Origin of the sequence: Burkholderia sp. AU31652 (assembly GCF_002223155.1) — a bacterium.
In the GTDB taxonomy this organism is placed as follows: Bacteria; Pseudomonadota; Gammaproteobacteria; order Burkholderiales; family Burkholderiaceae; genus Burkholderia.
In genome coordinates, this window is record NZ_NKFG01000005.1 from 1,364,393 (window position 1) to 1,479,735 (window position 115,343).

General features: G+C 66.8%; 95 protein-coding genes and 1 pseudogene (2 of these 96 running past the window's edge). 59 read left to right on the forward strand and 37 right to left on the reverse strand.

The annotated features are described in order from the left end of the window. The 4 genes from CFB40_RS23725 to CFB40_RS23740 all read right to left on the reverse strand — a co-directional run. Window positions 1–1,753: the 5' portion of a BCCT family transporter gene (locus CFB40_RS23725; protein WP_089427708.1), read on the reverse strand. The gene continues 269 nt to the left of window position 1, outside the view; the window shows 1,753 of its 2,022 coding nt (coding positions 1–1,753); the start codon lies at window positions 1,751–1,753; its stop codon lies off the left edge, out of view. 320 nt (window positions 1,754–2,073) lie between these two features. Then, a complete protein-coding gene (locus CFB40_RS23730; RefSeq protein ID WP_089432551.1) occupies window positions 2,074–3,261 on the reverse strand; it encodes a porin in 1,188 nt (395 codons plus the stop codon). 111 nt (window positions 3,262–3,372) lie between these two features. Beyond that, complete coding sequence (locus tag CFB40_RS23735; protein WP_089432552.1) at window positions 3,373–5,793, reverse strand: glycoside hydrolase family 31 protein; 2,421 nt, start codon at window positions 5,791–5,793, stop codon at window positions 3,373–3,375. A 27-nt stretch (window positions 5,794–5,820) separates the two neighbouring features. Further along, complete coding sequence (locus CFB40_RS23740; protein ID WP_089432553.1) at window positions 5,821–7,092, reverse strand: MFS transporter; 1,272 nt, start codon at window positions 7,090–7,092, stop codon at window positions 5,821–5,823. Window positions 7,093–7,560: 468 nt separating this feature from the next. On the opposite strand from CFB40_RS23740, the gene CFB40_RS23745 reads away from it, so the two are divergent. The 8 genes from CFB40_RS23745 (at window position 7,561) to CFB40_RS23780 (ending at window position 16,905) form a co-directional block, all read left to right on the forward strand. Beyond that, window positions 7,561–8,505, forward strand: coding sequence for a MurR/RpiR family transcriptional regulator (locus tag CFB40_RS23745; RefSeq protein ID WP_089432554.1), 945 nt, complete (start codon window positions 7,561–7,563; stop codon window positions 8,503–8,505). Then, window positions 8,502–9,503: an isoaspartyl peptidase/L-asparaginase family protein gene (locus CFB40_RS23750; protein WP_089427703.1), complete on the forward strand. Its 1,002-nt coding sequence runs from the start codon at window positions 8,502–8,504 to the stop codon at window positions 9,501–9,503. Before CFB40_RS23745 ends, CFB40_RS23750 begins: the two co-directional genes overlap by 4 nt. 29 nt (window positions 9,504–9,532) lie before the next feature. Continuing rightward, window positions 9,533–11,440: a dipeptide ABC transporter ATP-binding protein gene (locus CFB40_RS23755; protein WP_089432555.1), complete on the forward strand. Its 1,908-nt coding sequence runs from the start codon at window positions 9,533–9,535 to the stop codon at window positions 11,438–11,440. A gap of 95 nt (window positions 11,441–11,535) precedes the next feature. Beyond that, a complete protein-coding gene (gene gsiB, locus CFB40_RS23760) occupies window positions 11,536–13,098 on the forward strand; it encodes a glutathione ABC transporter substrate-binding protein GsiB (protein ID WP_089432556.1) in 1,563 nt (520 codons plus the stop codon). Between the two features lie 79 nt (window positions 13,099–13,177). Continuing rightward, entirely contained in the window at window positions 13,178–14,098 is a 921-nt protein-coding gene (gene gsiC / locus CFB40_RS23765) for a glutathione ABC transporter permease GsiC (RefSeq protein WP_089427700.1), read from the forward strand. Between the two features lie 7 nt (window positions 14,099–14,105). Beyond that, a complete protein-coding gene (gsiD, locus tag CFB40_RS23770) occupies window positions 14,106–14,999 on the forward strand; it encodes a glutathione ABC transporter permease GsiD (RefSeq protein WP_089427699.1) in 894 nt (297 codons plus the stop codon). Further along, window positions 14,999–16,081, forward strand: coding sequence for a DmpA family aminopeptidase (locus CFB40_RS23775; protein WP_089432557.1), 1,083 nt, complete (start codon window positions 14,999–15,001; stop codon window positions 16,079–16,081). Before gsiD ends, CFB40_RS23775 begins: the two co-directional genes overlap by 1 nt. Then, entirely contained in the window at window positions 16,078–16,905 is an 828-nt protein-coding gene (locus tag CFB40_RS23780; RefSeq protein WP_089427697.1) for a M55 family metallopeptidase, read from the forward strand. The genes CFB40_RS23775 and CFB40_RS23780 overlap by 4 nt, the downstream gene beginning before the upstream one ends. 38 nt (window positions 16,906–16,943) lie before the next feature. On the opposite strand, the gene CFB40_RS23785 is transcribed toward CFB40_RS23780, so the two are convergent. Continuing rightward, window positions 16,944–17,723, reverse strand: a complete 780-nt coding sequence (locus CFB40_RS23785) for an alpha/beta fold hydrolase (RefSeq protein ID WP_089432558.1) — start codon at window positions 17,721–17,723, stop codon at window positions 16,944–16,946. 142 nt (window positions 17,724–17,865) lie between these two features. Between CFB40_RS23785 and CFB40_RS23790 the strand changes: the two genes are divergently transcribed. Further along, window positions 17,866–18,645: an AraC family transcriptional regulator gene (locus CFB40_RS23790; RefSeq protein WP_089432559.1), complete on the forward strand. Its 780-nt coding sequence runs from the start codon at window positions 17,866–17,868 to the stop codon at window positions 18,643–18,645. Between the two features lie 458 nt (window positions 18,646–19,103). Here CFB40_RS23790 and pcaG read toward each other — a convergent pair whose 3' ends face one another. From pcaG to CFB40_RS23805, 3 genes are all read right to left on the reverse strand, one after another. After that, window positions 19,104–19,697, reverse strand: a complete 594-nt coding sequence (pcaG, locus tag CFB40_RS23795) for a protocatechuate 3,4-dioxygenase subunit alpha (RefSeq protein ID WP_089432560.1) — start codon at window positions 19,695–19,697, stop codon at window positions 19,104–19,106. A gap of 3 nt (window positions 19,698–19,700) precedes the next feature. After that, window positions 19,701–20,408: a protocatechuate 3,4-dioxygenase subunit beta gene (gene pcaH, locus CFB40_RS23800; RefSeq protein ID WP_059683235.1), complete on the reverse strand. Its 708-nt coding sequence runs from the start codon at window positions 20,406–20,408 to the stop codon at window positions 19,701–19,703. Between the two features lie 274 nt (window positions 20,409–20,682). Next, on the reverse strand, window positions 20,683–21,249 hold the full coding sequence (locus CFB40_RS23805) for a YiiX/YebB-like N1pC/P60 family cysteine hydrolase (RefSeq protein ID WP_089433296.1): 567 nt from the start codon (window positions 21,247–21,249) through the stop codon (window positions 20,683–20,685). Between the two features lie 120 nt (window positions 21,250–21,369). Between CFB40_RS23805 and CFB40_RS23810 the strand changes: the two genes are divergently transcribed. From CFB40_RS23810 to CFB40_RS23825, 4 genes are all read left to right on the forward strand, one after another. Beyond that, entirely contained in the window at window positions 21,370–22,107 is a 738-nt protein-coding gene (locus CFB40_RS23810) for a helix-turn-helix domain-containing protein (RefSeq protein ID WP_089432561.1), read from the forward strand. 84 nt (window positions 22,108–22,191) lie between these two features. After that, the gene (pcaQ, locus tag CFB40_RS23815; protein ID WP_089427691.1) at window positions 22,192–23,178 is read left to right on the forward strand and encodes a pca operon transcription factor PcaQ; all 987 of its coding nucleotides are present in this window, start codon (window positions 22,192–22,194) and stop codon (window positions 23,176–23,178) included. Between the two features lie 110 nt (window positions 23,179–23,288). Continuing rightward, a complete protein-coding gene (locus tag CFB40_RS23820; RefSeq protein WP_011355455.1) occupies window positions 23,289–23,648 on the forward strand; it encodes a type II toxin-antitoxin system RelE/ParE family toxin in 360 nt (119 codons plus the stop codon). A 72-nt stretch (window positions 23,649–23,720) separates the two neighbouring features. Next, a complete protein-coding gene (locus tag CFB40_RS23825) occupies window positions 23,721–24,017 on the forward strand; it encodes an XRE family transcriptional regulator (RefSeq protein WP_089427690.1) in 297 nt (98 codons plus the stop codon). A gap of 149 nt (window positions 24,018–24,166) precedes the next feature. On the opposite strand, the gene CFB40_RS23830 is transcribed toward CFB40_RS23825, so the two are convergent. The 3 genes from CFB40_RS23830 to CFB40_RS23840 all read right to left on the reverse strand — a co-directional run bounded on the left by CFB40_RS23830 (window position 24,167) and on the right by CFB40_RS23840 (window position 30,892). Beyond that, a complete protein-coding gene (locus tag CFB40_RS23830) occupies window positions 24,167–25,441 on the reverse strand; it encodes an APC family permease (protein ID WP_089432562.1) in 1,275 nt (424 codons plus the stop codon). Between the two features lie 135 nt (window positions 25,442–25,576). After that, window positions 25,577–30,166 (reverse strand): DEAD/DEAH box helicase, encoded by a 4,590-nt coding sequence (locus CFB40_RS23835; protein WP_089432563.1) that lies wholly within the window; start codon window positions 30,164–30,166, stop codon window positions 25,577–25,579. Window positions 30,167–30,367: 201 nt separating this feature from the next. Beyond that, a complete protein-coding gene (locus tag CFB40_RS23840; RefSeq protein ID WP_089427687.1) occupies window positions 30,368–30,892 on the reverse strand; it encodes a metal-dependent hydrolase in 525 nt (174 codons plus the stop codon). A 423-nt stretch (window positions 30,893–31,315) separates the two neighbouring features. Between CFB40_RS23840 and ggt the strand changes: the two genes are divergently transcribed. After that, window positions 31,316–33,037 carry a gamma-glutamyltransferase gene (gene ggt / locus CFB40_RS23845; RefSeq protein WP_089427686.1) on the forward strand — a complete coding sequence of 574 codons (1,722 nt, stop codon included), beginning with the start codon at window positions 31,316–31,318 and terminating at the stop codon, window positions 33,035–33,037. An 87-nt stretch (window positions 33,038–33,124) separates the two neighbouring features. On the opposite strand, the gene CFB40_RS23850 is transcribed toward ggt, so the two are convergent. Further along, complete coding sequence (locus CFB40_RS23850; RefSeq protein ID WP_089432564.1) at window positions 33,125–34,048, reverse strand: alpha/beta fold hydrolase; 924 nt, start codon at window positions 34,046–34,048, stop codon at window positions 33,125–33,127. 353 nt (window positions 34,049–34,401) lie between these two features. On the opposite strand from CFB40_RS23850, the gene CFB40_RS23855 reads away from it, so the two are divergent. Continuing rightward, window positions 34,402–34,851 (forward strand): winged helix-turn-helix transcriptional regulator, encoded by a 450-nt coding sequence (locus CFB40_RS23855; RefSeq protein WP_089432565.1) that lies wholly within the window; start codon window positions 34,402–34,404, stop codon window positions 34,849–34,851. A gap of 27 nt (window positions 34,852–34,878) precedes the next feature. Here CFB40_RS23855 and CFB40_RS23860 read toward each other — a convergent pair whose 3' ends face one another. Further along, window positions 34,879–36,294, reverse strand: coding sequence for a TolC family protein (locus tag CFB40_RS23860; RefSeq protein WP_089433297.1), 1,416 nt, complete (start codon window positions 36,292–36,294; stop codon window positions 34,879–34,881). A 281-nt stretch (window positions 36,295–36,575) separates the two neighbouring features. Here CFB40_RS23860 and CFB40_RS38780 point away from each other — a divergent pair, with 281 nt between their 5' ends. The 7 genes from CFB40_RS38780 (at window position 36,576) to ppk2 (ending at window position 44,171) form a co-directional block, all read left to right on the forward strand. After that, entirely contained in the window at window positions 36,576–36,749 is a 174-nt protein-coding gene (locus tag CFB40_RS38780) for a hypothetical protein (RefSeq protein WP_006495012.1), read from the forward strand. Between the two features lie 225 nt (window positions 36,750–36,974). Beyond that, window positions 36,975–37,160, forward strand: coding sequence for a hypothetical protein (locus CFB40_RS23870; RefSeq protein WP_027791386.1), 186 nt, complete (start codon window positions 36,975–36,977; stop codon window positions 37,158–37,160). A 145-nt stretch (window positions 37,161–37,305) separates the two neighbouring features. Next, complete coding sequence (locus CFB40_RS23875; RefSeq protein WP_089432566.1) at window positions 37,306–39,426, forward strand: peptidase domain-containing ABC transporter; 2,121 nt, start codon at window positions 37,306–37,308, stop codon at window positions 39,424–39,426. Further along, a complete protein-coding gene (locus tag CFB40_RS23880) occupies window positions 39,423–40,427 on the forward strand; it encodes a hypothetical protein (RefSeq protein ID WP_179255300.1) in 1,005 nt (334 codons plus the stop codon). The genes CFB40_RS23875 and CFB40_RS23880 overlap by 4 nt, the downstream gene beginning before the upstream one ends. 12 nt (window positions 40,428–40,439) lie before the next feature. Continuing rightward, complete coding sequence (locus CFB40_RS23885; RefSeq protein ID WP_089432567.1) at window positions 40,440–41,735, forward strand: HlyD family secretion protein; 1,296 nt, start codon at window positions 40,440–40,442, stop codon at window positions 41,733–41,735. A 4-nt stretch (window positions 41,736–41,739) separates the two neighbouring features. Continuing rightward, complete coding sequence (locus tag CFB40_RS23890) at window positions 41,740–43,131, forward strand: OmpW/AlkL family protein (protein ID WP_089432568.1); 1,392 nt, start codon at window positions 41,740–41,742, stop codon at window positions 43,129–43,131. Window positions 43,132–43,220: 89 nt separating this feature from the next. After that, window positions 43,221–44,171, forward strand: coding sequence for a polyphosphate kinase 2 (gene ppk2 / locus CFB40_RS23895; protein ID WP_089427680.1), 951 nt, complete (start codon window positions 43,221–43,223; stop codon window positions 44,169–44,171). A gap of 55 nt (window positions 44,172–44,226) precedes the next feature. Here ppk2 and CFB40_RS23900 read toward each other — a convergent pair whose 3' ends face one another. The 3 genes from CFB40_RS23900 to CFB40_RS23910 all read right to left on the reverse strand — a co-directional run bounded on the left by CFB40_RS23900 (window position 44,227) and on the right by CFB40_RS23910 (window position 46,465). After that, window positions 44,227–44,517: an H-NS histone family protein gene (locus tag CFB40_RS23900; protein ID WP_089427679.1), complete on the reverse strand. Its 291-nt coding sequence runs from the start codon at window positions 44,515–44,517 to the stop codon at window positions 44,227–44,229. A gap of 262 nt (window positions 44,518–44,779) precedes the next feature. After that, window positions 44,780–45,367, reverse strand: coding sequence for an IMPACT family protein (locus tag CFB40_RS23905; protein ID WP_089432569.1), 588 nt, complete (start codon window positions 45,365–45,367; stop codon window positions 44,780–44,782). A 240-nt stretch (window positions 45,368–45,607) separates the two neighbouring features. Continuing rightward, window positions 45,608–46,465, reverse strand: a complete 858-nt coding sequence (locus CFB40_RS23910) for a LysR family transcriptional regulator (RefSeq protein ID WP_089429117.1) — start codon at window positions 46,463–46,465, stop codon at window positions 45,608–45,610. 127 nt (window positions 46,466–46,592) lie between these two features. Between CFB40_RS23910 and CFB40_RS23915 the strand changes: the two genes are divergently transcribed. Both CFB40_RS23915 and CFB40_RS38785 read left to right on the forward strand, forming a co-directional pair. Continuing rightward, a complete protein-coding gene (locus CFB40_RS23915) occupies window positions 46,593–47,171 on the forward strand; it encodes a DUF4865 family protein (protein WP_179255301.1) in 579 nt (192 codons plus the stop codon). Continuing rightward, window positions 47,171–47,341, forward strand: coding sequence for a hypothetical protein (locus CFB40_RS38785; RefSeq protein WP_174971639.1), 171 nt, complete (start codon window positions 47,171–47,173; stop codon window positions 47,339–47,341). Before CFB40_RS23915 ends, CFB40_RS38785 begins: the two co-directional genes overlap by 1 nt. A 76-nt stretch (window positions 47,342–47,417) precedes the next feature. Here CFB40_RS38785 and CFB40_RS23920 read toward each other — a convergent pair whose 3' ends face one another. Then, entirely contained in the window at window positions 47,418–49,619 is a 2,202-nt protein-coding gene (locus CFB40_RS23920) for a glycoside hydrolase family 3 C-terminal domain-containing protein (RefSeq protein ID WP_089433299.1), read from the reverse strand. Window positions 49,620–50,094: 475 nt separating this feature from the next. Further along, window positions 50,095–51,354, reverse strand: coding sequence for an oligosaccharide flippase family protein (locus CFB40_RS23925; protein WP_089427676.1), 1,260 nt, complete (start codon window positions 51,352–51,354; stop codon window positions 50,095–50,097). A gap of 573 nt (window positions 51,355–51,927) precedes the next feature. Here CFB40_RS23925 and CFB40_RS23930 point away from each other — a divergent pair. Beyond that, window positions 51,928–53,784, forward strand: coding sequence for an alpha/beta hydrolase family protein (locus CFB40_RS23930; RefSeq protein WP_089432571.1), 1,857 nt, complete (start codon window positions 51,928–51,930; stop codon window positions 53,782–53,784). Between the two features lie 168 nt (window positions 53,785–53,952). Here CFB40_RS23930 and CFB40_RS23935 read toward each other — a convergent pair whose 3' ends face one another. Then, entirely contained in the window at window positions 53,953–54,372 is a 420-nt protein-coding gene (locus CFB40_RS23935) for a hypothetical protein (RefSeq protein ID WP_089432572.1), read from the reverse strand. Window positions 54,373–54,500: 128 nt separating this feature from the next. On the opposite strand from CFB40_RS23935, the gene CFB40_RS23940 reads away from it, so the two are divergent. From CFB40_RS23940 to CFB40_RS23975, 8 genes are all read left to right on the forward strand, one after another. Next, window positions 54,501–55,727 carry a polysaccharide biosynthesis/export family protein gene (locus CFB40_RS23940; RefSeq protein WP_089427673.1) on the forward strand — a complete coding sequence of 409 codons (1,227 nt, stop codon included), beginning with the start codon at window positions 54,501–54,503 and terminating at the stop codon, window positions 55,725–55,727. A 59-nt stretch (window positions 55,728–55,786) separates the two neighbouring features. Further along, entirely contained in the window at window positions 55,787–58,060 is a 2,274-nt protein-coding gene (locus CFB40_RS23945; protein WP_089432573.1) for a polysaccharide biosynthesis tyrosine autokinase, read from the forward strand. Further along, window positions 58,057–59,391, forward strand: coding sequence for an oligosaccharide repeat unit polymerase (locus CFB40_RS23950; RefSeq protein WP_089432574.1), 1,335 nt, complete (start codon window positions 58,057–58,059; stop codon window positions 59,389–59,391). The genes CFB40_RS23945 and CFB40_RS23950 overlap by 4 nt, the downstream gene beginning before the upstream one ends. 374 nt (window positions 59,392–59,765) lie before the next feature. Next, window positions 59,766–60,011: an acyl carrier protein gene (locus CFB40_RS23955; protein ID WP_059666713.1), complete on the forward strand. Its 246-nt coding sequence runs from the start codon at window positions 59,766–59,768 to the stop codon at window positions 60,009–60,011. Window positions 60,012–60,066: 55 nt separating this feature from the next. Then, window positions 60,067–62,010 (forward strand): HAD-IIIC family phosphatase, encoded by a 1,944-nt coding sequence (locus tag CFB40_RS23960; RefSeq protein ID WP_089432575.1) that lies wholly within the window; start codon window positions 60,067–60,069, stop codon window positions 62,008–62,010. 3 nt (window positions 62,011–62,013) lie between these two features. Next, window positions 62,014–63,168 (forward strand): SGNH/GDSL hydrolase family protein, encoded by a 1,155-nt coding sequence (locus tag CFB40_RS23965; RefSeq protein WP_089432576.1) that lies wholly within the window; start codon window positions 62,014–62,016, stop codon window positions 63,166–63,168. A gap of 52 nt (window positions 63,169–63,220) precedes the next feature. Further along, entirely contained in the window at window positions 63,221–64,651 is a 1,431-nt protein-coding gene (locus tag CFB40_RS23970; RefSeq protein WP_089432577.1) for an MBOAT family O-acyltransferase, read from the forward strand. A gap of 112 nt (window positions 64,652–64,763) precedes the next feature. Continuing rightward, a complete protein-coding gene (locus tag CFB40_RS23975; protein ID WP_089432578.1) occupies window positions 64,764–65,933 on the forward strand; it encodes an acyltransferase family protein in 1,170 nt (389 codons plus the stop codon). An 83-nt stretch (window positions 65,934–66,016) separates the two neighbouring features. On the opposite strand, the gene CFB40_RS23980 is transcribed toward CFB40_RS23975, so the two are convergent. From CFB40_RS23980 to CFB40_RS23990, 3 genes are all read right to left on the reverse strand, one after another. Next, window positions 66,017–67,096, reverse strand: a complete 1,080-nt coding sequence (locus CFB40_RS23980) for a glycosyltransferase family 4 protein (RefSeq protein WP_089427666.1) — start codon at window positions 67,094–67,096, stop codon at window positions 66,017–66,019. 27 nt (window positions 67,097–67,123) lie between these two features. Continuing rightward, window positions 67,124–68,272 (reverse strand): glycosyltransferase, encoded by a 1,149-nt coding sequence (locus tag CFB40_RS23985; RefSeq protein ID WP_089432579.1) that lies wholly within the window; start codon window positions 68,270–68,272, stop codon window positions 67,124–67,126. Between the two features lie 438 nt (window positions 68,273–68,710). Then, window positions 68,711–69,760 (reverse strand): glycosyltransferase family 2 protein, encoded by a 1,050-nt coding sequence (locus CFB40_RS23990; RefSeq protein WP_089429115.1) that lies wholly within the window; start codon window positions 69,758–69,760, stop codon window positions 68,711–68,713. Window positions 69,761–70,129: 369 nt separating this feature from the next. Between CFB40_RS23990 and CFB40_RS23995 the strand changes: the two genes are divergently transcribed. Next, window positions 70,130–71,422: a right-handed parallel beta-helix repeat-containing protein gene (locus CFB40_RS23995; protein ID WP_089432580.1), complete on the forward strand. Its 1,293-nt coding sequence runs from the start codon at window positions 70,130–70,132 to the stop codon at window positions 71,420–71,422. A 79-nt stretch (window positions 71,423–71,501) separates the two neighbouring features. Here CFB40_RS23995 and CFB40_RS24000 read toward each other — a convergent pair whose 3' ends face one another. Continuing rightward, on the reverse strand, window positions 71,502–73,076 hold the full coding sequence (locus CFB40_RS24000; RefSeq protein ID WP_089427663.1) for a mannose-1-phosphate guanylyltransferase/mannose-6-phosphate isomerase: 1,575 nt from the start codon (window positions 73,074–73,076) through the stop codon (window positions 71,502–71,504). Next, window positions 73,073–73,651, reverse strand: coding sequence for a drug:proton antiporter (locus CFB40_RS24005; RefSeq protein WP_089429114.1), 579 nt, complete (start codon window positions 73,649–73,651; stop codon window positions 73,073–73,075). The genes CFB40_RS24000 and CFB40_RS24005 overlap by 4 nt, the downstream gene beginning before the upstream one ends. Window positions 73,652–73,960: 309 nt before the next feature. Between CFB40_RS24005 and CFB40_RS24010 the strand changes: the two genes are divergently transcribed. After that, on the forward strand, window positions 73,961–74,209 hold the full coding sequence (locus tag CFB40_RS24010; RefSeq protein ID WP_089432581.1) for a hypothetical protein: 249 nt from the start codon (window positions 73,961–73,963) through the stop codon (window positions 74,207–74,209). Between the two features lie 669 nt (window positions 74,210–74,878). Continuing rightward, complete coding sequence (locus CFB40_RS24015) at window positions 74,879–76,270, forward strand: sigma-54 dependent transcriptional regulator (RefSeq protein WP_174971616.1); 1,392 nt, start codon at window positions 74,879–74,881, stop codon at window positions 76,268–76,270. A 41-nt stretch (window positions 76,271–76,311) separates the two neighbouring features. On the opposite strand, the gene CFB40_RS24020 is transcribed toward CFB40_RS24015, so the two are convergent. The 6 genes from CFB40_RS24020 to CFB40_RS24045 all read right to left on the reverse strand — a co-directional run bounded on the left by CFB40_RS24020 (window position 76,312) and on the right by CFB40_RS24045 (window position 83,228). Continuing rightward, window positions 76,312–78,798, reverse strand: coding sequence for a glycoside hydrolase family 2 protein (locus CFB40_RS24020; RefSeq protein ID WP_089432582.1), 2,487 nt, complete (start codon window positions 78,796–78,798; stop codon window positions 76,312–76,314). Beyond that, window positions 78,795–79,850: a DUF1839 family protein gene (locus CFB40_RS24025; RefSeq protein WP_089429112.1), complete on the reverse strand. Its 1,056-nt coding sequence runs from the start codon at window positions 79,848–79,850 to the stop codon at window positions 78,795–78,797. The genes CFB40_RS24020 and CFB40_RS24025 overlap by 4 nt, the downstream gene beginning before the upstream one ends. Further along, window positions 79,847–80,815 (reverse strand): amino acid--[acyl-carrier-protein] ligase, encoded by a 969-nt coding sequence (locus CFB40_RS24030; protein ID WP_089427660.1) that lies wholly within the window; start codon window positions 80,813–80,815, stop codon window positions 79,847–79,849. The genes CFB40_RS24025 and CFB40_RS24030 overlap by 4 nt, the downstream gene beginning before the upstream one ends. After that, window positions 80,812–82,008 (reverse strand): acyl-CoA dehydrogenase family protein, encoded by a 1,197-nt coding sequence (locus tag CFB40_RS24035; RefSeq protein WP_089427659.1) that lies wholly within the window; start codon window positions 82,006–82,008, stop codon window positions 80,812–80,814. Before CFB40_RS24035 ends, CFB40_RS24030 begins: the two co-directional genes overlap by 4 nt. Then, window positions 82,005–82,256: an acyl carrier protein gene (locus tag CFB40_RS24040; protein WP_089427658.1), complete on the reverse strand. Its 252-nt coding sequence runs from the start codon at window positions 82,254–82,256 to the stop codon at window positions 82,005–82,007. Before CFB40_RS24040 ends, CFB40_RS24035 begins: the two co-directional genes overlap by 4 nt. A gap of 189 nt (window positions 82,257–82,445) precedes the next feature. After that, on the reverse strand, window positions 82,446–83,228 hold the full coding sequence (locus tag CFB40_RS24045) for a Crp/Fnr family transcriptional regulator (protein WP_174971612.1): 783 nt from the start codon (window positions 83,226–83,228) through the stop codon (window positions 82,446–82,448). A 922-nt stretch (window positions 83,229–84,150) separates the two neighbouring features. On the opposite strand from CFB40_RS24045, the gene CFB40_RS24050 reads away from it, so the two are divergent. The 4 genes from CFB40_RS24050 to polX all read left to right on the forward strand — a co-directional run bounded on the left by CFB40_RS24050 (window position 84,151) and on the right by polX (window position 89,073). Further along, the gene (locus CFB40_RS24050; RefSeq protein ID WP_089427656.1) at window positions 84,151–84,933 is read left to right on the forward strand and encodes a Crp/Fnr family transcriptional regulator; all 783 of its coding nucleotides are present in this window, start codon (window positions 84,151–84,153) and stop codon (window positions 84,931–84,933) included. Window positions 84,934–84,965: 32 nt separating this feature from the next. Then, complete coding sequence (locus CFB40_RS24055) at window positions 84,966–86,369, forward strand: undecaprenyl-phosphate glucose phosphotransferase (RefSeq protein ID WP_089433300.1); 1,404 nt, start codon at window positions 84,966–84,968, stop codon at window positions 86,367–86,369. 386 nt (window positions 86,370–86,755) lie between these two features. Next, window positions 86,756–87,148 carry a TraR/DksA family transcriptional regulator gene (locus tag CFB40_RS24060; protein ID WP_089429110.1) on the forward strand — a complete coding sequence of 131 codons (393 nt, stop codon included), beginning with the start codon at window positions 86,756–86,758 and terminating at the stop codon, window positions 87,146–87,148. Between the two features lie 155 nt (window positions 87,149–87,303). After that, window positions 87,304–89,073, forward strand: coding sequence for a DNA polymerase/3'-5' exonuclease PolX (gene polX, locus CFB40_RS24065; RefSeq protein ID WP_089432583.1), 1,770 nt, complete (start codon window positions 87,304–87,306; stop codon window positions 89,071–89,073). Window positions 89,074–89,127: 54 nt separating this feature from the next. On the opposite strand, the gene ald is transcribed toward polX, so the two are convergent. Then, entirely contained in the window at window positions 89,128–90,243 is a 1,116-nt protein-coding gene (gene ald / locus CFB40_RS24070) for an alanine dehydrogenase (protein WP_089432584.1), read from the reverse strand. Between the two features lie 345 nt (window positions 90,244–90,588). On the opposite strand from ald, the gene CFB40_RS24075 reads away from it, so the two are divergent. Next, window positions 90,589–91,005 carry a DUF3995 domain-containing protein gene (locus tag CFB40_RS24075; RefSeq protein WP_089432585.1) on the forward strand — a complete coding sequence of 139 codons (417 nt, stop codon included), beginning with the start codon at window positions 90,589–90,591 and terminating at the stop codon, window positions 91,003–91,005. 9 nt (window positions 91,006–91,014) lie between these two features. On the opposite strand, the gene CFB40_RS24080 is transcribed toward CFB40_RS24075, so the two are convergent. After that, window positions 91,015–91,602, reverse strand: coding sequence for an RNA 2'-phosphotransferase (locus CFB40_RS24080; protein WP_089432586.1), 588 nt, complete (start codon window positions 91,600–91,602; stop codon window positions 91,015–91,017). Between the two features lie 601 nt (window positions 91,603–92,203). Here CFB40_RS24080 and CFB40_RS24090 point away from each other — a divergent pair. From CFB40_RS24090 to CFB40_RS24105, 4 genes are all read left to right on the forward strand, one after another. Further along, a complete protein-coding gene (locus tag CFB40_RS24090) occupies window positions 92,204–92,941 on the forward strand; it encodes a gluconate 2-dehydrogenase subunit 3 family protein (RefSeq protein WP_089427651.1) in 738 nt (245 codons plus the stop codon). Then, window positions 92,941–94,719 (forward strand): GMC family oxidoreductase, encoded by a 1,779-nt coding sequence (locus CFB40_RS24095; protein WP_089427650.1) that lies wholly within the window; start codon window positions 92,941–92,943, stop codon window positions 94,717–94,719. The genes CFB40_RS24090 and CFB40_RS24095 overlap by 1 nt, the downstream gene beginning before the upstream one ends. Beyond that, entirely contained in the window at window positions 94,716–96,128 is a 1,413-nt protein-coding gene (locus CFB40_RS24100; RefSeq protein ID WP_089432587.1) for a c-type cytochrome, read from the forward strand. Before CFB40_RS24095 ends, CFB40_RS24100 begins: the two co-directional genes overlap by 4 nt. A gap of 208 nt (window positions 96,129–96,336) precedes the next feature. Further along, window positions 96,337–98,055 carry a cation:proton antiporter domain-containing protein gene (locus CFB40_RS24105; protein WP_089427648.1) on the forward strand — a complete coding sequence of 573 codons (1,719 nt, stop codon included), beginning with the start codon at window positions 96,337–96,339 and terminating at the stop codon, window positions 98,053–98,055. A gap of 221 nt (window positions 98,056–98,276) precedes the next feature. On the opposite strand, the gene CFB40_RS24110 is transcribed toward CFB40_RS24105, so the two are convergent. Together CFB40_RS24110 and CFB40_RS24115 are read right to left on the reverse strand one after the other, a co-directional pair. Then, the gene (locus tag CFB40_RS24110) at window positions 98,277–100,175 is read right to left on the reverse strand and encodes a peptidoglycan D,D-transpeptidase FtsI family protein (protein WP_089427647.1); all 1,899 of its coding nucleotides are present in this window, start codon (window positions 100,173–100,175) and stop codon (window positions 98,277–98,279) included. 408 nt (window positions 100,176–100,583) lie between these two features. Next, window positions 100,584–100,928: a DUF3564 family protein gene (locus CFB40_RS24115; protein WP_089427646.1), complete on the reverse strand. Its 345-nt coding sequence runs from the start codon at window positions 100,926–100,928 to the stop codon at window positions 100,584–100,586. A 648-nt stretch (window positions 100,929–101,576) separates the two neighbouring features. Here CFB40_RS24115 and CFB40_RS24120 point away from each other — a divergent pair. After that, window positions 101,577–102,788: an SDR family oxidoreductase gene (locus tag CFB40_RS24120; RefSeq protein ID WP_089432588.1), complete on the forward strand. Its 1,212-nt coding sequence runs from the start codon at window positions 101,577–101,579 to the stop codon at window positions 102,786–102,788. Between the two features lie 55 nt (window positions 102,789–102,843). Here the strand turns inward: CFB40_RS24120 and hpaR are convergent, their stop codons facing one another. Next, a complete protein-coding gene (gene hpaR, locus CFB40_RS24125) occupies window positions 102,844–103,284 on the reverse strand; it encodes a homoprotocatechuate degradation operon regulator HpaR (protein WP_039356885.1) in 441 nt (146 codons plus the stop codon). Between the two features lie 152 nt (window positions 103,285–103,436). Between hpaR and CFB40_RS24130 the strand changes: the two genes are divergently transcribed. From CFB40_RS24130 to CFB40_RS24180, 11 genes and pseudogenes are all read left to right on the forward strand, one after another. Further along, window positions 103,437–104,126 carry a fumarylacetoacetate hydrolase family protein gene (locus CFB40_RS24130; protein ID WP_089432589.1) on the forward strand — a complete coding sequence of 230 codons (690 nt, stop codon included), beginning with the start codon at window positions 103,437–103,439 and terminating at the stop codon, window positions 104,124–104,126. Further along, window positions 104,123–104,887 (forward strand): fumarylacetoacetate hydrolase family protein, encoded by a 765-nt coding sequence (locus CFB40_RS24135; protein WP_089432590.1) that lies wholly within the window; start codon window positions 104,123–104,125, stop codon window positions 104,885–104,887. The genes CFB40_RS24130 and CFB40_RS24135 overlap by 4 nt, the downstream gene beginning before the upstream one ends. Before the next feature lie 22 nt (window positions 104,888–104,909). Further along, the gene (hpaE, locus tag CFB40_RS24140) at window positions 104,910–106,373 is read left to right on the forward strand and encodes a 5-carboxymethyl-2-hydroxymuconate semialdehyde dehydrogenase (RefSeq protein WP_089427642.1); all 1,464 of its coding nucleotides are present in this window, start codon (window positions 104,910–104,912) and stop codon (window positions 106,371–106,373) included. A 110-nt stretch (window positions 106,374–106,483) separates the two neighbouring features. Further along, entirely contained in the window at window positions 106,484–107,332 is an 849-nt protein-coding gene (gene hpaD / locus CFB40_RS24145) for a 3,4-dihydroxyphenylacetate 2,3-dioxygenase (protein ID WP_089427641.1), read from the forward strand. A gap of 33 nt (window positions 107,333–107,365) precedes the next feature. Then, window positions 107,366–107,758, forward strand: a complete 393-nt coding sequence (locus CFB40_RS24150; protein WP_089427640.1) for a 5-carboxymethyl-2-hydroxymuconate Delta-isomerase — start codon at window positions 107,366–107,368, stop codon at window positions 107,756–107,758. Window positions 107,759–107,778: 20 nt separating this feature from the next. Then, a complete protein-coding gene (gene hpaH / locus CFB40_RS24155) occupies window positions 107,779–108,582 on the forward strand; it encodes a 2-oxo-hept-4-ene-1,7-dioate hydratase (RefSeq protein ID WP_089427639.1) in 804 nt (267 codons plus the stop codon). Window positions 108,583–108,594: 12 nt separating this feature from the next. Continuing rightward, window positions 108,595–109,401, forward strand: a complete 807-nt coding sequence (hpaI, locus tag CFB40_RS24160) for a 4-hydroxy-2-oxoheptanedioate aldolase (RefSeq protein ID WP_089432591.1) — start codon at window positions 108,595–108,597, stop codon at window positions 109,399–109,401. Between the two features lie 113 nt (window positions 109,402–109,514). After that, window positions 109,515–109,982 (forward strand): helix-turn-helix domain-containing protein, encoded by a 468-nt coding sequence (locus CFB40_RS24165; protein WP_089429109.1) that lies wholly within the window; start codon window positions 109,515–109,517, stop codon window positions 109,980–109,982. Then, window positions 109,979–110,173, forward strand: a pseudogene (locus tag CFB40_RS39195) (PIN domain-containing protein); the annotation flags it as partial. The gene CFB40_RS24165 and the pseudogene CFB40_RS39195, both read left to right, overlap by 4 nt. Window positions 110,174–110,241: 68 nt before the next feature. Next, window positions 110,242–111,267 (forward strand): SEL1-like repeat protein, encoded by a 1,026-nt coding sequence (locus CFB40_RS24175; RefSeq protein ID WP_143329878.1) that lies wholly within the window; start codon window positions 110,242–110,244, stop codon window positions 111,265–111,267. Window positions 111,268–111,501: 234 nt separating this feature from the next. After that, complete coding sequence (locus tag CFB40_RS24180) at window positions 111,502–112,071, forward strand: DUF3304 domain-containing protein (RefSeq protein ID WP_179255302.1); 570 nt, start codon at window positions 111,502–111,504, stop codon at window positions 112,069–112,071. Window positions 112,072–112,183: 112 nt separating this feature from the next. On the opposite strand, the gene CFB40_RS24185 is transcribed toward CFB40_RS24180, so the two are convergent. Beyond that, window positions 112,184–112,993, reverse strand: a complete 810-nt coding sequence (locus CFB40_RS24185) for an AraC family transcriptional regulator (RefSeq protein ID WP_089427636.1) — start codon at window positions 112,991–112,993, stop codon at window positions 112,184–112,186. Between the two features lie 95 nt (window positions 112,994–113,088). On the opposite strand from CFB40_RS24185, the gene CFB40_RS24190 reads away from it, so the two are divergent. Both CFB40_RS24190 and CFB40_RS24195 read left to right on the forward strand, forming a co-directional pair. Continuing rightward, window positions 113,089–113,340, forward strand: a complete 252-nt coding sequence (locus tag CFB40_RS24190; protein WP_089427635.1) for a hypothetical protein — start codon at window positions 113,089–113,091, stop codon at window positions 113,338–113,340. Window positions 113,341–113,386: 46 nt separating this feature from the next. Continuing rightward, entirely contained in the window at window positions 113,387–114,352 is a 966-nt protein-coding gene (locus CFB40_RS24195) for a quinone oxidoreductase family protein (RefSeq protein ID WP_089432593.1), read from the forward strand. 188 nt (window positions 114,353–114,540) lie between these two features. Here the strand turns inward: CFB40_RS24195 and CFB40_RS24200 are convergent, their stop codons facing one another. Continuing rightward, on the reverse strand, window positions 114,541–115,343 hold the 3' portion of the coding sequence (locus tag CFB40_RS24200; protein ID WP_089432594.1) for a porin. Its footprint extends 289 nt past the window's final position; 803 of the gene's 1,092 nt are visible here — the last part of the coding sequence; the start codon falls outside the window, past its right edge; the stop codon is at window positions 114,541–114,543.

Consider the following 115,343-nt stretch of genomic DNA (forward strand, 5'->3'; position numbering starts at 1 on the left):
CGCGGTGGTCGGCGGTCGGCACGGTGAGCCGCACGGCATCGTCGCTGTCGCGCTGCACGTTCGCATCGACGCCGCTCGCGCGCAGCTCGTCGGCGACCTTGCGCAACGCGGGCTCGACCGTCTCGGCGACGAACTGGCGCGCTTCGGCTTCGGTCGTCTGCCGCAGGATGTGCGTCAGGCGGTGGCGCCAGTGCTGGCCGGTCCAGAAGCTCGTCGCGGGCGCGATGTCCTGCGAATAGTGCGCGCGGTCGGCCGCGAGCCCGCGCCACAGCCCGTAGCAGAGCGCGAGCATGATGATCGCCACCGGAAGCGCGGCGATCAGCGTCATCGCCTGCAACGCGCCGAGCCCGCCGGCGACGAGCAGCACCGCGGCCGTCACGCCGAGCAGCGCGGCCCAGAACAGCCGTTGCCACACGGGCGAGTGCGCGTTGCCGCGCGTCGCGATCTGGTCGAGCACGAACGCGCCCGAATCGGCGGACGTGACGAAGAACACCGCGATCAGCACGATCGCGACGATCGACAGCCCTTGCGACAGCGGCAGGAAATCGAAGAAGCGGAACAGCAGCGCGTCGACGTTGGTGGCCGTCTGCGCTAGCGCGCCGGCCGCGCCGTGCGTATCGAGCCAGATCGCGCTGTTGCCGAACACGGTCATCCACACGAGATTGAACGCGGTCGGCACGAGCAGCACGCCGATCACGAACTGGCGGATCGTGCGGCCACGCGAGATGCGCGCGATGAACATGCCGACGAACGGCGACCACGATACCCACCATGCCCAATAAAGGATCGTCCAGCCGCCGAACCAGCCTTCCTCGCGCGGCGACGCGTACGCATAGGTGCGGAACGACAGGTCGACGAGATGCGACAGGTACTGGCCGATGTTGTCGCCGAGCGCGCGCAGCAGGAACGACGTCGGTCCCGCGACGACCACGAACGCGAGCAACAGGAACGCGAGCAGCAGGTTCAGCTCGGACAGCCGCCGCACGCCCTTGTCGAGGCCACTCGCGGCGGAAGCACCCGCGAGCAGCACGACCAGCACGACGAGCCCGATGCGGAACGCGTTGCCGCTGGTGTCCCAGCCCACGACCGTGTGCAGGCCGGCGCTGATCTGCATCACGCCGTAGCCGAGCGTCGTCGCGATGCCGGCGACCGTGCCGACCAGCGCGAACGCGTCGACCGTGTGGCCGATCCAGCCGTTGATGCGCTCGCGCAGCACCGGATACAGCCCCGAGCGCAGCGTCAGCGGCAGGTTGTAGCGGAAGCCGAAATACGCGAGCACGAGCCCCATCAACCCGTAGATCGCCCACGCGTGGAAGCCCCAGTGGAAGAACGTCATCAGCATCGCCTCGCGTGCGGCGGCGGGCGTGCCGGGGTCGACGGTCGGCGGCTTCAGGAAGTGCTGCATCGGCTCGCCGACGCCGAAATACATCAGGCCGATACCCATGCCGGCCGCGAACAGCATCGCCGTCCACGACACGAAGCTGAATTCGGGTTCGGCGTCGTCGGGGCCGAGCCGGATGTTGCCGAAGTCGCTGGCGGCGATCAGCACGAGAAACACGAGGAAGCCGGTGACGGCGAGCACGTAGAACCAGTCGAAGCGTGCGATGACCCATTGCTGGCCGGCGGAGAACAGCGCGCCGGCTTCGCTCGGGTGCAGTGCGCACACGACGAGCAGTGCGCCGATGACCGCGAGCGCGGGCAGGACGACCTGCGGCTTGAACGTCGTGCGGGGCGAGGGACGGGAATCTGGCATGGCTGGCATCCAGTTGTGGGCGCAACGAGGCGCGACGCCGCCCGGCGCGCGTGTCGCGCGTCGGACCCTGATACGGCGTGCGTCGAGTGTACCGCGGTGTCAGGACTGCAAGAAGGGGGCATGCAGAAGAGGTGAACCTGACGAATTGTAAGGTATTGGGAGGATCGAGAAAACCCGGGAGGTTCGCCCGGCGGGCGGACGGGGCGCGGCAAACGCCGTGGCGGACGTTTATCGGGCGCCCGGACGGCGCGCGTGGAATGCGGGAAATGCGCGTGTCGTCCGGGGCAGGGGCAGCGCGCCGAAAGCGCTGCCGCGAGGGTTCAGAACGTGACGGCGATCCCGGCCATGCCGACGAACTGGCCGCGCGTCGTCGACGGCGTGAGCTGCTGCGAATCGCCGACGATCGGTGCCGCGTCGATCACGTGGCCCGCGCCTTGCGCACCGAGCGTCTGCCCGCTCGAATGCGTGTACGCCTGCAGCGCATAGAGCGTCGTGCGCTTCGACAGGCTGTACGACTCCTTCAGCGAATACTGCTGGTAGCGGGCCGCACTGTTGATGCCGTTCGCCTTCGACGCGAGCGTGTACGCGAACGCGCCGGCCACCGAGAATACCGGCGTGAAGCGGTACGCGGCGAGCGCGCCGTAGGTGTTGAACACGGCCGTGTCCGTGAACGCGGAGCCGTTGCCGGGCAGGTACTTCACGTTTGAGTAGTTGAGACCCATCGTCAGGTCGCCGAGCGTGTAGTTGCCGGCCGCCGCGACCTGCTCGACGGCCTTCGCGGTCAGGTAGCCCTGGTTCAGCACCGACACCGCGAAGCTGCCCGACGCGGCGGTCGCCGGATTCAGGAAGCCCGCCGACGAGCCCGAGCTGTTGATGCGCAGGTAGCCGGCCGCGACGCCGATCGGCCCGTTCGCATAACGCAGCGCGGCGCTGAACGTGTTGCCCTTGCCGGTCGCGCCGGCAATGCCGCCGAAGGCATACATCGCGCTGGCGGTCAGCCCGGCGAAGGTCGGCGACGTATAGGTGACCGAGTTGTTCACGCGTGTCGTCGTGTCGAGGCCGTCGATGTCACCCGGATGCGCGCCCGTCGCGCCGGTCAGCCAGCTGCTCGACGCGTACGGGCCGACGAACAGGAAGTAGGGCGTGTACTGGCGGCCGGCCGTCATCGTGCCGTAGTGATCGTTGCGCAGGCCGACGAACGCCTGGCGATTGAAGATCAGGCCGGCGGCGGATTGCGCGCCGTTGTTCAGGTTGAAGCCGGACTGCAGGTCGAAGATCGCATGCGTGCCGCCGCCGAGATCCTCGTCACCGCGCAGCCCGAACTTCGACGCATACAGGTTGCCGTCGCGCATGTAGACGTTCGAGTGGCCCTGCTGGTTGTTCACGTACGCGAGCGAATCGTCGACGACACCGTACAGCGTCACGCTGCTCTGCGCGTGGGCGGCGGTCGTGCCGAGCGATGCAGCCGATAAAATCAGGATTGCATAGCGATTGACGGGTGCTTTCATTGACGATCTCCAGATCTCTTCATCTTTTCAAGGGGGGCGGGAGGCTCGGTTGCCTCCTCTGTGGCGGGCGGCGGGCCGCGTGAACGGCCCGTCTTGCGCGGGTGACGCGGTTCAGCTGTCGAATGCGACGACGAGGCGGCGCCACGCGCCATCCTGCGCATCCTGCTCGACGCGCGCGCCGCGCACGGCGACCGAGCCTTGCAGCGACGCGGGCAACAGGATCTCGACGCGGTCGGCCGGGCGTGCGGGGCGGCCGTCCCAGCGCACCGATACGCCGAGCGCGCCCGACGCTTCGCGGCCGGTCTCGATGCGCCACAGCCCGTATTCGCCGTCGCGCCATGCTTCCGTCTCGCCATCGTCCTCGACGCATTCGCCGTACGCGACACCGTCCTCGATGCGCGGCGCAACGAGGAAGCCGCGCGTGTCGGCACGCGCGCCGAAATGCTGTTCCGCGACGTTCAGCGGCAGCACGCGGCCCTCGCGCAGCAGCATCACCGGCGTGTCGAGCGGCGCGGGCAGCGTCACGCTCGCGCCGCCGTTGAACGCTTGCGCGCTCGCGCAGCACAACCAGCGCGCGCCCGACGGCAGATAGACGGTGCGCGCCGTCAGGCCGGGATCGACGACCGGCGCGACGAGCAGCGCGTCGCCGAGCATCATGTCGTCACATTCGTCGTAGCAGCGCGCATCGCCGGGGAAATCGGCGAAGGTCGGCCGCAGCACGGGTTCGTAGCGCGTCGTCGACAGCCACAGCAGGTGATAGAGGTAGGGCAGCAGCCGGTAGCGCTGCTTGATCAGCGACGCGATCTGCGCGGTGATCTCCGGATACATCCACGGTTCGTTGACGGTGCCGTCGTCGTTCCACGAGTGGATGCTGAAGCGCGGCATGAAGAGGCCGAACTGCACCCAGCGCAGCAGCAGTTCCGGCGACGGCGCGGGCCCGGAGAAGCCGCCGATGTCGTGACCGATGTTCGACACGCCCGACAGCGCGAGCCCGAGGCCCATCTTCAGGTTGTAGCGCAGGGTTTCCCACGACGTATAGTTGTCGCCGGACCAGGTCTGCACGTAGCGCTGCATGCCGGCGCCGCCGGAGCGCGACACGAGGAACGGCCGCCGCGCCGGCGCATGCGCGCGCTGCGCGTCGCGCGACGCGCGCATCATCAGCATCGTCTGCAGCACCTTCGCTTCACGCACGGGATACGGCTGGCCGAAACCGTGCGCGATCGCGTCGGGCGACCAGATCTCGTACTCGTTATTGTCGTTCCAGGTCGACTCGATCCCGTATTCGAGCAGCGCCGACGTGACCTGCTCGCGCCACCAGCGATACGCGTCGGGCTGCGTGAAGTCGAGATACGCGCCGACTTCGTCCCAGAACTGCACCCATGCGGGCTCGCCGGACGCCGAGCGGATCAGCAGCCCGCGCCTGGCCGCCTCTTCGAATGCGGGATGGTCGCGCAGCAGGCACGGCTTGATGTTCGCGCACAGGCGGATGCCATGGTCGCGGTAATGCTTCACGAAGCCCTTCGCGTCGGGAAACTTGTCGCGGTTCCAGTTGAACACGTAGCGCTTCGCACCGATCGACGTATAGCCCGACGACAGGTGGAACGAATCGCACAGGATGTCGTGCGTGTCGCATTGCTCGACGAACTGGTTCATCTGCTGCTGCGCGTCCGGCGCATCGGTGTAGCGCATCGTCGAGCCCGAATAGCCGAGCCCCCATTTCGGCGTGCGCGCGGGGCGCCCGGTGAGCCACGTGAAGCGCCGCGCAGCGGCGAGCGGCGTGTCGGGCGACGCGATGAAGTAGTAGTCGAGATCGCCGTGCTCGGCGACGAAATAGCGGTACGGGCCGTGATAGTTGTCGAGCTCGCGGCCCATGTCGAACGCGCAGTCCGACAGCGTGTCGTAGAACAGCCCGAACCCCTGGCACGCTGCGGGCGACCAGGTGATGTAGAACGGAATGTGCTTGTACAGCGGGTCGGTGTGCTTCGCGCTGTAGCCCATCGCGTCGATGTTGCGCATCTCGAAGCGCGCGCCGGTGCGGTCGAGGTCGCCCGCACGTTCGCCGAGACCGAACACCTTGTCGCCGCGCTCGCGGGCGACGTAGTGATACGCGCGATCGTCCCACCAGCCGAAGTTGTACGCCTGCGTCGCACGGTCGGCGAGTGAGACGCGCCAGGTGCCGTCCGCGCCGCGCATCGACCACGTGCAATGGCCGCCTTGCCGGCGCACCGCGAGCCGGATCTGTACGGTCTCGATGCACATGCTCTCATCGTCTTCGACGAGGGTAAAGGAGGGCAGCGCGAAGCCGCTCAAGTCGAGGCGGTCGCGCCCGTCGAGCGGCACGTCGTCGAGGCCCGGCGCGATCGACCACGTGCGCGGGTTGCGCGCCGTCGCGTCGGGCAGCACGCGCACCCGTACGATGTCATCCTCGAGCACGAAGATCTCGACGGTTGCGCCCGCCTCGGACGCGAGCAGCACACGGTTCGCGTGCTGGCCGGCGACGCGGAACACGGGCGGATGAAGAAGCGAAGTCATGAATGCGATTCCTGGTAAGGGCGAAGGTCAGGCGTGCCGGGCGAGCAGGCGTTCCTGCTTCGACTGCCCGCGGATCAGCATCGCGAGCAGCGTGACGCCGATGATGTCGAACAGGCCGAGGCACGCGAACAGCGGCGCATAGCCGATCTTGTCGGCGAGCGCGCCGACCAGCAGCGAGAAGCCGAGCCCGCCGATCCACGCGGCCATTCCGGCGAAGCCGCTCGCGGTGCCGACTTCCTCGGGATCGAACACGTCGGCCGACAGCGTGTTGACGAGTGCGGAGATCATCTGGTGCGCGAAGCCGCCGACGCAGAACAGCGCGATGGCCATGTACGGCGACGCGACGAGCCCGATCATCGCGGGACCGAGCATCAGCACCGCGCCGAGCGCGACGCCGGCAACGCGTGACCACACGAGCGGCAGCTTGAACCGTTTCGCGAGATACGGCGACAGGTAGCCGCCCGCGATGCCGCCGAGGTCGGCCGCGAGAAACGGCATCCACGCGAAGATCGCGATCTGCTTGAGTTCCATGTGGCGCTCGGTCGCGAGATAGAGCGGAATCCAGAAGCTGAAGGTCTGCCACGCGGGCTCGGCGAAGAAGCGCGGCAGCGCGATGGCCCAGAAGCGCCGCGCGGTGACGACGTCGCGAATGCGGCGCTTCGACACGGGCGGCATCGTCGCCTGGCCGTTGCGGATCAGCGCACGTTCCTGCGGCGTGATGCGCGGATGATCGGCCGGCGACCGGTACTGCGCATACCAGAGCGCGGCCCACACGAAGCCGAGCGCGCCGGTGGCCATGAACGCGGCCTGCCAGCCGAACCGCATCGACAGGAACACGACGAGCGGCGGCGCGATCGCGGCGCCGAGCGACGTGCCCGCGTTGAAATAGCCGACCGCGACGGATTTCTCGCGATCGGGAAACCATTCGGCGACCGCCTTCATCCCGGACGGAATCGCGGCGGCTTCGAACAGGCCGAGAAAGCCGCGCAGGATGCCGAGCGACAGCCAGCCCGACGCGAAGCCGTGCGCGACGCCGACGATCGACCACAGCATCGCGAACAGCGCGAACCCGAGCCGTAGCCCGATCAGGTCGACGACGAAGCCGCACACGGGCTGCATGATCGTGTAACCGATCTGGAACGCGCCGACGATGTACGAATATTGCTGCGTCGAGATCGAAAAGACCTGCTTCAGCTCGGGGGCGAGCACCGCGAGGGAGTTCCGTGCGAGGTAGTTGAGGATCGTGCCGAGACATACGAGCACGATGATCCACCAGCGCAATGCCTTGACTGTCTTCACTGCTGTCTCCTGTCAGAGGGGCGGGCGCCCAGCGCCCGCCGATCCGTAAGGGCCATCCGCCCGGGATGGCTTATTCGTTTTATTCGTACGATGTCCGATCTTGATTGGAGCGGGTTATGCCGGCTTATATCGAAAATACGGTATTCGAACGAACATTTTGTCGTCGTCGAGCTGCGACGTTATCTGACGACTGATCATTTTCGAGCATCCTATGTTCGAATTCGAATCCGGTCAACGTGAAAATGCATTCGAACGAACTTGCTCGGGGTTTTCCCGAGGAGCACGGCCACACAGCGTGCTTGGCAACGCACGGCGATCACGCGCGAAGGCCCGTGCGGCGGGGCAGTGCGCGCATCGGGTGAGCGAAAGGCGCGGGGCGCGGCGTGACGAATCCTGATGAAAATTTATTTCTTTTCGAGGCGGGAGTTGTGTAAATTCATTTTCATCATCCTTGCAACAACCCTTCGCATGACGCCTCTCGTTCCGCCCGACGCCAGTCACGACGAACCCGCGATCGCCGAGCGGATTGCGTCGGCGATGCCGTTGATGACGCCGATCCACCGCCGCATGGGCGAGTTCGTGCTCGCGAATCCGTTCCGCGCGGCGACGATGCGCATCGACGAACTCGCGCAGGCCGTGAACGCGTCGATCGCGACCGCGAACCGCTTCGCGAAGGCGCTCGGTTTCGACGGCTATCCGGCGATGCGCGCGGCGCTCGTGCGTGGCTTCGAGGCGACGCTCGGGCCGGTCGAGCGGCTGCGTTCCGCGCAGGAGCAGGAGCCCGGCGTACGCGGCGCCGCGTGGATCGACGCGGTATTCGACCAGGCCGTCGCGAACATCGAGAACACGCGTGCGCAACTGGACGCAGCCGATGTCGAGGCCGCGGTCGAGGCGATCGTCGGCGCGCGGCGCGTGCTGATTCTCGGCGCGGGGTCGAGCGCGTTTCTCACCGGGCTGATGGAGCACGGGTTGTCCGTCTGCCATGACAACGTGCAGTCGCTCGCGTTGCTCGGCGGCCCGTCGCACGCGGCGCGGCGGCTGTACACGGCCGACTCGCGCGATCTCGTGATCGCGCTCGCGTTTCCGCGCTACGTGAAGGACACCATCGAACTGGCCCGCCGCGCGGCGGCGCGCGGTGCGCGCGTGCTGGGCATCTCCGACGGCCCGCAATCGCCGCTTGCGCCGATCGCGTCGCTGAACCTGTACGTCAAGGCCGAGCGGCGCTTCGCGGCGACGTCGGAAGCGGCCGTGCTCGCGATGATCGAGGCGCTGATCGACGCGGTCGCGCTGCGCACGCACCGGTCCGCGAAATCCGCCGCCGAGATGACCGAATTCCTGCTGCCGTGGCTCATCCAGCCGCAAGCGACGCCACCGGCCGCCAACCCTTCTACTCACCGTCCGAAAAAAACATGACTTCACCCGCGATCGTTGCGATTCACGGCGGCGCAGGCACGATCCTGCGCGAGGCGATGGATTCCGACACCGAACGTCAGTACCGTGCCGAACTGACCGCCATCCTGACGGCCGCGCAGCAGGTGCTGGCCGACGGCGGCAGCGCGCTCGACGCCGTCACCGTCGCGGTGCGGATGCTCGAGGATTGCCCGCTGTTCAACGCAGGACGCGGCGCCGTCTATACGGCGGAGGGCAAGCACGAACTCGACGCGGCGGTGATGGACGGCGCGACGCTCGGTGCTGGCGCGATCTGCTGCGCGACGCGCGTGCGCAATCCGGTGCTGGCCGCGCGGCGCGTGATGGAAGCGAGCGAGCACGTGCTGTTCGCCGGTGAGGGCGCCGATGCGTTCGCGGCCGCGCAGGGGCTCGAACTCGCGGAACCGGATTACTTCCACACCGAGGCGCGTCACGCGCAGTGGGTCAAGGCGCGCGCAGCGGCGGGCGCCATGCTCGACCACGACGCGGCGACGTTCACGTTCGGCGCATCACAGCAACTGCAGCAGCCGGCCGAACCGCTCGACCCGGACCGCAAGCACGGCACGGTCGGCGCGGTCGCATGCGACCAGCACGGCCACATCGCGGCGGCGACGTCGACGGGCGGCATTACGAACAAGCAGCCGGGGCGTGTCGGCGATTCGCCGATCATCGGCGCGGGCTGCTATGCGGACGACGCAACTTGCGCGGTGTCGTCGACGGGCACCGGCGAGATGTTCATCCGGCTCGCGACCGCACACGACGTGGCCGCGCAGATCGCGTATCGCGGCGCATCGCTCGCCGATGCCGCGCACGACGTCGTGATGAACAAGCTGCCGCGCCTCGCAGGCCGCGGCGGGATCATCGCGGTCGATGCGCAGGGCAACGTCGCGATGCCGTTCAACACCGAAGGGATGTACCGCGGCTATGCGCGCGTCGGCGAAGCGCCGGTGGTCGGCATCTATCGCGACGACGACACGGCCTGATCCCGGCCCGCACGAGGAGGAGACCCACGATGACTTCGAGCCGTAACCCGTCCGGCCTGGTGCTGCCCGAGCAGCGCGTGGTGGCCGTCGACGACCTGTCGGTCACGTTCCGCCGCGAAGGCGCGACGTTCGACGCGGTACGCAACGTGTCGTTTCACGTCGACCGCGGCGAGACGCTCGCGATCGTCGGTGAATCGGGCTCGGGCAAGTCGGTCACGTCGCTTGCGCTGATGCGGCTCGTCGAGCACGGCGGCGGCGCGATCACGAACGGCCGGATCGCGTTCCGCCGGCGCGGCGGTGCGATTGTCGATCTCGCGCAGGCCAGCGGCGCGACGATGCGCGGCATTCGCGGCGCGGACATCGCGATGATCTTCCAGGAGCCGATGACGTCGCTGAACCCGGTGTTCACGGTCGGCGACCAGATCAGCGAGGCGATCGCGCTGCACCAGTCGAAAAGCCTGTCGGAAGCGCGCGCGGAAACCCTGCGGCTGCTCGAACTCGTGCGCATTCCGGAGGCGCGCCGCGTGTTCGCGCGCTATCCGCACCAGTTGTCGGGCGGGATGCGGCAGCGCGTGATGATCGCGATGGCGCTGTCGTGCCGGCCGTCGCTGCTGATCGCCGACGAGCCGACGACCGCGCTCGACGTGACGATCCAGGCGCAGATCCTGCAACTGGTGCGCGGGCTGCAGGACGAGATGAACATGGGCGTGATCTTCATCACGCACGACATGGGCGTGGTGGCCGAAGTGGCCGACCGCGTGCTCGTGATGTATCGCGGCGAGAAGGTCGAGGAGGGCGAGTCGGATCGCATCTTCGCGGCGCCGGAGCATCGCTACACGCGCGCGTTGCTCGCGGCCGTGCCGAAACTCGGCTCGATGCAGGGCACCGATGCGCCCGAGAAATTCCCGCTGCTGAAGGTGGAGGGCGCGAGCACGGCGGCGCCGGCTGCGTCGCCCGCCCCCGCGGCGAACGACGATGCGCAGCCGCCCGTCGATCAGTCCGCGTCGCCGATCCTGCGCGTGCGCGATCTCGTGACGCGCTTCCCGGTGAAGAGCGGTGTGTTCGGCCGCGTGTCGCAATACGTGCATGCGGTGGAACGGGTGAGCTTCGAGCTGCGCGCGGGCGAGACGCTCGCGCTGGTCGGCGAATCGGGCTGCGGCAAGTCGACCACCGGCCGCTCGCTGCTGCGCCTCGTCGAATCGCAGAGCGGCTCGATCGAGTTCGACGGCCGCGACATCAGTGCGCTGAAAGGCCCGGACCTGCAGGCGCTGCGCCGGAACATCCAGTTCATCTTCCAGGATCCGTTCGCGTCGCTGAACCCGCGCCTGACCGTCGGCTTTTCGATCATGGAGCCGCTGCTCGTGCACGGCGTCGCGAGCGGCCGCGAAGCGCAGGCGCGCGTCGACTGGCTGCTCGACAAGGTCGGCCTGCCGCCCGAGGCCGCGCGCCGCTATCCGCACGAATTCTCGGGCGGCCAGCGCCAGCGGATCGCGATCGCGCGCGCGCTTGCGCTGAACCCGAAGGTCGTGATCGCCGACGAATCGGTGTCGGCGCTCGACGTGTCGGTGCAGGCACAGATCGTCAACCTGATGCTCGACCTGCAGCGCGAGCTCGGCGTCGCGTATCTGTTCATCTCGCACGACATGGCGGTGGTCGAGCGCATCAGCCATCGCGTCGCGGTGATGTACCTCGGCCAGATCGTCGAGATCGGCCCGCGCCGCGCGGTGTTCGAGGCGCCGCAGCACCCGTACACGAAGAAGCTGATGAGCGCGGTGCCGGTGGCCGATCCGGCACGCAGGCATGCGCCGCGCCAGCTGGCGGCCGACGAAATCCCGAGCCCGATCCGCGCGGTCGGCGACGAGCCCGCCGTCGCGCCGCTCGTCGCGGTCGGCCCCGATCATTACGTCGCGACGCATCGCGTCGGCGGCGCGTACTGAAGCAATGCGTCGCCACGGCGATGCGCGAGCGTGCAGGAAGTCGAAACCGAAACGCCCGTGAGGCGTCACCGATTCACCGATAGGAGCCCAGCAACATGACCAAGCAGCATCCGTTCCCGATGTTTCGTCCGCGCGCGTGTTTCGTCGCGCTTGCCGGCGCGTTCGCGCTGTCGGCCGCGGTGCCCGCGTTCGCGCAGCAGACCGCGGTGATGGCGGTGGATTCGACGTTCACGACGATGGACCCGTACGACGCGAACGACACGGTGTCGCAGGCCGTCGTCAAGTCGTTCTACCAGGGGCTGTTCGGCTTCGACAAGGACATGAAGCTCGTCAACGTGCTGGCGACGAGCTACGACGCGAGCCCCGATGCGAAGACGTACACGATCAAGCTGCGCCAGGGCGTCAAGTTCCACGACGGCACCGATTTCAACGCGGCGGCCGTGAAGGCGAACTTCGACCGCGTGACCGATCCGGCGAACCACCTGAAGCGCTACAACATGTTCCGCGTGATCGAGAAGACCGAAGTGGTCGATCCGTACACGGTGAAGATCACGCTGCGCGAGCCGTTCTCGGCGCTGATCAACACGCTCGCGCACCCGTCGGCCGTGATGATCTCGCCGGCCGCGCTGAAGAAGTGGGGCCGCGACATCGCGCTGCATCCGGTCGGCACCGGCCCGTTCGAATTCGTCGAATGGAAGCAGACCGACGACCTGAAGGTGAAGAAGTTCGCCGGCTACTGGAAGAAGGGCTATCCGAAGATCGACGCGATCGACTGGAAGCCGGTGGTCGACAACAACACGCGTGCCGCGCTGATCAAGACGGGCGAAGCCGATTTCGCGTTCCGCATCCCGTTCGAGCAGGCGGTCGACCTGAAGGGCAACCCGAAGGTCGACATCGTGGAGCGGCCGTCGATCGTGCAGCGCTACGTGTCGCTGAACATGCTGCAGAAACCGTTCGACAACCCGAAGGTGCGCCAGGCGCTGAACTACGCGGTGAACAAGGAAGCGCTCGCGAAGGTCGCGTTCTCCGGCTTCGCGACGCCGTCCACCGGCGTGGTGCCGCAGGGCGTCGACTATGCGACGAAGCTGGGCCCGTGGCCGTACGACCCGACGAAGGCGCGCGCGCTGCTGAAGGAGGCAGGCTATCCGAACGGCTTCGAGACGACGCTGTGGTCCGCGTATAACAACTCGACGTCGCAGAAGGCGATCCAGTTCGTGCAGCAGCAGCTCGCGCAGGTCGGCGTGAAGGTGCAGGTGCAGGCGCTGGAGGCCGGCGAGCGGGTCGCGAAGGTCGAGAGCGCGCCCGATCCGGCGAAGGCGCCGGTGCGGATGTACTACATCGGCTGGTCGTCGTCGACGGGTGAGGCGAACTGGGCGATCACGCCGCTGCTCGCCGGTGCGTCGGCGCCGCCGAAGCTCGTCAACACCGCGTACTACAAGAACGACACGGTCGACGGCGATCTGACGAAGGCGCTCGAGACGGTCGATCGCGCGAAGAAGACCGACCTCTACGCCGATGCGCAGAAGCAGATCTGGACCGACGCACCGTGGATCTTCCTCGTGCAGGAGAAGATCGTCTATGCGCGCAGCAAGCGGCTGCAGGGTGCGTACGTGATGCCGGACGGTTCGTTCAACTTCGACGAAATCTCGCTGAAATGACAGTGGTGATGACGGCGGTTCGTCCGCCATGCGGTGCCGGCGGCGCAAGCTGCCGGCACGCTGATTCGATCGGTGCCCCATGCTGAATTTTCTCGTCAAACGCCTGTTCGGCCTGCTGCCCACGCTCGCGATCGTCGCGGTGCTGGTGTTCCTGTTCGTCCACCTGCTGCCGGGCGATCCGGCGCGGCTCGCGGCCGGCCCCGAAGCCGACGACGCGACGATCGCGCTCGTGCGTGCCGATCTCGGGCTCGACCGCCCGCTGCCCGCGCAGTTCGTGAACTTCTTCACGAAGATCGCGCACGGCGACTTCGGCATGTCGACGCGCAGCAAGCGGCCGGTCTCGACCGAGATCGGCGAGCGCTTCATGCCGACGCTGATGCTGACGCTCGTCAGCATGGTGTGGGCGACGGCCTTCGGGATGGCGATCGGCATTGCGTCGGCAGTGTGGCGCAACCGCTGGCCGGATCGCCTCGGCATGACGCTCGCGGTGTCGGGCATCTCGTTTCCCGCGTTCGCGCTCGGCATGCTGCTGATGGAAGTCTTCTCGGTGAAGCTCGGCTGGCTGCCGGTCGTGCCGGACGGTTCGTGGAAGAGCTACGTGCTGCCGTCGCTGACGCTCGGCGCCGCGGTCGCGGCCGTGATGGCGCGCTTCACGCGCGCGTCGTTCGTCGAGGTGCTGAACGAGGATTTCGTGCGCACCGCGCGTGCGAAAGGCGTGCACGAGCCGATGGTGGTGCTCAAGCACTGCCTGCGCAACGCGATGATCCCGGTCGTCACGATGATGGGGCTGCAGTTCGGCTTCCTGCTCGGCGGCTCGATCGTCGTCGAGGTCGTGTTCAACTGGCCGGGGCTCGGCCGCCTGCTCGTCGACGCGGTAACGATGCGCGACTACCCGGTGATCCAGGCGATCGTGTTGCTGTTTTCGCTCGAGTTCATCCTGATCAACCTGACCGTCGACGTACTGTACGCGGTCATCAACCCGACCATCCGGTTCAAGTGAGGCGCGCATGAACGCGACAGTCCAGACCGCGGCGCCGGCCGCACCCGCCGCGATCCGCACGCCGTGGCGCGAATTCTGGCGCAAGTTCCGCAAGCAGACCGTCGCGCTCGTCGCGGGCGGCTTCGTGCTGGCGCTCGTCGTGCTGGCGTTCGTCGGCCCGCACATCGTGCCGTTCGATCCGGAGAACTATTTCGACTACGACGCGCTGAACGCGGGGCCGTCGGCCGTGCACTGGTTCGGCGTCGACTCGCTCGGCCGCGACATCTTCAGCCGGATCATCACGGGCACGCGCATCTCGCTCGCCGCCGGCTTCTTCTCGGTCGCGCTCGGCGCGGTGATCGGCACGTTCTTCGGTCTGCTCGCCGGCTACTACGAAGGCTGGTGGGACCGCATCACGATGCGCGTGGCCGACGTGCTGTTCGCGTTCCCGGGCATCCTGCTCGCGATCGGCGTGGTGGCGATCCTCGGCAACGGGATGGTCAACGTGATCTGCGCGGTCGCGATCTTCAGCATCCCGGCGTTCGCGCGGCTCGTGCGCGGCAACACGCTGATGCTCAAGCACATGACCTACGTCGAGGCCGCGCGCAGCATCGGCGCGTCGGACTGGACGATCATCATGCGGCACATCCTGCCGGGCACCGTGTCGTCGGTCGTCGTCTACTTCACGATGCGGATCGGCACGTCGATCATCACGGCCGCGAGCCTGTCGTTCCTCGGGCTCGGCGCGCAGCCGCCGACGCCGGAGTGGGGCGCGATGCTCAACGAGGCGCGCGCGGACATGGTGACGGCGCCGCACATCGCGATCTTCCCGAGCCTGGCGATCTTCCTGACCGTGCTCGCGTTCAACCTGCTCGGCGACGGGCTGCGCGACGCGCTCGATCCGAAGCTGGAGCGCCGCTGATGCGCGATGCACCGATGTGGACGGCGATGCTGCCGTCCGGGCCGCGCGGCACGATCGCCGACGTGCCCGGCGTGACGGTCGGCCATTGCACGCTCGATGCGGGCAACGTGCAAACGGGCGTGACCGTCGTGAAGCCGCATCCGGGCGACGTGTACCGCAGCAAGGTGCCGGCCGGGGCGGCGGTGATCAACGGCTTCGGCAAGAGCGTCGGGCTCGTGCAGGTCGACGAACTCGGCACGCTCGAGACGCCGATCGCGCTGACCAATACGTTCGGCGTCGGCGCGCTCGCGCAGGCGCAGATTCGCGCGGCGATCGCGGCGAATCCGCAGATCGGCCGCGACTGGTCGACCGTCAACCCGCTCGTGTTCGAGTGCAACGACGGCTATCTGAACGATATCCAGGCGTTCGCGGTCACGCCCGCGCATTACGACGACGCGTGCCGCGCGGCATCGCGTGACGTCGCACGCGGCGCGGTGGGCGCGGGGCGCGGGATGTCGAGCTTCGACCTGAAGGGCGGGATCGGTTCGGCATCGCGCGTCGCCGTCGCGGCCGGGCGGCCCTATACGGTCGGCGCACTCGTGCTCGCGAATTTCGGCCGGCTGCCGATGCTGACGCTCGGCGGCGTGCCGGTCGGGCGCATCGTCGCGCAACGGCGTGCGGCCGGGGCCGCACATGCGGCGCCGCCGGAGCAAGGATCGATCATCCTGTTGCTGGCGACCGACGCGCCGCTCGATGCGCGGCAACTGTCGCGGCTCGCGCGCCGCGCCGGGGCGGGGCTGGCCCGCACGGGCTCGGTCTACGGGCACGGCAGCGGCGACATCGCGCTCGCCTTCTCCACCGCCTACACGATCGCGCACGACGCATCGACCCTCGCGCTGCCGGCCCTCGTCGCCGATGCGGCGCTCGATCCGCTGTTCATGGCCGCGGCCGAAAGCGTCGAGCATGCGATCGCCGACGCGCTGCTGCAGGCCGTGACGGTGGCCGGGCGCGACGGCCACGTGCGGCAATCGCTGCGCGATGCGGTGCCCGATCTCGATCGCCTGTTCAACGAAGGCCACGAAGGACGTCTTACCCAGTCATGAAGATCCTGATTTCGACCGACATCGAAGGCGTCGCCGGCGTATTCGCCATCGAGCAGACGCGCGCCGGCAATCCGGAATACGAGCGCGCGCGCCGCTGGATGACCGCCGAGGCGAACGCGGCGATCGAAGGCGCGTTCATGGGCGGTGCGCAGGCGGTGTGGGTCAACGATTCGCACGGCGGTTTCCGCAACCTGCTGCCCGACGGGCTCGATGCGCGTGCGCGTGTCGTCCTCGGCAAGCCGCGCACGCTCGGAATGATGACGGGCCTCGAGCAGCAGCCCGATCTCGTGTTCATGATCGGCTATCACGCGAAATCGCAGACGCGCGGCGTGCTCGCGCACACGATCAACAGCTTTGCGTTCACGCAGGTATGGCTGAACGGCGTCGAACTCGGCGAAGCCGGGCTGTACGGCGCGCTGGCGCGCGAATACGGCGCGCACGTCGCGCTGGCCACGGGCGACGACGTGTTCGCGGAGGAAACGCGGCCGCTGTTTCCGGATGCGCATTTCGAGACGGTCAAGACGGCCGGCGGCGCGTCGAGCGGCGATACGCTCACGCCCGCCGCGTCATGTGCGCGGATCGCAGCGGCGGCGCGCGAAGCGGTTGCGCACGCACTGTCGGCAGGCGTGCGCGCCGGCGCCCATCGGCCCGCGCCGGCCGCGTGCACGCTGCGCGTGCAGACGGCGGCGCAGGCCGACCTGTTCTGCGTGCTGCCGTCGCTGGAGCGCGTCGATGCGGTGACGCTGCGCTTCGACGGGCCTTCGGTCGAGCATGTGGTGCGCACGCTGAACAGCTTGTCGGCGATGTCGTTCATGCTGCGGTGATGCGCATGACCGCCATGCTCCTTGCGCGCCGCGCGTCGTCAGGGGTTGCCGACGGGGTGCGCCGTCACGGCGAGCAGGAACGCTTCCATCGCGGCGACGAACGCGAGCGGCGTCTCGTTCATCGGGTAGTGGCCTGCATTGCGCAGCACGTCGACGGTGGCGAGCGGATAACGCCGCAGGTAGGTGCGGGCCATCAGTGTCGCGTCGAACGCCGGATCGTGCTCGCCGATCAGCACTTTCACCGGATGGATGCCGGCGATCTCGTCGCCGAAATCCGTATCGGCCCACGCGCGGAAGTACGCGCCGAACGCCGACGACGAAGAACGGGCTGCCGAATACGCCGCTTTCCACTCGACCCAGGATGCGGGCAGCCGGCCGCCGGTGCTGCGATCGATGATGGTCCGGCGATCGGCGACGTGGTCGGCGGCGCGCTCGAATAGCGCACGTTTCTCCGCGTCGAACGGCAGGCCGCCGCACGGCACGGGCGTGATCGGCACCAGCGCGCGCACGCGCCCGGGCGCGATGACGGCGACTTTCTCGGCCGCCATCGCACCCATCGAATGGCCGACGATGCTGAAGGTCGCGAAATCGAGCGTGTCGGCCAGCGCGAGCGCGTCGGCGGCGATCTCGTCGATCGTGTAGTGGCCCGCTGCGTCGCGCATGCGGCCGTAGCCTCGGTAGTCCATGAATACATAGCTGAAGTGCTTGCGCGACAGCCACGCTTCGACGGGTTCGAACGCGTGGGCGTCGCCGAACCAGCCGGGCAGTACAAGAACAGGGTGGGGGCCGTCCCCCACGCGATGAAACGTATTCGGCATGTCCGCTCCGATGCAGTGGTAATCCGGCCGATCAGGCCGACGGGTCTTGCGGCCGTCAGGTCGCGCAAGGGTGGAGCGGATCGTAGATCGCGCGAAGGAGACCCGCCTTCGATATCGGGTCATTGATGATGGAATTCGGGCCGTGAGAAATACGCTGCTAGATCCCTACGAAAACATTCCCCGGAGCGTGGTCGTGACCGCGAATGACTATGCGGCGGGCACGACGTTTCCGGAACACGCGCACGGGCGCGGGCAATTCGCGTTCGCGTCGCGCGGCACGATCAGCGTGTCGACGCCGCACGGACGCTGGCTGGTGCCGCCGCAGCGCGCGTGCTGGGTGCCGGCCGGCGTGCGGCACGAAATGACGATGACCGGGCCGGTCACGATGCTCAACACGTTCGTGTCCGGCGCCGCCGCGCAGGAGGCGGGCCTGCCCGAGCAGTGCGGTGTGTATGGCGTATCGGCGCTGCTGCGGCAACTGATCGACGATGCGATCGACTTGCCGGCCCTGTACGACGTCGACGGGCGCGCGGGCAAGCTGATGGCGCTGCTGGTCGCGGAAATCGCGACGATGCCGCGCCTGTCGCTGCATGCGCCGCTGCCGGCCGACGCACGGCTGGCGAAGGTGTGCCGGCACCTGCTCGCCTCGCCGTCGATCGCGGCCGATCTCGACCAGGTCGCCGCGGACGCGGGCCTGAGCCGCCGCACGTTCACACGGCAGTTCCGTGCGCAGACGGGCGTGAGTTTTGCCGTATGGCGCCAGCAGGTGTGCATGCTCGCGGCGATCGCGCGCCTGAGCGGCGGGCAGCCGGTGACGCGGGTCGCGCTCGATCTCGGGTATGCGAGCGCCAGCGCGTTCACGTCGGCGTTTCGCCGCATTCTGGGTGATACGCCGAGCCGCTATCTGGAGATTCGGCGCTGACCGGAACGAAGTGACGCACGCCACGCCGGTGTGCCGGCCGCCGCCAAAAAATACGCGCCTGCCAACTTCGGTCAGACGCGTTTAAAGGCACTCGGTCAGAAAAAATGCGCGCCCAGCCTGCCGGGCGGTGTCGCGCATGACATGCGTAATTGTTTCCTGTTTCGATTCAATCTCATTGAAGCGTTGCGGATAGCGAAGAATACGCCGCATAACGCGCAAACGATATCGTGTCGGACTGGTGACTTGTGTGCTGTCGCAGCATGCGTTTCAATCGCGCGTTCGATGCAGGGGCAGGAGGCCCGTGGCAAGGCCGTCGGCACCCGCGATATGGCACGCTGCACCGCAGCATCGAATGATGACGACGGACCATGAAAAACGCCGCGTGGCGCGATGCCTGTCGGTATCGCGCCACGCGGCGGTGCGGTAGCGGGCGAAGCCGGCGTGAGCCGGCCCGCGCGTCACACGTCGAAGAACACGGTTTCGTCCGGCCCCTGCATGCGGATGTCGAAGCGGTAGACGACCGGGCGACCCGGCTGCGCGTCGCGTTTCGCGACGAGCGTCGCGCGGCGTTCGGCCGGCACCGCGTTCAGCACGGGGTCGGCTGCGTTTGCGGCGGCTTCGTCGTCGAAGTACACGCGCGTGAATGCATGAGTGAGGATCCCGCGCATCATCACGGTCACGTTGATGTGCGGCGCTTCGCCGGCGGCGAGGCGGCCCGGCTTCACCGTCTCGACGACGAAGCGCTGCTGCGCATCGGTGCCGGTGCCGACCCGCGCGAAGCCCGTGAAGCCGGATTTCGCGATGTCGTCGCGCGACGTGGGGTAGCGGCCCGCGCCGTCCACCTGCGTGAACTCGAGCACCGCGTCGCCGACGACGTTGCCGTCACCGTCGAACACCTGGCCGACCAGCAGCACGTGTTCGCCTTCGGCGTGTGCCGCGGCGATCGTCGGCGTGAACAGGCTCTTCAGGTCGTAGTCGTATTGCTGCGGGCACAGGCCGTACGCGAAGTACGGGCCGACCGTCTGCGAAGGGGTTTGCTTCAGCGTCGTCATGGTTCAGCGCTCCATCGGGGTAGCGTCGCGGCCGCGCAGCACGATGTCGAATTCGTAGCCGAGCGCATAGCCTTCTTCGGTGATGTCCATCGAGAAGCGCGAGATCAGGCGATCGCGTGCGGCCTCGGGCGTGCCCTGGAAGATCGGGTCGTACGCGAGCAGCGGGTCGCCGGGGAAGTACATCTGCGTGACGAGACGCGAGCCGAAGTAATCGCCGAACAGCGAGAAGTGGATGTGATTCGGGCGCCACGCGTTCGGATGGTTGCCCCACGGGTATGCGCCGGGCTTGATCGTCAGGAAGCGGTAGCGGCCTTCGTCGTCGGTCAGGCAACGGCCCGCGCCGAGGAAGTTCGGGTCGAGCGGCGCGTCGTGCTGGTCGACCTTGTGCACGTAGCGGCCGGCCGCGTTCGCCTGCCATACCTCGACGAGCGTGTTGCGCACGGGCTTGCCGCCTTCGTCGAGCACGCGGCCGGTGACGACCATGCGCTCGCCGAGCGGCTCGCCGTTCTTCACGGCGTTCTTCGTCAGGTCATGGTCGAGCGCGCCGAGATCTTCGGCGCCGTAGACGGGCGCGTACTGGTCGCGGAGCTTCTCCTTCAGCGGGATCAGCGGGCGCGTCGGGCCGCGCTTCACGGACGAACGGTACTCGGGGTGGATATAGGCCGGATGCGACGGCCAGTCGCGCGGCGTGAGGATCGTGGGGGAATCCATCGGGGCGTCTCCTGATAGGTCTTTCGCGAAGTGGATGGCACGACTGTAGCCAATCCGGAAAGTTATGCAAAATGACCTTTTTTAGCAAATCGCATAACTGTTCGTTATGTTCGATGCGCCAATGAAAATTCCGCCGGACAGGATGCCTGTCCGGCGGAAAAAGCGATCGGGCTTCGCGTCGTCGGTGACGACCCCGTGCACGGCCCTCCAGCCAGCCCGTCGCCGCTTTTTTGTGTTGTCGTTCTTGTTGTTATCCGGTCTCCCTGAGCGCCTGTTATGACGGGCGGCCGGGATCGAACACGATCCCGTCGAATTCGAGTGACAGGGTGCCGCTGCGCAGCAGTGCGGCCGGCGTCGCATCCCGGTCGGCACCGAGCACGTCGCTCACGTAGCGCGCGCAGAACCCGCGCCGCGTCCGCAGGTTGAAGCGGTTGCCGAGCAGGGCGTCGATCCGTTGTTCGGCGATTGCGTGCACCTGGCGCTGCGCATCGGCGGTCGGCGCCGCGACGCGACGGGCCAGCGCGATGCGTCCGCCGTCGGTACGGGCGACGAAGCGCGACAGCGGCGTGAGCTTCGTCCACGCCAACGCGGATTCGGCGATCACGGGCTCGTCGCCCGACGTGTCGACGACGATGCCGAAGCGATTGGCCCACGCACCCGTCGCGCCTGCCGCGTCGCGCGGCGCATTCGCCGGCACGCGGATGAACACGAGATCCCCGACGTGCGCGCTGGCGGCCAGCGTGCGGACCGTGGCGAGCGGCATCGTGCGATCCGTGTCGCGGGCATCGCGCGGGGCGGGGTGATGCGATTCGTAGGCAGCGGTGTCGGTTCGGGTGGTCATGTCGGCTCCGTCGTTCAGTGACAGCACGGAGCGGATTATGCAGACAAGTATCCGAATGTGTTCATCAGCGAGCGCAGGTAGCCTAATATCTGACCTAGAGCATCACTTTTCGATACCAAAATGACCGAGACTGCCCAACTCATCGACATGCTGAAGCGCCAGCTGAAGGCGCAGGGCATGACCTACCGCGACGTCGCACGTGCGCTCGACGTTTCCGAGACCAGCGTGAAGCGGCTGTTCGCCAGCAGCCGCTTCACGCTGGAGCGCGTCGTGGAGATCGCCCAGCTGCTCGGCTATACGCTGGCCGAGCTCGTGCAGGAGGCGTCCGCATCGGCGCCGAGGCTGCACGTGCTGACCGAGCAGCAGGAGGCGCTGCTCGTGTCCGACGACAAGCTGTTGCTCGTCGCCGTCTGCGCGATCAACTACTGGACGGTGCAGGACATCGTGTCGGCCTATCAGGTGACGAAGGCCGAGTGCGTGAAATACCTGCTGATGCTCGACCGGATGAACGTCGTCGCGCTGTTGCCGGGCGACCGGATTCGCGTGCGCGTCGCGCGCGATTTCGACTGGCTGCCGGGCGGGCCGATCCGCCGTTACTTCCATGCGCACGCGCTCGGCGATTTCCTCGACAGCCGCTTCGACGGCGAAGGCGAGACGATGACGTTCTCGCAGGGGATGCTGACGGAGGCTGCTTCCGCCGAGCTCGAACTGGAATTGCGCCGGCTGCGCAGCAAGGCGGCCGCGCTGCATGCGGAATCGTCGTCGGCACCGCTCGCGCAGAAGCGCGGCACCAGCTTGCTGATCGCGAAGCGGATGTGGGAGCCGGCCGGTTTCCAGGCACTGCGGCGCAACGCGTGACGCGTGACGTCTCGTCGAGCGCTTGGGGCTATCCGGAAAGTTATGCAAAATGGCATTTCATTGTCAATCGCATAACCACCTGTTATGAATAACCGTATCGCGGACGGCCGCGTCAAGTTCCGGCATCTGCAGTGCTTTCTCGCGGTCGCGCAGCTGGGCGGCGTGCAGAAGGCAGCCGAAAGCCTGTCGATCACACAGCCGGCCGTGTCGAAGACGATCGCCGAACTGGAGGCGATCCTCGGCGTGAAGCTGTTCGAGCGCGGCCGGCAGGGCGCGCAGCCGACCCGCGAGGCGCAACTGTTCATGCCGCACGCGAACGCGTGCGTGCTGGCGCTGCGGCAGGGTGTCGGGCTGCTTGCGCGCGAAGGCGGGGCCGCCGCGGCGACGCTGGAAATCGGCATGCTGCCGACCGTCGCGGCATCGCTCGCGCCCGCGTTGATGAAGGCGCTCGCGGAGCGCTGGCCGCGCGTCGTCGTGCGGATCGCGACGGCCGCGAACGCCGATCTGCTCGAGCGCCTGAAGTCCGGCGCGATCGAGTGCGCGATCGGGCGGCTGTCGGAGCCGGAGCGGATGATCGGGCTCGCGTTCGAGCAGTTGTACAACGAGCCGCTCGTTGCCGTCGTGCGCGCCGGGCATCCGCTGCTCTCGAATGCGGCGCCGGCGGCCGAGCTTGCGCGCTATCCGGTCGTGCTGCCGCCGTTCGGCACGCTGATCCGCCAGTCGGCCGAGCAGCTGCTTGGCGCTTGCGGCGTGCCGCCGCTGGATTCGTTCATCGAGGTGCTGTCGGTGTCGGTCGCGCGTGCGCTGGCACTCGAAAACGACGCAGTCTGGTTCGTGCCGCTCTATGCGGCCGAATACGACCTGTCGGCCGGGGCGCTGGCACGCCTGCCGCTGCCGTCGGCGGGCACCGACGAGCCGGTCGGGCTGGTGCTGCGCACCGATGCGCAGCCGTCGCCGGTCGCGCGGACGCTGATCGACGCCGTGCGCGACATCGCGCGGTCGCGGTTCGGCGAGACGCGTGAACGCGGGGCGCCACGCGCGGCGCGCAAGCCGGCTCGTCGCGACGATTGAGCCGGCGGACCGCCCGCCGTTCCCGGCTGCCGGATTGGCCATCCGGTCAGTAGCCGGCTGCGGGGTGCTTGGCATATCGTACCGATTTTGGTACGATTGGTGTCAGGACGATGACGAGACAGCAGATCCAGGTCACGCTCGGCGTGCGGTTCTTCCAGACGGCCCGTGGCAACGAGCCGGTGCGCGAATGGCTGAAGGCGCTCGGGCAAGCGGAGCGAAGGGCGATCGGCGAAGAGATCAAGACCGTTCAACTCGGCTGGCCGCTCGGCATGCCGCTGGTTCGGAAGATGGCGCAGGATCTGTGGGAGATCCGCGTGATGTTGCCGGGGCGGAGCGCCCGCGTGCTGTTTACGGTCGTCGGCGACACGATGGTCCTGCTGCACGGCTTCTTCAAGCAGTCGCGGGCCACGCCGTCGGACGATCTCGATGTCACCGTCGCGCGCCTGAAAGCGCTGATGCGCGCCATCTGAATTCCCCGGTTGCGCCGGAACACGCCGTCTTCGACGGTCAGGCCGCCGGCAACGCCATGCACTGGAGTACCCATGACGACCACGAACAATCCGCATATCGGCAGCGATTTCGATACCTTCCTCGAGGAGGACGGCAATCTCGAGGCGGCCACCGCCACCGCGATCAAGCGCGTGATCGCGTGGCAGATCGGCCAGGAAATGAAGGCGCAGCAGATCACGAAAACCGCGATGGCCGCACGGATGAAAACCAGCCGCGCCGCGCTCAACCGCCTGCTCGACGAAACCGACACGAGCCTCACGCTGGCGACGCTCGCGAGCGCGGCCACCGCGCTCGGCAAACGGCTCAGCTTCGAGCTGGTGCCCGCCTGACGGGCGCGCAGCATCGGCGGCGGCCGAGGCTGCGCCCCTACGCATGATGCACGCGGCGGCGTGGCCGGCAATCCGGCCAGCGGTTCGGTGATGTCAGCCCGCGCGTCGCCGCAAGCAGGCGCGTGTCGACCCCGCGCGCAGCTGCCGGGTCACTGACGCGGCCCGGCCACCTGCAGATAGAGCAGCGCCCCGCCCGCGAGCAGCAGCGGGCACAGGATGTACCAGCCGGTCGTCAGGAACAGCCCGGCCACCGCGACCAGCGAAATCCATGCGCAACGGTGTGCGATGCCGCCGCGCGGCAGCAGTTTCAGCGCGGCGGCCGCGCCGAGCCCGTACACCATCACGAAGCACCCGGAGGTGACGAGCACGAGCGGCTTCGGCCCGACGTCCGACAGCGTCGTCGCAGCGAGTGCGACCACGGCGAGCAGGGCGATCACGCCGAGGCTGCGACGCGGGACGCCGCCGACCTGGCTGCCCTGCGCGAGCCACGCGGGCAATGCGCCGTCGCGCCCGAGCGCCGCGCCGAGCTTGGCCGCGCCCGCGAAATACGCGTTCATCGTACCGAGCGTGAGCAACAGGGCGGCTGCGGCGGCCAGCACCTGCGCATGGCCGCCGATGCTGCCCGCGATCAGTTCGGCGAGTGGCGCACCCGATCCGCCCGCGGACGGCCCGAGCACCGTCACGCTCGCGGCAGCAACCGACAGATACAGAAACCCGACCACCACGACCGCGATTCCCGCCGAGCGCGGCATGTCGTGCGCGGGCCGGCGGAATTCGGCCGCGAGATGCGTGATCGCTTCCCAGCCGGCGAAACTCCACACGAGCAGCGCGGCAGCCTGGCCGACCGCGAGCCAGCCGTGCGGCGCGAACGGATGCAGGTTCGCGGTGCGTGCATGCGGCGCGGAGGCGAGCACCGCGGCGAGCAGCAGCGTGACGAGCAGTGCCGACAGCACGAGCTGCATGCGGCCCGAAACCGTGACGCCGAATGCATTCGCGGCCGACACGGTCGCGATCAGCGCGGCAGCGGTGACGATGACCGTCGTGTGCCCGCCGCCCGTGACGGCCGCGACGTATGCGCCGCCGAACATGGCGGCGGCCGGTGCGCCGGCCGGTACCGCGAAGTAGAAGCACCATCCGACGATCGCAGCGGCTTTCGGCCCGAATGCGCGCCGCGCGTAGGTCGAGACGCCGCCTGCGTCGGGATAGCGCGCGCCGAGTGCGGCGAAGGTGGCCGCGAGCGGCCCGGACAGCACGACCAACGCCGCCCAGGCAAGTAGCGAGGCCGGCCCCGCCACCTCGGCGGCCAGTGCGGGCAGCGCGATCACGCCGGTGCCGAGCACCGCGCCGATATAGAGCGCGGCGCCCTGGAAAATCGTCAGCGAACCCGCGTGATGAGCGGCGGGCGATTCGACATGCGAGGGCATGGACGGCAGTCTCCGGAAGTCTTGTTGTGTTCGAGCGCGGGCGCTCGCGCGGAAAATCGTTCGATGCTACCCGAACGACGGCGGCAGCGCGGCCCGGCGATCAGTAGTCCGTGCGGTGTCGTGTGTCAGCCGATGTCAGCAGTGGCGTGCGAGCCGCAGGCGGGCATCCTCGCGCGCGGCGGGCGACAGCTCGGGGGCGTAGTGGAACGCGCCCGAAACCAGCGAGGCGACGGGCACGCCGTCGCGGAACAGCACGCGATTGCCGGCCAGCGCCGGCACCTTGTCGCCGGGCAGCAGCGTGCCGGCAAGATTCAGCGGATCGGCGCCCGTCACGCACACGTACTGTCCGTCACCGGGTTGCCGCCGCATTTCGCGCAGGATCGGAATCGCTTCGGGCAACGCGAACTGTTCGCCCGCGAGCCCGGCGACGAAGCGTCCGCCGCGAATCTCGCCGCGCGCTTCGAGGCGCTGCAGTACCCGCACGAGTTCACGCCAGCTCGGCAGCCAGTCGGCTTCGCGTTCGAGCAGCCGCCAGAACACGACGCCGTAGCGGCGCAGCAGCGTCCAGGCGATGTGTTCGAGCGCGTCGGGGTCGGTCGCGGCCTGGCCGCGTTTCGGTGCGGGCGCATCGGCCGGCGGCGCATGACGTTGCACGAGTGCCCAGCGGCCCGCGTCATCCATCCCGCCGATCAGCGCACCGCCGCGCCGGGTGCGTGGCGCATAGGTCGCGCTGCGCTTGACGGCGGGCTTCAACAGCGCACGCAGGCCCGCGTAGCTGTCCGCATTCACGAGGCCGGCCGACACGAGTTCGCCGAGCGCCTGTTCGAGTTCGACGGGCAGCATGTGCAGGTCGTCGAGCAGCGCATCGAAGAACATCGCGCCATGCGCGGCGAGGGCGTCGCGTACCTGCGTGGCCCGCGCGGACAGCGCCGGTTGCGCATCGGGATCGCGCAGCGCCTGCCAGGCCGAGAGGTGGCGGCGCGGCAGCAGCACGATCGGCGTCGTCTTCACGGGTGTGCCGGCTGCGCGCGCCGGCGCGCCGATGCGTGTCCAAACGAGCTTGCCCGAGCGGCACAGCTCGTCGAGCCCACCCGCCATGTAGTCGGTGAGCCGCGCGGGCAGCAGCGCGTCTTCCCAGGCGCTTGCCGCGGCCTCGTAGCCTTCGAGCTGTTCGACCACGGCCGCGAGAGCGTCGCGGCCCGTGCCGCGCGTGTCCGGCGTCAGGTGTTGCCAATGGAACAGGAAGCGCATGAAATCGGCGCGCTCGACCGGCTCGATCTCGCGGCGCAGGCGCTTCACCGTATAGCGATGAATGCGCGCAAGCAGATGGCGTTCGCACCATTCGTCCGTCGTCGCGCCCGGCGTGAACCGGCCGCGCATCACATAGCCTTCGCGCTCCAGCGCCGCGAGTGCCGTCGCGATCGACGCAGGCGGCAGGCCGAGCGGTGCCGCGATCGCGTCGAGTGCAAGCGGCCCGAAGCCGGTGAGCCGCGCGCGGATCACGTCGACGAGTGCGGCGTCCGATTCCCACGGCTGCGCGCACGCGGCCGGCACCTTGAGCGCCGGCACGATGCGTGCGTCGGGATGCAGTGCACGCACGCACACGAGTCGTTCGACCGGCACCCATAGCGCGGCGTCGCCGGGTGTCACGAGTTTCGTCGCACGGCGGTGTTCGGCGAGTTCCGCGAGCCGGTCGAGCCAGCCTTCGTGCTGGCGTGCTTCGCTGTCGGCGATGCACGCGAGCGTGAGCAGCGCGTCGTGCATTTCGTCGGCGTCGCGCACGAGCGGCCAGGCTTCGTCGCGCACGGCAGCGATCGCGTCGGCGTCGAGCGCGCCGAGATCGTCGGTCGATTCGGGATCGCTCCAGCGGCGCGACTGCACGGCCTGCGTGCGGCGTTCCTCGAGCGGTGCATCGTCGAGGAACGCGTAGGGTTTCGCGTTCAGGATCTCGGCCGCGAGCGGCGACGGCGCGGGCAGGTCGCGCGCGACGAGCTCGATCGCGCCGCTTTCGATCCGGCGCAGCAGCGCAAGCCAGCCCTCGGTGTCCATCGCGTCGTGCAGGCAGTCGTCGAGCGTCTGGTCGACGAGCGGGTGATGCGGGATCTCGCGCTCGCCGACGATGTTCTCGAGGCACGCGACCTGATCGGGGAACACGGTCGCGAGCAGGTCGTCGCTCTTCATCCGCTGCAGTTGCGGCGCGGTGCGCTTGCCGCCGGTGAAGCGCGGCAATGCGAGCGCGGTGGTCGCGTTCCAGCGCCAGCGCACGCCGAACATCGGCGCGTCGAGCAGGGCCTGCACCAGCACGTGCTCGGCGCTCGCCGAACGCAGGTAGCGCCACACTTCGTCGAGCGCGAAGCTGTGCGCGAGCGACAGCGACAGGATGATCGCGTCGTCGGTCGCGGCCGCCTGCAGTTCGAAGTTGAAACTGCGGCAGAAGCGCTTGCGCAGCGCGAGCCCCCACGCGCGGTTGATGCGGCTGCCGAACGGCGAATGGATCACGAGCTGCGTGCCGCCCGATTCGTCGAAGAAGCGCTCCATCACGAGCGTGTCCTGCGTCGGCAACGCGCCGAGCGCGGCGCGCGTGCGCGCGAGATAGTCGGCGATCTGGTGCGCGGCGTCGGGCGACAGGTGCAGATCGTCGACGAGCCAGCGCAACGCCGGCGCGAGCCGGCTGTCGGCCGGGCTGGCAGTGGCACGGGAGACGTCGTTTCGTACACTGATCGCGGCTTCGGCTTCGGCTTCGGCTTCGGCTTCGGCTTCGGCTTCGGCTTCGGCTTCGGCTTCGGCTTCAACGCGTCGCGTCGATTTTGCACCGCCTTTGGTCTTGGCTTTGGTCGTCGCCTTTGTTTCAGCCGTCGTCTTCCCGCGGATATCGTCGTCAGTGCGTTCACCGCCTCGGGCGTGCCCTTGCCGCTCGCCGTCGGCGAACAGTCCGTCGAGCCGCGCGCGCAGCCGGCCGACCGCCGCCGACAATTCGTCGCTGCGCCCCGGCGCCTCGCCGAGCCAGAACGGGATGTTCGGCGACTGCCCCTGCGCATCCTCCACCCGCACGCGGCCCGTTTCCACGCGAATGATCCGGTACGACTGGTTGCCCAGCTGGAACACGTCGCCGGCCAGGCTCTCGATCGCGAAATCCTCGTTGACCGTGCCGACCTGGATGCCCTGCGGTTCAAGCAGCACCGCGTAATCGGCCATGTCGGGGATCGTGCCGCCCGACGTCGTGGCGGTCATCATCGCGTTGCGGCGCCCGCGCACGGTGCCGCCGACCACGTCGCGATGCAGGTAGGCGCCGCGCACGCCGCGCCGGCTCGTGAAGCCTTCGGCGAGCATCTTCATCACTTCGTCGAAGCGCTCGCGCGTCAGCCGCGCATACGGCGCCGCGCGCGTGAAGCTCGCGTACAGCGCGTCCTCCTGCCACTCCGCGCACGCCACTTCGGCGACGATCTGCTGCGCGAGCACGTCGAGCGGCGCTTCGGGAATGCGCAGCGTGTCGAGCTCGCCGCGCTGCACGCAATCGAGCAGCGCCGCGCATTCGACGAGCTCGTCGCGCGACAGCGGGAACAGCCGGCCCTTCGGCACGCCGCCGACATGGTGCCCGGAGCGGCCGACGCGCTGCAGGAACGGTGCGATCCCGCGCGGCGAGCCGACCTGGCAGACGAGATCGACGTCGCCGATATCGATGCCGAGTTCAAGTGATGCCGTGGCGACGAGCAGTTTCAGTTCGCCGCGCTTCAGGCGCTGCTCGGCGTCGAAGCGGTGCTCCTTCGCGAGACTGCCGTGATGCGCTGCGATCGCTTCCTTGCCGAGCCGGTCGGCGAGATGGCGCGCCATGCGCTCGGCGGTGCGCCGCGTGTTGACGAACACCAGCGTCGTGCGATGCGCGGCTGCGAGGCCGGCGATGCGGTCGTACACCTGTTCCCACACGTCGGTTGCCATCACGGGTTCGAGCGGCACGTTCGGCAGTTCGAGCGCGAGGTCGCGCTCGCGCGTGTGGCCCGTGTCGATGATCGTGCAGTCGCGCGGCGCGTCAGCCGGGCCGCCGACCAGGAAGCGCGCGACCGCATCGATCGGTTTTTGCGTCGCCGACAGTCCGATACGCGGCAGCGCACGGCCGGCCAGCGCGTCGAGACGTTCGAGCGACAACGCGAGATGGCTGCCGCGCTTCGATGACGCGAGCGCATGGATTTCGTCGACGATGACCGAGCGCACGTTCGACAGCATTTGTCGCCCCGACGTGGACGACAGCAGCACGTACAGCGACTCGGGCGTCGTCACGAGGATGTGCGGCGCGCGCTTGCGCAGCGCGGCGCGCTCGGCTTGCGTCGTGTCGCCGGTGCGCACGGCGGTGCGGATCGCCGGCACCGGCAAGCCGAGTTGCGCGAGCGATTCGGCGATGCCGGCCAGCGGCGCATCGAGGTTCACGTGGATGTCGTTCGACAGCGCCTTCAGCGGCGACACGTACACGACGAGCGTTGCGTCGGGCAGCGTGCCGTCGTGCGCCAGCGCATCGCGCACCAGATCGTCGAGTGCACACAGGAAGGCGGTGAGCGTCTTGCCGGAGCCGGTCGGTGCCGCAACGAGCGTCGATCGGCCGGCCTTGATGTGCGGCCACGCGAGCGCCTGCGCGCCGGTGGGCGCGGTGAACGTGCGCCGGAACCACGCGGCGACGGCCGGGTGGAACACGTCGAGCGCACTGGCGGCAGGGCGGGTAGTGGTGACGTCCATCGGAGCGTTGAAATGGGGTGCAAGCGCGCGGAGGGCGCGGGTGCGAATCGAATCGTCAGTGTGCCAGACGTCGCGCGTGCGCGCCGGGCACGTGTGGCGACGATTCCGCTTCAGATGGGGGCCGTCACCGCACTTTCAACGAACGGAAAGTTGCATGCGTGTCGGCACGCCGATCGCGTGCCGAATTGCGTCGAATTGCAATCAAACGCGATTGAGCCAGCCGAGCCAGTGCTCGAGCAGCGGTGCACGCGAGCACAGCGACTGCGCGAGCCACAGCGTGCCGCCCCAGGCGGCGGCCACGACGATCAGGTCGCAACGCCCGCTCTTCCACAGGTTGAGCGAGTGACGCCGCCAGATCCACGGCACGCCGAGCGGGTTCGGCCAGTCGGCGAGCAGGTGCATCACGCCGCCGCAGGCGAAGCCGAACAGCGGCGCGGCCCACAGCGGATGCGGATGATGGATGAGCCCGTGCCACCCGAGCGCCAGCAGCGCGATCCAGCCGATGCCCCAGTGCGTGACGGTGCGATGCGTGATCCACAGGCGGCGCTTGCGGCTCCACCATGCGACTTCGAGCCAGTCGGGCGCGGTGCCGCCCGCGACGCCGGCCGCGAACGCGGCGAACAGGCTCGAATGCCACGGGCCGGTCGCGCCGGTTTGTGCGACGAGGACGGCTGCGGCGACACCGGCCGCGAAGCCGGACGCATGATGCGCATTGTGTGATGCCATAGGAAGCGAGACGGAGAAACGTGAAGCGATGCGTGCGCGAAAAATGATGCACCGCGAAAGCGGGGCGCTATCTTCGCAGATCGGCCCATGCAGCGGGAGGGACGTTTGCAGATTTTTTTGCACGTGCCGCGCGGCTTTCCACGCAGTTCGCAACTTTCGGTTTTTTGTGCGTTGCGTGATGACGGGTGCCGCGGACGTACACGTCAGACGCGCACCGTGTGCAATTTCGACCGATCTGCATGCATGTTCAGAAGCCGCGGCATGACCGAGGGCAGATAACAATGCGCTTTCGTTGCACGCCCCGTGTTCGACCCTTTTTGTCCCCCTATACTACGAAACCGGAGATGGCCGTCGGCGCGCCGGCGGCCATGAGCGGAACAGGTGCTTTTCCTGCCTGAAGGAGATCCATATGGGGGACGTGCAATGACTACGCTGAATCGCTTCAAATCATCCGCTGTCGTGCTCGCGACGGTGGCCGGCATCGGCTTCCTGCCGAACGCGCCCGTCTATGCGAAGGGGCCGCAGCCGGCCATCCTGACGAGTTCGGCGGTCGCGGTGGCCGACAAGTACAGCGCGGATGCCGCGGAGCGGATCTTCAAGGAAGGCGGCAACGCGATCGACGCGGCCGTCGCGATCGCGTTCACGCTCGCCGTCACGTATCCGGAAGCCGGCAACATCGGCGGCGGCGGCTTCATGACGATCTACAAGGACGGCAAGCCGTACTTCATCGACTACCGCGAGCGCGCGCCGCTTGCCGCGACGAAGGACATGTATCTCGACAAGGACGGCAACGTCGTCAAGGGCATGAGCCTGTACGGCCCGCGCGCGGTCGGCGTGCCGGGCACGGTCGCGGGCATGTGGGAAGCGCAGAAGCGCTTCGGCAAGCTGAAGTGGAAGCAGGTGCTCGCGCCGGCGATCCACTATGCGCGTGACGGCTTCGTCGTCGACGAGCAGCTCGCACAGCGCGGCGTCGACGCATCGAAGGAGTTCGGCGGCAAGACCAACTTCGACAAGTATTTCTCCGGGCTGAAGGCGGGCGTGAACTTCAAGCAGCCGGATCTCGCCGACGTGCTCACGCGCATCGCGAACGACGGCGCGGAAGGTTTCTACAAGGGCAAGACGGCCGAGCTGATCGCCGCGTCGATGAAGACCGGCGACGGCAACGGGCTGATCACCACCGAGGATCTCGCGCAGTATCGCGCGGTATGGCGCCAGCCGGTGCAGGCGAAGTGGAACGGCTATGACGTGATCACCGCGCCGCCTCCGAGCTCGGGCGGCATCGGCCTCGTGCAGCTGCTGAAGATGAAGGCCGACCTCAAGCAGGACTTCGAGGGCGTGAAGCTCAACTCGCCGCAGTACATCCACCTCGTCGCGGAAATCGAGAAGCGCGTGTTCGCCGATCGTGCGCAGTATCTCGGCGATCCGGATTTCTACAAGGTGCCGATCGCGCAGCTGACCGACGATAAGTACATCGCGAAGCGGGCGGGCGAGGTCAACCCGAAGGAGCCGTCGGATACGAAGAGCGTGCAGCCGGGCCTCGGCACGACGATGCCGGAGAAGGCTGAAACGACGCACTTCTCGGTGGTCGACAAGTGGGGCAACGCGGTGTCGAACACGTACACGATCAACGGCTATTTCGGCTCGGGCGTGATCGCCGACGGCACGGGCATCGTGCTGAACGACGAGATGGACGACTTCTCCGCGAAGCCGGGCGTCGCGAACATGTTCGGCGTGGTCGGCAGCGATGCGAACGCGATCGAACCGAAGAAGCGCCCGCTGTCGTCGATGTCGCCGACGATCATGACCAAGGACGGCAAGGTGTCGCTCGTGATCGGCACGCCGGGCGGCTCGCGAATCTTCACGTCGATCTTCCAGGTGATCAACAACATCTACGACTTCAAGATGCCGTTGAAGGAGGCCGTCGGCGCGATGCGCTTCCATCACCAGCTGCTGCCGCCGAACACGATCTTCTGGGAGCCGTACCACCCGATCGAAGGCGAACTCGCGAAGCAGATCGAGGCGCGTGGCTATACGCTGAAGGGGCAGGATTTCAGCGGCGACATCCAGGTGATCAAGATCGACGGCAAGACGCCGGAGGCGATGGCCGATCCGCGCGGGCGTGGCGTGACGCGGATCATCCACTGACGTGAAGCGGTGCGTGCGCGGTGGCGAAGGCGGCCGCGCACGCCGTGTTCCGCAGCCGGGCGTCGTGCCGCCGGCTGCGGAACGCACTCAACCGGTGGCCCGGATGAATTCAGCGATGCGTGTCGCAATGACGTCGGGCGCATCCTCGAAGCAGTAGTGCCCGACGCCCGCTAGCCGTTCGACGGGGGCGGACGGAAACAGTGCCGTGAAGAGCGGCAGGAAGTGTTCGGCGCCGAGCGTTCGGTCGGCGTCTCCCCAGATCGCGAGCGCGGGCTTGTCGCGTATCGCGCGCAGCGCCGCCGCATCGGGTTCCTCGAACCGGTGCGCGCCAGCGGCAAACCCGCGGGCCCATCCGATCGCGCCGACGCAGTCCTCCGGCTGCGCGAACGGCGCACCGTATGCGGCGATCCACGTGTCGTTGATCACCGCGTGATTTTCGAACCCGTTCAGCTTCAGCGTGCTCAGGATATTGAAGCCGAGCTGGCCGAGCACCGTCTCCAGCGTATCGTCCGCCGCCGCGCGTGCGATCCACTGGAACCACGGCGCAGTGCGACCGTTCGCGTTCAGGCGTTCGACCAGATCGGGTTGGCCGAACGGCGTCGGCCCGTTCGCGGACACGATCCGCCGGATGCGGTCCGGATGCCGCGCGGCCAGCCCCATGCCGACCGGGCCGCCGAAGTCGTGCATCACGAGCGTGATGCGATCGAGGCCGCGCGCGAGCACGAAGCGCTCCAGGTTGTCGATATGGTCCTGCAGCCAGTAGCTGCGGTCCTGCGGCGTCGCGCTTTTGCCGAAGCCCATGTGATCGGGGACGACGACGCGGTGCGTCGGACTCAGCGCGGCAATCAGATGGCGGAACAGATAACCCCACGTGGGTTCGCCATGCAGGCAAAGGAGGGTTTCGCCGTCGTGCGGACCCTCGTCCACGTAGTGCATCCGGAAGCCGGATGCGTCGTCGAAATGCGGGGCGAATGGAAAGGTGCCGTTGAACGTGGCATCGGACCGGATCATCGAACGCTCCTTCGGATAGTCGGAAAGTTTGGTTTCAAATTGAAACCGAATCCAAGCGTAGGATATCGGGTTGCAAGTTGCAACCAAAAAGATTGCCTCGATAGCCACCGAATGACCGAGCCGTGGGCGCGTGATGACGCATCGGAAAGGAGCAGTGCCGGAATTTGTCGGCTGGAAATAGGAGTTGAAGTGCCAATCTGGCCCGAATCGGCCATTCCATTCGGCGATCGCGAACAGTCGGGCGCCGGGCGATTGATCTTTCGTTCGACGAGTTTTATATTGCAACCATTCATTTCACCGAAAACGATCGCCGTTTCACCCGCATACCGGGAACGGCATCGCCCCATGCAACGATGAACAGACGAACCACGCACGAGGAATCCCCCTGCGGCGTTGCCCGCCCGCTGGACGCGATCGGCGACTGGTGGTCGCTGCTGATCGTCCGCGACGCGTTCGACGGGCTGCGCCGCTTCGGCGAATTCCAGAAGAATCTCGGGCTGGCCAAGAACATCCTGGCCGCGCGTCTGCGCAATCTGGTCGCGCACGGGATCATGGACATCGTGCCGGCCGCGGACGGTGGTGCGCATCACGAATACGTGCTGACCGAGAAAGGGCGCGGCCTGTTTCCGCTGCTCGTCGCGCTGCGGCAGTGGGGCGAGGATTTCTTCTTCGAACCGGACGAGGCACACGTGCTGCTCGTCGACCGGAAGAGCGGTTTGCCGGTCAGGAAACTGGAGCTGCGTTCGCAGGACGGGCGCGTGCTCGGGCCGGAGGACACGGTCGTGTTGCCGCCGCCGGACTGATGGGCGGCGACCAGGCTCGCACCGCGCTCAACTCCGGTCGCTCGCCGCGTTGCTTTCGAGGAAGCTGTCCACCGCGATCAGCGACTGTTCGTCGAGCGTACCCAGCACGCTTTTCAGCTTCAGCTGCAGCTTCAGCGCGTCGAGATAGCTGTCGAACAGCTTCTGCCGGATGCCCGAGATATCACGGCGCAGGTTCAGCGTTTCGTACGTCGTGCTGTAGCCGACCTGGTGCGCCTTCATCGACGAATCGTACGCGAGCCGCGCGGCCTGCAGCGACTGCTGCAGCGCGCGGATGCGCTTGCCGACCGATTCGAGCGCGGACAGCGCCTCGCGATGATCGGTGCCCAGTTGCTCCTCGACCTCGCGCAGCCGGTTGCGGTATTGCTCGGTCACGTGTTCGGCTTCCACCTGCCGGTAGTACACGCTGCCGCCGGAGAAGATCGGAATCGTCACCTGCACGCCGACCGCGCTCTGATGGAAGTCGGAGCGGTCGGTGAGCCCGCGCAGGTTCGGGTTGAGCCCTCGCGAATACGACGCGAACAGGTCGACGGTCGGCAAGTGCTCGGCGCTGACGCGCTTCGCAGCGAGCCGCGCGACCTGGACGTCGCGATACGCCTGCCGGTACGCCGGGTTGTCCTGCGGTGCGTAGTCGCCCGACGGAATGCGCGGCGACGACCCGCGCATCGCGAGCCGCGGCCAGCGCGAGAAATCGATCGTCGAACCGAGCAGCGTCTCGTAGCGCGCGCAGCGTGCGTCGACGTCGGTTTGCGCGAGGGCTTCGTCGGATTGCGCGAGGCTGCGGCGCGCCTCGATTTCCGCCGTATCGCCGATCGTCTTCATCCCGAGCTGCGCCATGCGTCGCGTATCGCTTTCGAGCCGGGTGAGCGCGTTCACTTCGTCGTCGGCCGACTGCAGTTTCTCGCGCGCGCTCAGCAGGTCGAAGCACGCGTTCGCGACGCGCAGGATCAGGTCCTGCCGCGCCACCTCGAGCTTCTGTTTCGCCGATTCCTCGTACTCGGTCGCGCGCCGCATGTCGTACAGGTAGGGCACGTTGAACAGCGCCTGCGTGACCTGCGCGGAACCGTATGCGGCATTGCTCGATCCGCTGACGTCGATGCCGAACAGGTTCGCGTGCGTCCCGTAGCGTCCCCATTCGAGTTGCGCGGCGGCCTGCGGCAGCATCTGCGCGCGCGCTTCGGGGAATTTCTGGCGGGCCGCGTCGTATTCGCTGCGTGCCTGCAGGTAGCGCGGATCGTGCACGACCGCGTACTGGAACGCGGTGTCGAGGCAGAACGCGTGCGCGTTCGCGGACACGCCGGCTATCGTTACAGCGAACAATGTCATGGTTGCAAGTCGGGGATTCCACCTAGTCGAAAAACTTGATAGGGAATTACCCGCATTCCGCGTTGCTGATCCGCGATTCGCGCGCCTCGTTTCAAACATGGCCGTCTCCGTCTCCTGCCCGTGCCGCAACGCAGTGCGGCGGGATTTAAACGTATTGAAATTGAAATTCAAACAGCGTGAATGCCTGTCAATCGTGGTGCATCGGAAAACACCACTGTAAGAGTGTGTCCTCCATTGAATTCCGATGCGCTCGCATGATAGCCTGATTTCGGCTCGTAATCGCAGTGATTATTAGATTAACAAGTCGCTAGGGATTAAAAGCCGTTTGTCTTTCAATGAAGGTTCTTTGCGTCATCTTTATTTTTTACGAGGAGAGAATGATGAAGGTCATGACGACGGAACAGGTCAGGAATGTGCATGGCGGCGGTGCGATCAGCTCGCTGGGTAGCCTCGCTGTTGACGCCGCGCCGGTGGTGACCGCGCTCGGCCAGTTCCTGCCGAGCCTCGGCAATTACCTGCAGAACCCGAAGACGTTCAATAACACCGGCAAGTAACCGCCGTGCGCGGGGAGGCGCCCCCCGCGCGAAATGCTGCGAAACAGAAGGAAAAGAATCGATCGCCGCAGTGGAAATAAAGCGAATCCGGAATGCATTATTTTCGGTTCGGGCGATTATCAGGAGGCAGGAGTGCCGGATTATCCCCGTAATAAAGTTGACGGCCATTGAGATTGCAATTGGCTGACGGTGGCGGGCATTCCGACAATATAAAGGCCACAACAAATGCGAGACATCACGGAAGAACAGGCCCGCCAGATTCGCGGCGGCGCGTCGCTTTACTCCAATTCGGCCGCCTATACGGTCGATCTCGTCAACCAGTCGATCGGGACCACGCTCCAGGGCCTGATGACCCAGTACCAGACCCGCGCCGTCGAACAGTTCCGGATGTCGCTCGGCTCGTCGCGCTGAGCGGCCCGCCCAGCAGCCGGTAACACCGATCTTCCGTCGCAGCCGGCAGCGTGCCGGCTGCGCCCATGCGTATCGCGCACGACCCGCCACGGGCCCGCTAGCGGCAGGCCCGGGCGGCGCGTCGTCGCGCCCCGGGTGCCCGACCATGCTCTTCAATACGCGTAAAGTCCGTCCGATCCTGCAGGACGAGGTGACGGAGTGCGGCCTGGCCTGCCTCGCGATGATCGCGTCGTGGCACGGGCGCGAAACCACGTTGCGCACGCTGCGCAACCGCTATCCGGTGCGGATCGATTCCGGGCTGTCGTTCTTCGACCTGATGGAGATCGCGAACGATCTCGGCCTGCGCGCACGCGGGCTGCAGTTCGACGCGGGCGAACTCGACGCGCTCAAGACGCCGTGCATCCTGCACTGGGGGATGAACCACTATGTCGTGCTGACGAAGGTCGGCTACGGCAGCGTGCACATCGTCGATCCCGCGCTCGGCGAGACGAAGCTGCCGCTCGCGCAGGCGCTCACGCACATCACCGGCTACGCGCTCGAGCTGAATCCGGACATCGGCTTCACGCGGGCGGGGCAGGCCGACCGGATCCGGCTGCGCGACTACCTCGAAGGGCTGACCGGCATCCGCAAGAGCCTCGCGATCGGCATCGCGGGCGGCGTCGCCGCGCAGCTCCTGCTGCTGCTCGGCCCGTCGTACGTACAGCTGACGATCGACGAAGCGCTGAAGAAGACCGACGTCGACATCCTGTACCTGCTGACGATCCTGTTCGCGATCGTGTTCCTGTTCGACACGCTGTATGCGAACCTCGTCGGCAACATCAAGAGCTACCTGCGCAACATCGTGTCGCAGCAGTTGTCGGCGAACATGGTCGGGCATCTCGCGCGGCTGCCGATCGGCTATTTCCTGTTCCACAACACCGGCGATTCGATCTCGCGCGTGTCGTCGGTGTCGGAGGTCGGGCGCTTTCTCGTCGATGGGCTGGTCGGCGCGCTGCTCAATATCGTCACCTGCACGCTGACGCTCGTGCTTATGCTGTACTACAGCCCGGTGCTGGCTGGCATCAGTCTCGCGGGGATGGTGCTGTTTGCGCTGAGCCGGCTCGCGATCCAGCCGCAGTTGCAGGACGCGATGTCGCAGATCCTTACGCGCGGCGCCGAGGCCGACGCGCTGCTGATCGAGAACATTCGCTCCGCGCACTCGATCAAGCTGCTGTCGGCCGAGACCGCGCGCAGCAGCCTGTGGGTGAACGCGTTCACGCAGAAGCTGCAGGCGATGCGCCAGCAGGAGCGGCTGCAGCTGCTGTTCGATGCGATCTCGAAGGGGATCGTGCACGTCGAGCAGCTCGTGATCGTCACGTACGGCGCGTGGCTCGTGATGCATGGGCAGAGCACGATCGGCGTGATCTACGCGTTCATCCAGTACAAGAACCTGTTCGCCGACAAGTTCATCGACTCGATCCAGCTCTACGTGCGCCGCAAGGTGTTGCAGGTGCACATGGACCGCGTCGCGGACGTGCTGCAGACCGGGACGGAGGAGCCCGCGCCGGACGCGGTCGTGCGGCCGATCGACGGTTTCGACGGCGCGCTGGCGATCCGCGCGCTGTCGTACACGCCGAAGGGCGGCAACCGCCCGATCCTGCGCGACATCGCGCTCGACGTGCCGGCGGGCGGCAAGATCGCGATCGTCGGCCGCACCGGCAGCGGCAAGACGACGCTGCTGAACCTGATCTGCGGGCTCGTGCGGCCCGAGCCCGGCACGCTGTTCGTCGGCGGTGTGGATCTCGCGGAAGTGAACCTGCGGCAGTACCGCAAGCATCTCGCGGCCGTCACGCAGTCCGACCAGCTGTTTCGCGGGACGATCCGCGACAACATCACGAACTTTGCGCCCGCGCCGCGGATCGGCGCGATGTTCGATGCGGCGAAGCTCGCGTGCATTCACGACGAGATCGAGCGGCTCGACCATCGCTACGACACGCCGCTCGGCGATACGCAGAAGTTCCTGTCGGCCGGCCAGATGCAGCGGCTCCTGATCGCACGCGCGCTGTATTGCGAGCCGCGCCTGCTGATCCTCGACGAATTTTCGTCGAACCTCGACCAGGCGACGACCCACGAGATCTGCCGCAACGTGCTGACGCTGCCGTGCACGATCGTGCTCGTCACGCACGACGCGTCGATCCTGTCGAGGGTCGACCGGATCTACGAGATGCAGGACGGCGTATTGACCGATGTGACCGACGCGTGGCGTTCGGCCGAGGAGACGCGATGATGCTCGGGCGACTCTTTCTGCTCAATCCGTTCTCGTACGCGTTCCTGGTGCGCCGCGCGGTGCGCGCCGTCGCGCTGCGCACGTCGCCCGCGCGCGGGCTGCGGCTGATGCGCTGGTGCTCGGGCGCATGCCTGCGCTGCTTTCCGTGCATTCGCGAGTCGATCGAGCGTGCGGTCGCGTTCATGCTGGGCACGCACCTGAACGACGATCCGCGGCGCGTGCGGGAAGTGGCGGCGGCGATCGTGCGCGAGCTGTTCGAAGCGGAGTTCGCGGGGCTCAAGCTGCGGTCGCACAGCCTTGAATCGATGAAGTCGATGATCGATGGAATGGCGTGCGACGGCGACGCGCAACTGCAGGCGGCGCTCGCGCGCGGCGGCCCGCTGATGCTCGCGGGGCTGCACTTCGGCAACCTGATGCTGTTCGTCACGAAGCTGCGCTTCATGATTCCCGACGACCGCAAGCTGATGGTGATCCTGCACCGCGATGCGCCCGGCGCGTTCTTCGACGATGCACTGCGCCTCGTCGCCGAATACGGCGCCGGCGAAGTCGAGTTCATCGACATCGAGGAGCGCGTGCATCTGCGCCGGCTGATCACGAGCCTGCGGCGCGAGGCGCCGGTATTCCTGCTGTTCTCCGACCTGCACGGCAAGTTCGGCAAGACCAACCGCTGCCGGCTCGGTGGCCGCTGGGTGCGGATGGCCGGTGGCGGCGTGAAGCTCGCGGTCGAGCAGGGGATTCCGCTGCTCGTCGCGTATGCGACCGGCGTGCCGTTCCGCGATCGCTGCGCAGTGCATTTCACCGAGCTCGCGGCCAGCCCGCTCGCACCGATGCTCGGTGCGGACGACGACGCGTCGCCCGTGCGCGCGACGCACCAGCGCATCGTCGACCGGCTCGAGCAGGCGCTCGTGCGCCAGCCCGAGCAGTGGCATTTCTGGGAACACTTCACGCCTTACCTGATGCCGGCGCCGCTGCTCGATGCGGCCGCGCGGCGTCGCTCCTGACGAGCCCGCCCCATGCCGACCTGGAATTCCGCCCTTCGAGAACAGAAGCCGTCGCGCAAGCTCGCGCGCGGCACGACCTTCGGCACCGTGATCCACGGCGTCGTCGACGTGCCGGTGTCGATGCGGTTCTTCTGCTACCTGTCGCTTGCGATGTTCGTGATGTTCGTGACCGCGCTCGTCGAGCTGAGCTATGCGAACACCGAGAGCGTATCGGGGATGCTGACGCCGCGCTCGGGGCTGATCGGCGTCAGCGCGCCGCCGGGCTGGGCCGTGCGCGACGTCTACGTCGGCAAGGACCAGCACGTGAAGGCCGGCCAGCGGCTGCTCGCGGTGACGCGCGACACGAGCTTCGTGAGCCAGGCGAACAACGTGCAGGGGCTGCGCGCCGCGCTCGACCGGCAGCGCGTCGAGGTCACGCAGCAGATCGACGCGGCGCGGCTCGAATACAAGTCGTCGGTGCAGCAGATCAACCAGCAGATCGCCGCGCAGGGTGAAAGCCGCGGGCTGATCGACCGGCAGATCCAGGACCAGAAACGCATCGTCGACGAGTACGGCGAACGGCGCGCACGCGTGAAGCAGCTGCTCGACGAACAGGTCGTGACGCTCGAGCAGTACAACCAGGTCAACACGCAGTACCTGCAGGCCGGGCAGGCGTACCAGGATCTGCTGCTGCGCCGCGCAGAACTCGCGAAGAACGCGATGAAGCTGCGCGGCGACCTCGACACGATGCAGAGCAAGTACGACGGTGCGAACGCGGAACTGAAGATCAAGCAGGAGGAGCTGAACGCGAAGGAATACAACATCGACGAGAACGTGAACCAGGTGCTGTACGCGCCGGCCGACGGGCAGATCGTGCGGCTCGACGTCGTGCAGGGCGGCGTGATCGACCCGCCGGGTACGCGCGTCGTCGAGATCCTGCCCGCGAAGGCGGACGGGCTGATCGCCGAGGTCTACATTCCGTCGTCGAAGGCCGGCTTCGTGAAGAAGGGGCAGGAAGTGAAGGTGGCGTACGCCAGCTATCCGGTCGAGAAGTTCGGCACGTATCGCGGCAAGGTGCTGTCGATCTCGCCGGTCGCGTTTTCGGCGAAGGAGCTGAACCTGCCGGGCGATGCCGCCGCGCCGCAGACCTACTTCAAGACCTGGGTCGAGCTGGCCGACCGCACGCCGGCATTCGAAGGGCGGCCGCTGTCACTGCGCGCCGGGATGATGCTGAAGGCCGACATCGTGCTGGAGCGGCGCAGCCTGCTCGAATGGCTGTTCGAGCCGCTATACCGCATCCGTCAGCGCCTGTTCGGCGTGCCGGCCTGAGCCGATGGCGAGCCGGGACAAGGACCGCCGCCGCGCGCGGCCGGGCACGGTGCGTCCGCTGTCGCGCTGGCTCGGCGCGACGCTGTTCGCGTGCGCGGCCGCCGCGCACGGCGCGCCGCAGCCGGACGGCGACGCTGCGCCACGCTGGCAGGCCGGCGCGGACGGAATCGGCTTCTGGCCGGGCGGCGACGCGGACGGGTTCGATGCGAGTGCGTGGGCGACTGATCCGGGGCCGGCCCGCAGCGGCCGCGGCGAGTCGGTCGATGTGTCGCCAGCCGATGCCGTACCGTTCACGGCACGCAAGATCACGCTCGGTCAGCGGACCCGCGGGGCGGGGCGCGCATGCGCGGCCACACGCGACGACGGCGCGGACGGCATCGGCTTCGACGACAACGGCTCGGCCGGCGGCTGCGAGCCGGCCGCGACACGCGATGCAACGGCGGATGACGCACCGGCGGGCGGTGTCGTCCACGCCGACCGGATGCCGTACGAACTGCATCCGATCGACCCGTCGCGGCTGCCCGATCTGCCGGCCGCCCAGGCGCCGCCGCTGCTGACGCAGCTGATGGGCGACGACCGCAACATGGTCGGCCTCGGCTGGCACTTCGTCGGCACGACCGGCCGATCGACGCCGGTGACGACGCACACGGACGCACTCGGGCTGAACAGCTTCCAGAACCGGGGTTCGAGCCTGTCGCTCAGCAATACGAACACGCTGGCTTTCACGTTCACCCACTTTTTCTCGGAGAACTGGGCGGCCGAACTCGGCGCGGGCATTCCGCCGGTGCTGACGCTGCGCGGGCACGGCAGCATCGCGTTGCCGCTCGACCGGATCTTTTCCGGCGTCCAGGGGCGCTTTCCGCTGATCGACCTCGCGAATACGCAAAGCAACCCGCTCGCGACCACGCGCGCGTGGCTCGGCTCCGTCGTGTTCAAGTACTACCTCGGCGAGCGCGAGGATCGGTTCCGCCCGTTTGCGGGCATCGGCATCAGCTATACGCGCTTCACGAACACGAACCTGAATCCCGTGTTCCAGCGCAAGCTCGCGTCGCTCGGCGGGCTGCTCGCGGCGGGCGCGGACATCGGCAGCCTGCAGTCGCTGCTGCTCGACCCGTCGCTGTTCCAGCGGATCTGGGACGCCGGCGGCGACCTGCTGCTGTCGGGCAAGACCAATGTGTCGGCCAAGGTGAAGAGCGTGTGGGAGCCGGTGTTCACCGTCGGCGCGAGCTACCAGATCACGCGCCAGTTCTGGATCACCGGCATGGTGACCTATATCCCGTTACGGACGAAGATTACGCTGGACATCGACCAGCCGAATCGGCAACTCGCATCGAACACGTTCGATATTTCCGCGAACCCCGTGCTGGCCAGCGTGCTGCTCGCGTTCCGCTTCTGACCGGCGCGCCGGCCCTTTTTTCATGAATTTGACGCGCGACACTGAGATAATGTCAGCGTTTGGCTGCGTCAATGATGGAAGGAGGCCCCATGGGCGACAACGATACCCGCACCGAGACCGACGACCGCACCGATATGGAATCGATGGAGGCGCGCCAGCGCCGTTTCGAGGAAGATCTGGTCGACGCCTACGACGAAGAGCTCGAGATGGAGCTCGACGATCGCCGCTTCGACGACAGCGACGACCTGCTGTTTTCGCAGGAGCGCCGCGAGGCGCGCAAGGAGTATTTCCGCGAGCTGTTCCGGCTGCAGGGCGAGCTCGTGAAGCTGCAGGACTGGGTCGTGAGCACCGGGCACCGGCTCGTCGTCATTTTCGAGGGGCGCGACGCGGCCGGCAAGGGCGGTGCGATCAAGCGCATCACGCAGCGGCTGAACCCGCGCGTATGCCGCGTGGCGGCGCTCCCGGCGCCGAACAACCGCGAACGCACGCAATGGTATTTCCAGCGCTATGTCGCGCATCTGCCGGCCGGCGGCGAGATCGTGCTGTTCGACCGCAGCTGGTACAACCGCGCGGGCGTCGAGCGCGTGATGAACTTCTGTACCGACGAGGAATACGAGGAGTTTTTCCGTTCGGTGCCCGAGTTCGAAAAGATGCTGGTGCGTAGCGGGATCCAGATCGTCAAGTACTGGTTCTCGATCACCGATCACGAGCAGGAAGTGCGCTTCCAGAGCCGGATCGAGGATCCGCTCAAGCAGTGGAAGCTGAGCCCGATGGACCTCGAGAGCCGCCGCCGCTGGGAAGCCTACACCGCCGCGAAGGAAGAGATGCTGCAGCGCACGCACATTCCGGAAGCGCCGTGGTGGGTCGTGCAGGCCGTCGACAAGAAGCGCGCGCGGCTGAACTGCATTCACCACCTGCTGCAACAGGTGCCGTATCACGAGGTGCCGCACGCACCGATCGACCTGCCGCCGCGCGAGCATCACGAGGATTACATCCGTCGACCGGTGCCGGACAACATGATCGTGCCGGACACGTACTGAGCGGCCGGCGCGGATTCGATGCGATGAAGGGACGCGCCGCGCCACGCGGCGCGCATTACTCCCGGATCAGGAACGCGGTGCGGTCGCGCCCGACGATCCATGCGGGTGCACGGCCGCGGCCGCTCCATGTCGCGCCGGTTGCCGGGTCGCGATACTTCACGCCGACGGTGAACAGCTTCGCGCGATCGCTGTAACCCTGCCCGAAGATTTCCCGCGCGGTCAGCGCGTAGCTCGTGACGAGTTCGCGTACCTGCGCCAGCACCGCATTGCGTTCGCGGCTCCGCGCCGCCTTGATGCGCCGATCGAGTTCCGCAAGCTGGGCTTGCAGTGTCTGCACTTGATGCATGCGTCCGTTATCCCGTAGCTGAATTTTGATTATTGGCGACGCGTGACGAACCGCACGGCGGCACACCCGGCCCTGGCGTGCCGACTCGGCCGGTGGCGGTTGCGTGCTGCCTGTGCCGGCCTGCGGATAAAACGTATGCGGCGCGAGTCGCCGGGAACCCGGTGAGATTAAGTGGCAGCGTGCGGTTTTTCTATCGGACGTATCTGATTTTTCGGCGGAATTTGCCGGCAGCAGGAACGACGGGGCGGCCGGTTGCCGCGCGTCACAGATCGGGAAAGCCTGATCGCCCTTGCGTCAGGTCGAACAACTCGGTCCGCGCGTTCGCGTCGGCGGTCTCGGGCAGCTTGATCACGAGCTTGACCGTCATCCCGTACGCGCTGTCCACCAGTTCATAACCGGCCTGTTCGATCCAGCGGCGCACGCGCGCCTCCTCGGGATAGCCGATCTCGATGGCGAGCCGCGTGTAGCGGATGCGCTCGACGCGCTCGGCATCGAGCAGCGCCGACGCGATTGCATCGGTGTACGCGCGCACCAGCCCGCCCGCGCCGAGCTTCACGCCGCCGTAGTAACGGACGACCGCGCCAAGCACACCGTCGAGATCGTGATGGCGCAGCACTTCCAGGATCGGCCGGCCCGCCGTGCCGGACGGCTCGCCGTCGTCCGACATCCCCGACTGGCCGCCCGCCAGCAATGCCCAGCACACGTGCGTGGCGGCTGGATGTTCGTCACGCAGGCGTTGCAGTGCCTGCATCGCGGCGTCGCGGTCTTCGACGGGAATCGCGTAGGCGATGAAGCGGCTCTTGCGGATCTCGAGTTCCCGGATGTAGGTGGTGGCGAGCGAGTACATCATGCGTCGCGACGGGGAAAGTGTAGGGAAATCAAGGTGATGATGGGTGTCGGTTCTTTGGGTGCTGGCCGCGCAGGCAGTGGCCAGCCTGAAGATTGAATATTACCGTGGCGCGCGTCGAAGCCTTTCGATGCCGTCAGGGCCCGATCCGGGTGAGGTGCCGGATGCGGAATGGCGAAGTGCCACTGTGCATGGTGCGGCAGCGGCCGTTCCAATTTTTTCTCCGATGGTTCAAGCGCGCTATCACCGCGCGCCGACCGACGACCGCAGCGCCGCGCCCAGCGTGCGCAGCGCTTGCCGGGCCCGCGCATCGGTCAGGTTCGAGTAGAGCACCACGTCGCGCGCCGGCAAGGGCGGCAGCCCGTATCGCGCGCCCACGTCGACCGTCCCGACGGGCGCCACGCGATGCCCGAGCGCGGCGACGGCCAGCCCCGCGGACACCGCCGCGCCGATCGTCGCCACGCCGCCGCCGACGAACACTTCAGTCCACGCGACACCGGCTTCGTCCAGCGCGCCGATCGCCATGTGGCGCACGCTGCACGGCTCGGCCTGCGTCGCGAGCCGCAGCGGTTGCGGCGGATGGTATTCGAAATCGGTCGCGGCCATCCAGCCGAACGACGCCGACAGCAGGGTTTCCCCATCGAGCCGCCGGCTGTCGTGCTGTAGCGCGACGGCGGCATCGAGCTGGCCGCGATCGAACGCATCGAGCACGTCGCGCGACGCGGCGACCCGGATCTCCAGCACGAGCCCGGGTTCCGCTTCGCTCATGCGCCGAAGCAGCATCGGCAGATCGGCGCCGACGGCATGATGGCTCACGCCGATCACCAGCCGCCGCTGGCCGGCGCCGAACGCGCCGACCGCACCCTGGTGAGCCGCTACGAGCTCGCGCGCGGGTTCCAGGAACGCGGTGCCGTCGGCCGACAGGCGAACCTGCCGCGGCGTGCGTTCCAGCAAACGGCGGCCGAGGCCGTCTTCAAGTCGCTTGATCTTCAGGCTCACGGCGGACTGCGTCGTGTCCATCGCCTCGGCGGCCCGCGTGAAGCTCTTGAGGTCGGCGGTCAGCACGAACGCCTGCACGGCTTCGATGTCGAGCGTTTTCATCACGCACTCATCCATTAATAAAACGAATCATTGAAATATTCTGCCATCGTCTTTTCAAATGATTCAAGGTCTTCTACGCTGTTCTCAAGCCGTTCGGAATCTCCCTTGTCAATCCCAGGAGTCGATCATGCTGACCGCGTACTACGTGCACCGCCTGCCGGCGGACTACGACCTCGATATCATTCGCAATCGCGTGCGCGAGCGCGGCAGGCTCTGGGACGACACGCCGGATCTCGTGTTCAAGGGGTTTCTGCTGCGCGAGGCGGGCCGCTACGGTGCGACGGAAAACGGCTATGCGTCGCTTTATCTGTGGCGCAATGAACAGGCGTTCGCGGGGTTCGTCACGGACGGCCGCTATCGGGTCGTGACGGACAGTTTCGGACGCGCGCCGATCGATGTGCAGGTCGCGCTCGATGCGCGCAAGGGCAGTGCGTCGACGGGACGCTTCGTGCGGCTGGAAGCCATCGACATTCCGGCGGACGCCGACCTCGATGCGACGCTGGCACAGGAGGTCGAGCGCAATCGCGACGTGGCGGCGCGGCAGGGTACGGTTGCGGCCGCCGTCAGCCTCGATCCGCTGCGCTGGCGGCTGACGCGCGTGCTCGTATCGGAGCAGGAGCGGGATGACGGCGGCGCGGGCACGGTGTACCAGGTTTTGCATCTGGCCAGGCCGTTGCTCGATACGCTCGAAGGGAGCGGGGTGTGATGGCCGGCGCTGCGTTCCGATCGCGGGCCGGGCCGGCGGGTGGGGCCTGCGGCCCGGCATCCGCGCGATTGCCGGCCGGCCTGGTGATCGCCGCGCATCTGGCCGGGATGGCGGCGGGGATCGCCGCGATTGCCGCGCTCGCGACGGTGCTGGCGCTGTTGTTCCGGTGAGGTGCGCGTTTGCGGATGAGTGAATACGGAAGCGCCGCGCACGACGCACGCGGCGCTTCCGTTCTTCCTCTACCGCTCAGTGCCCCTGCAACCGGATATCCCGCGACGATGCACCGACGTACACCGTCCCGCCCGGCACCACGCGCCAGCCGTTACGCGACGTATCCCACACACTCTGCATCCGCGGCGACACGGTCACGTGCACACGCCGCGCCTCGCCCGGATTCAGCCGGATCTTCTCCCAGCCGACCAGCCGCTTCGGCGGCTCGTCCTTGTACGGCACGCCGAGATAGACCTGCGGCGTTTCCGCGCCGGCAACGCGCCCGTCGTTACGCACCGTGAACGCGACGCTCAGCGATCCGTCCCATTGCTTCGACACCGACAGCCCCGAATACGCGAAGTGCGTGTACGACAGCCCGTAGCCGAACTCGAACATCGGCTTGATGTTGTGCGCGTCATACCAGCGATAGCCCATGTTCAGCTTTTCCGCATAGACGGGATCGTTGTCGAACGCACCGTTTTGCCCCCAGGCCGGCGAATCCTGATCGCGCGCGGGGAACGTGACGGGCAGCTTGCCGGACGGATTGACCGCGCCGAACAGCACGTTCGCGATCGCCTTGCCGCCGGCTTCGCCCGGATACCACGCCTCGACGATCGCGGAGACCCGGTCCTTCCACGGCATCAGCACCGGGTTGCCGCTCTGGACGACGACGATCGTGTGCGGATTCGCGCGCGCGACGGCTTCGACGAGGGCATCCTGGTTCGACGGGTTCGCGAGGCTCAGGCTCTGGAGATCACCGAAATCCTCGCCGGCCGGCTGCGCGACCACGACGATCGCGACGTCCGAGCGGCCCGCGAGTGCCGCGGCCTGGTCGATCTCCTGCTGCGTGTACGCGCGGAACGGCGACTGCTGATCGCTGTTGCCGGCATACGTGACCTGCGCGGCCGGTGCGAGCGCACGGATCGCCGCGACGATCGGCACGTCCACCTTCAGCCACGGATTGCGCCACCAGCTGCATCCCGTCGATGACCCGAACGTCAGGCCGCCGCAACCCGCGAACGATCCCGATACGGGGTCGCGCGTGTTGCCCGAGCCGCCGCCCGACAGCACGGCCGCATCGGCATGGCCGCCGATCACGGCGATACGCGACAGCGACGACGCGGCGAGCGGCAACTGGTTGCCGTCGTTCTTCAGCAGCACGATCGACTGCTCGGAAGCGGCCTGCGCGAATCGGTTGCCGGCCGCGAAATCGATCGTGCCGCCGCCCTTGGCCGGATCGTCCATCACGCCGACGCGGATCATCACCGCGAGCTTACGGCGCACCATGTCGTCGAGGCGCGCGGTCGACACCGAGCCGTTCGCGATCGCCTGCTTGACCGCCGCCGGCGTCAGGTACACGCTCGGCCCGACGTCTTCCTCCTCGTCGAGCCCGGCGTTGATCGCGGCGGCGGTGCTGTGCGTGGCGCCCCAGTCGGACTGCACCTGGCCCTGGAAGCCCCATTCGTTCTTCAGCACGTCGTTCAGCAGATGGGGGTTCTCGCACGCATAGGTGCCGTTCAGGCGGTTGTAGCTGCACATCACGCTGCCGGGCCGGCCGCGCTTCGCGGCGATCTCGAACGGCAGCAGGTACAGCTCGCGCAGCGTGCGTTCGTCGATCTGCGTGTTGCCGCCCATCCGGCCGTGCTCCTGCTCGTTGCCGGCGTAGTGCTTGATGGTCGCGATGACTTTCTGCCGTTGCGTGGCCAGCGTGCGTTCGGCGAGCAGGTCGCCGGCCAGCAGCGGATCCTCGCCGAGATACTCGAACAGGCGGCCGCCGCGCGGTTCGCGCGCGAGGTTGGTGCCGCCGGCGAGGCCCATGCCGAATCCTTGCGCGCGCAACTGGATCGCGACCTGCTTGCCGTAGTCGTACGACAGGCGGCGATCCCAGCTCGCGGCGACGGCGATCGTCGCGGGGAACGTCGTGCTGGCCTGCGACGTGCTGCCGGAACCCGTCGCCGAATCGACCATGTTCAGGTCGGGAATGCCGAGGCGCGGCACACCCTGGATGTAGCCGGCGCCGCCGCCCGGCACTTTTGACATTTCGTATTGCGAATGAATGAATTGAAGTTTTTCGTCGAGCGTCATCTTGCGCACGAGCAGGTCAGCGCGCCGAACCGCCGCAGCCGACGCGAATGCATCGGTCGCGTCGCCCTGCGCGTTGAAATCGGCGTCGCCCGCATAGGCGGTGGTGCAGAGGGTCGCTGCCAGCACGACGGCCGGCCAGAGTGTGTCCCGCATGTTGCTCTCCATGATCGTATTGCCGGTTGTTCGGATGATGTCTGGAGCTGCGCACGTCCGGTGGATTCGCACCGGACGCAATTGGCTGGCGATGCTGGGTGGTTGCGCGTCGGCATGCCGGGCCAGGCGGGGAATCGTTACGGCCGGTTGGGCCCGATCGAACATCGAGGACGGCGACGCGGACCGCCCGACGCTGCCGAATCGGATGTAGCGATTCTCTGCAGCGACCAATCGTACAAATGTAGTTTGACTACAGCATCGGTGTTTCTACCGATACGTGTGATCTTTATTTCGTAGGGGCGCGTAGCGGGGCGGAAAGACGGTCATCGTTCCCGATCGAGCGTGCGCGGAGGAGTAAGAAGTACCCGTGTGCGAGCGTGCGGAGGCGGCGGGCAATCAGGAGGCGCGTGGTCGCACGGTGCGGTTCGTTGCGCGCGCATCGAACGGAGCACCGTCGGATGCCGGCCACCTCGCGCTAGCCGCGTCGTGCGAGCGGACTGCCGGGAAGCGGAATCCCGGCGCGATAGACGACGGTGGCGAGTGCCGCGGCGACCGCCGCCTCGGCCGTCAGCACGGCGGCGGCTGCGCCCAGCTCGGCGAAGTACTTTGCGAGCACGGGTACCAGCACGATGTTCAGAACGCCCGATGACATCAGGATGCGCGTGAATGCGGACTTCATCCCGAGCGGCAGCATCGTCTGCACGCCGAACAGGTCGGTCATGCCGGCCATGAACGGAATGAAGGCCATCCAGCGCAGCACCTGGACCGTCGGTTCGTACGAAGGGCCATACAGGATGCGCACGGCGAGCGGCGCGCCGAAGAAGATCACGAGCGAGATGCCGAGCACCATCGCAACCTGCACGACGAACAGCTTGCGCAGGAACGAGAACGCATCGTTGCGCGCGTGCCGCATCAGGTAGTTGATGCGCGGATAGGTGGCGGCCTTCAGCGGTTGCAGCATGCTGAGCGCCGCACGGATCAGCTTGTCGCCGGCGGCGAAGTAGCCTGCCGCGACATTGCCCGATACGAAGCCGAGCAGCACGGTGTTGGTCGACGCATAGAACGCGATGGACGTCGACGCGAGGAACACCTGCCAGCCGCCTTTCAGCGATTCCGCGACGTCGGAGAACTCCACGCGAATGAAGTCGATTTCGCGCTGCGCATACAGGTAGATGGCCAGCACGATCGCGGATAGCGTCGGGACGGCTGCGTTGACGATCATCGCGCGGTCGATGTCCGCCGGGCTGTGCACGAGCGCGAACATCGCGGGCAGGCTCAGGATGCGGCCGATGAACAGGATCACGCTCAGCGCGCGCAGTTTCTCCATGCCCTGGAAATACCAGCCTGGCGTGAACGCCACGCCGGCCACCATGCCGAAACCGATCAGTAGCAGATCGCGGTCCTCGCCGAAGCGCTTGAACAGGAAAGTCAGCGCGACCAGCACGATGAAGCAGATCATGGCGATGCCGATCTGTGCGTACAACGTCGCCCAGAAGATACGGGAGCGCTCCGCGCGGTCGTCGCGGGCGAGCGCGATGCGCGGCGTGGCGGTCAGGTCGAAGCTGTAGCTCGTGCAGTTGGTCAGGTAGGCGATGACCGCGAGCGAGAACGCGAGTTGGCCGTAGCCTTCAGGCCCCAGTGCGTGCGTCAGCAGCGGTGCGATCAGCAGCGGCACCGCGTACATCGAAATCTGCAACGTCAGCAGCAGCAGGAAGTTCTTCTTGAGGTTAGACATTCGCTCGGTCGGCGCCGTGGGTGTCGCGGTGCGGCGGCATGGGGCCGCGGTGCGCGTGTGCAGCCGGTCGGCGCTGACCCGGATGCATGGGTGGGTGGCGCGTCCGGCGTCGCCGGGCACGGCCACATCATCGTATGGCGGCCATGATACCGGCGGCACGAGACGACTGTGTTCGCGAGCCTACCGTTCGCGGATGCCGTGCGCGCGGCATGCGTGGATCCCGACACCGCGCACGCCGTCGCGCGTCGTCGGATCGCGACAGTGACGAATCCATTTGTAAGCTGGCGCACCGAAGGACGCTCGAACCGGGTGCTTTAATCGAGTGCACAGTTTTGGTTCACGGCGCACGGGTTCCCGGCGCAGACCGTGACGGCGTGTCAGGCACACAACATCACCTCCCGCGGGCATGCGGGCAGGGCAACGGACGAAACAGGGCGGGCCGCGCAGGGGCGCGGACGGGGGCGCCGCCGTGTGTTCGCCGAGCAGTCGCACGATCGTGGAATCGCTCATTTCGGTGGAGCCGCCGGAACACGCGTCCGCGTCCGATAAAAATACCGATCCGAGGAGTACCGATTGAAGCCGATTACGTTCGGCAGCTGCGTGGGGTGGCTGCACGAGGGACAGACGACACAAGGGGTGGTCCTGTGCGAAGCATTGGGCCACGAGGCATCGTGGACGCACAAGTTCATGCGGGCGATCGCCGAGCGCCTTGCCAGTAACGGTGTCACGGTGTTGCGATTCAACTATCCGTGCAGCGGTGACTCCGCGGGCGACGATCTCGATGCCGGTCGGTATGCCGCGTGCATCGACAGCATTCACGATGCGATCGACATGCTGCGCGACCAGGTCGGTGTCGCGTCGCTAACGCTCGTCGGAATCCGTGCGGGCGCGCTGGTCGCGATGCTGGCCGCCGCAGGCAACGGCCAGCGCCCGTCGCCGCGCGTCGACGCATTGGCGGCGTTCGCGCCCGTCGTGCGTGGGCGTGCGTACCTCCGCGAGATGTCGTTCGTGCATCGGCAGTGGCTCGACATCACGTCGCCGGCCATTCGTGCCGCACATCGCGACGAACCGTGCATGAACGTGCTCGGGCACCGCTTTCCCGACGATTTCGTCGATGCGCTGAAGGCGGTCGATTTGTGCGACGTCGTGCGCGATGCAGCGACGTTGCCCGGCGCGATGCTGCTGATCGATCCCGATCAGGGGGACGGCCCTGCGTTGCGCGATGCACTGCTCGCTCGCGGCGTCGACGTGGCGACCGACTCGTTCCGCGAATGGTCGACGACGATGCTGGACGGCACGCGCTCGCGCTTGCCGCTCGACGCGATCGACACGCTCGTCAACTGGATCGCCGAACGGGCACCGCACGTGGCGACTCGCATCGACCCCGCGCGGCCGCTGGATCCGTCATGGAATGGCGAGTCGGCTGTCGCGCTCGACATGACGGACATGACCGAGCAGGTCGTCGCGGTAGGGCCGGACCGGGTGGTCGGCGTGCTGTGCCGTCCCGCCGATACGGGGCCGGCAAATCCCGTCGCGCCGGCACTCGTGATCGCGAACACGTCGACGAATCCGCGCAGCGGAGAAGGGCGCTTCAGCGTGCGCCTCGCGCGGACGCTCGCACGCGCCGGCGTGACGACGCTGAGGATCGACGTGCATGGCGTGGGCGACAGCGGGGTTGCCGCGCCCGACGACCAGGCGCCGGTCGTGTATTCACCGCAGTCGAGCGACGACGTGGCCGCCGCCGCCGACTGGCTGCGTGCACTCGGCTACCCGGAGGTGATCGCAACCGGCATCTGTTCGGGCGCCTATGCGGCATTGCATGCGGCCGTGAAGACGCCGTCGCTCGGCGGCGTGATCGCGATCAACCTGGCGCGTTTCGTGTGGCCGGCCGGGCTCTCGCTGGAGGCGGTGCAGAAGCAGCGGAACAATTCGGTGCGCGGCTACTGGCTATCGGTGCGCGACTGGAAAAAGTGGAAGGGCCTCGTGCGCGAACGGCGCGATTTGCGGCCGATCGTGGCGGCCGTCGCCGCCAATGCGATCGCGCGGGTCAGCGTGCCGTTGAAAGAGGCCGCCGCGCGCTTCGGCTGGAAGCCGCGCGCCGGCACACCACGCGGCGTGATGCACGTGCTGGCACAACGCAATGTCCGGACGACGCTGGTGTACGGCGCGCTCGATCCCGGCATCGACGACGTGCGGCGCCACTTCGGTGCGATCGAGCGCGCGTTCAGGCACTCGCGTCACGTGCGACTGCATCTCGAGCCGCAGGTCGATCACGCGGTGTACGGCGCGGTCGGCACGGACATCGTGATCGGGCTGTGCATGCAGGCACTCGGCCGTGATTCGGCGAGGTCGGTCGTGCGCGTCGCCGATCCTGCCACGCTCGACGCGGCCGCAGGGTCGTACGGGAGCGTGTCGGTCGGCAGGCCGTGACGTGCGCTGTGCCGCATGCGTTGCATGCAGCGGCGCGTTGGGGTGCGATCGCGCCCGCGTATGAAGATGGGCGTTCGGTGAGGTTGCTCACAGACGCGCCGTTTGCCGTGGTGTCCAATCCCTTATCGATGCATGCGCGGTCATGCCGAGGCATGACCGGCGGGTGCTTCAGTCCGGCTCGGCTGGCGCGTCATAGGGTGATTTCGCGTAGGGCGATGCGTACAACGTGTTGCTGCCCCATACGTCGTCGGCCGGTGTACTGGCCACCTGCGCGCGATGCGGGCGCGCCGGGACGAGCGGCCGGCGCAACGTGCTGTGGGCGCGCGGGTCGGGCTGGACGGCGGCGCTCGCGGCGGAACGCGTGAGCGCGGGTGCGGCAGCCGCGGACGCGGGCGCGGCAGGTTCGGCGGCCGCGCGTGCGACCGCCGCTTGCGCCGAACGTTGTGGCGGCACCAGGCCCGGTAGCGTCGACGACGCAAGGGACGGAGTGTCGGCGGGGCTGCTGGACAGCGTCTGCGCACCGGCGGCACAGACGAACCCGGCCGACACGATGCAGACGAACGACGAAAGCGATGAAGAGAAGTTCATGACGAATCGTATGGAGTGACGTGCGGTGAAGAGGGCGGTGCGGCGATGCAATGCGAGCCGCGCTGGGCAAGCGTAATGCCGGAATTCGCCGCGTTCGGCGGGTTACCGCACAGTTTTGGAAGGACATCATGTCAATCACCACGCAACCGGAATCGACGCTCGGCACGCCGAGGCCCCGTCGGGCCGACGCCCGTCGCGCACCGTGGCAGTCGCGCCTGGCGATCGCGGCCGCCGCGTGCGCACTGAGCGCATGCGCGCTGTCGCCCGGCATGACTTATCACCCGCCGGCCGAGCGCGACTCGAATGCGCGCGTGAGCGCCGACGCATCGGGATCGGGCGGCCTCGACGGCGTGCAGAACGTGTCGAGCGAGGATCTGATCGAGATCACGCCGGCCTTCGTCGCGCAACACCATGCGGGGCGGCCGGCCAACGTCGACGCGGAAATCCGCCAGCTGTTCGGCAAGCCGATGCCGTACACGATCGGCCCTGGCGATGTGCTGGGCATCGTCGTATGGGACCACCCGGAGTTGAACCTGCCGACGACGCAGACGGTCGGTGGCGGCGACGGGGTCGGCGCCAGCTCGGTCGCGACGGGCTATACGGTCGACGCGAACGGCAACGTGCAGTTCGCTTACGCGGGCCTCGTTCACGTGGCCGGGTTGACCGAGGCACAGGCAGGCGCGCTGCTGATGAAGCGGCTCGGCGAATACGTGCGCAAGCCGCAGCTCTCGCTACGCGTGCAGAGCTACCGCAGCAAGCGCGTCTATCTCGACGGCGAGGTGCGCACGCCGGGTCTGCAGATCGTCAACGACATGCCGATGACGCTGCCCGAGGCGATCGACCGTGCGGGCGGTTTCACCCCGACGGCAGACCGCTCGCAGGTTTCGGTGACGCGCGGCGACAAGACCGTAAACGTGAGCCTGCCCGCATTGATCTCGGCGGGCGTGAATCCGTCGAACATCCTGTTGCGCGACGGCGATCTCGTGCGCGTGCGCGCGGCGAGCGACGCGAAGGTGTTCGTGCTCGGCGAGGTGTCGCGACCCGCGACGCTGACATTGACCGACGGCCGGATGAGCCTCGGCGAGGCGCTCGGCGACACGGGCGGCGTAAGTCAGTACACGTCCGACGCGCGCCAGGTGTTCGTCGTGCGCCGTGGCCCGGACAACCGTCCGCGGGTGTACCACCTCGACGGCAGCTCGCCCGCGTCGTTCGCGCTCGCCGACCAGTTTCCGCTCGAGCGGCGCGACGTCGTGTTCGTCGATGCGTCGTCGCTCGTGCGCTGGAGCCGCGTCGTGAACCTGCTGATTCCATCGTCCGCGCAAGGTGCGCTGACGGCGAAGGCCATTTCGCCGTGATGCTCGCGGCGGATTTTGTGACCGCGACGGTGCGTCGCGCCATACAGGACTGAGGCTGTATGAATACTTCGACCCTGCCTGACTCGCACAGCGGGCGCATTCCGCGGCCGTCCCATTCGGTACGCCGCTACTGGAGCGTGCTGTATGGCGGCCGGCGCCTGATCCTTTGCACCGCGCTTGCGGGCGCGATTGCCGGAGGCCTGTATGCGCTGTGCGCGGCCCCCGTCTACCGCTCCGACATCCTGTTCCAGGTCGAGCAAAGCCAGACCGACTCGAAGCAGACGTCGCCGCCTGGCGATCCATCGTCGGTGTTCGATCTGAAGACGGATGCATCGACGGAGATCGAGGTGCTGAAATCCCGCGCGGTGCTCGATCGCGCGATCGACAGCACCAACCTCGCGCTCGACGTTCGACCGCATTACCTGCCGCTGATCGGCTGGCGGTTCGTGAATGCCGCCGACGGGTTGTCGTCGCCGTTGCCGGGCGGATACGTGTACGGCACCGAACGCATCGACGTGCCGACCTTCGACGTGCCGAAACGACTGCTCGGCAAGCGCTTCGCGTTGACCGTCGGCGATGACGGCGCCTATACGCTGCAGCGCACCGGCATCTTCGGCCGGAAAGGGCCGATGTGGCAGGGTCGTATCGGCCAGCCGTTGCACGTCGAGACACCGGAGGGCGCGATCGACGTGTTCGTGCGCGGCGTGGCCGGCAAGCCCGGCGCACGCTTCGACCTGACGCGTTACAGCGACGAGGAGGCGTCCACGTGGCTGCAGAAGAACGCGCTGATCTCGGAGCGCGGCAAGCAGTCGAACATGGTTGGCGTGACGCTCGACGGCACCGATCCCGTGCAGGACAGCCGCGTGCTGAACGCGATCGGCGACGCGTATCTGGCGCAGAACACGCAACGCAAGTCCGAGGCGGCCGACAAGCTGATCCGCTATATGGACGGCCAGTTGCCGCAGTTGAAGGCCCAGCTGGAGGTGGCGGAAAACCGCTTCAACGCATTCCGCGCATCGCACGGGACGGTCAATACGAGCGACGAAGCGCTGGCATTGCGTCAACAGGCGGTCGACATCGAGACGCGCGTGCAGACGCTGCAGCAGCGGCGTGAGGAACTGATGACGCGCTTCATGCCGAAGCATCCGGCGGTTGCGGCCGTTGATGCGCAGCTCGCCGATGCGCAGCGTACGCTCGACACGACGCGCAAGCAGATCCAGCAGTTGCCGACCGTGGAGCAGGGCGTGCTGCAACTGCAGCGCGACGTGGCCGTGGATACCGCGCTGTACACGAACCTGCTCAATACGCGCCAGCAGATGGTCCTCGCACGTGCCAGCAAGACCGGCACCGTGCGGATCGTCGATACGGCGAAGATCGCCGAGCAGCCGATCGGTCCGCATCGCGGGGTTGCGGTGGTCGGTCTCCTGGTGGTGGGCCTGCTGGCTGGCGCGGCGATCGTGATCGCCCGGCAGCGCGTCGTCGGCACGATCGGCGACGCGGAGGAAATCGAATGGGCGACGGGGCTGCCGGTGTTCGCGACCGTCCCGCACAGCGCGATCGCTGCGGCCGCGGAACTGCGGACAAAGGCCGGCCGGCCCGGTCCGCGCGCATCGATTGCGCCGGTCGGCGCGCAGGACGCCGCGCTCGAAAGCCTGCGCGGTCTGCGCGCGTCGCTGCAATTGGCGATGCCGGCCGCATCGAATCCGGTCGTGCTGATCTCCGGGCCGACGACGGGCGTCGGCAAGTCGTTCGTCGCTGCGAATATCGCGTCGCTCGCCGGTGCCGCGAAACGGCGGGTCCTGCTGATCGACGCCGATCTGCGCAAGGGTTCGCTGCACGACCGGTTCCGCTATAGCCGCGCGCCGGGGTTGTCGGACGTGGTGGCGGGCACCCATGCGCTCGACGAGGCAATCAAGCGCGGCGTCACACCGGGCCTCGATTTCATCGCGATGGGCAGCGTCGTTCCCGATCCGGGCGAACTGCTGCTGCAGCCCGCGTTCGCCGAATTGATCGGGCAGCTCGCGTCGCGCTACGACATGGTGGTGCTCGACGGCCCGCCGTTGCTGCCGGTCGCCGATGCGCTGGTGCTGGGGCGTCTGGCGGGCACGGTGTTCCTCGTCGCGCGTAGCGGCGTGACGACGCTGACGGAGCTCGACGAAAGCGCGCGACGGCTCGAGCACGCGCATATCGATGTGCGCGGCGTGATCCTGAACGATTACCAGGGCGCGCCGGGTCGGTACGACTACGGCTATACGGATACGAATACGCATCAGGCCGCGGCGACCGCCAATGGAATGGCGGTGTCGCGACAACAGATGGAACGTGCTTCATGAGACCGCGTGGCGTGGGCGAAGGCAGGCCCCGTCCGCGACAGAGCGGGGCGACGGCACGCAAGGCGGCGCGTGTCCGTCGCGAGGCAGGTGCTTACACGGGTTACTGGTGGGAAGACCCCGCCCGGCTCGTGCTGATCTTCATCCTGCCGTTGTACGGGATGTTGTCATTGAGTCTGCTGGTCAATCAGAAATCGATTGCGCGGCTCTACTTCGACGGCTATTACGCCTGGGTCGGCGCATTGTTCCTGCTGGTGGTCGTGGCGACGGCGTGGCTGGCGACGACCGAGGCGCAGTCGCGCCGGGGGCCGCCGGCCGCCCCCGCCGAGTTGCTCCCCGGCGTACTCGATTTCGTGTTCGTGCTCGCGATGTTCGGCAATCTGATGCTGCTGGGCGGGATTCTCGCGCGTCCGGCGTTGGTGCTGGCGTTCCTGCACGGCGAAGCGAACGCGTATGTCATGCTCGAGCAGAAAGGGCACTTCACGGGCCTGAGCTCGTTCACCCAGGCAGCCGCGCCGTACGTCGTGCTGTATTTCTACGTGTTCAAGACACCGGTCAAGGGCATGAACCGCTACAAGGTTTACCTCGGCGTGCTCGCGGTGCTGACGCTGCTGCGCAGCTTCATCTTTGCCGAGCGGCTCGCGTTGATCGAGGTGGCGCTGCCGTGCGTGCTCATGATCGTGCGGTTCCGGCTTCGCGGCCGGTTCTCGCGGCTGCTGACGCTCGGGCCGTACGCCGCGATTCCGTTGCTGTTCGGGCTCTTCATCGCGAACGAGTACAACCGGTCGTGGGAGGCCTATTACGTCACCGTCTACGACAACATTTTCGATTTCGCGATCGAACGTCTCGGCTTGTATTACTCGACGGCGCTGAACAACGGTGCGGGGATACTGAGCGTGCTCGGGTGGGACAGCGGTCATCCGATGTTCACCTTCGACTGGCTGCTGCATTTTCCGATCATCGGTGCGCCGTTGGAGCCGTGGCTCGATTCGACCGACAGCATCACCGTGTTCCTGAACAGCTACGCCGACCCGGAATTCAATAATCCGTCGGGGATCTTCGTTCACTTTTACGAATGGGGCTGGTTCGGGCTGCTCGATGCGGTTGTCCTCGGCTGGGTGTTCGGACGGAGCTACGCAGGCTGGCGGAGCGGAGCGGGGTTCTGGTGTTGCGCGCATGCCGTGCTCTTCGTTTCGATCATGGAAATTCTTCGAATTCCGAATTTGTTCAGCGGACGGAATTTCGTGCCGATCGTCTTGCTGATCGTCGTGTTCCGCTATTTCGTCAAGCGACCGGCATCGGTCGCGCCGCTCACCCGTCCTGCCGCGCCGTGAGGCGCACGCGGTCGCGCCGACGTGTGGAACGACGGCCGGGTTCGCGGCGTATCGCAGCGCGAACGCGGCTGATACCCCGTTGACGTTCGGTCCCGCGTCGCGGCGCCTGCCGCGCGCGAAGCGGCGGGGCGGCTGCGCACCCGCTCGACATTCCGCCCGGGAGTCGAAACCCGCATTCGAGCCGTGCAGTCTCCCGGAAAAGTAGCTTTTCGCACGTTAATGATTCGATCGCCGGGCTAGCATTTGTACGATGGTCGAGGTTGTCGTGCTGCCACGGACCGCTGACCGATGCAATGCGATGACGTGCGCGAGAACGACTTCGACCACGCACATCGCATCGTTCATTTTTCCCTACGTCAAAGGATGCCTTCGCCGTGAGCCAATCTGCCGTCTATGCCAAGTTGACCGATGTGTTGCGGGACGTATTCGACGACGACGAGCTGGTGGCAACGCCTCAACTGACCGCCGCCGACGTCGACGGCTGGGACAGCCTGTCGCATATCCGTCTGGTTCTGAGCGTCGAGCGTGCGTTCGGAATCAAGCTTGCCGCCGCCGATATTTCAGGCCTGAAGAACGTCGGTGAATTTGCAGACCTGATCAGCAAGCGCCACGCCGCATGACGCGCGTCGGCTCGCATTTCCCGTCCAGAACCCGCTTCGCCGAGAGCGCCGTCCGATGAAAGATGATTTGTACACCGCGCTGGCCTGGTTGCCGCGCCCGCCTGTCGATTTCTCCGCGCGCTGCCGCGAGCTCGGCGAATCGATCCACGATGATCCGGCTGCCGGATTGGGCAGTCGCGTACGCCAACTGGCCAGCTGCGCGCTCGGCGAAAATCAGTTGATCAAGCTCGGGCGCGCGATCGTCGCCTTGCAGCGCGCGGGGCGCACGCTTGCGCCGCTTACGCCGTTCCGGCTCGGGCTGGTCGGCAACGGCACGCTCGATCATCTCGTGTTGCCGCTCGTGGCCAGCGCCGCGCGTCATGGCGTTGCGCTGGAGATCGTGTCGGGACACTACGGGCAGGTCATGCAGGAAGCCCTGGCGCCGGATTCGACGATCAATCGCGCGCAAGTCGATGCCGTGCTGGTGGCCCTGGACTACCGCGGGCTGCCGCTGAACGCACAACCGGGCGACGAGGAAGCGGCGCAGCACGGCGTGGCTGCGGCGCTGGATCAGATCGATGCACTGCGCGCCGGCTTCAGGCAGCACGGCAACGCGCTGTCGATCGTCCAGACGCTCGCGCCGCCGTCCGACACGCTGTTCGGCAACCGGGATGCACTGATTGCCGGCACGCCGCTCAATCTCGTCGAACGTTTCAATCGAGCACTTGCGCAGCGTGTGGCGGAATCGAACGACATCCTGTTCGACGTTGCACATGTCGCGGGGACGGTCGGCGTCGCGAACTGGCATTCGCCCGCGCAATGGAATCTGGCCAAGTATCCGTTTGCCGGCGACTATGTGCCGCTGTATGCGGATCACGTGGGCCGGCTGCTCGGCGCGGCGCGCGGCAAGAGCCGGCGCGTGCTGGTACTCGATCTCGACAATACCCTGTGGGGCGGGGTGATCGGCGACGACTTGCTCGAAGGCATCAAGGTGGCGCAGGGCGATGCGGTCGGTGAAGCCCATCTCGCGGTGCAGCAGCTCGCGCTTTCGCTGAGAGCACGCGGCATCGTGCTCGCGGTGTCGTCGAAGAACAATGACGATACGGCGCGTCTGCCGTTTCAAAAACACCCTGAAATGCTGTTGCGCGAGCAACACTTCGCGGTGTTTCAGGCCAACTGGAACGACAAGGCGACCAATATTCGCGCGATTGCCGACGAACTGTCGCTCGGTATCGATGCGATGGTGTTCCTCGACGACAATCCGGTCGAGCGCAATCTGGTCCGTACGACGTTGCCCGAAGTCGCCGTTCCCGAGTTGCCCGATGATCCGTCGCTGTACGCGCGAACCCTGGCCGCCGCGGGCTATTTCGAGTCCCTCGCATTCTTGCCGGAAGATCGGAAGCGCGCGGACATGTACCAGGACAATGCGCGCCGCGTGGCGCTACGCAGTCAGGCCGGCGACATGGATGCGTACTTGCGATCGCTCGACATGAAGATCGATTTCGCACCGTTCGACGATACCGGACGGGCCCGCATCGTTCAGTTGATCAACAAGTCGAACCAGTTCAATTTGACGACGCGCCGCTATACCGACGCGGAGATCCAGGCGCTCGAAGGCGACGGGCGGGTTTTTACGCTGCAGGTTCGCCTGACGGATACGTTCGGCGACAACGGCATGATCTCGGTCGTGATTTGCCGGCCCGACGAACAGGCGCCGAGTACCTGGCAGATCGATTCGTGGTTGATGAGCTGCCGCGTGCTCGGGCGCCAGGTCGAGCAGATGGTGTTGCGCGAAGTGCTGCAGCATGCGCGCCAGCGCGATGTCACGCGCGTGATCGGGCGTTATGTCCCGACCGACCGCAATGCGCTGGTCAGGGATCATTATGCGAAGCTCGGTTTCGAAGCCGTGCGCGAAGAGCCGGACGGCACGACGGTCTGGGAAATGGCCAGCGACCGCGAGATCGCGCCCGGTCACTTCGCCGTGACGCGGGCGGGTTTCGATACGATGGCTGCCGCCTGAACCATGAAAAACACCGTACCACTCACGTCGTTTCGCGAGACGGATGACGTCGCGGTTTCTCGCCGGCTGCCGCGCCGGGACTATGTATTGCTGCCGTTGATCGTCGTGGCGACGGTGATCTGCCTGTTCGTCGCCGCCGAATGCGTGACGAGGGCGATCTGGAGCGCGGGGACGCGCGGGGGCGAATGTCATGTAGCCGATGCGGCGGAGGGCATGCGCAACGTTCCGAATTGCACGATGACGGTCAAGACCCCGGAAACGCCGTGGATCGCTTATCACTACAACGCGTGCGGTTTCCGCTCGACCGAGGGTTGCGGGCCGAAGCCGGCCGGAACGCGCCGCGTGGCGTTGCTCGGCACGTCGTTTGCCGAAGGCACGAGCCTCCCGTATGACCAATCGTTCGCGGCGCTGGCGGAACAGGATTTGAGCAGGATGTGCGGCGCGCCGGTCGAGGTCCAGAATCTCGGTGTCTACGAACTGCCGTTCCGCAAGGTGCTGAACCGGATCGGGCCGGCGCTCGCCTTGCAGCCGGATGCAGCGGTGCTCACGGTCGCGCCGTTCGATCTGGAAAAGATCAACTTGCCCGACGTCGCGGATGCGCCCGCGGCCACCGCGGCGCCGGAACCGCGCAGCGACCTGATGGCGCGTGCCAAGGGCTGGCTGAGCGGGAGCCGTGCCATTGCCGTCGCGCAGCACTATATGTTCGAAAATCCGGACATTCAGGTGCCGATGTATCTGAAATACGGCGACAAGGCCGATTTCCTTCGCCCGCCATTTTCGACCGCCTGGCGCGAGCGGCTCGAGACGTTCGACAAGGTGGCCGCCACGGTCGCGGACAGGTTTCGCGCGACAGGCGTGCCGGTGGCGCTGATGCTGATTCCGCAGCGCACGCAGGCGGGGCTCCTGGCCGCGAAATCGCTGCCGAGCGGGATCGATCCGTGGGCGCTCGATCGCGCGATGGCCGAAATCGCCGCGAAGCGCGGCATGCGCTACATCGACCTGGCCTCGAGCCTGAAGCAGTCGGCGAACCCGGCCGATTACTACTATCCGGTCGACAACCATCTGAACGCCGCCGGCGCGCGCGTCGTCGCGCAAAGCATGGTGACGGCGCTTACCGCCGGCGGGTCGCCCGCGTTGTCGGCATGCGGATCACATTGAATCTGGCGGCGCATGCCGCCGCCATCGTTTCGAACCGTATCCAGGCCGCCCGATGAATATTCCATCCTTCCAGTTCTTCGCCTTTGCAGCCGTCGCCGCGCTGATCTTCAACCTGTCTCGCTCGCTGACCTGGCAAAACGCGGTGTTTCTCGTCGTCAACCTGCTGTTCCTGGCCACGTTTTCCCGCGATCCGATCGCGTGGATTCCGTTCGCCGCTTTCCTGCTCGTCGGCTATCTGAGCGTCCGGGGCATGCAGACGAAGCAGTGGCTGGCGGCGTTCGCACCGATCCTCGCGATCGTGATCGCGCTGTTCTTCTGGCTCAAACGCTATACGTTCGTGCCGTCCGCGTTGCTGCTGTCGCACCCTTACGCGACGATCGGCGTGTCGTACATCTTTTTCCGGATGCTCCACCTCATCATCGACGCTCGCAGTCCGGGCCTGCCGGTTCGCGTGACGCCGGTGGTGTATCTGAATTACGTGCTCAACTTCACGTCGATCGTGTCGGGGCCGATTCAACGCTTTCAGGATTACAGCGTGACGCAGACGAACGAGCGGCCGGGGCCGGATGCCATCGACTACGGCGTCGCGCTCGAGCGCATCATCGTGGGATTCTTCAAGGTGGCGATCGTGTCGGTGGCGTTGTCGCACGTCCATCATCAGGCGCTTGCGCAGCTGTCGCCGGCGCAACCGCTCGGCGAGCGCATTCTGACCGGGCTGACGATCGCTGCGATCTACCCGGTCTATCTGTATTTCAACTTCTCCGGCTACACGGACACGGTCGTCGGTGTCGCGCGCTTCTTCGGGATCTCGCTGCCGGAGAATTTCGACCGGCCGTTCTCGTCGACCAACTTCATCGGATTCTGGAGCCGCTGGCACATCACGCTCTCCGGCTGGCTCAAGACCTACGTCTACAACCCGCTGCTGATGGCGCTCATGCGTCGCTTTCCGTCGCGCTCACTGGAGCCGTATCTGGGTGTCGTCGCGTTCTTCGTGACGTTCTTCCTGGTCGGCGCCTGGCACGGGCAGACGTCGATGTTCCTGTTCTTCGGTGTCCTGCAGGGCGGGGGCGTCAGCATCAACAAGCTGTATCAGATCCGCATGACCAAATGGCTTGGCAAGAAACGGTACGTCGCGCTGTGCAACACGCCGCTCTACACCCATTGCGCGCGTGGGCTGACGTTTACGTTCTTCGCATTCAGCCTGTTGTGGTTCTGGTCGACCTGGAGCGAAATCCAGACCATCGCGACCACGCTCGGCCCGGTACTCGTCGCGCTCGTGTGGCTGATGGTATTCGTCGGCGCGACGGTGACGCTTGCCGTGCTCGACGCGGTATATACGCGTGTGACGCAAGGCGGCATGGCCGGACTGTTCCTGTCGCGTTACGCCCGGACCTCGTGGTGCACGGTATTGGCGGTCGTGACCGTGCTGGTGCTGGTCATTTCCGATTCGCCCGCGCCGGACATCGTCTACAAGACTTTCTGATCCGCGTCGGCGGTACGGCGATCGCAGGGTGCCGGGTTGCCGGACCCGTGCAAGTGCGCGCCGACGCGTGCCGAACCTGCAAGATCGATATTTCCCGGAGCCACTCACTTTCATGGCCAGTCACAAGCAGAAGTTCGAAATCCTGGACGGCTTGCGGGGCATCGCTGCCATCAGCGTGATGTTCATGCATTTCCTGCAGGAACTATCGAGCACGATCCTGCAGGGCGCCTATCTTTCCGTCGACATGTTTTTCATGTTGAGCGGGTTCATTCTTGCGTACTCCTACGGTGAAAGGCTGCGCCAGGACGCATGGCGTGGCGAGTATCTGAAGCGCAGGTTGATACGCCTGTACCCGATGATTTTCATCGGGTTCGCGATCGGCTTCGCCAGCCTCATCGTCATGCAGGCCAATTCGTCGGCCCGGTTCTCGTCGGGCAACCTGGTGGCCGCCACCGGCCAGAATCTTTTTCTCGTTCCGTACCTCGGTCGCTTTTCGGTGTCGGGTTTCGTCGGCGCGGCGAATCACAGCTTGCCGTCCGTCAACGATCCCGGCGTATTCCCGCTGAACCCGCCTGCCTGGTCGCTGTTCTTCGAGATGTTCGCGAGCGTCATCCTGATCGTGGCAATCAGGATGAGCGCGCGCAATCTGTCGAGATGGGCCTACGCCTGTCTCGTCGCATTCCTCGTATACGGGTTCCTCGCCAGCCTCGATAACGACAAGCTGGCGATCCTGATGAGCCAGGGGTGGGCGGCGGATAACTTCTTCGGCGGCTTCTTCAGGGTGGGCTACGGGTTCTTGTTGGGAATCGCGATCGGCAAGATGTACGACGCGAATCTTCCGGCGAAGCCGCATTGGTTCATCGGCGGGCTGGTGAAGAACGACTACATGCTGTTTGTCGTTTTCCTGGTGGTCGTCGCGTTTCCGTCGTCGATCAAGGGGATGTATTCGGTTGCGATCCTGCTGTTCGTCGCCCCCGCACTGGTTTACCGGGGGGCCATGCTCGCGCCTAGCGGCAAGGCGATTGCAAGGCTCAGCGCGTTCCTCGGCTGGATCTCGTATCCGCTTTATTGCGTGCACTATCCGATCGGCAGGCTGGTGTTCGCGTATGCACCACAGGCCGACATCCACATTGTCCGAACTGCGATGCTAGCTGCGTTTCTTTCGATCGTGTCCGCCGCCATCCTGGCGAAATTCGTCGAAGAACCGATCAGGTCGTATCTGGGCAAGCGCATGTTCGGAAATCACCGGGCCGCGACCGGCAACCCGGTCAACGCCGGGTAACGGGCGCCGCGCGCGGCGCACGCCGGCGTCGTTGCGGCGCCGGCGTGCGGGAATGCGGGAATGCGGGATGGCGGGAGTCGCGCTTACAGCCCGTCGAAGATCTCCGTCATCATCTCGGCGCTTCGGCGCCAGCGATATTTCTCCGCGTGCAGGCTTCCCTTGCGCTTGAGCTCGGCCCTGAGTTCGGCCGAATCGAGCAGGGTCCGCAATTTCCGTGCGATGTCGTCCTGGGAATACGGATCGCAGTACAGGGCCGCATCGGCACAGACTTCCGGCAGCGCGGCCGATTTGCCGACGACTGCCGGACAGCCGCAGCGCATCGCCTCGAGAGGCGGTATGCCGAAGCCTTCGTAGATCGACGGATACAGGAAGCACGCCGCGTTCTGATACAGCGCCTTCAATTGCTCGTCGCTGATGTAGCCGACGTACTTGATGTTCGGTTCGGCGGCCGACAGAGGATCCTGCTTGCCGAATACGGTGGTGTTCTGCATGCCGACGATGACGAGATCGACCGAAGGATCGTCGATCTGCCGGAAAGCCGCGATCAGCCGCCCGAAGTTCTTGGTCGGATTCATGCTGCTGACCGCGAGCACGAAGCGGCCGGGCGTCAGCGCATGCTTGTCGAGCACGCTCGTGTCCGCTTCCAGCGCATCGAGATGATCCGCACCGAGCGGCACGACGCTGATCTTCTCCGCGGACACGCCGCAGTGATGCGCGAGGCGATCCCGTGAGAAATAGGAGTTGGTCAGCACGCATACGGAGGTTCGCGCGAGGATCCAGAACATGATCCGGTACCACACGCGAAACGGGCGTGAGAAGTGCGCAGGCGTGTCGAACACTGCCGCATCGTGCATGTAGATGATCTGGTTGCCGATGAAAACGGATGCCGAATTGCTGAGATTGACGATGCGGCCTCGGCGAGCGAATAACGGGAGCACCAACTGCTCCCAGACCACGCCCTTGTAAAAGCCGACCTTGACCGTCCTGGCGCCGCTGACCTCGACGCCGGGCTGCGGAGGCACCAGCACGGTCACCGGATCCTGCGGCTGAAACTTGATCAATGCGGCGATCAGCTCGCGCGCGACGCGCTGCACGCCGGTCGTCTTCTGCGTGGTGAAGCGGCCGTTATAGACGAGTTGCTTCGGTTTATTGAAAGTGATCATGTCAACAAGAAGATATCGAAATCGGAATCAGGCTTTGACGTGATCCGGTGCGACCGGCTTGAAGTCGCGCGTGTCGACCCGCAGCTCCTCGGTATCGAGTCCGTAGAGCGCATTCCACTGCCGGAAAATCGCGTTCATCGAAAACCGCTGAATCGCCCGTTTTCGGGCTGCCGCGCCCATTTGCTCGCGAAGCTGCCGGTCGTCGCGCAGCGTCGTCAGATACGCGGCCATCTCGGCAGCGTTCGACGCGACGTAGCCGGTCACGCCGTGAATCACCACGTCGCGATTGCCCACGACGTCCGTCACCACGGCCGGTATGCCGGCGACCTGCGCTTCGATCAGCGCGACCGGCATGCCTTCCCAGCGGGAAGTCTGGACGTAGATGTCCAGTTCCGACGTCAGCGCGAGCGCACGTGCGCGGGGTATCCAGCCGCTGCAGACGACGGCTCCGCGCTGGGCGGAATCCGGAATCTCGGCCGCGTTGCCGCCGATCCAGAGAAACTCGACGTCCGCGTCGTGCAGCAGGTCGGCGAGTCGCACGAAGGCTTGATGATTCTTCTGGTACGACGCCCGACCGCTCATCCCGATGACGACTTTGCGATCGTCGCGCATTCGACGCGGCGGGATCTCCGCCACATCGACACCGTTTTCCACCAGGACCGTCGATTTCGCCCGGACCTTTGCCCTGATCTCGGCGAGCTCGCTGCCCGAGCACGCGACGATGGTGCCGCCGATGTGCGCCGCGATGCGTTCGAAGCTCAGATAGGCGTACTGCTTCATGCGCGACACGTCGCGACGCAGGAACGAGAGTCCGTGCGGCGAGTAGAGCACCTTCGCGTTCGGGGCGGCGATCCGGGCGGCGATTCGCCCCAGTACGCCGGCCTTCGACGAGTGCAGGTGAATCGCGGTCGGCCTGCAGTCGCGCAGGTTCAGGACCAGCGCACGCACGCTCTGCAGATCCTGTCTGACGCTCACCTCGCGCGCCATGTCGACGTACACGAGCTTCACGCCGGGCAGGAACAGCGTCGAAAAATCGGTCGGGGTTTCCGATCGGATCGAGTGCAGAACCGTCACGTCGACGCCGGACGCTGCGGCATGGTTGGCGAGATGGGTCAGCATCGAAAGCACGCCGCCACCGAATGCTTCGGCGATATGAACGATCTTTTGTTGGGTCATCTGTGGGTCCAGCGATTCGCTCGCACACTCATCGCACGTCGTGACGATGAGTCGCCTGCGAATCTCGCGGTCTCGATATCCGGTTCGTGAAACTATGCATTCCTGATTGATAAATGCATGGCAGTCGCGGCCATTGGATCCTGCTGTCACAGTCGCTGGTTTGCGCCGACGTTGCAGCGTGATGGTTTCCGCCGATGAAATGCCGAGTCGACGTTGCCGCAGGGCGCCGGACACGATGCAGCGTGAGGAATCCATGCCGCGACATACGTGCAGGCGCGATTCCTCCGAACATCGAAACCGGCGTTCGACTACGACGACTGGAGCCGAGACAACGACGAAGTCCGGTCAGTGCGCGTGAATCCACTGGTCCGGATCATTGTGCAGCGCATGCGCGACCCACTGGGTGCGATGGCTTACCGAATGCGCGATTCGGCGACGCTATCGCGCGTCGGCGTGATGGCCCGACGATTTGCGCACGCGCGCGAGCGGATTGGAGATATAGCGAATCGCGCGGTTGCTGAGCGTTGCCGACGGCAGCAAGCATGCGAGCGACAGCCCGGCTACGGCCGCTTTCTTGGCAACGCCCCAGAACGGGTTGCGCAGCACGGTTTGCCAGTAGCGTCCGGATTCGCACAGGAACCAGCGCCAGCGCCGCACGAGTGGGGCGTGATAGAGCGTGCTGGCGAAGCGGGCCTTCTCGATCGCGAAGTCGAGCGGCGCGATCGGCAATGCTTCGTGCAGCCGCGTGGCGGCGAGCATGCGCAGCGTCGCCCACCGGCGTTCGGCTTTCAGCGCGCCCGTCGCGGCGTCTTCGGAGTTGGTGAGCGCAAGCGCCGGCGTGTCGGCGGGCAGGCGCATCCCCGGCTGCTGGTGGACGCGATAGCCGCCGAGCGTTGCATCGATCATGTGCACGGCGCCGAGCAACGCGATACCGTAGATCGCGTAGAAATCCGCACCGTGCAGATTGTCCGGGGTGACCGGCACCGGAAAGATGCGCTTGAGCGCGTCGACCCGATACGCGTTGCCCGATGCGGGCGGCGACGGGTACAGCCAGCCCGCGCGCAACAGGCGGCCGCAATCGGTGTCGACGGCCGACTGCGGTACGCTGGCCCCGGTCACCGCACCGTCCCGTGCGATCACGTCGAGCCGGAAATGCACCTTCACGAAGTCGCCGGAAGCGAATGCGGCCAGCACGCGGGCCGCGGCGTCGGCATAGAGCAGGTCGTCGGCGTCGAGCAGGATCACGTAGCGCGTCGTGACATGCTCGATCGCGCGGTTGTATGCGGCGACCTGGCCGCGATTCTCCTGGAACACCGCCGTCACGCGCTCGCCGTACGAGCGAATGATGTCGCGCGAATCGTCGGTGGAACCGTCGTCGACGACCAGCACGGGGACGCCGTGCGCGCTTTGTGCGAGCGCCGAATCGATCGCATCGCGCAGGTACGCGCCGTGGTTGTAGTTGCAGATTGCGATGGTCAGGGTGGTCATGAACGGATTCCGGACGAGCGAAGTGCGGACGATCCGGGTGCCCGGCGCGCAGGGTGCGGGCCCCGGAGCACGGTCGCGTCGCATGGCGGCCATGATACGCGTCGTCGATCGGCATTCGGTTCGCGAGCCTACCGTTGCGCGATTCGCTTCGTCGAAAGCGCGATGACGCGTCAACCGCAAGCCGGATACACCGCGCAGGCAGGGTGTATTGGTCTGTTGACGCACTGAAACGCGGCGGGTTCGAATGGTCCAATCGACCGTAGCATGCCGTCGCGTCGACGGTATCGTCGGTGGGCAACTCGGTCGGCATGCAGCGATTCGGATGCGCGTGCCGGCACGTTCGAAGTCATTCCAGGGAGTCGACTCGATATGCGTAGATCACATGGCACGTTTCTCGCGCGCGCAGCGCTCGCCGCCATGTGCGCGGCAGGCGGGCTGGCTTGGCCGGGCAGTGCCGCGGCGGCATCCGGCACGTCCGTGCCTGGGGCGCTTCATGCGACTGTACCGGATGCGGTCGTTCGTCCCGCTGCAGACGCGGCCGATCAGGCCGACATGCTGCAACATGCGCTGGACGCGTTGCAGCCGGGCCAGCGGCTGGTGTTCGCGCCGGGCCGGTATGTGGTCGGCCGGTCGCTGGTCGTGCGGCAGCGGCATGTGGTGTTGTCGGGCTACGGCGCGACGCTGATCGCGACCACCCCCGGCGACCAGACGATCGAGATGAGCGGCGACGGTACGACGCTCGTCGGCTTCCGGCTCACCGGAGCCGGCACGACACGCCTCACGACGCCGGAGTCGTCGAAGGTCGAGGTGACGGGGCGCGGTGTGCAGGTGCTCGACAACGTCATCGACGGTGGCGCGGGCGGCGGGATCTTCGTGTTCGGCGGCGCGGACGTCGCGATCGTCGGCAACGAGGTGCTGTCGACGCTGGCGGATGGCATTCACATGACGCACGGCACGCGCAACGTGCTGGTGCAGGGCAATGTCGTTCGCGGCACCGGCGACGACATGATCGCCGTGGTGAGTTATCAGGCGGAAGGCGTGCTGACGCGCAACGTGCTGATTACCGGCAACTCGCTGGAGGGCAATCCGTGGGGGCGGGGCATCACGGTGGTCGGCGGTGCGGAGGTCACCATCTCGAACAACGTCGTGCGCAACGTACAGGTGAGTTCCGGCATTCTCGTCGCTCAGGAAGACAGCAATCGCACTGCCGGCTCGTCCGACATCCGCATCGAGGGTAATTCGATCGCGGATATCCAGACGGCGACGGATCGGGCCGATGCTCGCCCGGTCACGCAGCAGGCGGCGATCGAGGTCAGCACGTGGTCGGGTTCGGTGTCGCGCGTGACCGTGATCGGTAATCGCGTGTCGCATGCGCGATTCGACGGCATTCGCCTGTGGGGAAACGTGTCGGGCGTGCGTCTCGCGGACAATCAACTGTCGGGGATCGGCGGAATGCCGGTCCGGATCGACCCTGCGCACGCTTGCGCGGCCGGCCGGCAGGTGGGGGCATCGGGACAGCAGGCGAAGGGCACGCCGTGTGCCGGCGCCGCGCTTCAGCCGCTGTCGGCGGCAGGCGATGCGATCGGCGCGGATACGTCGTTGTTGCCGCGCGTGCGCGAGTCCGTCAGGCGGCCGCGCTGGCCGCAAGGCGGCCCCCACTGATCAGGTGTTGCGTGGGCCGCCGGTTGTTCGCGCGGCGGCGGGTGTTGGCGTCGCACACGCCGTCGCAACCCGCATGCCCTTACCGGATGACGTCGCGTTCCGCGGCTTCCTCGTGCGGTTCGCGCGAGGCGAGCGACGGGGGCTGCTGCGCGGTCCCGACGACTGCCCGCCCGTACTGATCCTCGAACCGCACGATATCGTCCTCGCCGAGATAGTTGCCCGATTGAACCTCGATGATTTCGAGCGGAATCCGGCCGGGATTCTCGAGTCGATGCACTTCGCCGACGGCGATGTATGTCGATTCGTTCTCGCACAGCAGGAACGTCTCGGCGCCGCGCGTCACCTTCGCGGTGCCGCGCACGACGATCCAGTGCTCGGCGCGGTGATAGTGCATCTGCAGCGACAGCTGCTTGCCGGGTTCGACCACGATCCGCTTCACCTGGAAGCGCTCGCCGAGGTCAATCGAATCGTAATGGCCCCACGGCCGCTGCACCTTGCGGTGCTCGCTCACCTGCGGGCGCTGGTCGCTCTTCAGGCGCGCGACGATGTTCTTCACGCGCTGCACGTCGTGCTTGTTCGCGACCAGCACCGCATCGGCCGTCTCGATCACGACGACGTCCTTCATCCCGACGCACGCGACGAGGCGGCCTTCCGAACGCACGAGGCTGTCCTGCGTATCCTCGAAGACGATCGGGCCGCGCGCGACGTTGCCGTGATCGTCCTTCGGCATGATTTCCCAGATCGCGTCCCACGTGCCGACGTCCGACCAGCCGGCCGCGAGCGGCACCACAATGCCTTCGATGCCGAGTTCGGCGTGTTCCGCGAGGCGCTCCATCACCGCATAGTCGATCGAATCCGATGGGCACGCGTCGAAGGCGGCCGCATCGACCCGGAAGAACGGATCGTCGGCGACGCCCGCGCGCCACGCGCTGTCGCAGGCGGCATGGATGTCCGGTGCGAGCGCGCCGATCGCCTTCAGCCAGACCGATGCGCGCGTGACGAAGATCCCGCTGTTCCACCAGTAATCGCCCGATTGCAGGTAACGCTCGGCGAGCGTCGCATCGGGTTTTTCGACGAAGCGTCCGATCGCGTAGCCGCCGTGGCTGCCGTGGCGGCCCGAGCGCGGCTCGCCGACCTGGATGTAGCCGTAGCCCGTCTCCGCGCGGCGCGGCAGCACGCCGAGCGTGACGATCGCGCCTTCCTGCGCATAACGCGCCGCGCGCGCGACCGCGTCCTGGAACGCGGCGACATCCGCGATCACGTGATCGGCCGGCATCACGGCGAGGACAGGATCGTTCGCGAGCGCGTTCGCGTCGAGCGCGGCCAGCGTCAGCGCGGGCGCCGTGTTGCGCGCCGCGGGCTCCAGCAGGATGCGGGCAGGCACCGAGCGGCCGTGTACCTGCTCGGCGCTCATGAAGCGATGTTGTTCGCCGCATACGAGTAGCAGCGTGTCGCCGAGCGACGCGTTCGCGATGCCGTTCAGGCGGCGCGCCGTCGCCGACAGCGGCGACTCGTTCGAGACCAGCTCGATCAGCTGCTTCGGATACTGCTCGCGCGACAACGGCCACAGCCGCGTGCCGGAACCGCCGGCGAGAATCACCGGCAGGATGCTCGGCAGATCGGGTTCGGGAACCGGGTGAAGGGCGCGGGTCATCGGTTCGCTCCGGTATCGGCGGGCAGCCGGGCGTGAGGGCGGCCGTCGGCGCGCGTATCGTCGTCGCGCGAGAACGAAACGGCGCGCGACAGCAGGTGACGCAGCGCACCGGCCGTACGGTCGGCCGGCCGGACCAGGCCGACGAACGGCGCCCCTTGTTCGAGATACGGGCCGTAGGCTTTGCGGAATCCGAACCGTTTGTAGAACGCCTGACGCGGCGCGGGGACGTGCATGCGCACCGCGGTGTCCGGCCATGCGGCCTGCGCGGCGGTGAGTGCGCGCCCGATCAAACGTTCGAGCGTCTCGTCATCGCGGCAGCTTTCGCTCGTCAGCACCTTGTCGATCACGACGTCCGGATCGATGTCGTCGCCGGGCAGGATGCGCGCGTAGGCGGCGACTTCCGTCGTGTCGCCGTCGCTCACGCTCGCATAGACGTGCAGCGCGCCTGCGTCCTTGCCGTCGATGTCGAGATGCGTGTGGGCGTCCTCGACCACCAGCACGGCGTTGCGCGCGCGCAGGATTGCATAGAGATCGACGGCGCTCAGATGTTCGAATTCACAACAATGCCATTCCATGATGCTGTCCTCGCGTGATGCCTTCGGCACGCCGCGCTGCACGGACGCGATCGTTCCGTGCGACGTGGCGATCTTCATCATCCGGATGCGCGGTCCTGCGGTCTGTTCGACAGCGTACTCACGCTCCGGATTCGCCGGTCCGGCGCGGGCTGCGGGGCGGTGTGCGCGACGGGCGAGCGTCGCAATGTGCGACAGCACACATCGTCCGTGCCGCTGGCTTTTCATAATTGATTCATCGTGGCTCGCTGCAATGAAGCGCGACTGGTCCGCATCGCACGCGAACGAGGCAGCGGGGCGCGGGACCGAGGATTGCGCGCGGCCGACGACGGACCGCTCGCGTACCGCATCGTCGGCACGCTGCCGCCCGCGTGCATGCACGACCGTCGTGACCTGTCGCGGGCCTGCATCCGGTCGAACCACGGGGTTGTCCGGTCGCGCGGGAATGGCCATCATGCTGCGCCGCGAGACGCGCGTGCCGGCCCCCTGAAGTTCGAGCTCGCCGGCGGCGATTCGCGCGAAAAGCGCCAGCGTGGCGCGATGCCGTTGATTACGGCGTGATTACGACGTGTAACGGCCGGATGGCTCTCGCGCCGGCGCAATGGGATCGGGCTATCCGGGGGCGGGCGCGATTATGTGGTGCGACGGATACGGTGCCGCCACTTTAAGGAGATTTCGACGGAAGTTGCGGGTAATCGACGGTATCAATCTTGCGGAAAAGTAGTATTTGCCACTGATTGACGGGAAAGGTCATAGATAATCAAATCTCAGTGTTCAAAAAGGGGGCGGTGCGGAACGGCCGGCCCCGTAACCGCTTGATTCAGGTTTATCTTTTGCTAACAAAACCGGCCCGAAACGGGGTGTAAATTCAGGTGCGGTTGAAATGGGGCAGTCAATCCGGGCGCGGTTTGGCGGCCCGCCGGTTCAGCATCGGCGCGCTTGCCGTGTACGACGCAATGCCCATGCGGACGGGTTTTGGTTTGCCGACGTGCCCCGCCTGGCGGCGGGTTGCTTCAAAGCCGGAATGTCGTGGCTCCCGTAGCCGCGCGTTCCGTTCGAGTTCGATGACAACGGGACCGGATGATATCCGGCTCGATCTCCGGGGGTTCTCGCCGTGTGCAGTTTCGATCTTCGCCAAGGCTGCGGAAACGCAGCGCGGAAAGGCGGCCATGCGCCGCCTGCCGCCGCGCACGCGAACGGTTCGCGGAGTGCAGAAAATGATGGTTCGTTATGAATATGCCAATAACGCGCGATAAGAGCGCCGGCGTGGGGAGCGGTAACGGGCAGCGTCCGCTGATTTACTGGACGCAATCGCCGTCCGTGATGCTGCGAAAGGAATTGTCGCGCCGCGACTGGAAGGTGTCGGTCGTCGCGCATGCGAGCGAGCTGCGCGACACGTCCGGCGAAATTACCTGCGGCATTCTCGACCTGAGCGGCGGTCATGCCGATGCGATCGGCAACATCGCGTCGACCTGCGCGTCGATGCGCGATGTCGTGTGGGTGGCGCTCGTGGATGTCGGCCAGACCACCTCGCCGAACGTGCGCGCGCTGTTGCGCGACTACTGCTTCGACTACGTGACGTTACCGGCGTCGCATCAGCGGATTGCCGATACGGTCGGCCATGCCTACGGCATGGAATGCCTGTTCGCGCGCGATCGCGAACAGCTCGAATCGGAGGAAAAGGGCATCGTCGGCACCTGCAGCGCGATGCTGCGGCTGTTCGATACGGTGCGGCGTTTCGCACGCACCGACGCACCAGTGTTCGTGTTCGGCGAAACGGGAACCGGCAAGGAACTTACGGCCGTCGCGATCCATCGCCATTCGGCGCGGCGCAACGGCCCGTTCGTCGCGGTCAACTGCGGTGCGATTCCGCCGCATCTGCTGCAATCGGAACTGTTCGGCTATGAGCGCGGCGCGTTTACCGGCGCGAACGCGCGCAAGATCGGCTACGTCGAAGCCGCGAACGGCGGCACGCTGCTGCTCGACGAGATCGGCGACCTGCCGCACGAGAGCCAGGCGAGCCTGCTGCGGTTTCTGCAGGAACGCTCGATTCACCGACTTGGCGGCAGCGAACCGGTGCCGGTCGATGTCCGGATCGTGTCGGCGACGCACGTCGACCTGCGCGATGCGATGGAAGAAGGACGCTTTCGCGCCGACCTGTTCCACCGTCTGTGCGTGATGCGCATCGACCAGCCGCCGCTGCGCGCGCGCGGCAAGGACATCGAACTGCTCGCGCACCACATGCTCGAACGCTTCCGCGGCGATGCGCGCCATCGCGTGCGCGGGTTCTCGACGGATGCGATTACCGCGCTCTACAAGCACGACTGGCCGGGCAATGTCCGCGAGCTGATCAACCGCGTGCGCCGTGCGGTCGTGATGACGGAGGGGCGCCTGATCACCGCGCGTGACCTCGAGCTCGAATACTGTCTCGATGCGGCGTCGCCGTCGGTGGCCGACATCCGCAAGTCGATCGAGCGCGAGGCGATCGAAACCGCGTTGCTGCGAACGCGCGGGCGCGTTGCCGCTTCGGCGCGCGAACTCGGCGTGTCGCGCGCGACGCTGTATCGCTGGATGGAGGCGTACGGTATCGAGCGGCCGCGCGGGACGGGCTCGTCCGATTGATACAGGGCGACCCGACGCTCGCGGTGGCCGCGAGCGTCGGGTCAGCCGGCCTGCGTGGCTCGCACCGCGCGCGCGGCGTTCACGGCACGGATTTCCACCGCGGGCGGGGCGTTGTCGTCGGCCGCCACAGGCTTCCCGTCGATGCGCAATGGAACGAGCGCGATGCGCGCCGGCGTGCCGGGCGCGAGATGGAACCAGTCGTCGCCTGGCATGAATCCCGGCGCGTCGATCTGCACATGGCGCGCGACGTGTCGCGTGTCGACGTCGACGTGCCAGGTCTCGCCGGTGCGCGACACGCATGCCTCGATCCCGAGTTCGCGACGCGCCAGCACGGCCGGATGCGTGCGCGACACAAAATGGAACGCCTGCGACAGCAGCGTGCCGTCGTCGGCACGCAGGGTCGCGACGACCGTATCGTGTTCGCACGGGCCGAAACGGTATGCATAGGTCCAGTCGAAGAAGCGGCCGAGCAACTCGGCCGAGCCGAGCCGCACCGTGTCGTGCGCGGCGATCCGCACCGGGCAGCCGGCCCGCGCGACCGGCGTACGGCCGTCGCGCAGCGCGACCAGCTCGATTGACGCCGACAGCGGCGCCGGGCGCTCGTTGACGACGTGCACGTCGAGCCCGTTCAGCCCTTCGTCGACGAGGAGCACCTGGATCGGCTGCAGCACCTGGCGCAGCGCATACCATGCCGATTTCGGCCGGTGGGCGGCGTCGATCACGCCCCATCCGGCGCCCGGCATCACGTCCTGGAACTGCCACACGAGCGCGCCGGCGCAACGCGAGCCGGTGCGGCGCCATTCGGAAAACGTCTCGCGCATCACGTCCGCGACCACCGCACGCGACAGCTCGACATAGCGCGCCGGATCCTCGCGCCGCAGCCGGTCCGGCACAACGTCGTACAGCGTCTGCAAATAGTGGTCGCGGATATCGTCGAAATCCCACGACGTGCCGGGGTCGCGCGGCACGGCCGCCTTCCAGCGCGGCTCGTGCACGCCGGGCCAGCCGAGTTCGGCGAGTGTCGCGTCGCACGGGACGTTCGCGAACGCGAGGCATTCGCTCGCAAAGCGCACGTCCGCGCGGCGCGCGTCGTCGAGCGGACGCAGGTACGCACCGACGCCGTAGTAGTGCGACACGCGTTCGCGCGGCGTGAACGGCAGTACGCCGCCGTCGGGCGAATCGGGCACGTACGGGACATCGGGACGGAGCGCGGCCGCGTGGCCGGCCAGCCGGTCGGCCGTCAGTTCGAGGAAGCGCTGCTTCGGCCCGAGCCCCGACATCGCGGCCTGTTGCGCGATCTCGCTGCCGCCGCACAGCACCGCAAGCGACGGCGAAGCGCCGTGACGCGAGAGGAACTGGGTCGCTTCGCGATCGACGTTGGCCGCGAACGTGGGATCGTCGAGCGCGTAATCGAAGTTCGCGAAACCGAAGTCCTGCCAGACCAGCAGCCCGAGCCGGTCGCACCACGCGTGAAAGGCATCGGCCTCGTAGGTCATGGTGCCGCCGACGCGGATCATGTTGAAGCCGGCGTCGCGTGCGAGCCCGAGCAGGCGGCCGTAGGTCGCGTCGCCCGCGTGGAGCGCGAGCGGCGCGGCGCTGCTCCAGCATGCGCCGCGCGCGAACACGGGCACGCCGTTGATGCGCAGTCCGAAACCCTTGCCGTCGGCGCCGGAATCGATCTCGATCGTGCGGAAACCGGTCGAGCCGAGCGGCCGGCGCGCATCGCCGATATGCAGCACAACGTCGTAGAGCGACGGTTCGCCGTGCGTATGCGGCCACCAGCGACGCACGTTCGGTATCGCGACGTGCGCACGCAGCCGGTCGGCGCCGTCACGTTCGAGCGTCGCATGATGTTCGCCGCACGACAGCCGCGCTGCGAACGTATCGGGCAGCGGCGCGGCGAACGTCAGTTCCGCGTCAAGCCAGCCCGTGTCGCCTTCGACACGCGCCTGCAGTTTGCAGTTGGCCAGAACGGGCCCGTCGGCCGGATCGAGCACGTCGACGGGCCGCCACGGGCCGGTGGGCACATACGGCGGAAACCAGCCGGGCATGTGCCCGAACAGCGACGTGCGGATCGTGCGCAGCCCGGCCGGCTCGGCGAGCCGCGTGCGCCAGCGCGCGCGGCGCGGTGCGCGCGCGTCGCGCAGGTGCGGCGCGAGCGCGCGGAAACAGAGGGTCAGCCGGTGCATGCCGTCGAGCGATACCGGCACGTCGTGCGCGACGAACATGCTGTCCGAGCCGTGAATCGGCGTGTCGTCGAGCCAGGCCTGTGCGAGCGTCGCGAGGCCGTGAAAGCGCAGGATGCGCGGCCCGCGCCCACGCAGCTCGACGCGGTACCAGTGGTCGCGCTCGTCGAGCGATGCGGCTTCGTCGAGCCGGCCGGCCAGCGCGAGCGCCTGCGCGACCGTGCCGGGCACCGGCGCCGCGATCCAGCCGCCGTGGCCGGCCGGGAGGTCGCGCGGTTCCCGAACGGCGCCTGCGGCCGTCGCCAGCATCGACCACGCGGGCAGGGCGCGCGCGCGCGTCACCGCATGACCGACACGGGCGCCGTGTCGTAGCGTGCGGGCGTCACGTGCCGCAACGGCGCGCAGATCTGCCGCGCGCACGCGACGACGTCGACATACGCGGCCTCGATCGCCTCGAGCGTCGAGTCGCCGCGCTCCTCCTTGCCGCGTGCGCATGCGCGCGCGAGCCGGAATTCCAGCACCATCGCTTCGGACGCGATGCGCTCGCACGCGGCGCGAATCTCGGCGAACGGGCCGATGCAGCCGCTCGCCTGCAGCCAGCGCGCATAGTGGCCGAACAGTTCGAAATTCGCGCCGAGCTGCCGCACCGAATTGAACGAGTATGCATGGAAATGTTCGAGCGGCGCCTGCGCGAGGCGTTGTGCGTCGGTCTGCAACTGCCGGCGGAACGCCGCGATCGGATCGACGGTCGGCAGGCGCCGCAGGTGGCGCTGCAACGCGGCGAGCGAGGCCTCGCAGAGCGCGCGTTCGTCAAGCGGCGTAAAGCGTCGTTTCGCGCATTCGACGTACGGCGGCAGCGTCATCGGCGAGTTGCCGCCGACGAGCCCGTTGTAGTCGAAATCCTCGGCCACGTAATAGCCGCTGTTGTGGAAGTAGCCGATCTGGCGGTTCGCGCGGTCGATCGCGTCGATGCCGATCGTCGTCTTCGTATGCTGCGTGCGGTAGCTGCTGCCGCGCGTATCGGGCAGGAACCACGCGTCGACCTCGACGATCATCAGGTGGCCGCGCGCGACCTGCGTCTCGATGTGTTGGTCGAGCGGCTCGTAGATCGAATGTTCCTGCACGACGATCCCGTAGAGCCGCTCCAGCTCGTCGAGCGGAAACTTGAAGAACGTGAACTGATCGCCCTCGAAGTCGAGCGCGATCGTAAACGGCAGCGCCGCGTACGGATTGAGACCCCACCACCGGAGCACCTCGAGCCACATGTCGACATAGCAGTTGGTCTGCTTCCAGACCATCGCCTGGCTGTGCAGCGGGTGCGGCCGGTAGTGGCGGGCGCGGTGGCGCACGCTCTCGAACGACGCGTCTTCGCCGTCGCGGGACACGAACCTCATCGCGTCCCCCACAGCACGTCGCGGACCGCTTGCGGCCACGCGTCGATATCGAAGCCGTGGTGGCGGAACAGCGCGAGCGTGAGCCGTTCGAGGCCGAAGCCGACGCAGCCCGTGTGCGCGACGTCGCCCGTCGCGGTGCGGATGTCCCACAGCAGCCCGAAATGGTCCATGTGGTAGTTGAAGCTCAGGCACGCGGTCTGGCGATCGTCGTGCTCGATCGGGATCAGCAGCTCGAACTTCAGGTTCTGCTCGCGCTGGCTGTCCGCGACGATCTTGCCGCCGCGCCCGAAGAACGGGTCGTTCGCGAGATCGATCGCATTCGGCAGGCGCAGCGCGTCGATCATCTTCGTGCCGCGTTCGATCCACGTCTCGCGGAACGAGACGATCTGCTCGGGCGTGCCGATCCGCACGTACTCGCGCATCCGGAACAACTGCATGCGGGTCGGGTCGAGCGACGGTTCGTGACGGAAGCAGTACGAGAACACGTCGACGATCCGGCCGTCGGCGGGCAGCGCGCCCGCGCGTGCGACGACCGGATAGACGGGGTAGCACGCGGCCGGTGTCATCACGACGTAGGTCGGCTTCTGGTTCTCGGTCCAGTCGTCGCCGCGATCGAGGCATTGCAGCACGCGCTGATGCTGGCGTTCGTCGCCGCAGAACGCATGCACGCTGCCCGCCAGCTGCGGGAAGCTCTTCATGTATTCGCTGCGCTCGAACTCGGTGCGGCTCATGGCCGGCGGGAAGCGCAGCACTTCGGCCTGCTGGTCGGCACCGATGCGCGTGACGAACGCGTCGAGCGCTTCGACCACGCGCTCGAATCGCTCGCTGCGGCCGAACAGGCCCTGGATGCCGGTCGAGACCAGCAGGCCCGCGTCGATCAGTTCGTCGCGCAGCGGGTTGACGCCCGCGCGGTCGAGCGGGGCGTCGGCGGGGGAGGCGGCGGGCACGGCGAGGCGATCGTTCACGTATGTTTCTCCAGCGTCGCAGGACGCAGCGCGAGCAACAGGCTCGCAGTGTTGGCGGCAATGCGGTCGTTGCTGATCATCAGCGGCGCCGCGTGCAGGTCGCGAATGTGGCGGCCGATACTGAAGGGCGTGCCTTGCTTGTAGCCGGCCATCCCGCAGATCATCATCGCCTGGTGCGCGACTTCGAGGGCCGTCTCCGACACGTAGGTCTTCAGCGTATTGATTTCGGCGGCCCAGGCCATGCCGGCCGACCACGAACGGGCCGACGCATTCGCGTGAAGGCGCAGCACGTTGTCGACGCGGGCCTGCATCGCCTGCATCAGTGCAAGCGATTCGGCGATGCGCCGCGCGGCGGGCGAAGGTGCGCCGTCGGTCTGGCGTGCCTGCGCGCGGAAGAACTGGTGCGCGCGATGGAATGCGTCGCCGGCCACGCCGATCCACACCGCGGCCCACAGGATGTGCGAGACCGGCACCATCGTTTCCTCGGCGATCGTCGCGAACGGCACCGGCAGGCATTGCACGGCGGCGCCCTGCGCATCCAGCACGAAGCCGTTGCTGCACGTGCCGCGCATGCCGAGCGTGTCCCATTCGCCGCGGCGCGTGAGCGTGTAGCCGTCGCGCAGCAGCGTGACGAGCACCTGCTCGGAAGCCGGCGCATCCGCATCGCGTCGCGCGGTGGCGAGAATGCCGTCCGCGTAGTCGCCGTACGAGATCGTCGGCGCGGATTTGTGCAAACGGAAGCCGCCACCGTCGATTTCGAGTGCGCACTGGCTCGCGCGCAGGTTGCCGCCCACGCCGTCTTCCGACGTGGCTGATGCGAGCAACCACTGGTGGCGCACGAGCTGTTGCAGGAACAGCTTGTGCCAGCCCTGGCCGGCGGCGTGATCGACGATGCAGGCGACCTGGATCTGGTGCATCGCGAACACCATCGCCGACGACGCACAGGCCTGGCCGAGGATCGAGCAGGCCGACGCGATGTCTTCCAGCGACGCGCCCGCGCCGCCGAGATGGGTCGGCACCATCGCGCCGAGCAGGCGGCGCGCGCGCATCGCCTCGATCGCCTCGACGGGGCAGCGCGCGTCGCGGTCGACCGCGTCCGCGTGCTGCGCGGCGATCTGTGCGACGGCATGCGCGGCCTCGTCGAGCCGACGCGCATCGCTGTCGGCCGCGAGTTCGGGAAGCGGCGCGCTCATGCTGAATGCTCGGTGCGTTGCAGCGTGGTGATCGTGTCCGCGAGCGCGTCGATGCTGCGGAACAGGTTGCGGTTCAGCATCTCGTCGGGAATCTCGATGTTGAATTGCTTCTCGATCGCGAGCATCAGCTGGATCGTGTCGAGTGACGAAAGGCCCGCGTCGTAGAGGTCGTCCCCGTCGCCGATCGAATCGATCGCGGCTTCGAGATGGGCGACGTGTTTCAGGATGGTTCTGATTTCGTTTTTCACGTGCTGCTCCGGCGTGCGTGGTGTCGTCCGCTCGGGCAGACGCGCGACACGCGCTGACGTCCCCCCGGCAGTCCGGCATCAGTAGACCATTGGCAGACACGGTGTTCTGTTCGCCACCCTACAAACAGCTGACCCGGCAGGCACCGGACGGCACGCGACGCTGCGTCCCGTCCTGATGCGGCACGCCGATCAGGCGCGCGACGCGGCCGGCACGCCCGAATCGGCCGACAGGATGCGCTTCATCTCGTCGCGCACGATCGCGCGGCAGCCGCACGACATTTTTTCGAGGCCGTCGAGGTCGGCGAGCTCGATCGAGCTCCGGTACTGGCGGATCAGGCCCAGCTTCTGGATTTCGCCGGCGGCATCGGTGACCGTTTCGCGCCGCACGCCGAGCATCTGCGCCAGCATGCTGTGCGTCACCTGGATCTCAATGCTGCGGGTCCGGTCGTACGCGAGCAGGAACCATCTGCATAACTGATGTTTGAGCACGTGATGACGGCTGCAGAACGTGATCTGCGAGACCTGCGCCATCAGCAGCCGCACGCAGACGAACACGAGATGGCGGATCACCGGCGATGCGTCGAACGCGGCGGCGAACACGCGCCGGTCGAGCCGGTAGACGAAGCCGTCGCGGCAGGCCACGGCGCGGCAGGGCATCCGGCCGCTGCCGCCGATCACGTCGTCGCACACCACGCTCTCGCTGCCGATCTCCGCGACTTCCAGCGTCATGCCGCCGGACGACACGTACTGCAGCGAAATCGCGGTCGTGACGGGCAGGTAGACCGCCGCGAGCATTTCGCCGGGCTCGCAGAGCACTTGCCCGGATTTCAGGTGGACGAGTTGAAGGTGGGGGGCCAGCGTCGCGCGCTCGTCGCGGTCGATGGCCGCGAGAAAGCGGTTCGCGTCGAAGCTGTGGGAAAGCTCGATCATGCCGTTCGCGTACGCGACGGTATCCGGGGCCTGGTGAGTCACGGCGCATCCTCGTAGGGTGGCGGTCACGCGTCGTCGCGGCGATATCCCGGGAATTGGGAATTCGCACGATCGTGCGGACTTGTGTTCGTCAAAAATGGAGTGACGATACTGGCGAAAAGGCTAGCACGCCATTGAAATCGATCAATTGCATATTACGTCATTTCACAAAGTTTGACGATTTTGGCGCATGTAAACGTGATCCGGATTTAATGACTCATTTCCGTGAAATTAATCATCCGGAAGTTGAATGCGACCTCGGGCATTCATTCCATGTCGACCGTGAATCAATCTGCCGGGAGGGGCGCATCGCACGGGAAAAGTGCCAGATGGGCATTGAACATTTTTTGACAAATAAATTGCTATTTCAAGAATGTCTATATAAATCATGCGGTTGCGTGAGAATTGTGCGGTGGATGACAGAGGCGAAAATTAGTGTGCCGATTCAGATTTGAGACAGTTTCAAACAACCGTGTGAGGCGCGATGCCATACCGGAGTGCTATCCGGGCACGTCATGGAAACAATTGAAAATAGACTGTAAGTATATGAGCGACAAGCCGTGCAGCACCGGTGCGGCTGCCTCGGCTCGAGGCAGGTGAATGATCAGTCAAATTGCCCGCAGTGTCCACCATCGGGAAGAGTGTCCGGAAATGAGACGCTTTTTTTGTTTCTTGGCCGGTTATTCGGTCGATCTAAATCAGGCGTGATTCATATATTAAGGATGGGCATGTATTGGCACGTAAATCGCTTATTCGGGCTGGCGTGTCGAAACGGGACGGCCGACTCGATCCGGCGGCGATAAGCCGACGGTCAGTCGGAATCAGGGTTGTGGGCCGCAACCACGGTCAGTCCCGGGCGCGCATCGCGATAACGAGTTCCGTGCACGCGGCTGCAGGCGGCGCGGACAATAAAAGGGATACAGACATGCTTCATCTTCACTCGAGCTACTCGGCGAACGCCATCCTCGATGCCCTCCCGGAGGACAGCATCCGCACCATCGCACCTCATCTCGAACTGGTCAGGATCAAGGCCGGGATGCTCGACCGGGTCGGCGAGCCGATGCGCCACGTGCATTTCCCGACGACGTCGATGATGTCGGTGCAGCATCTGATGGAGGACGGTGCGATGGTCGAGGTGGCGCAGGTCGGCCGCGAGGGGGTGGTCGGCCTCGCGACGATGGTCGGCGGCGCCGCGGCGTCGCAACGGGTCGAGGTCCGCATCGGCGGGATGGCTTATCGCGTGCCGAGCTGCGTGATGCGCGCCGAATTCGAGCGCTCGCCGGAAACCTATCGGCTGCTGCTCAACTACTGCCAGGCGGTGATGGCGCAGATCTCGCGCAGCGCGCTGTGCAACCGGCATCACTCGGTCAGCGAGCAGCTCAGTCGCTGGCTGCTGCTTGCGCATGACCGCATCGACGGCGACGAACTGGCCGTCACGCAGCAGACGATCGCGAACATGCTCGGCGTGCGCCGCGAAGGCGTGACGGAAGCGGCGGGCAACCTGCAGGAAGCCGGGCTGATCCGGCAGCGCCGCGGCCGTATCACGGTGCTCGACCGCGACGGCCTCGAACATCACGCGTGTGAATGCTACAACCTGATCCGCGAGGACTATCGCAGGCTGCTCGGCACGCGCGAGACGGCGAGGCCGACACCGGTTCGGCCGCGCATGCCGGACGTGCATCGCGGGTTCCCGGCACATGGTGCATGACGATGCAATCGAAGTCCGGTGGGACGAATTCGATGCGGCGTTCTGTGATCGCAGTTATCGACGCCACGCTCGTGCTGGCAGGCGCGCTCGCGGCGCAGGCGGCGTCGGGCCTCGCGTGGCACGCGCTGTCCGACGCGCAGCGCGGCGCGATCGCGCTGCTGTGCGTGCTGACCGTGGCCTTGCTGCCGCGCTACCTGCGCACCGTGCGCGGCAGCGTGGCGCCGCAAGGCGGCACGCATGCACTGACGCAGACGATGGTGGCGCTCGTCTGCGCGAGCGTGCTGACGGTCACCGCCGCGATGTGGATCATGAATCGCGGCGGCACGATCACGACACGCTGGATCGTGCGGACGGTGCTGGCCGGCGATGCTGCGTTGCTGCTCGGCCGTGCCGCGCTGCTGGCGCTCGCGCTGACGCGTGACGACCCGCGCGCGCGGCAGCGCCGCGTCGCGGTCGTGGGCGCAACGGCATATGGGCGTGTCGCGGTCGAGAGGATGCAGCTCGCGCCGAACGGCCCGTTCGTGGCCGCATGCGTATTCGACGACGACGCACCGGCTGCTACCGGCGCCACCGGCGGCATCGGCGGCATCGGCGGCGTGCCGGTAATCGACGACTGGAGCGTATTGCGTGACCTGATTCGCGGCGGCGACATCGACGAGGTCTGGCTCACGCTGCCGATGTCGCACGAGTGGCGGATCCAGCGCATCGTGCGCGAGTTGCGCGACGAGTTCGTGGAACTGCGGCTGTTGCCCGACGTGCGGCAGATGGCGGTGGTCGATCGCTCGGCGACCGACGTGCTCGGCATGCCCGCCATCAACCTCGCGACCACGCCGCGTTCGGCGCCGGAGCTGTGGGCGAAGTTCGCGTTCGACCGGCTGTTCGCATTCGGCGTGCTGATTCCGTTGCTGCCGCTGCTGTCGATGCTGGCGATCGCGGTCAAGCTGTCGTCACCGGGGCCCGTGCTGTTCAGGCAGCGCCGCAAGGGTGTCGACGGCCGGGAGTTCGACATTCTCAAGTTCCGGACCATGCGCGTGCATCGCGCCCAGCCGGGCGTGCTGCAGCAGGCGTCGCGCAACGATTCGCGCATCACGCGCGTCGGCGCGTTCCTGCGGCGTACGTCGCTCGACGAACTGCCGCAGTTCTTCAACGTGCTGTTCGGACAGATGTCGGTGGTCGGGCCGCGCCCGCACGCGATCGAACACGACGACCTCTATCGGCAATTGATCGACTGCTACATGTACCGCTACCGCGTGCGGCCCGGCATCACCGGATGGGCGCAGGTGAACGGCTATCGCGGTGAAACGCGCAAGGTCGAGGCGATGGCAGCACGCGTGAAGTTCGATCTGTTCTACATGCAGAACTGGAGCTTCTGGTTCGACATGAAGATCATCCTGTTGACGGTCGTGCGCGGCTTCATCGGGCGCAATGCATTCTGAGGATCACGAAAGATCGAGGCGGCGCCGCGCGAGCGATCGTCCCGACGGCGTAATGCCGGTTCGTGCGCGCGGACGAAGCGTTGTAGCCGTGCGGAAAATTGCTGCGCTGCGGTCGTGCCGCCGAGTGTCCGAGCGCGCACCGCGGGTCCGGATTACGCGTCCGGCCCCAGTTTCCGCACGGCTGCCGCTGCCTGACCGACACGCTGATTCCGGTCAACACACGCGTGTTCAATGGGTTTATCCTGCGTCGAATGCGTCCGGCGCTCTTCGTGTCGCCGGGCGCCCATCCGGACACGGTGGCAGGCGGTGACGCCGGCCCGCCGCGCACCGGCGCGACACCGCGCGCCGCCATGCTCCGCGCGGAACCCGGAACAGGAGAGACGGCCATGTCGCTCGACCCACAACAACGGCAGACGCTGAAACAGCGGCTGAACGAGAGCGAGCAGACGTTGCGTGCGGAGATCCGCGCGAGCGAAGACCAGCGCGCGTCGGAGTCCTACGCAGACCTCGCCGGCGCGGCGCCGGACGAGGGCGACGAGGCCAATGCGGATCTGTTCGTCGACGTCGATCATGCGTTGATCGGCATGAAACTGACCGAGCTGCGCGCGATCGGCCGTGCCCAGCAGCGAATGCGCGACGGCAGCTACGGCGAGTGCATCGACTGCGACGGCTCGGTCGGCTACGAGCGCCTGCTGGCGCGCCCGGCCGCCGAACGCTGCACGCATTGCCAGTCGATCTACGAGCGGCACTACGCCACGACACCGCGCGCCTCCCTCTGACGCTGTCATCGTCGCCATCACGGCGCTGCACGCGCGGCGCGGCCGGCGTACGATGATGAACGGGCACCCGGCGGCGTCAGCATGCGGCGCCGGGCGGGCAGACGCTGTCGCGCACGCGCGCGGCGCCATCCACGTGGAAGGGAGCCACGCCGATCATGCCGATCCACAATGCCGAGTGTGCGGCGGTGTTCGCCGAGATCGCCGACATGCTCGAGATCCAGGGCGCCAATCCGTTCCGGGTGCGTGCCTATCGCAACGCAGCACGGACGATTGCCGACTACGGGCGCGATATCCCGACGATGATCGCGAACGGCGACGATCTCGGGAAGATTCCGTCGATCGGGCCCGATCTCGCGTCGAAGCTGCGCGAGATTGCCGCGACCGGCACCTGCGAACTGCAGCAAACGCTGCGTCACGCGTTGCCGGGCGCGATCGTCGAGCTGCTTGACGTGCCGGGGCTCGGCGCGAAGCGTGTGAAGGCGCTCCATGACGCACTGCACGTCGATTCGCTCGAGCAGCTTCGCGCGGAAGCGAAGAGCGGGCACGTGCGCGAGTTGCCGGGCTTCGGCGCGAAAACCGAAGCGCATCTGCTCGAAGCGATCGACGACCGGCTGAAGCGCGAACCTCAACGCTTCCTGCTGCCGGATGCGGTGCACGCGCTGCAGCCGCTGCTCGAACGCCTGCGCGCGATCGCGGGCGTCGGCAACGCCGTGCCGGCCGGCAGCTTTCGCCGCCGCCGCGAGACGGTCGGCGATCTCGACATCCTCGTCACCGCACGTGATCCGGTGGCTGTCGCCGACGCGTTCGTCGGCCATGGCGAGGTCGCGCGCGTGCTCGCGCACGGCAAGACGAAGTCGAGCGTCGTGCTCGCCAGCGGGTTGCAGGTCGACCTGCGCGTCGTCGATGCCGACGCGTTCGGCGCGGCGCTCGTCTATTTCACCGGATCGAAAGCGCACAACATCGCGTTGCGCAGGATCGCGCAGGCCGGCGGGCTGAAGATCAACGAGTACGGCGTGTTTCGCGGCGACGAACGGATTGCCGGCGCGACCGAGGCGTCGGTCTATGCGGCGATCGGGTTGCACGACGTGCCGCCCGAGTTGCGCGAGGATCGCGGCGAGATCGAGGCCGCGCGGGCGGGCACGCTGCCGGCACTGGTCGAGCGCAAGCACGTGCGCGGCGACCTGCATGCGCATACCGACGCGTCGGCCGGCCGCGACAGCCTGCGTGCGATGGCCGATGCGGCACGCGCACGCGGGTTCGCGTACCTGGCCATCACCGACCGGGCGCCGCATGCCGGCGGCAGCCGCAGCGACTTCGACTGGCTTGCCCGGCAGCTCGACGAGATCGATCGTCTCAACGCGTCGTTCGACGATTTGGTGCTGCTCAAGGGCGTGGAGGCCGGCATTCGAGAGGACGGCAGCCTCGATGTGCCCGATGCGATGCTCGGCCGGCTCGATCTCGTGGTCGGCGTGGTACGCGACGGCTTCGAGCTGTCGCGCGACGCACAGACCGCGCGCATGCTGCGCGCGATGGATCATCCGCATTTCACGATTCTCGCGCACCCGACGGGCCGCGTGTTCGGCGAGCGCGATGCTTGCGAACTCGATGTGCCGCGCGTGATCGCGCACGCCGCGGCGCGCGGTTGCTTCGTCGAACTCGATGCGCAGCCGCGGCGGCTCGACCTGCCGGACGTCTGGTGCCGCGAGGCCGCGAAGGCCGGCGTGCCGGTGGCGATCGGCTCGGATGCGTGCAGTGCGGACGAACTCGACAATCTTGCGTACGGCGTCGATCAGGCGCGACGGGGCTGGCTCACGCGGCCCGACGTGCTGAACACGCGCACGCTCGCGCAATTGCGGCCGCTGCTTGCACGCACGATGGGAGCGGGCGGCGCGTCGAAGCGCAGCGGCGGCGCGAAGGGCGCGTGAACGCAGCCGGCGGCGTGTGCCGTCAGCGGCTGGCCGGTCATGAATGTGGTCACGTCATGCCAGTACGCCGGCCGCCGGCACATAGGGCAGGCCGAGCGCGAGCGCGACGGCTTCGTACGTGATGTGTCCGTCGCATACGTTCAGGCCCGCGCGCAGATGCGGATCGTCGGTCATCGCCTGCTTCCAGCCCTTGTCGGCGAGCGCGAGCGCATGGGTGAGCGTCGCGTTGTTGAGCGCGAAGGTCGACGTGCGCGCGACTGCGCCGGGCATGTTCGCGACGCAGTAGTGCACGACGCCGTCGACGACGAAGGTCGGGTCCGCGTGCGTCGTCGCATGCGAAGTCTCGAAGCAGCCGCCCTGGTCGATCGCGACGTCGACGACGACCGCTCCCGTGCGCATCGTCGCGATCATGTCGCGCGTGACGAGCCGCGGCGCCGATGCGCCCGGCACCAGCACGGCGCCGATCACGACGTCGGCGTCGCGCACGGCTTCGTCGATCGTGTGTGCATTCGAGCAGACGGTCGCGATCCGGTTGGCGAAGACGAGGTCGAGCTGGCGCAGCCGGTTCACGTTGGTATCGAGCACGGTGACGCGTGCGCCGAGGCCGACCGCCATCTGCAGGGCGCCGGTGCCCACCACGCCCGCGCCGAGCACGACGACGTGCGCGGACGGCACGCCGGGCACCCCGGCCATCAGCAGGCCACGCCCGCCGCGCGGGCTTTCGAGATGAGTCGCCGCGACCTGGATCGACATGCGCCCGGCCACCTCGCTCATCGGCGCGAGCAGCGGCAGGCCGCCACCGGGGCCCGTCACGGTTTCGTACGCGATGCAGACGGCGCCGGACTTCACGAGCGCGGCCGCCTGGTCGGGATCGGGTGCGAGATGCAGGTACGTGTAGAGGATCTGGCCGCGCCGCAGCATCGCGCATTCCGCCGGCTGCGGCTCCTTGACCTTGATGATCATGTCGGCGCGCGCGAAAACTTCGTCGGCGCCGTCGCAGAGCGCTGCGCCCGCGGCCGTGTAGTCGTTGTCGAGCAGGCCGATCGCCGTGCCCGCGCCGCGCTGCACCAATACGCGATGGCCATGCCGCGTCAGTTCGCGGGCGCCGGCCGGCGTGAGGCCCACGCGATATTCGTGGTTCTTGATCTCTTTCGGCACACCGATCAGCATGAGTTGCCTCCATGGCCTTCGTTATCGTTGTCGTGCAGGTGCGCCATGCGGCGAACGTTGCCCGTGCGGCCGATCATGCAGGAGCGTATCGACCGCAGTACTGGAATATCAGGGTAGTAGTGCGCGGAGGGAAGTCAAGCGGCCGGATCGCGTGCACCGGCGCGCGCACTGCATCGCAACATGCGCTGTCGCGGGTGGCGGGTGGCAGGTTGCGACCGGAGGTCGCAATGCACGTGGTGCCGGGTTTCGGTATCGTCACGTGTGGCTCGGACCGAGGCCGCGCGCCGGAACGTCGCCGGCAACACATCGCGATAACGAGACAACGACACGAGGGCACTGACCAACATGACCGGAGCGTATTTCAGCGTGCCGACGCTTTGCGCAATCGCGCTCGTTCACGTCTACTGGGCGTTGGGCGGGCGGCGCGGCAAGGGGGCGGCCATTCCGGAGCAGGACGGCGAGCCGCTATTGCGGCCGACTGCCATCGGCACGCTTGCGGTCGCGGTGGCGTTGCTGGGCGGCGCGTGCGTGGTTGCCGCGCGTGCCGGCTGGCTGGGGCCGAACGCGTATCCCGGCACGATCTCGTTCGCGGTCGTTGCGTTCGCACTGATCTTCGCGGTGCGGGCCGTCGGCGATTTCCGTTACGTCGGCTTCTTCAAGCGGATTCGCGGCTCGCGTTTCGCACGCATGGACACGCTGTATTACTCGCCGCTTTGCGCGGCGCTGGCGCTGTCCATCGCGTCGATGTTCTGGCCGTGGTGAGCGCGCGTCTCAGCGCGCGGGCCCGTCCATCTCTTTGAGGAATGCCGCCGGCACGGTGTCGGTCAGCCATACGCCGTTTTCCGCGACGAAGAACGTGTGGCCTTGCCGATGCATGCGCTGCGCATCGACCTCGAGTATCACGGGCACGCCGTAGCGCGTGCCGACGGCCAGCGCCGTCCGGATGTCCGGCGACAGATGCACGTGATGACGGGCGCCGGGTTTCAGCCCTTGCACCCGAATCGAATCCAGGAAGCGCGTCGCCGTGCCGTGATACAGGCGCTCGGGCGGCTGCGCGGTAGGATAGCGGCGCTGCACGACGGGCGTCGAATGGCCTTGCACCGCACGGATGCGACGGCCGTCGTCGGAGAGGGCGAAGCGTTGCTTGTCGTTAATCGCGCAGACGGTTTCGAGCGTCGCACGATCGAGGTGGTGCCCCTGGCGAGCAGCGCCGGAAAGCAGTGCGTCGATGTCGGCCCAGCCTTCCGGGTCGAGTTGCAGCCCGATCGACTGCGGCGCGTGGCGCAGCAGGTAGCTGAGATATCGGCTGATGCCGGTCGCGTCGGTCGCCGGCAGTTCATTCTTCTTGTGTGGTTTCATGAGACGCGGAGGCTACCAGAGCACCGCGCAAAAAAGTACGCCCGGGTACCCCGCGTAGCAGGAAAGAGACAGCCTTCGGCGCAGCGCGCCACACAACAATCGTCTACCTGACGCCCGCGTCAGTCGGTATTCCCGCGATCCTTGTCGATTCCGACTCCCGGATTTTTCAATTGTTGCGATTTTCGATGCATTGAATTGCATTGATACGACACTCAATGGAACCGGTTCCATTTATAATTCGCGACACTCGTCGCCGGGCCCGAAAGAGGGTCGTGCACGTTGCGCTTGCTGTCGGCAAACGCGGCGTCTAAGTTGAATGAGGGTCATGAGCGATGAGGAGCAGATGCGGGCAATTGCCGGTATTTGTCAGACGATAAGGCTCGCGAAGAAGCCGATCCGTGCAGCGCAACCTGAATTGGCGCGATGCGCGGCTGCTTGAAGGCGCTGCCGTGCATGGCACGGGCGGCGCCTGCAGCGAGGTTGTTCGCAACAGACGAAAGAACAGGACGGCCAGCCGCATGCGGCATGGCTGCCATGCCGGACATGCCGCATGCGGAGTGCGCGCGTCCGGGTCCCGATCCCCAACGATCAACATCCGACCATGTCCACGCCACCTGACAAACCCAACTCGCGCCGCCGTTTCCTGCGCACGTCGGTCGCGCTCGTGCCGATCGCGTCGGTCGCCGGCTGCGACCTGCGTTCGTCGTCGCCTTCCGCGACGACCGGCAACGCGCCCGGTGCATCGGCCAGTGCCGAACGCGCGCCGTACAAGCCGACCTTCTTCGATGCGAAGGAATGGGCGTTCGTCCAGGCCGCCGTCGACCGGCTGATTCCGGCCGACGCCGAAGGGCCCGGTGCGCTCGAATCGGGCGTGCCCGAATTCATCGACCGCCAGATGGAGACGCCGTATGCGCACGGCGCCACCTGGTACATGCAGGGGCCGTTCCAGCAAGGCGTGCCCGAGCTCGGCTACCAGCTGAAGCTGGTGCCGCGCGACATCTACCGGCTCGGTATCGCGGCGGTCAACCGCTATTGCGAGAAGACCCACGGCAAGGCATTCGCGGATCTCGACGCGCCGACGCGCGACACCGTGCTCGGCGCGCTGGAGAAGGGCGGCGCGCAGATCGACGACGTGCCGCCCGGCGTGTTCTTCGGCCAGTTGCTGCAGAACACGCGTGAAGGTTACTTCTGTGATCCGGTGCATGGCGGCAATCACGACATGGCCGCGTGGAAGATGATCGGCTTTCCGGGCGCGCGCGCGGACTTCATGGATTTCGTCAACCAGAACGGCAAGTCGTATCCGTACGGCCCCGTCTCGATCAACGGGGAGCGCAGCTGATGGCCGCAGAGAAAAAACCGCATGTCGATGCGGTGATCGTCGGCTTCGGCTGGACCGGCGCGATTCTCGCGAAGGAACTGACCGAAGCGGGCCTGAACGTCGTCGCGCTCGAGCGTGGCGAGTATCGCGACACCTATCCGGACGGCGCGTATCCGAACACGATCGACGAGCTGACCTACAACATCCGCAAGAAGCTGTTCCTCGACCTGTCGAAGACGACCGTGTCGATCCGCCACGGCCTGCAGGACACCGCGCTGCCGTACCGGCAGCTCGCCGCGTTCCTGCCGGGCGAAGGCGTGGGCGGCGCGGGGCTGCACTGGTCGGGCGTGCATTTCCGGATCACGCCGGAAGAGCTGCGCCTGCGCAGCCACTATGAAGAGCGCTACGGCAAGAAGTTCATCCCCGAAGGGATGACGATCCAGGACACGGGCGTGACCTACGAGGAGCTCGAGCCGCATTTCGACTTCGCGGAGAAGGTGTTCGGCACGTCGGGGCAGGCGTACAAGGTCGGCGGCAAGGTGGTCGGCGACGGCAACGTGTTCGAGGCGAACCGCAGCGACAACTTCCCGCTGCCCGCGCAGCTCAATACCTATTCGGCGCAGCGCTTCTCCGACGCGGCGAAGTCGCTCGGCCTGCATCCGTATCGGCTGCCGTCGGCGAACACGTCGGGGCCGTACACGAACCCGTACGGCGTGCAGATGGGCCCGTGCAACTTCTGCGGCTACTGCAGCGGCTACGCGTGCTACATGTACTCGAAGGCGTCGCCGAACCTGAACATTCTGCCCGCGCTGAAGCAGGCGCCGAACTTCGAGCTGCGCTCGAAGTGCCACGTGCTGCGCGTCGACCTCGACGATACGAAGAAGCGCGCGACGGGCGTGACCTACGTCGATCCGGCCGGGCGTGAAGTGCACCAGCCGGCGGATCTCGTGATCGTGGCCGCGTTCCAGTACCACAACGTGCACCTACTGCTGCTGTCGGGCATCGGCAAGCCGTATGACCCGATCTCGGGCGAAGGCGTCGTGGGCCGCAATTTCGCGTACCAGAACCTGTCGACGATCAAGGCGTTCTTCGACAAGGATACCTACACGAATCCGTTCATCGGCGCGGGCGGCAACGGCGTCGCGGTGGACGATTTCAACGCGGACAACTTCGACCACGGCCCGCTCGGATTCGTCGGCGGCTCGCCGCTGTGGGTGAACCAGGCCGGCGTGAAGCCGATCAGCGGCATCGCGACGCCGCCCGGTACGCCGCAGTGGGGCTCGGCGTGGAAGAAGGCGGTCAAGGACAACTACGCGCACACGATCTCGATGGACGCGCACGGCACCAACATGTCGTACCGCGACGTGTATCTCGACCTCGATCCGACCTATCGCGATTCGTACGGCCAGCCGCTGCTGCGGATGACGTTCGACTGGAAGGACAACGACATCAAGATGGCGCAGTACGTGACCGGGCAGATGAAGAAGATCGCGGAGGCGATGGGGCCGAAGGCGATCAGCGTGTCGACGCGCGAGTTCGGCAAGCACTTCGATTCGCGCGCGTACCAGACGACCCACCTCGTCGGCGGCGCGATCATGGGCACCGACCCGAAGACGAGCGTGCTGAACCGCTACCTGCAGTGCTGGGACGTGCACAACGTGTTCGTGATGGGCGCATCGGCGCTGCCGCAGGGCATCGGCTACAACCCGACCGGGATCATCGCGGCGCTGGCCTACTGGTCGGCACGTGCGATCCGCGAGCAATACCTGAAAAATCCCGCCCCGCTGGTGACCGCATGAAGAGGACGATGAACCACAACGTCGCGCGCCGGATGTCGCGCGCGCTGGCGGCCGGTGCGGCCTGGGCCGCGTTCGGCTGCGCAGGCTCGATGGCGTTCGCGCAGCCCGCCACTCCCGCGGCGGCTTCCGGCCCGGCGGCCGCACCCGCGGCCCAATCCGCCGACGCGGCCTTGATCAAGCGCGGCGAATATCTCGCGCGGGCAGGCGACTGCATCGCGTGCCACACCGCGAGCGGCGGCAAGCCGTTCGCGGGCGGGCTGAAATTCGACACGCCGATCGGCGGGATCTACTCGACGAACATCACGCCGGATCCGAAAACGGGCCTGGGCGGCTGGACGGTCGAGGACTTCACGCGCGCCGTGCGCGAAGGCGTGCGCAAGAACGGCGACACGATGTATCCGGCCATGCCGTTCCCGTCCTACGCGCGCCTGACCGACGACGACATGAAGGCGCTGTACGCGTACTTCATGCACGGCGTCGCGCCCGTCGAGCACGAGAACCGCGCGGTCGACATCGTGTGGCCGCTGTCGATGCGCTGGCCGCTCGGGATCTGGCGCAAGATGTTCGCGCCGACCCCGAAGCCGTTCGACGCGGTGCCATACACCGATCCGGTGGTCGCGCGCGGTGCGTATCTCGTGCAGGGTCTCGGCCACTGCGGCGCGTGCCATACGCCGCGCGCGCCGACCATGCAGGAGCGCGGGCTGACCGACGCGGACGGCCCGGACTTCCTGGCCGGCGGCGCGGCGATCGACGGCTGGGTGCCGACGAGCCTGCGCGGCGAGCCGCGCACGGGCCTCGGCACGTGGACGGAAACCGAGATCGTGCAGTTCCTGAAGACGGGCCGCACGCTGCGCACGGCCGCGTTCGGCGGGATGACGGACGTGGTCGGCCACAGCATGCAGCACATGACCGACGACGACCTGAACGCGATCGCGCGCTACCTGAAGACGCTGCCGCCGCGCGTGCAGGGCGAGCAGCCGCACGTGTACGACGCGGCGGCCGCGAAGGCGCTGCAGACCGGCGACGCGAGCAAGCCGGGCGCGGCCGTTTATCGCGACAACTGCATGGCGTGCCACCGCAGCGACGGCCATGGCTACACGCGCGTGTTCCCGGCGCTCGCCGGCAACCCGGTCGTGCAGGGCGACGATCCGACGTCGCTGATCCACGTCGTGCTGGAAGGCAGCGCACTGCAGGGCACGCGCACCGCGCCGTCGACGTTCACGATGCCGCCGTTCGGCTGGCGCCTGTCGGACCAGGAAGTCGCGGACGTGTCCAACTTCGTGCGCACGAGCTGGGGCAACACGGGGGCTGCCGTGACGGCCGCGCAGGTCGCGAAGGTGCGCAAGAGCGTGCCGTCGACCCGGCCCGAACCGCCGCCGGGCGCGCGGTTCCCGCAAGCGTCGCGCTGACGGGGCGGCGGGGCGCCGGCCCCGCCTGTCGGATGTGCTGCAAGGCGCCGCCGTCTCCGCGCGGCGCCTTTTGTTTCGCCGGGGTTGCACCCCGCAAAGGCGCGCCAATGCGTGAAATTTTCGCGGCGGCGCGCCATTTTTCCGCCTCATCCCTTATCCTTTCGTTCTTGAACCTTACTAAATAGTTACAAGAACTTCGGGAGGGGGGATGCCTCATGACGTCAGCCTGATTGCGTTGCTCGCGGCCGGTTTCGGTCTCGCGATGGTCTTCGGTTATTTCGCGTCGCTGTTGAAAATGCCGCCGCTCGTCGGCTATTTGCTCGCCGGGATCGTGATCGGCCCCGGCACGCCCGGCTTCGTCGGCGACCTGTCGCTCGCGCAGCAGCTCGCCGAAGTCGGCGTGATGCTGCTGATGTTCGGCGTCGGCCTGCATTTCTCGCTCGGCGATCTGCTCGCGGTGCGCAAGATCGCGCTGCCCGGCGCGATCGTCCAGATTACGGTGGCCACGCTGCTCGGCGGCGGGCTCGCGCTCACCTGGGGCTGGAGCGTCGGCGCGGCGCTCGTGTTCGGGCTCGCGCTGTCGGTCGCGAGCACGGTGGTGCTGCTGCGTGCGCTCGAAGGGCGGGGGCTGGTCGAGACGGTCAACGGGCGCATCGCGGTCGGCTGGCTCGTCGTCGAGGATCTCGTGATGGTGCTCGTGCTGGTGCTACTGCCGCCCGTCGCGGGGCTGCTCGGCGGCACGCCGCCCGGCGACGCGCAGGCGGCCGGCGGCAGCGTGTGGGGCACGCTCGGCGTCACGATGCTGAAGGTCGCGGCGTTCATCGCATTGATGCTGGTGGTCGGCAAGCGCGTGTTTCCGCGCATTCTGTGGCTCGTCGCGCGCACCGGCTCGCGCGAGCTGTTCACGCTGTGCATGATCGCGGCCGCGGTCGGCATCGCATTCGGCGCGGCGAAGCTGTTCGACGTGTCGTTCGCGCTCGGCGCGTTCTTCGCCGGGATGATGATGCGCGAGTCGGAATTCAGCCGGCGCGCGGCCGACGAGACGCTGCCGCTGCGCGATGCGTTCTCGGTGCTGTTCTTCATTTCGGTCGGGATGCTGTTCGACCCGAAGATCCTGCTCGCGGAGCCGCTGCACGTGATCGAGGTCGCCGCGATCGTGGTGATCGGCAAGACGCTCGCGGCAGTCGCGCTCGTGATCGCGTTCCGCTATCCGCTGAATACCGCGCTGACGGTCGGTGCGGGGCTCGCGCAGATCGGCGAGTTCTCGTTCATCCTCGCCGGGCTCGGCCGTGCGCTGGGGCTGCTGTCGGCCGAGGGGCAGAGCCTGATTCTGGCCGTCGCGCTGATCTCGATCGCGATGAACACGCTGCTGTTCGCGATGATCGATCCGGCGCTCGCGTGGATTCGCAAGCATTCGGCGTTCGCGCGCAAGCTCGAGGCGCGCGACGATCCGCTCGCCGCGCTGCCGATGTCGACGCCGCAGACGCACCTGACCGGGCAGGTCGTGATCGTCGGCTACGGCAAGGTCGGTACCCGAATCGCGCACGCGCTGGACGAGCGCGGCATCGCGTATGTCGTCGTCGAACAGAATCGCGAGCTCGTCGAGAAACTGCGTGAGGACGGCGTCGCCGCCGTGTCGGGCGACGCGATCGAGCCGATCGTGCTCGTGCAGGCGCACATCGCGCGCGCCGGGATGCTGGTCGTCACGCTGCCCGACGTGTTCGACGTGCGGCAGATCGTCGAGATCTCGCGCACCTTGAATCCGGCGCTCGAGGTCGTGCTGTGCACGAACAGCGGCGACGAGGCCGCGCTGCTGTCGAGCGAGGGGATCGGCACGGTGTTCATGGGCGAGACCGAACTCGCGCGCGGGATGACCGAGCACGTGCTCGGCAGGATGACGAAGCCGGCCGCGGCCGCTGCACATTGACGGCACGCGGCATCGTGCCGCGTACCGGGCAGGGCGCGGCGGCCCGGGTGGGCCGAGGCGTGAAAAATTGGTAGGGAGTAGCGGCGGGAACGCTCAAATGATGCGCGGCGTTCCTGGAAAGTGGGACGGTGCCCGATGACGGGTAGGTCTGAGGCGGCGACGAGGCTGTCGGGGCGTGACGCGCGCGCCGGGACGGCGGCGCGTCGCGCGGGCAGCGCCGATCAACCCGCCGCCGTGTTTGCCTGCGCCGGCGCGCTCGATGGCGAGGCAGTCTTCAGCGATGCGGCGGCTTTCGGCGCCGCGGCTGTCTTGGCCTGGGTTGCCGCCGCTTTCGGTGCAGCCACCGTCTTTTGCGGCGCAACGGCCTTCGCCGGCGGCGCCTTCTCGGGCTCGACCGGCGCGTCGGGCGGCACGCCGAGCAGCTGCAGCGAGCCGCTCGTGACCGACGCGAACACCGGGCCGGCCACCGTGCCGCCGTAGTAGCCCTTGCCGCGCGGCTCGTCGATCATCACCGCGACGATCAGGCGCGGGTTGCTCATCGGCGCCATCCCGGCGAACAGCGCGCGGTACTTGCCCTTCGCATAGGTCGCGCCGACCTGCTTGCGCGCGGTACCCGTCTTGCCGCCGATCCGGTAGCCGTCGACGCGCGCGCGGCGCCCCGTGCCGCCTTCGCCGACCGCCATCTCGAGCATCGAGCGGATCGCCGCGGCCGTTTGCGGCGACGTCACGCGGTGGCCGCGATGCGCGTCGATCGTCTGCTGGTCGGTGCCGTTCTTCAGCAGCGACACCGGGTGCAGCGTGCCGTCGCCTGCATAGGCCGTGTAGGTCTGCGCGATCTGCAGCAGCGACATCGACAGGCCGTAGCCGTACGCCATCGTCGCCTGCTCGATCGGCCGCCAGCGCTTGTAGCCGCGCAGCCGGCCCGACGCGACGCCCGGGAACGTGAGTTCCGGTGCGCGGCCGATTCCGTATTCCTGGTATTTGTTCCAGATCGTTTCGGCAGGCAGGTTCAGCGCGAGCTTCGCGAGCGCGACGTTGCTCGACTTCTGCAGCGCCTGCGACACCGTCAGCGACCCGTGGTTCGACGTGTCGTGGATCACGGCCGGGCCGATCTTGTAGGTGCCCGGCGACGTGTTGATGATCGTGTTCGGCGTGACCTTGCGCTCGTCGATCGACAGCGCGACGACGAGCGGCTTGATCGTCGAGCCCGGCTCGAACGTGTCGATCACCGCGCGGTTGCGCAACTGCTGGCCGGTGAGGCGCGCGCGATCGTTCGGGTCGAAGGTCGGATAGTTCGCGAGCGCGAGAATCTCGCCGTTCTGCGCGTCGAGCACCACGACGCTGCCGGCCACCGCGTTGTTCTCGACCACGGCCGCCTTGAGCTGGCTGAACGCGAGCTGCTGGATGCGGCGGTCGATCGTCAGTTCGATCGTCGCGCCGTGCTGCGCCGGGACGAGCGGGCGCGTATCCGACACGATGCGGCCGAGCCGGTCGCGGATCACCTCGCGCTGCCCGGACGTGCCCACCAGGCGCGCATTCGCCGCGAGCTCGACGCCTTCCTGCCCCTTGTCCTCGACGTTCGTGAAGCCGACCACGTGCGCGGCCGATTCGCCTTCCGGGTAGAAACGCTTCGAATCGGCGATCTGCGTGACGCCGTCGATCGCGAGCTTGTCGAGCTTGCCCGCGGTGTCCGCGTCGACCTGCCGCTTGAGCAGCACGAACGTCTTGTCGTTGCCGAGACGCCGCTTGACCTCGACGAGCGGCATGTCGAGCAGCTTCGAGATCTGCGGGTAATCGGTGTCGGCGACCTGTTTCGGGTTCGCCCAGATTTCATAGGTCGACAGGCTGACGGCAAGCATCGCGCCGTTGCGGTCGACGATGCGCCCGCGCGTCGCGTCGAGCTCGATCGTGCGCTGGTAGCGTTTCTGACCCTGGCCGACGTAGAACTCCTTGTTCGCGACCTGCACCCAGAAGGCGCGGCCGATCAGCGCGGCGAACGCGAGGAACACGATGATCACGATCAGCTTCGAGCGCCACATCGGCAGGCGCGACGCAAGCATCGGATGCTTGGTCGCGGCCGCGTACGGATCGGCGGGGTGGGTCTTCTTTTTCACGCTCATGCAATGGCCGGGTCGGGCCGCCCGAGGGCGGCGAGTCAGTCTGAATAATGCGATTGTAATAAATGAGTAAACGCCGTGTGGGGAAAGTATGTTCCGGCCCCGAGAAAAAGCGTGTATCGGCGCGCTGACACCGGGTGGAAAAGGGGGAGGGAGCGACATTTTCCCGAAGCAGGTGACGATGAAACTCGGGTGACTTGCGACGTGCAGAACGGGCGGGTGGGGGATTTCCGGTACGGATCGAGGCCGATCCTCCCCGGTGTGCGATCAATTGACCGGCCCGTGGTTATTTCTTTAAGCCGGAAAATGAAAACGCCCCGAAGTGGGGCGCCGTTAATGCTGAATATCGAAATGAATATCGCTGAAACCGGAATAAACCCGAAAACCGCAGACGAATTACATCGATTATTTCTATCGGGCGACGGAAATGAATTCCCGGTATTCCGGCTCGCTCGTGCAACGATCGACAGCCTGCAGTCGCCACGCGCCGGGATGATTGCCGGCGAGCACCGCGGGGCCCTGTTCGCGCTGCGTCGCACCGAACGACAGTCCCTTCAACTGGCACACGGCATTCCCGCTGTCGGCCGCGCAGAGCGCCATTGCGCCCTCGACGTCGCGGACCTTGCCCCAGGTCGGAAGATCCATGCCCTGATGTGCCTCGCGCGACCACAGGCCCTCGTCGGTATCGACCCACAGTACCGCGAAGGCGTGCCGGGTTGCCGATTCGCTGCCATTAATCCGAATGGTGAGGCGCATTGTGATCGTCTCCTAAAAAAATGACACATTCGACCGTTTTGACTTGACCAGTCTAGATAGACTGGCGTGAAACGCAAGTGATAATCCGCAATAAATTCATATTGAGTCCATTGCGATTTCAGATGGAACGACGTCTGACGATTCATGGTAATTCCGGCCCAGTACGCGCAAACACATGCGTGCCGGCGATCGCGGTGCCGATGGGGGGCGGCCGATCATCGAGACATGGGATGACATGGCCGCGAGGCGCGTCGATCTGTCGCGCACGACCCGCCGGGGAAACCGGGCCGACCGGGGCGCCGCACCGTCGGAACGCGGGCCGATCGGATGTTGCGGCAGGTTGACGGCGCGCCCGGTACGACACACTCCGACAATCCCATACAAATCGGCACACTTTCACGAAACTTTCGGGACAGACTTGCCTGCGGTCGGGCCCCACACTGAGATCTTCCCGATCCAGTGCCGCGGACGCCCGTCCTCGGCGGCTGCCGCCGCCTCGTGCCAGAGACGCGATCGACGCGATCGCGGGCCGCACGCCCGATCGGGACTGCCGGGGCGCGCGTCAGGCCCCGGCCCGGCCGGTGAGCCGTGCGCAACCCGCAACCGCGGGCGTCGCGCCGCCCGGCCGACTCTTCGAAGGAGACTATCGTGCTGATCTGGAAAACCGCGTTGTCGCTCAACTGGCGGACGAGCCTCGTGTCGCCGGCCAGCGCACCGGTCGCGGCGGCGAACGTCGGGCGGCTGGTGCTGACCGGCGCAACCGGCTTCATCGGCAGTACCGTACTGACGGCGCTCGTCAATGCGGGGCTGCTCGACCGCATCGTCTGCGTCGTGCGTGCGCAGGATCGCGGCCACGCCGTCGCGCGGCTGCGCGAAGCGGCGCTGCGCGCGGGGTTGGCGCCGTACTGGGCGTCGCGCCTGACCGATGCGAACGTGATCGTCGGTGCGCTCGGCGACGTGTGGCAGGGCGCCGACGCGCCGCGCCTCGCCGCCGCGACGCACGTGATTCATTGCGCGGGCCATGCGTCGCCGGCCGACGGCGCGCACCTGCGCGCCGACATCGCCGATGCGGTGCGCTTCGCCGAGCGCTTCGCCCGGGCGCCGCGCCTGCAGCGCTTCGTGTACGTCGGCACGGCCTATGCGCATGCGGGCCGCGGCGGGATCGTGCAGGAAGAAGCCACGGCCGCTGCGGCGAACGACGTCGCGCGCGACGAAGAAGGCCTGCCGGGTGCGGTGCTCGCGGCGGACTACCTGCATGCGAAGGCCGAGACCGAGCAGCGGCTGCGGGCGCTCGGGCTGCCGCTCGTCGTGGTGCGGCCGTCGCATGTGGTCGGCCACACGGTGCTCGGTACGCGGCCCGCGCCGAATTCGTTCTGGATGTTCCGGCTCGCGCATGCCGCGCGCCGCTTCACCGCGCGGCCGATGACGCGCATCGACATCGTGTCGGTGGACGACGTGGCGCGCGCGACGATGCTGCTGGCCGTCAAGCCGACGCTCGCGCACGACCTGTATCACGTGTCGGCCGGCGACGAGGCGCCGCAGGTCGCGCAGATCGTGCGTGCGATGGACGAGGCGGCGGGGATGACGGGCGCGCCGCGCTACGCGGCGTGTGCGCCGGCCGAGTTGCCGCTCGTGGTGCGCGATGTGCTGGGGCGGACCGATCCGGCACTCGAACGCGTGATCGGCCGGGCACTGCAGCGCTGCGGGGAATTCGCGACGGTCGATCGCGTGTTCGACAACCGCCGCGTGCGCGACGAAATCGATTTCGAGCCGCTGCCGTTCATCGACTACGTCGAAGAATGCATGCGCACGTCGCGCGGCGTGGCCGTGACCGAGCTGATCCGCGGCACGGTGCACTGATCACCCGCGCCGCACCGGCGCCCGTTCCCGCGGTGGGCGGGAACGGGCGCCGTTTTCACGTGTTGCCGCCGAGCTCGATGAGCCGGTCGAGCGCGCGGTAGATGTCTTCGAGGCCGTCCTGGCCGAACCGCGATTCGAGCTGCCGGTACTGCTCGTCGATCCGCGGACCGATTTCCGTGACCAGTTTCCTGCTTTGCGGTGTCAGGCTGACCAGCAGCCGGCGCTGATCTTCCTGCGCGCGCGTGCGCGTGATCAGGCCGTCGCGCTCCATCCGTTCCAGCACGCCGGTCAGGCTCGGGCTCAGGATGCAGCAGCGCCGCGCGATCTGTCCCGCTTCGAGCGCCTGCGCCGGTTCGCCGTCGAGCACGCGGATGATCCGCCATTGCTGTTCGGTCAGCGCGAATTCCTTGAGAATGGGGCGAAACAGACCCATCAGCGTTTCGCGGGCCTCGAGCAGCAGCATGGCCAGGTTGCGGTGGTCGAGCGTACGGTTCATCGGGGAGAGCAGAGGACGGGGACGCATCAATCTTAACAGCCGCGGGTAGTGAATTTCGCCTATCAGGGTAATCGAGGTTGCCAGCGTTCGATTGTTTACTTAAGATATTAACTATTGACGATGCGCCGCGACGCGCGGCAGGGGAATGACGCATGGAGCTGTCTTGCACGACCGCCGCGGCGCCGCCGTTGCCGGTCGCCATCGGTACCGTCTACGGTGCGCTGCTCAACGAGCGCGCGGCGCTCGACGCGCTCGGCGATGCCGTGAACGCACCGCCTTACGGCCGCCCGCCGCAGGCGCCGATCCTGTACATCAAGCCCGCCAACACGCATGCGAGCGACGGCGCGGCCGTCATCGTGCCTGCCGGTGTCGACGCGCTGGAGATCGGCGCATCGGTGGCCGTCGTGTTTGCTCGCCGAGCGACGCGCGTGCCGGCCGAACGGGCGCTCGACTATGTGCACGGCTTCACGCTCGCAAGCGATGTGTCGGTGCCGCATCCCGATTACTACCGTCCGGCCGTGCGCTTCAAGTGCCGCGATGGTTTCTGCCCGCTGGGCCCGGCGATCGTGCCGGCCTCTGCGCTGGGCGAGGTCGACGCGATCGGCCTGACCGTGCGGATCGACGGCGACGTAGCCGTGTCTGCGTCGACGGCCACGCTGATTCGCCCCGTGCGCGAGCTGATCGCCGACGTGACGGCCTTCATGTCCTTCGACGCGGGCGATGTCCTGCTGCTCGGCGTTGCCGGCGGCGCACCGCGCGCCCGCGCGGGCAGCACGATCGAGATTTCGGCCGCCGGCATCGGCACGTTGCGACACACGCTGATCGCGGAGGAAGCACGATGAAAACCGCACGCGTCATCTACAACGGCGCACTGCATGCGGCCGAACCGGCCGGCGACGGTGCGATCCGCCTCGATACGGGGCGCGTCGTCGCGGAAGAGGCGGTCGAATGGCTGCCGCCCGTCGCGCCGCGCACGACGTTCGCGCTCGGCCTCAACTACGCCGACCACGCGAAGGAACTCGCGTTCAACGCGCCGAGCGAGCCGCTGATCTTCCTGAAGGGGCCGAACACGTTCATCGGCCACCGGTCGTGCACCGTGCGCCCGGCGGATGCCACCCACATGCATTACGAGTGCGAGCTGGCCGTCGTGATCGGCCGGCCCGCGCGCAACGTGAGCCGCGCGCAGGCGCTCGACTACGTGGCCGGCTATACGGTCGCGAACGACTACGCGATCCGCGACTATCTCGAGAACTACTACCGCCCGAACCTGCGCGTGAAGAACCGCGACACCTGCACGCCGCTCGGGCCGTGGTTCGTCAGCCGCGACGAGATCGGCGATGCGGGCGACCTGACGCTGCGCACGACGGTGAACGGCCAGGAGACGCAGCGCGGCAGCACGCGCGACATGATCTTCGACGTGCCCGCGCTGATCGAGCACATCAGCGGCTTCATGACGCTCTCGCCGGGCGACCTGATCCTGACCGGCACGCCCGAGGGGCTGGCGGACACGAAGCCGGGCGACGAGGTCGTGACCGAGATCGAAGGGATTGGCCGGCTCGTGAACACGATCGTCGGCGAAGCAGACTACTATCGCGCCGGCTGAGCCCGTCGCCCAAGGAGAGAGCATGACCATCAAGCACTGGATCGACGGCCGCGAAGTCGAGAGCCGCGAGACGTTCACGACGCTGAATCCCGCGACCGGCGAGGTCATCACCGACGTCGCATCGGGCGGCGAGGCCGAAGTCGACGCGGCCGTGCGCGCCGCGAAGGAAGCGTTCCCGAAATGGGCGAACACGCCCGCCAAGGAGCGCGCGAAGCTGATGCGCAAGCTCGGCGAGCTGATCGAGAAGAACGTGCCGATGCTCGCGGCGCTGGAGACGCAGGACACCGGCCTGCCGATCGCGCAGACGAGCAAGCAGCTGATTCCGCGCGCGTCGGAGAACTTCAACTTCTTCGCGGAAGTGTGCGTGCAGATGAACGGCCGCACCTATCCGGTCGACGACCAGATGCTGAACTACACGCTGTACCAGCCGGTCGGCGTGTGTGCGCTGGTGTCGCCGTGGAACGTGCCGTTCATGACCGCGACGTGGAAGACGGCGCCGTGTCTCGCGCTCGGCAACACGGCCGTGCTGAAGATGTCGGAACTGTCGCCGCTGACGGCGGACCAGCTCGGCCGCCTCGCGCTCGAAGCCGGCATTCCGCCGGGCGTCCTGAACGTCGTGCAGGGCTATGGCGCGACGGCTGGCGATGCACTCGTGCGCCACCCGGACGTGCGCGCGGTGTCGTTCACCGGCGGCACGGTCACCGGCAAGCGGATCATGGAGCGTGCGGGTCTCAAGAAGTATTCGATGGAGCTTGGCGGCAAGTCGCCGGTGCTGATCTTCGACGATGCCGATTTCGATCGCGCGCTCGATGCGTCGCTGTTCACGATTTTCTCGATCAACGGCGAACGCTGCACGGCCGGCTCGCGGATCTTCGTGCAGCGCACGATCTACGACCGCTTCGTGCAGGAATTCGCGCGCCGCGCGAACAACCTGATCGTTGGCGATCCGTCCGATCCGGCCACGAATCTCGGCGCGATGATCACGCGCCAGCACTGGGAGAAGGTGACGGGCTATATCCGCATCGGCGAGCAGGAAGGCGCGCGCGTGGTCGCGGGCGGCGCGGACAAGCCGGCGGGCCTGCCCGACCATCTGCGCAACGGCAACTTCGTGCGGCCGACCGTGCTGGCCGACGTCGACAACCGGATGCGCGTCGCGCAAGAAGAGATCTTCGGGCCGGTCGCGTGCCTGATCCCGTTCGAGGACGAGGAAGAAGGGCTGCGGCTCGCGAACGACACGTCCTACGGGCTCGCCTCGTACATCTGGACGCAGGATGTCGGCAAGGTGCATCGCCTCGCACGCGGCATCGAGGCCGGGATGGTGTTCGTGAACAGCCAGAACGTGCGCGACCTGCGCCAGCCGTTCGGCGGCGTGAAGGAGTCGGGCACCGGACGAGAGGGCGGCGAATACAGTTTCGAGGTGTTCGCGGAGATCAAGAACGTGTGCATCTCGATGGGTTCGCACCACATTCCGCGCTGGGGCGTGTAACGGGCGACGGTCGTCGGCAGCACAAATGATTCCTTGGCCGGCACGCCGGCCGAGCATGGGGCCGGAGTAAGCGCTAAAGCGCTAACTCCGGCCGACAGGAGACTTGAACGATGGGCAAACTGTCCCTCGCCGCGAAAATCACGCACGTGCCGTCGATGTACCTGTCGGAACTGCCCGGCAGGCATCACGGCTGCCGCGAAGCGGCGATCCGCGGCCATCAACTGATCGGCGAGCGCTGCCGCGCGCTCGGCGTCGACACGATCGTCGTGTCGGACGTGCACTGGCTCGTCAACGCCGGCTATCACGTGAACTGCAATGCGCAGTTCTCGGGCACGTACACGAGCAACGAGCTGCCGCATTTCATCCGCGACATGCAGTACGCGTATCCAGGCAACCCGGCGCTCGGCCGGCTGATCGCCGAGACGGCCACCGAGCGCGGGATCGCGACCCGCGCGCACGAGATCGACAGCCTCGAACTCGAATACGGCACGCTGGTGCCGATGCGCTACATGAACGCCGACCAGCACTTCAAGGTCGTGTCGATCGCCGGCTGGTGCATGTGGCATCAGCTCGACGAAAGCCGGCGCTTCGGCGAGGCGCTGCTCCAAGCGATCGAGAAGAGCGATTCGAACGTCGCGTTTCTCGCGAGCGGGTCGCTGTCGCACCGCTTCAACGACAACGGCAGCCCCGAGGAGTCGATCCACGAGATCAGCCGCGAATTCTTCCGGCAGGTCGACCTGCGGGTGGTCGAGCTGTGGAAGCAGGGGGACTTCAAGACCTTCTGCGCGATGCTGCCCGAGTACAACACGCATTGCCACGGCGAAGGCGGGATGCACGACACCGCGATGCTGCTCGGCTTGCTCGGCTGGGATCGCTACGACAAGCCCGTCGAGATCGTCACCGACTATTTCGCGAGTTCGGGCACCGGGCAGATCAATGCGATCTTTCCGCTCGCCTGAGCGCTGCGCCACGCCTTCGACAGGAGACCCGCCATGCCACACATCGTCGTCGAATACACCGCGAACATTCGCGACGACGCGCGCATTCCCGCGCTGCTGCGCACGATCAACGCCACGCTGATCGCACAGGGCGGCGTGTTCCCGACGGGCGGCATCCGCTCGCGCGCGATCGAGCTGCAGGACTATTGCGTGGCCGACGGCACGGAGGACGACGCGTTCGTCCACGTGACGCTCAAGATCGGCTCGGGCCGTACCGACGAGCAGAAAAAGGCCGCGTGCGACGCACTGTTCGACGCGATCAACGCGCATTTCGCGGAGTTATACGCGAAACGCTACCTGGCGCTGTCGATGGAACTGACCGAGTTCAGCGAAAGCGGCTCGTACAAGCACAACAACATTCACGCCCGCTACAAGCGGGCCGGCTGAACCCCATTCCCGATCCGACCATGCTCGAACCCGCCATCATCGACCAGCTCGCGCAGCGCCTGCACGACGCCGAGCGCGAGCGCAAGCAGATCCGCCAGATCTCGCTCGACCATCCCGACATCACGATCGACGACGCGTATGCGATCCAGCGCACGTGGGTCGCCCTCAAGCTCGCGGAAGGCCGCACGCTGAAGGGCCACAAGATCGGCCTGACGTCGAAGGCGATGCAGAACACGTCGCAGATCGACGAGCCCGACTACGGCGCGCTGCTCGACGACATGTTCTTCGCCGACGGCGGCACGATTCCCACCGGCCGCTTCATCGTGCCGCGCGTCGAGGTCGAGCTCGCGTTCGTGCTCGGCAAGCGGCTCACCGGCCCGGACTGCACGATCTTCGACGTGTACGACGCGGTCGACTATGTGGTGCCGGCGCTCGAGATCATCGACGCGCGCAGCCAGTCGATCGACCCCGACACGAAGCGGCCGCGCAAGGTGTTCGACACGATCGCCGACAACGCGGCGAACGCGGGCGTCGTGATCGGCGGGCGGCCGGTGAAACCGCAGGACGTCGACCTGCGCTGGGTCGCGGCGATCATGTCGCGTAATGGCGTGGTCGAGGAAACGGGCGTCGCGGCCGGCGTGCTGAACCATCCGGCGAACGGCGTCGCGTGGCTCGCGAACCGGCTGGCGCGCTTCGATGTCGCGCTGGAGCCGGGGCAGATCGTGCTCGGCGGCTCGTTCACGCGGCCGTGCGCGGCGCGGCCGGGCGATACGTTCAGCGTCGACTACGGCCCGCTCGGGACGATCCAGTGCTACTTCGAGTGAGGTGAGCGAGCGATGCAGATTCCTTCGAATGTCTTCAAGGCCGCGCTGGCACGCGGCGATGCGCAGATCGGGCTGTGGCTCGGGCTCGCGAATCCGTACAGCGCCGAAGTGGTCGCGGGCGCCGGTTTCGACTGGCTGCTGATCGACGGCGAGCATGCGCCGAACACGGTGCCGACGATCCTCGCGCAACTGCAGGCGATCGCGCCGTATCCGTCGCATCCGGTCGTGCGCGTGCCGTGGAACGATCCGGTGATCGTCAAGCAGGTGCTCGACCTTGGGGCGCAGACATTGCTCGTGCCGATGGTGCAGAGCGCCGACGAGGCGCGCGCGGCGGTGGCGGCGACGCGTTATCCGCCGCACGGGATTCGTGGCGTGGGCAGTGCGCTGGCGCGTGCGTCGCGGTGGAATCGCGTCGGTGACTACCTGCATCGCGCGAACGACGAGATGGCCGTGCTCGTGCAGGTCGAGACGCGGGCGGGGCTCGACGCGATCGAGACGATTGCGCGGGTCGAAGGTGTGGACGGTGTGTTCATCGGGCCGGCGGATCTCGCGGCTGATCTCGGGCATCTCGGCAATCCGGGACATCCGGATGTGCAGGCGGCAATCGATGGCGCGATCCGGACGATCAAGGCCGCTGGCAAGGCGCCGGGCATTCTGAGCGCCGATGAGGCGGCCGCGCGGCGCTATCTGGAGGCGGGGGCGTTGTTCGTCGCGGTCGGTGTCGATACGACGCTGCTGGCGAGGGGGGCGGAGCGGTTGGCTGCGCAGTTCAAGGGGAAGGGGGAGCAGGCCGTGAAGAAGGGGAATGGGACGTATTGAGTCAAGTGGGGTTTCATTCGCGTAATTGGGGCGATATCGTGTTTCGAATATTACGATTTCCGTTTATTTCGAATAAGATGATGCACTTCTGCAACCCTCGATTGGACAGCGCGATGCCCCATCCCACGACACCCGACGTGATCTTGCCTGTCGAGCGCGAGATGCAGGCGGCTGTCGAAGGGCAGCGCATATTGGCTGCGTATCTCGCGACGCGAACCGATACGCAGCGCATTCAGATCTTTGACGACGAGAATCGCGCGCATCAGGTTGAACTCCCGACGTCCGCACTTCGGCTGTTGGTGGATATTCTCGAGGAGCTGGCCGACGGCAACGCGGTCAAGGTCGTACCGGTTCACGCGGAATTGACTACTCAGGAAGCGGCGGATTTGCTCAATGTTTCTCGCCCGCACTTGATCAAGCTGCTTGAATCGAATGCACTGCCGTATCACCGGACGGGCAAGCATCGGCGTGTGCGTTTTTCCGATCTGATGCACTACAAGGCAGAGCGCGATCAAGCGAGTGCCGACGCAATGGATGAGTTGAGCAGGCAGGCTCAGGAGCTGCGGATGGGTTACGAATGACGAGTTCGCCATTCACGGCCGTCTACGATGCCTGTGTGCTTTATCCCGCGCCGCTTCGCGATTTTCTGATGCGGCTGGCGTTGAGTGGATGCTTCCGGGCTCGCTGGAGCGCGCATATTCATAACGAGTGGAAGCGTAACCTCTTGCGCAACCGTCCCGACTTGAGCACCGAGCGCTGTTCGTCGACCACGATGTCGTCCCGTTCGGTCTCCGTGTCAAATGGTGACGGTATCGGTGGCGCTGACGAGTCGGGCCGCACATGAAATTTTTGATTGATGCGTTGCGCTTCTCGCTCGCCGCTTTACTGCTCGTCTCGGCGGCGCATGCAGGCATCCTGACTTCCGTCGATCATCAGTGGACCACTGCGACGTCTGATCTCCCACGTGACGAAAAACTGCCGCTCTTCGATCCACATCGAAAAGACTTCACCTGCGTAGTTGAGGCACAACGGGTGTCTCCAGTTGATCCGCAGGCGGAAATATGGTTTCAGCAAGCGTTGACATTGGACGATCCGGCCATACCCGCCGACAACATCGACTATGCCAAGGTGTATCAGCTCTATCTACAGGCGGCCGGAAGAAACCACTGGAAGGCGATGCTCAACCTGGCGTCGCTGATTTTGAGCAATCGTTCCGGCGTACCGGAACACGATCCTGAAGCTGCGATTCAGTGGGTCGAGAGGGCCATGAGGCTCGAAATTCCCGATGCATACGACCGGATGGGCATATATCACCTCGACGGAGTGGTCAAGGGCGGCGGTGCCAGGACGGCGTACGCATTTTTCCAGCGAGCAGCCGATATGGGGAGTCCGGCCGCGATGGCTTTCCTTGGCTACAAGCTGGCCGCGTCTTACGACAATCCCGGCGAGGGTTTTTGGGCCAACCAGGCGGTGGGAACCAGGATGCTCGAATGTGCGCTGGCACAGGGGTATGGCGATGCGGCAGAGAAACTGGGGTTGATCTACGCCCGTCCCAATACGCTCGAGGCAAAACGCCGTGCACTGAACGTCTTGCATGAAGGCGTCAAGCTGGGAAGCGCCAAATGTGCCGATAGCCTTGCTGCGGAATTTGACGGGATGGACCTCGACAATGGCACCAACCTGGTCGGCCATGTCGACAAAGTACGTGCTCGACGCTATGGCAAATTCGTCGATATCTTGAAACTTTACGATGGGCGATTGAAGCTTCCCAACCTGGACAAGATATTGCCCTTGCCGCCAGCGCCGCTCCCCAAATGGAACGGCGATATACAAACGCTGATCAATACCGCGAAGGCGGTCACTTAGCCGACGAGGCGGCCAAGAGCAGCGCCGCGCACACGATGAGGGTTCGAACGCGCGACAAGTCCCATCGGGTCTATGCCGATCAGAAAGCAGTTCGAGGAAGCAAGTTGATTCGCCCAATGAAAAATGTTCCGATGCGCCGCAGGGCGCGACCTTCAGCCATGCCGGTGCGGCTTCTGGCTGCGCTCTCGTTGGGCGTGCTGGTGGCCGGCTGCCATTAGGACGTCGCAGGCAGGCGTGGCCGCGCCGGTGGCGCCTGCCGCCAGCGCGGTCGAGAATCCGGCGTCGGTCAGCGGATTGAATTACGCATCGTATGGGGTTGGAAGTTTCTCCATCACGGATGCCGAAGGTCGAAGCGGGGGAGGTCCGAATATCGCACCGGTTGGCAAGACCGGGGAACCGAGTGGTGGTGGCTCCGAATCGTGCTGCGTCTATGTGCCGGAGAAGTGGCGCGACGGTATGACGGTGCACGTGCGTTGGGAGCGTGACTCGCACCCATACGACGCCAACGACCGTAGCGGCGACCAATGGCTCGAAGCCGTGGCAAAAGTGCCGCCGTATGGATCCACGCAGTACAACTTCGTGGTGCAGTTCCTCGAGGACGATCGGATTCGCGTCCGCGTCGACGACGGCAGTTCGTTGGACAAGCCGGCCAGCAACGATCCGTATGTCGTTCAGGGTGTGCTCGACGCCACGGCGAACGCGCAGATGCAGGCGCTGCGCGAGCGCGACAAAGCGGCCGAGGCATACGACCGGCAACTGCACGAAAAGGTGGAGAAGGCGTTGAATCAGGAGGCGGGCAAATGAGCCTGATCCAATAGCCGACATGCATGCCGAAGGCCGGTCGTCCTGGCGAAGCGAAGCAGGTGTGGAGCGAGGGGCGTGCCAAAGTCTTTGATCCGAAGATGAGCTGCATGGGCTATGACTGAATTCTGCCATCCCTGGTGTCACGCGTCGTAAGCGCCATATACCTCCCCGGCGTCGTCCCCAACGCGCGCCGGAACATGTCGATGAACGCGCTCACGTTGTCGTACCCAAGATCGAGCGCGATCGTCGTCACGGGCACACCGTCGGCAATGCGCTCCAGCGCCCGCAGCAGCCTGGCCTGCTGACGCCACTGCGCGAACGTCAGCCCCGTCTCCGCGACGAAGCGGCGGCTCATCGTCCGCGCACTGATGCCGGCCCATTCGGCCCATTCCTCCAGCCGCCGGTTGTCCGCTAGATCGGCGGCAAGCGCATCGGTGATCTTCATCAGCCGCGGATCTTGCGGCCGCACCAGCCCCAGCGCCTCGACTTCCGACGACGCGATTTCATCGAGGATCACGTCGGCGATCCGCGTTTGAGCGGCATCCAGCGCCGACCCCTCCCAACTCGCCGCGCGCTGCACGGCCTCGCGCAGCAGCGGCGTCGTGCGGATCGCGCGCGGCGTATCCGGCAGCGCCGCGCAGCGTGCTTCGGCAACGAACGCCGACCAGCCGGAAATCGGCCCGAACGAGCGCAGCGAATGCCGGCAATGCGGCGGAATCCAGATCGCATGGATCGCCGGCACGACCCAGTCCTGATCGTCGAGACCGATCGTCAGCAGCCCGCTCAGCGCGCCGACGAGCTGGCCGCGCGCGTGCGAGTGGGATGGCGTCACGCGCGGATCGCGTTGCGACAGGACGGCCGCGACGACGAACGGGCCGTCGTCGGACGTGACGAATCGGGCGGGCAGGAGTGGATCGGACATGGCCGGATAGCGGTATCGAATGGCCGTTATACCGGAGATCGGCCGGATTCGCACGCCTACACTGCATCCATCGATGACAACCGGAGTACGACACGATGCGAGCCGAACAGATGCTTCCCGACCATGCCGACCGGATCGAGGCCGGCGGAACGACGATCCGCAAGGGCACCGTCGGCGCGTTCCTGGTCAACGCGCGAGTGCTGACCGACCCGAACGCCGCGCCTGCCGACCGGGCGCGCGCGGAAGCCGACACGATCGACGCGTTGCCCGCGTTGCGCGCACTTGGCCTGTTCGACGTGCTGGACGTACGCGATCCCACGCTGCGCGCGTGGCTCGAAGCGCATTGACACGCGCGGGAACTGTCGATCGAGTATCCCGATTCAAGGAGTCACCATGAAAGCAGCAGTCGTGACGGGCGCCGGCGAGCGTCCCGTCCATATGGATTTCGAAGCACCGCGCGCGATGCCGGGCCATCGCCTGATCGACGTGACGGCGTCCGCGCTGAGCCGGATCGCGCAGGGGCGGGCGTCCGGTACGCATTACTCGTCGGAATGGCGTTATCCGTTCGTCGTCGGCGTCGACGGCGTGGGCCGCCTCGATGACGGGCAGCGCGTCTATTTCTTCGGCGCGCCCGCACCGTTCGGCGCGATGGCCGAGTGCACGATCGTGCCCGATACGCGGTGCGTGCCGTTGCCCGACGCGCTCGACGACATCACGGCCGCGGCGATCGCGATTCCCGGGATGTCGTCGTGGGCCGCGCTGACCGAGCGCGCCCGGCTCGTCGCGGGCGAGACGGTGCTCGTCAACGGCGCGACCGGTACGTCGGGGCGGCTGGCGGTGCGGATCGCGAAGCATCTCGGCGCGGCGAAGGTGATCGCGACCGGCCGCAACGCGGCTGCGCTGCAGGCATTGCTGAACGCGGGCGCGGATGCCGTCGTGTCGCTGCAGCAGGACGACGCGCATCTGGCGCGTGCGCTCGAGCCACACTTTCGCGCAGGCGTAGACGTTGTGCTCGACTATTTGTGGGGTGCCAGCGCGCAGACGCTGCTGGTTGCTGCGGCGAAGGCGACGCCCGAAGGCCGCCGGCTGCGCTTCGTGCAGATCGGTTCGATCGGCGGCGCGGATGTGCTGCTGCCGGGCGCGGTGCTGCGGGCGACCGCCATCGAGCTGATGGGCAGCGGCCTCGGCAGTGTGCCGTTGCCGCGCCTGCTGGCCTCGGTGCGCGGCGTATTCGACGCGGCCGGGCCGGCGGGCCTGGCAATCGAGACGCGGGTAGTGCCGCTGGCGGACGTCGGCGTGCATTGGGGCGATACGAGCAGCCTCGTGCGATCGGTGTTCACGATGGACGAGGGCAGATGAAGAAGCGGCGGTGCACCGCGTGGCCGAACGCACGGCGGGCACCGTTCACGCACGTGATCTCTTCACGATACCGATGGGTACGGCGAGCACGCTTCGTGCAACAAACAAGGGAACGGTGGCCCGTCGCGAGCGAACGGGCGACGCGGCGCAGCGACGCAACGCGCGCGCCGCCATCCGCCGCATGAGACTCAGAACCGCTGCTGAATCCCGGCCGTCACCCCGACCTGCGTGGTGCCGTACCCGTTGACATCGCGCGATACACCGACCTTCTGCCCATGCTGCCCGATCGCGAATGCACCGGCTGCGTACAGCACCGTGCGCTTCGACAGCGCGTATTGCGCGCGCATCGACACGAGCGTCGGATCGGCATCCGTGCCGCCCTTGATGTTCTGGTGATACACGGCGCCGATCAGCGAGAACGTCGGCGTGAACTGATACGAGCCGCCGACCCAGTACATGTCGCTCAACTGGTTCGCGGCGCTCGTGCGATACGTGCGCTTGTAGTTGCGGTAGCCGGCCATCGTCTTCAGGTTGCCGAAGTCGTAGCTCAGGCCGGCATGGATGCCCTGGATATAGTTGACCGCATCGGCCGGCGTGACGCTGTCGGCCGCGCCGTTCTGCCGGTCGAACGCGACCACCGCGGCGAACGGGCCTGTTTCGTAGCCGGCCGCGAAGTCGTATTTCGAGCTGGTCTTCATGCTGCCCGGCACGTTGCCGAAGCCGTACAACGCGCCGAACTTGAAGCCGTTGAATTCACCGTCGTAGCGCACCGCATTCGACGAGCGCGTGAACATGCCGTCCTTGCGCCCGCCGGTCGCCATCGACGACGAGGCCCACGAGTAGTTCTGCGAATAACCCATCGGGTCGAACGGCATCATGTAGTCGTACGTGACGGTGAAGTTGCGGCCGAGCGTCAGTTCGCCCCATTTGCTTTTCAGGCCGACCGTCGCGCGGCGCGCGAAGATCGAGTCGGGGCCGTCGTCGGACGCGC

Coding starts and splice junctions, on each gene's coding strand:
- CFB40_RS23730 (WP_089432551.1), bottom strand. CDS start 3,261: ATGAAAGCACCCGTCAATCGCTATGCAATCCTGATTTTATCGGCTGCA.
- CFB40_RS23735 (WP_089432552.1), bottom strand. CDS start 5,793: ATGACTTCGCTTCTTCATCCGCCCGTGTTCCGCGTCGCCGGCCAGCAC.
- CFB40_RS23745 (WP_089432554.1), top strand. CDS start 7,561: ATGACGCCTCTCGTTCCGCCCGACGCCAGTCACGACGAACCCGCGATC.
- CFB40_RS23750 (WP_089427703.1), top strand. CDS start 8,502: ATGACTTCACCCGCGATCGTTGCGATTCACGGCGGCGCAGGCACGATC.
- CFB40_RS23755 (WP_089432555.1), top strand. CDS start 9,533: ATGACTTCGAGCCGTAACCCGTCCGGCCTGGTGCTGCCCGAGCAGCGC.
- gsiB (WP_089432556.1), top strand. CDS start 11,536: ATGACCAAGCAGCATCCGTTCCCGATGTTTCGTCCGCGCGCGTGTTTC.
- gsiC (WP_089427700.1), top strand. CDS start 13,178: ATGCTGAATTTTCTCGTCAAACGCCTGTTCGGCCTGCTGCCCACGCTC.
- gsiD (WP_089427699.1), top strand. CDS start 14,106: ATGAACGCGACAGTCCAGACCGCGGCGCCGGCCGCACCCGCCGCGATC.
- CFB40_RS23775 (WP_089432557.1), top strand. CDS start 14,999: ATGCGCGATGCACCGATGTGGACGGCGATGCTGCCGTCCGGGCCGCGC.
- CFB40_RS23780 (WP_089427697.1), top strand. CDS start 16,078: ATGAAGATCCTGATTTCGACCGACATCGAAGGCGTCGCCGGCGTATTC.
- CFB40_RS23785 (WP_089432558.1), bottom strand. CDS start 17,723: ATGCCGAATACGTTTCATCGCGTGGGGGACGGCCCCCACCCTGTTCTT.
- pcaG (WP_089432560.1), bottom strand. CDS start 19,697: ATGACGACGCTGAAGCAAACCCCTTCGCAGACGGTCGGCCCGTACTTC.
- pcaH (WP_059683235.1), bottom strand. CDS start 20,408: ATGGATTCCCCCACGATCCTCACGCCGCGCGACTGGCCGTCGCATCCG.
- CFB40_RS23805 (WP_089433296.1), bottom strand. CDS start 21,249: ATGACCACCCGAACCGACACCGCTGCCTACGAATCGCATCACCCCGCC.
- CFB40_RS23810 (WP_089432561.1), top strand. CDS start 21,370: ATGACCGAGACTGCCCAACTCATCGACATGCTGAAGCGCCAGCTGAAG.
- pcaQ (WP_089427691.1), top strand. CDS start 22,192: ATGAATAACCGTATCGCGGACGGCCGCGTCAAGTTCCGGCATCTGCAG.
- CFB40_RS23820 (WP_011355455.1), top strand. CDS start 23,289: ATGACGAGACAGCAGATCCAGGTCACGCTCGGCGTGCGGTTCTTCCAG.
- CFB40_RS23825 (WP_089427690.1), top strand. CDS start 23,721: ATGACGACCACGAACAATCCGCATATCGGCAGCGATTTCGATACCTTC.
- CFB40_RS23830 (WP_089432562.1), bottom strand. CDS start 25,441: ATGCCCTCGCATGTCGAATCGCCCGCCGCTCATCACGCGGGTTCGCTG.
- CFB40_RS23835 (WP_089432563.1), bottom strand. CDS start 30,166: ATGGACGTCACCACTACCCGCCCTGCCGCCAGTGCGCTCGACGTGTTC.
- CFB40_RS23840 (WP_089427687.1), bottom strand. CDS start 30,892: ATGGCATCACACAATGCGCATCATGCGTCCGGCTTCGCGGCCGGTGTC.
- ggt (WP_089427686.1), top strand. CDS start 31,316: ATGACTACGCTGAATCGCTTCAAATCATCCGCTGTCGTGCTCGCGACG.
- CFB40_RS23850 (WP_089432564.1), bottom strand. CDS start 34,048: ATGATCCGGTCCGATGCCACGTTCAACGGCACCTTTCCATTCGCCCCG.
- CFB40_RS23855 (WP_089432565.1), top strand. CDS start 34,402: ATGAACAGACGAACCACGCACGAGGAATCCCCCTGCGGCGTTGCCCGC.
- CFB40_RS23860 (WP_089433297.1), bottom strand. CDS start 36,294: ATGTTTGAAACGAGGCGCGCGAATCGCGGATCAGCAACGCGGAATGCG.
- CFB40_RS38780 (WP_006495012.1), top strand. CDS start 36,576: ATGAAGGTCATGACGACGGAACAGGTCAGGAATGTGCATGGCGGCGGT.
- CFB40_RS23870 (WP_027791386.1), top strand. CDS start 36,975: ATGCGAGACATCACGGAAGAACAGGCCCGCCAGATTCGCGGCGGCGCG.
- CFB40_RS23875 (WP_089432566.1), top strand. CDS start 37,306: ATGCTCTTCAATACGCGTAAAGTCCGTCCGATCCTGCAGGACGAGGTG.
- CFB40_RS23880 (WP_179255300.1), top strand. CDS start 39,423: ATGATGCTCGGGCGACTCTTTCTGCTCAATCCGTTCTCGTACGCGTTC.
- CFB40_RS23885 (WP_089432567.1), top strand. CDS start 40,440: ATGCCGACCTGGAATTCCGCCCTTCGAGAACAGAAGCCGTCGCGCAAG.
- CFB40_RS23890 (WP_089432568.1), top strand. CDS start 41,740: ATGGCGAGCCGGGACAAGGACCGCCGCCGCGCGCGGCCGGGCACGGTG.
- ppk2 (WP_089427680.1), top strand. CDS start 43,221: ATGGGCGACAACGATACCCGCACCGAGACCGACGACCGCACCGATATG.
- CFB40_RS23900 (WP_089427679.1), bottom strand. CDS start 44,517: ATGCATCAAGTGCAGACACTGCAAGCCCAGCTTGCGGAACTCGATCGG.
- CFB40_RS23905 (WP_089432569.1), bottom strand. CDS start 45,367: ATGATGTACTCGCTCGCCACCACCTACATCCGGGAACTCGAGATCCGC.
- CFB40_RS23910 (WP_089429117.1), bottom strand. CDS start 46,465: ATGAAAACGCTCGACATCGAAGCCGTGCAGGCGTTCGTGCTGACCGCC.
- CFB40_RS23915 (WP_179255301.1), top strand. CDS start 46,593: ATGCTGACCGCGTACTACGTGCACCGCCTGCCGGCGGACTACGACCTC.
- CFB40_RS38785 (WP_174971639.1), top strand. CDS start 47,171: ATGGCCGGCGCTGCGTTCCGATCGCGGGCCGGGCCGGCGGGTGGGGCC.
- CFB40_RS23920 (WP_089433299.1), bottom strand. CDS start 49,619: ATGCGGGACACACTCTGGCCGGCCGTCGTGCTGGCAGCGACCCTCTGC.
- CFB40_RS23925 (WP_089427676.1), bottom strand. CDS start 51,354: ATGTCTAACCTCAAGAAGAACTTCCTGCTGCTGCTGACGTTGCAGATT.
- CFB40_RS23935 (WP_089432572.1), bottom strand. CDS start 54,372: ATGAACTTCTCTTCATCGCTTTCGTCGTTCGTCTGCATCGTGTCGGCC.
- CFB40_RS23940 (WP_089427673.1), top strand. CDS start 54,501: ATGTCAATCACCACGCAACCGGAATCGACGCTCGGCACGCCGAGGCCC.
- CFB40_RS23945 (WP_089432573.1), top strand. CDS start 55,787: ATGAATACTTCGACCCTGCCTGACTCGCACAGCGGGCGCATTCCGCGG.
- CFB40_RS23950 (WP_089432574.1), top strand. CDS start 58,057: ATGAGACCGCGTGGCGTGGGCGAAGGCAGGCCCCGTCCGCGACAGAGC.
- CFB40_RS23960 (WP_089432575.1), top strand. CDS start 60,067: ATGAAAGATGATTTGTACACCGCGCTGGCCTGGTTGCCGCGCCCGCCT.
- CFB40_RS23965 (WP_089432576.1), top strand. CDS start 62,014: ATGAAAAACACCGTACCACTCACGTCGTTTCGCGAGACGGATGACGTC.
- CFB40_RS23970 (WP_089432577.1), top strand. CDS start 63,221: ATGAATATTCCATCCTTCCAGTTCTTCGCCTTTGCAGCCGTCGCCGCG.
- CFB40_RS23975 (WP_089432578.1), top strand. CDS start 64,764: ATGGCCAGTCACAAGCAGAAGTTCGAAATCCTGGACGGCTTGCGGGGC.
- CFB40_RS23980 (WP_089427666.1), bottom strand. CDS start 67,096: ATGATCACTTTCAATAAACCGAAGCAACTCGTCTATAACGGCCGCTTC.
- CFB40_RS23985 (WP_089432579.1), bottom strand. CDS start 68,272: ATGACCCAACAAAAGATCGTTCATATCGCCGAAGCATTCGGTGGCGGC.
- CFB40_RS23990 (WP_089429115.1), bottom strand. CDS start 69,760: ATGACCACCCTGACCATCGCAATCTGCAACTACAACCACGGCGCGTAC.
- CFB40_RS23995 (WP_089432580.1), top strand. CDS start 70,130: ATGCGTAGATCACATGGCACGTTTCTCGCGCGCGCAGCGCTCGCCGCC.
- CFB40_RS24000 (WP_089427663.1), bottom strand. CDS start 73,076: ATGACCCGCGCCCTTCACCCGGTTCCCGAACCCGATCTGCCGAGCATC.
- CFB40_RS24005 (WP_089429114.1), bottom strand. CDS start 73,651: ATGGAATGGCATTGTTGTGAATTCGAACATCTGAGCGCCGTCGATCTC.
- CFB40_RS24015 (WP_174971616.1), top strand. CDS start 74,879: ATGAATATGCCAATAACGCGCGATAAGAGCGCCGGCGTGGGGAGCGGT.
- CFB40_RS24025 (WP_089429112.1), bottom strand. CDS start 79,850: ATGAGGTTCGTGTCCCGCGACGGCGAAGACGCGTCGTTCGAGAGCGTG.
- CFB40_RS24035 (WP_089427659.1), bottom strand. CDS start 82,008: ATGAGCGCGCCGCTTCCCGAACTCGCGGCCGACAGCGATGCGCGTCGG.
- CFB40_RS24050 (WP_089427656.1), top strand. CDS start 84,151: ATGCTTCATCTTCACTCGAGCTACTCGGCGAACGCCATCCTCGATGCC.
- CFB40_RS24055 (WP_089433300.1), top strand. CDS start 84,966: ATGCGGCGTTCTGTGATCGCAGTTATCGACGCCACGCTCGTGCTGGCA.
- CFB40_RS24060 (WP_089429110.1), top strand. CDS start 86,756: ATGTCGCTCGACCCACAACAACGGCAGACGCTGAAACAGCGGCTGAAC.
- polX (WP_089432583.1), top strand. CDS start 87,304: ATGCCGATCCACAATGCCGAGTGTGCGGCGGTGTTCGCCGAGATCGCC.
- ald (WP_089432584.1), bottom strand. CDS start 90,243: ATGCTGATCGGTGTGCCGAAAGAGATCAAGAACCACGAATATCGCGTG.
- CFB40_RS24075 (WP_089432585.1), top strand. CDS start 90,589: ATGACCGGAGCGTATTTCAGCGTGCCGACGCTTTGCGCAATCGCGCTC.
- CFB40_RS24080 (WP_089432586.1), bottom strand. CDS start 91,602: ATGAAACCACACAAGAAGAATGAACTGCCGGCGACCGACGCGACCGGC.
- CFB40_RS24090 (WP_089427651.1), top strand. CDS start 92,204: ATGTCCACGCCACCTGACAAACCCAACTCGCGCCGCCGTTTCCTGCGC.
- CFB40_RS24095 (WP_089427650.1), top strand. CDS start 92,941: ATGGCCGCAGAGAAAAAACCGCATGTCGATGCGGTGATCGTCGGCTTC.
- CFB40_RS24100 (WP_089432587.1), top strand. CDS start 94,716: ATGAAGAGGACGATGAACCACAACGTCGCGCGCCGGATGTCGCGCGCG.
- CFB40_RS24105 (WP_089427648.1), top strand. CDS start 96,337: ATGCCTCATGACGTCAGCCTGATTGCGTTGCTCGCGGCCGGTTTCGGT.
- CFB40_RS24110 (WP_089427647.1), bottom strand. CDS start 100,175: ATGAGCGTGAAAAAGAAGACCCACCCCGCCGATCCGTACGCGGCCGCG.
- CFB40_RS24115 (WP_089427646.1), bottom strand. CDS start 100,928: ATGCGCCTCACCATTCGGATTAATGGCAGCGAATCGGCAACCCGGCAC.
- hpaR (WP_039356885.1), bottom strand. CDS start 103,284: ATGAACCGTACGCTCGACCACCGCAACCTGGCCATGCTGCTGCTCGAG.
- CFB40_RS24130 (WP_089432589.1), top strand. CDS start 103,437: ATGGAGCTGTCTTGCACGACCGCCGCGGCGCCGCCGTTGCCGGTCGCC.
- CFB40_RS24135 (WP_089432590.1), top strand. CDS start 104,123: ATGAAAACCGCACGCGTCATCTACAACGGCGCACTGCATGCGGCCGAA.
- hpaE (WP_089427642.1), top strand. CDS start 104,910: ATGACCATCAAGCACTGGATCGACGGCCGCGAAGTCGAGAGCCGCGAG.
- hpaD (WP_089427641.1), top strand. CDS start 106,484: ATGGGCAAACTGTCCCTCGCCGCGAAAATCACGCACGTGCCGTCGATG.
- CFB40_RS24150 (WP_089427640.1), top strand. CDS start 107,366: ATGCCACACATCGTCGTCGAATACACCGCGAACATTCGCGACGACGCG.
- hpaH (WP_089427639.1), top strand. CDS start 107,779: ATGCTCGAACCCGCCATCATCGACCAGCTCGCGCAGCGCCTGCACGAC.
- hpaI (WP_089432591.1), top strand. CDS start 108,595: ATGCAGATTCCTTCGAATGTCTTCAAGGCCGCGCTGGCACGCGGCGAT.
- CFB40_RS24165 (WP_089429109.1), top strand. CDS start 109,515: ATGCCCCATCCCACGACACCCGACGTGATCTTGCCTGTCGAGCGCGAG.
- CFB40_RS24175 (WP_143329878.1), top strand. CDS start 110,242: ATGAAATTTTTGATTGATGCGTTGCGCTTCTCGCTCGCCGCTTTACTG.
- CFB40_RS24185 (WP_089427636.1), bottom strand. CDS start 112,993: ATGTCCGATCCACTCCTGCCCGCCCGATTCGTCACGTCCGACGACGGC.
- CFB40_RS24190 (WP_089427635.1), top strand. CDS start 113,089: ATGCGAGCCGAACAGATGCTTCCCGACCATGCCGACCGGATCGAGGCC.
- CFB40_RS24195 (WP_089432593.1), top strand. CDS start 113,387: ATGAAAGCAGCAGTCGTGACGGGCGCCGGCGAGCGTCCCGTCCATATG.